This is a genomic window from Pedobacter frigiditerrae, from assembly GCF_004331645.1.
GTDB classification, from domain to species: domain Bacteria; phylum Bacteroidota; class Bacteroidia; order Sphingobacteriales; family Sphingobacteriaceae; genus Pedobacter; species Pedobacter frigiditerrae.
The window spans coordinates 922,606-1,037,948 of the sequence record NZ_SJSK01000002.1; the positions used below are offsets into that span (position 1 = coordinate 922,606).

Annotated in this window: 96 protein-coding genes, 1 tRNA gene and 1 pseudogene (1 of these 98 running past the window's edge); 47 read left to right on the forward strand and 51 right to left on the reverse strand. The window is 35.9% G+C overall.

The window, feature by feature from the left end:
• Window positions 1-51 precede the first annotated feature (51 nt).
• From EZ428_RS10760 to EZ428_RS10795, 8 genes are all read right to left on the reverse strand, one after another.
• Window positions 52-702, reverse strand: coding sequence for an ATP-binding cassette domain-containing protein (locus EZ428_RS10760; RefSeq protein ID WP_131553144.1), 651 nt, complete (start codon window positions 700-702; stop codon window positions 52-54).
• 324 nt (window positions 703-1,026) lie between these two features.
• The gene (locus EZ428_RS10765; RefSeq protein ID WP_131553145.1) at window positions 1,027-3,498 is read right to left on the reverse strand and encodes a glycoside hydrolase family 31 protein; all 2,472 of its coding nucleotides are present in this window, start codon (window positions 3,496-3,498) and stop codon (window positions 1,027-1,029) included.
• Window positions 3,499-3,525: 27 nt separating this feature from the next.
• Window positions 3,526-4,938, reverse strand: a complete 1,413-nt coding sequence (locus tag EZ428_RS10770) for an MFS transporter (protein WP_131553146.1) — start codon at window positions 4,936-4,938, stop codon at window positions 3,526-3,528.
• Window positions 4,939-5,080: 142 nt separating this feature from the next.
• Window positions 5,081-6,826 carry an alpha-amylase family glycosyl hydrolase gene (locus EZ428_RS10775; protein ID WP_131553147.1) on the reverse strand — a complete coding sequence of 582 codons (1,746 nt, stop codon included), beginning with the start codon at window positions 6,824-6,826 and terminating at the stop codon, window positions 5,081-5,083.
• A 77-nt stretch (window positions 6,827-6,903) separates the two neighbouring features.
• Window positions 6,904-9,222: a glycoside hydrolase family 65 protein gene (locus EZ428_RS10780; RefSeq protein ID WP_131553148.1), complete on the reverse strand. Its 2,319-nt coding sequence runs from the start codon at window positions 9,220-9,222 to the stop codon at window positions 6,904-6,906.
• A gap of 6 nt (window positions 9,223-9,228) precedes the next feature.
• Complete coding sequence (gene pgmB / locus EZ428_RS10785) at window positions 9,229-9,879, reverse strand: beta-phosphoglucomutase (protein ID WP_131553149.1); 651 nt, start codon at window positions 9,877-9,879, stop codon at window positions 9,229-9,231.
• Between the two features lies 1 nt (window position 9,880).
• Entirely contained in the window at window positions 9,881-11,722 is a 1,842-nt protein-coding gene (locus EZ428_RS10790) for a glycoside hydrolase family 13 protein (protein ID WP_131553150.1), read from the reverse strand.
• A gap of 132 nt (window positions 11,723-11,854) precedes the next feature.
• On the reverse strand, window positions 11,855-14,773 hold the full coding sequence (locus EZ428_RS10795; RefSeq protein WP_131553151.1) for a TonB-dependent receptor: 2,919 nt from the start codon (window positions 14,771-14,773) through the stop codon (window positions 11,855-11,857).
• 205 nt (window positions 14,774-14,978) lie between these two features.
• On the opposite strand from EZ428_RS10795, the gene EZ428_RS10800 reads away from it, so the two are divergent.
• The 3 genes from EZ428_RS10800 to EZ428_RS10810 are packed head-to-tail and all read left to right on the forward strand — an operon-like array spanning window position 14,979 to window position 18,774.
• Complete coding sequence (locus EZ428_RS10800) at window positions 14,979-17,411, forward strand: penicillin acylase family protein (RefSeq protein ID WP_131553152.1); 2,433 nt, start codon at window positions 14,979-14,981, stop codon at window positions 17,409-17,411.
• Window positions 17,412-17,413: 2 nt separating this feature from the next.
• Window positions 17,414-17,764 carry a hypothetical protein gene (locus EZ428_RS10805; RefSeq protein WP_131553153.1) on the forward strand — a complete coding sequence of 117 codons (351 nt, stop codon included), beginning with the start codon at window positions 17,414-17,416 and terminating at the stop codon, window positions 17,762-17,764.
• An 11-nt stretch (window positions 17,765-17,775) separates the two neighbouring features.
• On the forward strand, window positions 17,776-18,774 hold the full coding sequence (locus EZ428_RS10810) for a LuxE/PaaK family acyltransferase (protein ID WP_225871037.1): 999 nt from the start codon (window positions 17,776-17,778) through the stop codon (window positions 18,772-18,774).
• Between the two features lie 51 nt (window positions 18,775-18,825).
• On the opposite strand, the gene tyrS is transcribed toward EZ428_RS10810, so the two are convergent.
• Window positions 18,826-20,112, reverse strand: a complete 1,287-nt coding sequence (gene tyrS / locus EZ428_RS10815; RefSeq protein ID WP_131553154.1) for a tyrosine--tRNA ligase — start codon at window positions 20,110-20,112, stop codon at window positions 18,826-18,828.
• A gap of 94 nt (window positions 20,113-20,206) precedes the next feature.
• Here tyrS and EZ428_RS10820 point away from each other — a divergent pair, with 94 nt between their 5' ends.
• The 3 genes from EZ428_RS10820 to dapA all read left to right on the forward strand — a co-directional run bounded on the left by EZ428_RS10820 (window position 20,207) and on the right by dapA (window position 24,130).
• A complete protein-coding gene (locus EZ428_RS10820) occupies window positions 20,207-20,878 on the forward strand; it encodes an ACP phosphodiesterase (RefSeq protein ID WP_131553155.1) in 672 nt (223 codons plus the stop codon).
• A 298-nt stretch (window positions 20,879-21,176) separates the two neighbouring features.
• Window positions 21,177-23,192 (forward strand): NAD-dependent DNA ligase LigA, encoded by a 2,016-nt coding sequence (gene ligA, locus EZ428_RS10825; protein WP_131553156.1) that lies wholly within the window; start codon window positions 21,177-21,179, stop codon window positions 23,190-23,192.
• Window positions 23,193-23,242: 50 nt separating this feature from the next.
• Window positions 23,243-24,130, forward strand: a complete 888-nt coding sequence (gene dapA, locus EZ428_RS10830) for a 4-hydroxy-tetrahydrodipicolinate synthase (protein ID WP_131553157.1) — start codon at window positions 23,243-23,245, stop codon at window positions 24,128-24,130.
• Window positions 24,131-24,236: 106 nt separating this feature from the next.
• Here the strand turns inward: dapA and EZ428_RS10835 are convergent, their stop codons facing one another.
• The 16 genes from EZ428_RS10835 to mraZ all read right to left on the reverse strand — a co-directional run bounded on the left by EZ428_RS10835 (window position 24,237) and on the right by mraZ (window position 42,805).
• Window positions 24,237-24,413: a histone H1 gene (locus tag EZ428_RS10835; protein ID WP_131553158.1), complete on the reverse strand. Its 177-nt coding sequence runs from the start codon at window positions 24,411-24,413 to the stop codon at window positions 24,237-24,239.
• A gap of 244 nt (window positions 24,414-24,657) precedes the next feature.
• Window positions 24,658-25,899 (reverse strand): aminotransferase class I/II-fold pyridoxal phosphate-dependent enzyme, encoded by a 1,242-nt coding sequence (locus EZ428_RS10840; RefSeq protein ID WP_131553159.1) that lies wholly within the window; start codon window positions 25,897-25,899, stop codon window positions 24,658-24,660.
• Window positions 25,900-26,188: 289 nt separating this feature from the next.
• Window positions 26,189-27,838: a cell division protein FtsZ gene (gene ftsZ / locus EZ428_RS10845; protein WP_131553160.1), complete on the reverse strand. Its 1,650-nt coding sequence runs from the start codon at window positions 27,836-27,838 to the stop codon at window positions 26,189-26,191.
• Between the two features lie 128 nt (window positions 27,839-27,966).
• Entirely contained in the window at window positions 27,967-29,322 is a 1,356-nt protein-coding gene (gene ftsA / locus EZ428_RS10850; protein ID WP_131553161.1) for a cell division protein FtsA, read from the reverse strand.
• A 23-nt stretch (window positions 29,323-29,345) separates the two neighbouring features.
• Complete coding sequence (locus tag EZ428_RS10855) at window positions 29,346-30,443, reverse strand: cell division protein FtsQ/DivIB (RefSeq protein WP_205945663.1); 1,098 nt, start codon at window positions 30,441-30,443, stop codon at window positions 29,346-29,348.
• Window positions 30,436-31,788, reverse strand: coding sequence for a UDP-N-acetylmuramate--L-alanine ligase (murC, locus tag EZ428_RS10860; RefSeq protein ID WP_131553162.1), 1,353 nt, complete (start codon window positions 31,786-31,788; stop codon window positions 30,436-30,438). The genes EZ428_RS10855 and murC overlap by 8 nt, the downstream gene beginning before the upstream one ends.
• A gap of 132 nt (window positions 31,789-31,920) precedes the next feature.
• The gene (murG, locus tag EZ428_RS10865) at window positions 31,921-33,021 is read right to left on the reverse strand and encodes an undecaprenyldiphospho-muramoylpentapeptide beta-N-acetylglucosaminyltransferase (protein ID WP_131553163.1); all 1,101 of its coding nucleotides are present in this window, start codon (window positions 33,019-33,021) and stop codon (window positions 31,921-31,923) included.
• Window positions 33,022-33,231: 210 nt separating this feature from the next.
• The gene (locus EZ428_RS10870) at window positions 33,232-33,645 is read right to left on the reverse strand and encodes a GxxExxY protein (protein WP_131553164.1); all 414 of its coding nucleotides are present in this window, start codon (window positions 33,643-33,645) and stop codon (window positions 33,232-33,234) included.
• Window positions 33,646-33,690: 45 nt separating this feature from the next.
• Window positions 33,691-34,863: an FtsW/RodA/SpoVE family cell cycle protein gene (locus EZ428_RS10875; protein WP_131553165.1), complete on the reverse strand. Its 1,173-nt coding sequence runs from the start codon at window positions 34,861-34,863 to the stop codon at window positions 33,691-33,693.
• 1 nt (window position 34,864) lies between these two features.
• Window positions 34,865-36,208, reverse strand: a complete 1,344-nt coding sequence (gene murD, locus EZ428_RS10880) for a UDP-N-acetylmuramoyl-L-alanine--D-glutamate ligase (protein ID WP_131553166.1) — start codon at window positions 36,206-36,208, stop codon at window positions 34,865-34,867.
• A complete protein-coding gene (mraY, locus tag EZ428_RS10885; protein WP_131553167.1) occupies window positions 36,209-37,462 on the reverse strand; it encodes a phospho-N-acetylmuramoyl-pentapeptide-transferase in 1,254 nt (417 codons plus the stop codon). It abuts the gene before it with no gap.
• Window positions 37,462-38,919: a UDP-N-acetylmuramoyl-L-alanyl-D-glutamate--2,6-diaminopimelate ligase gene (locus tag EZ428_RS10890; RefSeq protein WP_131553168.1), complete on the reverse strand. Its 1,458-nt coding sequence runs from the start codon at window positions 38,917-38,919 to the stop codon at window positions 37,462-37,464. The genes mraY and EZ428_RS10890 overlap by 1 nt, the downstream gene beginning before the upstream one ends.
• The gene (locus tag EZ428_RS10895; RefSeq protein ID WP_131553169.1) at window positions 38,920-41,025 is read right to left on the reverse strand and encodes a penicillin-binding protein; all 2,106 of its coding nucleotides are present in this window, start codon (window positions 41,023-41,025) and stop codon (window positions 38,920-38,922) included.
• A complete protein-coding gene (locus EZ428_RS10900) occupies window positions 41,015-41,443 on the reverse strand; it encodes an FtsL-like putative cell division protein (RefSeq protein ID WP_131553170.1) in 429 nt (142 codons plus the stop codon). The genes EZ428_RS10895 and EZ428_RS10900 overlap by 11 nt, the downstream gene beginning before the upstream one ends.
• Entirely contained in the window at window positions 41,440-42,345 is a 906-nt protein-coding gene (rsmH, locus tag EZ428_RS10905) for a 16S rRNA (cytosine(1402)-N(4))-methyltransferase RsmH (protein WP_131553171.1), read from the reverse strand. Before rsmH ends, EZ428_RS10900 begins: the two co-directional genes overlap by 4 nt.
• A complete protein-coding gene (mraZ, locus tag EZ428_RS10910; protein WP_131553172.1) occupies window positions 42,335-42,805 on the reverse strand; it encodes a division/cell wall cluster transcriptional repressor MraZ in 471 nt (156 codons plus the stop codon). Before mraZ ends, rsmH begins: the two co-directional genes overlap by 11 nt.
• Before the next feature lie 725 nt (window positions 42,806-43,530).
• Between mraZ and EZ428_RS10915 the strand changes: the two genes are divergently transcribed.
• Window positions 43,531-44,106, forward strand: a complete 576-nt coding sequence (locus EZ428_RS10915; protein ID WP_131553173.1) for a transposase — start codon at window positions 43,531-43,533, stop codon at window positions 44,104-44,106.
• 265 nt (window positions 44,107-44,371) lie between these two features.
• On the opposite strand, the gene EZ428_RS10920 is transcribed toward EZ428_RS10915, so the two are convergent.
• The 12 genes and pseudogenes from EZ428_RS10920 to EZ428_RS10975 all read right to left on the reverse strand — a co-directional run bounded on the left by EZ428_RS10920 (window position 44,372) and on the right by EZ428_RS10975 (window position 55,993).
• A complete protein-coding gene (locus tag EZ428_RS10920; RefSeq protein WP_131553174.1) occupies window positions 44,372-45,562 on the reverse strand; it encodes a phosphoglycerate kinase in 1,191 nt (396 codons plus the stop codon).
• Between the two features lie 3 nt (window positions 45,563-45,565).
• A complete protein-coding gene (locus EZ428_RS10925; RefSeq protein ID WP_131553175.1) occupies window positions 45,566-45,997 on the reverse strand; it encodes a GNAT family N-acetyltransferase in 432 nt (143 codons plus the stop codon).
• A 47-nt stretch (window positions 45,998-46,044) separates the two neighbouring features.
• Window positions 46,045-47,046: a type I glyceraldehyde-3-phosphate dehydrogenase gene (gene gap / locus EZ428_RS10930; protein ID WP_131553176.1), complete on the reverse strand. Its 1,002-nt coding sequence runs from the start codon at window positions 47,044-47,046 to the stop codon at window positions 46,045-46,047.
• Between the two features lie 226 nt (window positions 47,047-47,272).
• Window positions 47,273-47,617: pseudogene (locus EZ428_RS10935) on the reverse strand (four helix bundle protein).
• A gap of 203 nt (window positions 47,618-47,820) precedes the next feature.
• Window positions 47,821-48,942, reverse strand: coding sequence for an MraY family glycosyltransferase (locus EZ428_RS10940; RefSeq protein ID WP_225871038.1), 1,122 nt, complete (start codon window positions 48,940-48,942; stop codon window positions 47,821-47,823).
• Window positions 48,943-49,386: 444 nt separating this feature from the next.
• Window positions 49,387-50,136 (reverse strand): glycosyltransferase family 2 protein, encoded by a 750-nt coding sequence (locus EZ428_RS10945; protein ID WP_131553177.1) that lies wholly within the window; start codon window positions 50,134-50,136, stop codon window positions 49,387-49,389.
• Window positions 50,105-50,569, reverse strand: a complete 465-nt coding sequence (locus EZ428_RS10950; RefSeq protein WP_131553178.1) for a hypothetical protein — start codon at window positions 50,567-50,569, stop codon at window positions 50,105-50,107. The genes EZ428_RS10945 and EZ428_RS10950 overlap by 32 nt, the downstream gene beginning before the upstream one ends.
• 534 nt (window positions 50,570-51,103) lie before the next feature.
• On the reverse strand, window positions 51,104-51,739 hold the full coding sequence (locus tag EZ428_RS10955) for a DUF6266 family protein (RefSeq protein ID WP_131553179.1): 636 nt from the start codon (window positions 51,737-51,739) through the stop codon (window positions 51,104-51,106).
• A gap of 591 nt (window positions 51,740-52,330) precedes the next feature.
• Window positions 52,331-52,690, reverse strand: coding sequence for a hypothetical protein (locus tag EZ428_RS10960; RefSeq protein WP_131553180.1), 360 nt, complete (start codon window positions 52,688-52,690; stop codon window positions 52,331-52,333).
• 676 nt (window positions 52,691-53,366) lie between these two features.
• A complete protein-coding gene (locus EZ428_RS10965) occupies window positions 53,367-53,897 on the reverse strand; it encodes a hypothetical protein (RefSeq protein WP_131553181.1) in 531 nt (176 codons plus the stop codon).
• Between the two features lie 492 nt (window positions 53,898-54,389).
• Window positions 54,390-54,794, reverse strand: a complete 405-nt coding sequence (locus EZ428_RS10970; RefSeq protein WP_131553182.1) for a hypothetical protein — start codon at window positions 54,792-54,794, stop codon at window positions 54,390-54,392.
• A gap of 758 nt (window positions 54,795-55,552) precedes the next feature.
• Window positions 55,553-55,993 carry a hypothetical protein gene (locus EZ428_RS10975; RefSeq protein WP_131553183.1) on the reverse strand — a complete coding sequence of 147 codons (441 nt, stop codon included), beginning with the start codon at window positions 55,991-55,993 and terminating at the stop codon, window positions 55,553-55,555.
• 235 nt (window positions 55,994-56,228) lie between these two features.
• Between EZ428_RS10975 and EZ428_RS10980 the strand changes: the two genes are divergently transcribed.
• From EZ428_RS10980 to EZ428_RS11090, 23 genes are all read left to right on the forward strand, one after another.
• A complete protein-coding gene (locus tag EZ428_RS10980) occupies window positions 56,229-57,029 on the forward strand; it encodes a polysaccharide biosynthesis/export family protein (RefSeq protein WP_131553184.1) in 801 nt (266 codons plus the stop codon).
• On the forward strand, window positions 57,029-59,422 hold the full coding sequence (locus EZ428_RS10985) for a GumC family protein (RefSeq protein ID WP_131553185.1): 2,394 nt from the start codon (window positions 57,029-57,031) through the stop codon (window positions 59,420-59,422). The genes EZ428_RS10980 and EZ428_RS10985 overlap by 1 nt, the downstream gene beginning before the upstream one ends.
• A 155-nt stretch (window positions 59,423-59,577) precedes the next feature.
• Entirely contained in the window at window positions 59,578-59,937 is a 360-nt protein-coding gene (locus EZ428_RS10990) for a four helix bundle protein (protein WP_131553186.1), read from the forward strand.
• Between the two features lie 235 nt (window positions 59,938-60,172).
• Window positions 60,173-60,679, forward strand: a complete 507-nt coding sequence (locus EZ428_RS10995; protein ID WP_131553187.1) for a UpxY family transcription antiterminator — start codon at window positions 60,173-60,175, stop codon at window positions 60,677-60,679.
• Between the two features lie 704 nt (window positions 60,680-61,383).
• Window positions 61,384-63,183, forward strand: coding sequence for an asparagine synthase (glutamine-hydrolyzing) (asnB, locus tag EZ428_RS11000; protein WP_131553188.1), 1,800 nt, complete (start codon window positions 61,384-61,386; stop codon window positions 63,181-63,183).
• Window positions 63,176-64,306 carry a glycosyltransferase family 4 protein gene (locus tag EZ428_RS11005; RefSeq protein WP_131553189.1) on the forward strand — a complete coding sequence of 377 codons (1,131 nt, stop codon included), beginning with the start codon at window positions 63,176-63,178 and terminating at the stop codon, window positions 64,304-64,306. The genes asnB and EZ428_RS11005 overlap by 8 nt, the downstream gene beginning before the upstream one ends.
• Before the next feature lie 218 nt (window positions 64,307-64,524).
• Window positions 64,525-65,382: an ABC transporter permease gene (locus tag EZ428_RS11010; RefSeq protein WP_131553190.1), complete on the forward strand. Its 858-nt coding sequence runs from the start codon at window positions 64,525-64,527 to the stop codon at window positions 65,380-65,382.
• A 49-nt stretch (window positions 65,383-65,431) separates the two neighbouring features.
• Complete coding sequence (locus EZ428_RS11015) at window positions 65,432-66,685, forward strand: ABC transporter ATP-binding protein (protein WP_131553191.1); 1,254 nt, start codon at window positions 65,432-65,434, stop codon at window positions 66,683-66,685.
• A gap of 24 nt (window positions 66,686-66,709) precedes the next feature.
• Window positions 66,710-68,044 carry a glycosyltransferase family 4 protein gene (locus EZ428_RS11020; RefSeq protein WP_131553192.1) on the forward strand — a complete coding sequence of 445 codons (1,335 nt, stop codon included), beginning with the start codon at window positions 66,710-66,712 and terminating at the stop codon, window positions 68,042-68,044.
• Window positions 68,041-68,967, forward strand: coding sequence for a glycosyltransferase family 2 protein (locus EZ428_RS11025; protein ID WP_165501752.1), 927 nt, complete (start codon window positions 68,041-68,043; stop codon window positions 68,965-68,967). Before EZ428_RS11020 ends, EZ428_RS11025 begins: the two co-directional genes overlap by 4 nt.
• Complete coding sequence (locus tag EZ428_RS11030) at window positions 68,964-69,722, forward strand: FkbM family methyltransferase (RefSeq protein WP_131553194.1); 759 nt, start codon at window positions 68,964-68,966, stop codon at window positions 69,720-69,722. Before EZ428_RS11025 ends, EZ428_RS11030 begins: the two co-directional genes overlap by 4 nt.
• Window positions 69,715-70,671 (forward strand): glycosyltransferase family 2 protein, encoded by a 957-nt coding sequence (locus tag EZ428_RS11035; protein WP_131553195.1) that lies wholly within the window; start codon window positions 69,715-69,717, stop codon window positions 70,669-70,671. The genes EZ428_RS11030 and EZ428_RS11035 overlap by 8 nt, the downstream gene beginning before the upstream one ends.
• Before the next feature lies 1 nt (window position 70,672).
• The gene (locus EZ428_RS11040; protein ID WP_131553196.1) at window positions 70,673-71,398 is read left to right on the forward strand and encodes an FkbM family methyltransferase; all 726 of its coding nucleotides are present in this window, start codon (window positions 70,673-70,675) and stop codon (window positions 71,396-71,398) included.
• Window positions 71,395-72,417, forward strand: a complete 1,023-nt coding sequence (locus EZ428_RS11045; protein ID WP_225871039.1) for a glycosyltransferase family 4 protein — start codon at window positions 71,395-71,397, stop codon at window positions 72,415-72,417. The genes EZ428_RS11040 and EZ428_RS11045 overlap by 4 nt, the downstream gene beginning before the upstream one ends.
• A 2-nt stretch (window positions 72,418-72,419) precedes the next feature.
• The gene (locus EZ428_RS11050; protein WP_165501753.1) at window positions 72,420-73,535 is read left to right on the forward strand and encodes a glycosyltransferase family protein; all 1,116 of its coding nucleotides are present in this window, start codon (window positions 72,420-72,422) and stop codon (window positions 73,533-73,535) included.
• A 1-nt stretch (window position 73,536) separates the two neighbouring features.
• Window positions 73,537-74,826, forward strand: a complete 1,290-nt coding sequence (locus EZ428_RS11055) for a glycosyltransferase (RefSeq protein WP_131553199.1) — start codon at window positions 73,537-73,539, stop codon at window positions 74,824-74,826.
• On the forward strand, window positions 74,823-75,713 hold the full coding sequence (locus EZ428_RS11060) for an FkbM family methyltransferase (protein WP_131553200.1): 891 nt from the start codon (window positions 74,823-74,825) through the stop codon (window positions 75,711-75,713). The genes EZ428_RS11055 and EZ428_RS11060 overlap by 4 nt, the downstream gene beginning before the upstream one ends.
• Window positions 75,714-77,159, forward strand: a complete 1,446-nt coding sequence (locus tag EZ428_RS11065; protein WP_131553201.1) for a glycosyltransferase family 4 protein — start codon at window positions 75,714-75,716, stop codon at window positions 77,157-77,159.
• On the forward strand, window positions 77,152-78,612 hold the full coding sequence (locus tag EZ428_RS11070; RefSeq protein ID WP_131553202.1) for an exosortase Y-associated Wzy-like protein: 1,461 nt from the start codon (window positions 77,152-77,154) through the stop codon (window positions 78,610-78,612). The genes EZ428_RS11065 and EZ428_RS11070 overlap by 8 nt, the downstream gene beginning before the upstream one ends.
• A gap of 294 nt (window positions 78,613-78,906) precedes the next feature.
• Window positions 78,907-80,352: an XrtY-associated glycosyltransferase XYAG1 gene (locus EZ428_RS11075; RefSeq protein ID WP_131553203.1), complete on the forward strand. Its 1,446-nt coding sequence runs from the start codon at window positions 78,907-78,909 to the stop codon at window positions 80,350-80,352.
• Between the two features lie 24 nt (window positions 80,353-80,376).
• Window positions 80,377-81,225 carry a glycosyltransferase family 2 protein gene (locus EZ428_RS11080; RefSeq protein ID WP_131553204.1) on the forward strand — a complete coding sequence of 283 codons (849 nt, stop codon included), beginning with the start codon at window positions 80,377-80,379 and terminating at the stop codon, window positions 81,223-81,225.
• A gap of 40 nt (window positions 81,226-81,265) precedes the next feature.
• Window positions 81,266-81,850 carry an exosortase Y gene (gene xrtY / locus EZ428_RS11085; protein ID WP_131553205.1) on the forward strand — a complete coding sequence of 195 codons (585 nt, stop codon included), beginning with the start codon at window positions 81,266-81,268 and terminating at the stop codon, window positions 81,848-81,850.
• Between the two features lie 63 nt (window positions 81,851-81,913).
• Window positions 81,914-82,468, forward strand: coding sequence for a WcaF family extracellular polysaccharide biosynthesis acetyltransferase (locus tag EZ428_RS11090; RefSeq protein WP_131553206.1), 555 nt, complete (start codon window positions 81,914-81,916; stop codon window positions 82,466-82,468).
• Between the two features lie 474 nt (window positions 82,469-82,942).
• Here EZ428_RS11090 and obgE read toward each other — a convergent pair whose 3' ends face one another.
• The 5 genes from obgE to EZ428_RS11115 form a co-directional block, all read right to left on the reverse strand.
• Window positions 82,943-83,944 carry a GTPase ObgE gene (gene obgE / locus EZ428_RS11095; protein ID WP_131553207.1) on the reverse strand — a complete coding sequence of 334 codons (1,002 nt, stop codon included), beginning with the start codon at window positions 83,942-83,944 and terminating at the stop codon, window positions 82,943-82,945.
• Window positions 83,945-84,060: 116 nt separating this feature from the next.
• Complete coding sequence (locus EZ428_RS11100; RefSeq protein WP_131553208.1) at window positions 84,061-84,630, reverse strand: adenylate kinase; 570 nt, start codon at window positions 84,628-84,630, stop codon at window positions 84,061-84,063.
• Window positions 84,631-84,993: 363 nt separating this feature from the next.
• Window positions 84,994-85,067 (reverse strand) — tRNA-Arg (locus EZ428_RS11105).
• 512 nt (window positions 85,068-85,579) lie between these two features.
• The gene (locus tag EZ428_RS11110) at window positions 85,580-86,044 is read right to left on the reverse strand and encodes a redoxin domain-containing protein (protein ID WP_131553209.1); all 465 of its coding nucleotides are present in this window, start codon (window positions 86,042-86,044) and stop codon (window positions 85,580-85,582) included.
• 97 nt (window positions 86,045-86,141) lie between these two features.
• Window positions 86,142-87,059: an SDR family oxidoreductase gene (locus tag EZ428_RS11115; RefSeq protein WP_131553210.1), complete on the reverse strand. Its 918-nt coding sequence runs from the start codon at window positions 87,057-87,059 to the stop codon at window positions 86,142-86,144.
• Between the two features lie 151 nt (window positions 87,060-87,210).
• Between EZ428_RS11115 and atpD the strand changes: the two genes are divergently transcribed.
• The 17 genes from atpD (at window position 87,211) to EZ428_RS11200 (ending at window position 107,717) form a co-directional block, all read left to right on the forward strand.
• Window positions 87,211-88,713, forward strand: a complete 1,503-nt coding sequence (gene atpD / locus EZ428_RS11120) for a F0F1 ATP synthase subunit beta (protein ID WP_131553211.1) — start codon at window positions 87,211-87,213, stop codon at window positions 88,711-88,713.
• Window positions 88,714-88,827: 114 nt separating this feature from the next.
• On the forward strand, window positions 88,828-89,073 hold the full coding sequence (gene atpC, locus EZ428_RS11125; protein ID WP_131553212.1) for an ATP synthase F1 subunit epsilon: 246 nt from the start codon (window positions 88,828-88,830) through the stop codon (window positions 89,071-89,073).
• A 956-nt stretch (window positions 89,074-90,029) separates the two neighbouring features.
• Complete coding sequence (locus EZ428_RS11130) at window positions 90,030-90,920, forward strand: branched-chain amino acid transaminase (protein ID WP_131553213.1); 891 nt, start codon at window positions 90,030-90,032, stop codon at window positions 90,918-90,920.
• Between the two features lie 83 nt (window positions 90,921-91,003).
• On the forward strand, window positions 91,004-92,686 hold the full coding sequence (gene ilvD / locus EZ428_RS11135; protein WP_131553214.1) for a dihydroxy-acid dehydratase: 1,683 nt from the start codon (window positions 91,004-91,006) through the stop codon (window positions 92,684-92,686).
• Window positions 92,687-92,732: 46 nt separating this feature from the next.
• Window positions 92,733-93,302, forward strand: coding sequence for an ORF6N domain-containing protein (locus EZ428_RS11140; RefSeq protein ID WP_131553215.1), 570 nt, complete (start codon window positions 92,733-92,735; stop codon window positions 93,300-93,302).
• A gap of 22 nt (window positions 93,303-93,324) precedes the next feature.
• Window positions 93,325-95,073, forward strand: coding sequence for a biosynthetic-type acetolactate synthase large subunit (gene ilvB / locus EZ428_RS11145; RefSeq protein ID WP_131553216.1), 1,749 nt, complete (start codon window positions 93,325-93,327; stop codon window positions 95,071-95,073).
• Window positions 95,074-95,120: 47 nt separating this feature from the next.
• The gene (ilvN, locus tag EZ428_RS11150) at window positions 95,121-95,723 is read left to right on the forward strand and encodes an acetolactate synthase small subunit (RefSeq protein ID WP_131553217.1); all 603 of its coding nucleotides are present in this window, start codon (window positions 95,121-95,123) and stop codon (window positions 95,721-95,723) included.
• 315 nt (window positions 95,724-96,038) lie between these two features.
• Window positions 96,039-97,520 (forward strand): ketol-acid reductoisomerase, encoded by a 1,482-nt coding sequence (gene ilvC, locus EZ428_RS11155; RefSeq protein ID WP_131553218.1) that lies wholly within the window; start codon window positions 96,039-96,041, stop codon window positions 97,518-97,520.
• Between the two features lie 54 nt (window positions 97,521-97,574).
• On the forward strand, window positions 97,575-98,339 hold the full coding sequence (locus EZ428_RS11160; RefSeq protein WP_131553219.1) for a methyltransferase domain-containing protein: 765 nt from the start codon (window positions 97,575-97,577) through the stop codon (window positions 98,337-98,339).
• Window positions 98,340-98,347: 8 nt separating this feature from the next.
• Window positions 98,348-99,823, forward strand: a complete 1,476-nt coding sequence (locus EZ428_RS11165) for an ATP-binding cassette domain-containing protein (RefSeq protein WP_205945665.1) — start codon at window positions 98,348-98,350, stop codon at window positions 99,821-99,823.
• A 30-nt stretch (window positions 99,824-99,853) separates the two neighbouring features.
• Window positions 99,854-101,023 (forward strand): 2-isopropylmalate synthase, encoded by a 1,170-nt coding sequence (locus tag EZ428_RS11170; RefSeq protein WP_131553221.1) that lies wholly within the window; start codon window positions 99,854-99,856, stop codon window positions 101,021-101,023.
• A gap of 26 nt (window positions 101,024-101,049) precedes the next feature.
• Window positions 101,050-102,456 (forward strand): 3-isopropylmalate dehydratase large subunit, encoded by a 1,407-nt coding sequence (gene leuC, locus EZ428_RS11175; protein WP_131553222.1) that lies wholly within the window; start codon window positions 101,050-101,052, stop codon window positions 102,454-102,456.
• A gap of 17 nt (window positions 102,457-102,473) precedes the next feature.
• Window positions 102,474-103,070, forward strand: coding sequence for a 3-isopropylmalate dehydratase small subunit (leuD, locus tag EZ428_RS11180; RefSeq protein WP_131553223.1), 597 nt, complete (start codon window positions 102,474-102,476; stop codon window positions 103,068-103,070).
• Between the two features lie 60 nt (window positions 103,071-103,130).
• Entirely contained in the window at window positions 103,131-104,648 is a 1,518-nt protein-coding gene (locus tag EZ428_RS11185; RefSeq protein ID WP_131553224.1) for an alpha-isopropylmalate synthase regulatory domain-containing protein, read from the forward strand.
• Between the two features lie 18 nt (window positions 104,649-104,666).
• Window positions 104,667-105,725, forward strand: coding sequence for a 3-isopropylmalate dehydrogenase (gene leuB, locus EZ428_RS11190; protein WP_131553225.1), 1,059 nt, complete (start codon window positions 104,667-104,669; stop codon window positions 105,723-105,725).
• 101 nt (window positions 105,726-105,826) lie between these two features.
• A complete protein-coding gene (gene ilvA, locus EZ428_RS11195) occupies window positions 105,827-107,071 on the forward strand; it encodes a threonine ammonia-lyase IlvA (protein WP_131553226.1) in 1,245 nt (414 codons plus the stop codon).
• Window positions 107,072-107,300: 229 nt separating this feature from the next.
• The gene (locus tag EZ428_RS11200; protein WP_131553227.1) at window positions 107,301-107,717 is read left to right on the forward strand and encodes a hypothetical protein; all 417 of its coding nucleotides are present in this window, start codon (window positions 107,301-107,303) and stop codon (window positions 107,715-107,717) included.
• A gap of 13 nt (window positions 107,718-107,730) precedes the next feature.
• On the opposite strand, the gene EZ428_RS11205 is transcribed toward EZ428_RS11200, so the two are convergent.
• From EZ428_RS11205 to EZ428_RS11245, 9 genes are all read right to left on the reverse strand, one after another.
• Entirely contained in the window at window positions 107,731-108,723 is a 993-nt protein-coding gene (locus EZ428_RS11205; RefSeq protein WP_131553228.1) for an ABC transporter ATP-binding protein, read from the reverse strand.
• Window positions 108,724-108,974: 251 nt separating this feature from the next.
• On the reverse strand, window positions 108,975-109,793 hold the full coding sequence (locus EZ428_RS11210; RefSeq protein ID WP_131553229.1) for an outer membrane beta-barrel protein: 819 nt from the start codon (window positions 109,791-109,793) through the stop codon (window positions 108,975-108,977).
• A 90-nt stretch (window positions 109,794-109,883) separates the two neighbouring features.
• On the reverse strand, window positions 109,884-110,639 hold the full coding sequence (locus EZ428_RS11215; RefSeq protein WP_131553230.1) for a hypothetical protein: 756 nt from the start codon (window positions 110,637-110,639) through the stop codon (window positions 109,884-109,886).
• Complete coding sequence (locus tag EZ428_RS11220; protein ID WP_131553231.1) at window positions 110,629-111,198, reverse strand: RNA polymerase sigma factor; 570 nt, start codon at window positions 111,196-111,198, stop codon at window positions 110,629-110,631. The genes EZ428_RS11215 and EZ428_RS11220 overlap by 11 nt, the downstream gene beginning before the upstream one ends.
• 531 nt (window positions 111,199-111,729) lie before the next feature.
• A complete protein-coding gene (locus EZ428_RS11225; protein WP_131553232.1) occupies window positions 111,730-112,857 on the reverse strand; it encodes a hypothetical protein in 1,128 nt (375 codons plus the stop codon).
• A gap of 90 nt (window positions 112,858-112,947) precedes the next feature.
• The gene (locus EZ428_RS11230; protein ID WP_131553233.1) at window positions 112,948-113,499 is read right to left on the reverse strand and encodes a CopD family protein; all 552 of its coding nucleotides are present in this window, start codon (window positions 113,497-113,499) and stop codon (window positions 112,948-112,950) included.
• A gap of 25 nt (window positions 113,500-113,524) precedes the next feature.
• Window positions 113,525-114,550 (reverse strand): uroporphyrinogen decarboxylase, encoded by a 1,026-nt coding sequence (gene hemE / locus EZ428_RS11235; RefSeq protein ID WP_131553234.1) that lies wholly within the window; start codon window positions 114,548-114,550, stop codon window positions 113,525-113,527.
• A 7-nt stretch (window positions 114,551-114,557) separates the two neighbouring features.
• Window positions 114,558-115,076, reverse strand: a complete 519-nt coding sequence (locus EZ428_RS11240; RefSeq protein ID WP_131553235.1) for a hypothetical protein — start codon at window positions 115,074-115,076, stop codon at window positions 114,558-114,560.
• On the reverse strand, window positions 115,076-115,343 hold the end of the coding sequence (locus EZ428_RS11245; RefSeq protein WP_131553236.1) for a response regulator transcription factor. It continues 440 nt past the right edge of the window; 268 of the gene's 708 nt are visible here — the last part of the coding sequence; its start codon lies beyond the right edge, outside the window; its stop codon occupies window positions 115,076-115,078. Before EZ428_RS11245 ends, EZ428_RS11240 begins: the two co-directional genes overlap by 1 nt.

Consider the following 115,343-nt stretch of genomic DNA (forward strand, 5'->3'; position numbering starts at 1 on the left):
GCTGTAATTTACTTTTTTTAACCTTAGTTTATAAGATTTATTTAAAAAAAATTAACTAGGCAAATATCCATTCAATATCAAATCATCTTCAGTATTTATGGCATAGTTACAGCCATTATGAATCAAGACAATACGTGTTGACACATCCAAAATCTGTTGATAATAATGATCAGTAACAACGAAACCTTTATGAGCTTTAAATGCTAAGATATGTTGTTTTAATTCCTCAGCAACTAGCGGAGCCAATTGAGAGAATGGCTCATCTAATAACACATATTTAGCATCGCTATAAATGACAAACAATGCTTCTATTAATCTCCTGCTGCCTCCGGATAAATTGCCAACTTTTTCGTTTAAGTTCAACTTAACAACATTTACCTCAAGCAATTGTTCTCTATAAATATTGGCGTATAATTGGACCAAATCTTTTACTTTAAGATAATGAGGAATGAAATATCCTTGAGGGAGATAAGCAATATGTTTAGATAAATATCCTTTTAATGTAAATTGCCCATCAATTTTAAGATGTATGAATCGAGGTTTTATATCACCAAAAATAATCTTCAACAGGGTTGATTTCCCAGAACCATTTCTGCCTAACAATCCCACTACTTCGCCAATCTTACAGTTTAAAAAAATACTGCTGAGTACCTCTCTTTCACCATAGCGATGGTTTACGCTATCAATATATAGCTCTTGCATACAAAGGAAATTAATAAAAGCGAAAGGAAAACAATAAAGTCGACACTAAAGAGTAAAGAAAATATCTTTCTATAACCAAGGCCTAAATTGCGATAGTAGAAACTTCTTTGTGTGAAAAACAACTTCTCTATCCCAAATGTAATGGCATAAGCCATTGCTTTAAAAGCTAAGGCTAAATTATACAAAGCAACTTTATCAAATCCTTTTAAAAGAAAGAGATAGGCAAAAAATAGGCTGAGGGATAAATTAAGAAATAGAACTAGTTTGAAATGATGAGTGTAGATGAATATCAATCTCTTAAACATAGTTCTATTTCCTTAAACTTTAAGCGCCTATAATTTTAATATGGATAAAGTTTTTATTCGATTTAAATCTTAAACGTTGGCGTTCATCAATACTGAAATCTGTTTCCTTATCATCAACAAAAACCTTGCTGATTTTAAAAGGTATTCCAATTACATTATAATCGTACAATTCATAATTTGGTGTATAAAGACCTTCAGTAGCTTGCTGGATAAATAAGTTTTTGCCATCTCCTCTTACGCTAAATTTCTTCTCTAGGTAAATATCTTGCTCATAAGCAAAAGTATCACCGTGGTCTTCAAACAAGAAAGAGTTTACTTCGTAATCTGCATAATAAACATTTAACCAAACTTCATCAATTGGTTTTTCGCCAACATATTGCATTACCGGGTATTCTGGAATAACAGAACCTGCCCTTACAAATAATGGCATATCTTCTAATGGTGCATCGATATTGTATTCTTTTCCTCCATCTAATAACTGATGTGTCCAGAAGTTATACCATTGACCTTTTGGTAAATAAACAATTCTAGAAACTGCACCTTGCTCTAAAACAGGGCAAACTAGAATTTTATCGCCAAAAGTAAATTCATCCTGACGGTAGTGATTACCAATATTTTCTTGTTCTAACATAGTTAACGGTCTCAAAATTGGAAAACCATAACGATGATGTTCCCAGAAAACCGAATATATATATGGCATTAAGCGATAACGCAATTCTATAAACTTGCGGTTAATGGATGTAAAAGGTTCACCAAAACTCCAAGGTTCACGTTCTGAGGTATCTCCGGCAGAGTGCGCCCTCATGAACGGAGAAAACGTTCCTAACTGAATCCACCTGGTAAATAATTCACCATCTGGTTCTCCACTAAATCCACCTATATCTGTTCCACAAAAAGGAACGCCTGAGATTGACATGCGCTGGCATTGGATATTACCCAATTTTAAATGCTCCCATGTTGCCACATTATCGCCAGTCCAAACACTTGCGTAACGTTGCATACCTGAATAACCTGCTCTGGTAATGGTAAACGGACGTTTATTACGCATTAACTTCTTTAAGCCATCATACGTAGAACGCACCATTTGCATGCCGTAAACATTATGGGCTTTACGATGAGAGCCTCTGTAGCCATCATAGTTATGTCTTACGTCATTTGGAAAAGTACCTGCGCCAAAAACTGCGGGTTCATTCATGTCATTCCAAACTCCAGCCACTTCTAAATCAACTAATTCCTTATACAATCCGCCCCACCATTCTCTTACTGCCGGATTGGTAAAATCTGGAAATTGGCATCTCCCTGGCCAAACATGACCCTCCATGAAATAATCATCGCTACGGCGACAGAAGAAATTATTCTCTTTTCCTTCCTTAAACACCCAATAATTATCGTCCACTTTAATTCCTGGATCTATCATCACAACGGTTTTCATACCAATGTTCAATAGATCCTTGATCATCTTTTTAGGATCTGGAAAGTATTTTTTATTCCAAGTAAAGCATCGATAGCCATCCATGTAATCGATATCTAGATATATCGCATCACAAGGAATTTGGCGTGACCTAAAACCTTCTGCCACTTCTCTTACCTTACTTTCTGGATAATAGCTCCATCTACACTGATGATAACCTAAAGCCCATTTTGGCGGCAGTTGATGCGTTCCTGTTAAAGTCTGGTAACGTTTAACCACATCCATCATGTGTGGCCCATGGATGTAATAATATTGCAGTTCGCCACCATCAGCCCAAAAACTTGTTTTTTCATTGTTTTCTCTACCGAAATCAAAATAAGAACGGAAAGTATTATCAAAGAAAATTCCATATCCAGCACCTTGATGAATGCCGATGTAAAAAGGAATGGTACGATATAAGGGATCCTGATCCCAACCAAAAGAATAAGCATCAGTATTCCAGTTTTGGAATTTTCTACCACGCAAATTCATATTTCCAGACTTATCACCTAAACCGAAGAAGTTTTCTTCTTGCAAGCATTCCTTGGTAGCATAAACATAATAACCACCAAACTCAACGTTTTCTTCCCAATGCATAGGAGAAGCGTCCTGGCTCATAACCATTGAGGTTGCATTGTCTACAAAGGAAACTAGAAAATCTTCTTTTCTAACTTTACAGGTAACTGTATTGGTTGAAATAGAATAATATTCATCACTTTCCTCTAGCCTGAAGGTGGTTACTTTTTGGTCTACAACAGGAACCGCGTAAGAAAAATCATCTAAAAAAACACCGTGTGGTGCTAATCTAACCCTAATAATTTCATCGCTAACAATCCTAACTTCTACCTTTGCATTACCATCAGAAAAATAGAATTTATTTCCTTCTTTTTTAACTTTTGTAACTGTAGTTAGGTATTGTTTAACAATAGGTTTTAAGTCGGTAACAGGATTATTAAGGTGTTGAATAATTTCTTCTGTATTTTCTCCTCCAATTGTTTCTGCTAAAATTTGTTTTTCGTCGCTATTTGTTTCTTCTGCCATAAATAATATATCAAAGCTATCACTGCATTACTCTAAAACTTCCGTATCCTCTGCTTGATGAGTAATTACTTTTTTATCTGTAATCAAAAAATTTGCCAGTCCGCCAATAATTAAAGCTGAACCAGCTAAAAGCATCGAATTAATTACTTCCTCGCCAAAAATAACATGATATAAATAATTTAAACCACCTGTTGCGGCAATAATTTGCGGAATTACAATAAACATATTAAAAATCCCCATATAAATCCCCATTTTTTTTGGATTTATAGCACTAGACAACATGGCGTAAGGCATTGAGAGTATGCTTCCCCATGATATCCCTATCAAAATGAACGAATAAATAAGCTGTTGTGGGTCTTGAATATAATACATCGATATAAATCCAAATCCGCCAGCTATTAAACTAAACATGTGGATATATTTCCTGTTTATGCTTCTTTTTGCCGCATAAAAAGTTAATAACAAAGCAAAAGCCATTGATGACAAACCATACATCCCCATATAAGAACCAACTAAATCGGCAGCATCATTATAAGCCTTACTGGCTGTCATAAACAGTGCTTTTGAGCTTTCATCTGCCATGTTAAAAGCCGATTCTATAGGTGCAGGCGCATGGAAAACGTGTGTAGTTAAAGCAGGTGTAGCTAAACTCCACATGGCAAAAAAAGCAAACCAGCTAAAAAACTGAATAACTCCCAATAATTTCATTGTTTTTGGCATCTTGCCGATGCTTGAAAAAATTTCGTTGAAGCCATTCAAAAAACCTTTACTTTGCTCGTTTTCCTTTTTAAACTCTTCTAAATCATCTGGCGGATATTCTGATGTAGTAAAAATTGTATACAAAACAGAGATTAAAAATACTGCCCCGCCTATGGCAAAAGCAATTTTAACAGAAAGTGGAACTAAACCGGGCAACGCTTCATTAGAAACACCCATTTTATTTACTAACCAAGGTAAATTACTTGCAATCCATGTACCTACACCAATAATTAAAGTTTGCATTACAAAACCATAAGAACGTTGAGAATCCGGCAATTTATCGGCCACTAAAGCCCTAAAAGGTTCCATTGTGATATTAATAGACGCATCTAAAACCCATAAACAGCCTGCCGCAACCCATAATACTGGAGAATTTGGCAAGAAAAATAAAACGATTGTGCTTAGCACTGCACCAATTAAGAAAAATGGTTTTCTTCTGCCCCATTTTGGACTCCAAGTTCTATCGCTCAGATAACCAATTACAGGTTGTACCAGCAAGCCTGTTAAAGGTGCTGCAACCCATAAAGCTGGGATACTATCTTGACTTGCACCCAAGGTTTGAAAGATACGAGACATGAAACCGCCCTGTAAGGCAAAGCCGAATTGAATGCCTAGAAAGCCAAAGCTCATGTTAAAAATGCTCCAAAAAGAAAGTTTTGGTTTGCGTGAAAAATTGGTCATAGTATATTTGGTTAGGTTAGTTATTATACTTCATACTTGTCATGCAGTGCGGAGCGTCGCATATCTAAAAACAGACTCGTTAACGAAACCCTTGCCTGTCCGGCAGGCAGGTTTCGTTGCACTCTGGATGTAAAAATACCCTCTAAAATTCTAGTATTACAGCACTCGTTGCAGGTATATTTAAGTTTAGCCCATTATTTATATTATCTGTTTTAATCTGAGTTTCAGTTAATAAATCAGTAAATGTAATAGCCTTGCTCTTTAAATTGAATGCCGATAAAACATCTTCTGGTAAGTTTATAGTAAGGTCAGTTGCTTTTCTATTAAAATTAGCTAAAACTAAAACCCGCTTATTTTCGGTATATCTTAGGTAGGCATAAACTTTATCATTAAAACCCTTAGACGATTTGTTGGCTTGTAAAAGCTCATAGAAATTCCCACTAGAAATAGCTTCGTTAGTGTTTACAAGATTTAACAGTTTACTATAAAATTGGCGAAGGCTTTTCTCATCATCACTTAATTTACCGCCATCAAAAGCACCATTATTCATCCATTTCTGATGATTTGGAATTCCCCAATAATCAAATATCGTCGATCGACCATCATGTCCACCAAATCCCTCTGTGCCATTTGCTGACTCGCCAACCTCTTGTCCGTTATAAATCATAACCGGGCCAGATGATAAAGTAGCAGTCACCACCATACCTGGAATGCCATACCAGGCATTACCTGCAAAATCTCTTGAAGCAATTCTTGTTTCATCATGGTTCTCTAGGAAACGTAACATGTGTTGCGAAAAACCATTGCTTTCTTTTTGCCACACAAAGCTGATGTCTTTAACTGTCGCCTTACTATCGTTCATCATTAAACGTTTCAAACCATCGTATAAACCAACTTTATCGTACAAATAATCGAATTTTCCATTTACTAAAAAGTTCTTGTATTCATTCCTATCGTAAGCTTCTCCAATAAATACCAAATTGGGATATTTCTTTTTTAAATCTGTAATTACCCAATTCCAAAACTCAACTGGAACCATTTCGGCAACATCACATCTAAAACCATCTACGCCTTTCGAAGCCCAATAAGCCAGAATATCTCTCATTTTTCTCCAAACTGGGGGTTGTGGCATAAAATTTTTGGCATGGTTATGCTGCACGTCTAATCCATAATTTAGCTTAATGGTTTCAAACCAATCATCCAATTTTGGAGCGTGGTTAAAAACATTATTACCGGTTGCCTTTGCAGGATTTTCGTCAAATTTACCATCTTTTAAAGGACTTTGATATTCATTACCCCCAGGATTGTAACCAGTTGGAACAATAAATTTCTGATCAGGAATATAATAGAAATCATTTTTAGGATCAAAGCTTTTTGTGGTATCATCTTGAGCACCCAAATCTATAACATGGCTCGGTTTTGCATCAGAATGATAAGTTCTAGCCACATGGTTAGGAATAAAATCCATCAGCACTTTTAAACCATTATCATGCGTACGTTTAATTAAGGCTTCATATTCTGCCATTCTATTTTTAACATCAACTGCTAAATCCGGGTCAACATCATAATAATCTTTAATGGCATATGGTGAACCTGCCCTTCCTTTTACAATATCAGGATCATCAGATTTAATTCCATCTTTTGTATATTCAGTCATTGTGGCGTGCTCAATTACACCAGTGAACCAAATGTAATTAGCCCCTAACTTTTTTATTTCTTGAAGCGCTTTTTCATCAATATCATTAAACTTTCCGCTCCCATTTTCTTCAATGGAGCCGTAATTTTTATTGGTTGTATTTTTATTTCCAAAATAACGAACCAGAGTTTGATAAATAACTAATTTCCTATTTTCAATTTTCTCTGTGGTTGTTTGATTTTGATCTAACATTTGTAAATTATTTTTTTGCACGCACCCAGATAAGCCGCAAACTACGGCGATCAACAATGCTATTTTTATGATGCTTTTCAATTGCTATGAGCGTTTAATTCTAAAGTTCCATTAGCTATTAAATGCTCTTCCTTACCGAAAATATGCAAGCTTAAAGCCTTTTCATTTTCATTTTTCAAAGTCACTTTCTGTTTATCCACTTTAACAGTAACTATAGCCTGTCTAAATCCGATTTTAAAAGCATAAGACTCCCATTTTTCTGGTAATACAGGATGCAAGTGTAGGTGGTTATTTTTAATACGCATACCTCCAAAGCCTTCAACAACGCTTAACCATGTACCCGCCATTGAAGTAATGTGTAAACCATCTTCTGTATCATTATTGTAATCATCTAAGTCTAAACGAGAAGTACGCAAATAAAATTCGTAAGCTCTATCTAAATCGCCCAATTTTGCAGCAATAATTGCATGTACGCAGGGCGATAAAGAACTCTCATGTACTGTGCGTTGCTCGTAGAAATTATAATTACGCTGGATGGTATCTAAATCATAATCCTCTTCGAAGAAGTAAATTCCTTGCAATACATCTGCCTGTTTAATAAAACACGACCTTAGAATTCTATCCCAACTCCATTTTTGATTTAATGGTCTATCAACTGCTGGTAAATCTTTAACTAAAACCTGTTCCTTATCTAAATATCCATCCTGTTGTAAGAAAATACCTAAGTTTTTATCTTCAGGATAGAACATTTTATTGATGATGTCTTGCCAATGATTAATCTCTTTCTCAACATTAAAATTGGTCTTGCTAAGTATTTCATTTAGTCTACTTGTGTTATCAATTCTAACCAAGTCAATAGCTTCAATGGTATATTTTAAACACCAAGTTGCAATAGTACTAGTGTACCAGTTATTGTTTACGTTATTTTCGTATTCGTTAGGACCTGTTACACCCAACATTACATACTTTTCCTTCTCTATACTCCAATTAACACGCTGAGACCAAAAACGAGCAATACCGATTAAAACCTCTAACCCATATTCGGCTAAATATTTTTGCTCTCCTGTATAACGGATGTAATTAAAAATTGCAAATGCTATAGCCCCATTTCTATGGATTTCTTCGAAAGTGATTTCCCATTCATTGTGGCACTCTTCTCCATTAATGGTCACCATCGGATAAAGAGCCGCTCCATGCCTGAAACCTAGTTTTTCAGCATTTTCAATTGCCTTTTCTAAATGTTTGTAACGATAGATCAATAAATTTTCTGCTACTTGTTGTGGTGCAGTTGCCAAATAAAAAGGCAAACAGTAAGCTTCTGTGTCCCAATAAGTAGAACCTCCGTATTTTTCACCTGTAAATCCTTTAGGGCCGATATTTAAACGGGCATCTTCTCCTGTATAGGTTTGATGCAATTGAAATATGTTAAACCGAATTGCCTGCTGGGCTGCCACATCTCCTTCAATTACTACATCTCCATTTTGCCATTTTACTGCCCAAGCATTAGCTTGCTCAGTAAGCATTTGATCAAATCCTTTGGCAACAACTTTTTTTAATCTTTCAATGGTAGCTTTTTCTAAATCTTCCTTTTTATAATTTTCTGAAGATAGATTTACAGCATATTTATAGATGGTGATAGCCTGATCTCTTTTTACAGCAACCTCAAACTGTTGTGCCACATACTTTTCTTTCTTATTGAAAACTGGTTTTAGGCCTAAGTCTTTTCCTTCTTGCTTTATTAAAGTTTGAATTGCAGAACTTACCCAAAACGCTGTTTTTTTGGTCTCCAAATTAAGTAAAGCATAATCTCCATCTTCTCTTGCATTTATTTCATTCCAAAACTTCTCATCATAATTTGAATCTTGATTTTTCACATCACCGTCTAAACTAGATTCGATCGTTATTTTCCCGTCAAAATTGTGAGGTGTGATGGTATATTTAATCACGCCAGCTTCATCATCAACAATACTACAAAAACGGATGGCTTCAACTTCGAGAACGTTCCCGTTAACTTGTTTAACAACAAATTTTCTAGTAAGTGTTCCCTGTTGCATATCAAGTACACGACTAAACTCTAGTACCTCAGAAGTGTTTAAATCAAGAACTTCATCATTAACGGTAATATTTAAACCAATCCAGTTAGTAGCATTTAAAACTTTAGCAAAATATTCCGGATAACCATTTTTCCACCAGCCTACTCGTGTTTTATCTGGATAATATACCCCAGCAACATAATTACCTTGCAGGGTTTCGCCAGTATAAACTTCCTCAAAATTGGCACGCTGCCCCATTCTGCCATTACCAATGCTAAAAATACTTTCAGATATTTTATTTAAATGTGGATCAAATCCCTCTTCAATAATCTGCCACTCGTTATGTTTGATATAATTCTTCATTCTTCTTTATAAATTCTCCAATTTTTCTATGGTCATTTCAAATAACCCTTTCACCACTAAATCTGCTTCATTTAAAATAGCTGCTTCACCAATGCCCACAGCTTTCATATTGCCAGCCTTTGCAGCCTGTACACCAGCAATTGCATCCTCAAACACAACACATTCTCCTGGGTTTACGTTTAGTTCTTTTGCCCCAACCAAAAACACCTCTGGATTTGGTTTAGATTTGGTGACTTTATTTCCATCAACTAATGCGTCAAATAAATGCATTAAGCCAATCTGCTTTAATATCATTTCTGAATTTTTGCTTGCAGAGCCTAAAGCTGTTAAATACTTATTAGCTCTAACTGCTTCTAAAAATTCTTTTGCGCCCGGCAATATATCGCTCGGTGTCATTTTTTTAATCATCTCTACATACCACGTATTTTTCAAGGTGGCCAGTTCTTGCATTTCCTCATCTGTCTTAGCTACAGTACCCCAATTTAATATAATTTTCAGAGACTCTATTCTACTGATTCCTTTTAATTGCTCGTTTTGTTCTTCGGTAAAATCAAATCCCAATTGATTTGCTAACCTACGCCAAGCTTCATAATGATATACTGCTGTATCAACGATAACGCCATCAAGATCAAAGATGCATGCTTTTATTTTAGACATATTATTGTAATTCAAATATATAAGTTGTTTTTGCTGGTAACGTTAATTTATTGATAACAAATTTTTGGTCTGTTATTATGTTTATCAAAGTTTGATGTTTGCCTATCCGTTCTGCAAAACGTTGTGTTTCTAATTCTACGGCTTCTTCATTTGTATTCATCACTACCATTATGGTTTTCTTAGCATCATACCTAAAATAAACATATATACCTTTTTCTGGAACAAATTGCATCATTTTACCTGTTTGTAAAACGGTATTGTTTTTACGGTAGTTGGCTAATTTTTTAACAAAGTTGAAAGCTTCATTTTCTTTTTCATTTCTACCTATAGATGTGAATTTATCAGCTTTATCAGTCGCCCATCCACCTGGAAAATCATCTCTCACCTTTCCGTCTGGGTTTGCAAAGTTTTTCATTAGAATTTCAGTACCATAATACATTTGAGGTATCCCACGAAGTGAAAACAATAAGATGATGCCCGATTTGTATTTATTAAAATCTTCCCCAACCTTTGACAAGAATCTATCTGTATCATGGTTATCTAAAAACAATACATTCCTTGTAGGATCTTTATATTGATAATCGCTTGCCAAAACAGTATATAATCTATTTACGCCATCTGTCCACCCAAATTTCCCATTTAAGGTTTCATTGATGGCAAAGTAAGTTTGAAAATCTGTTACCCCTTGTAATTTCGTATCAAAATGCTGATTAACAGTATTTCCTTCAGTAAAGAAAACCTGATTAGCTGTTCCATTTACCCAAGTTTCGCCGAAAAAAGTAAATTTTGGGAACTCCTTGGTAACTGACTTTGCCCATTCTGCCATAAATTCTCTGTCGTTATAAGCATAGGTATCTAGCCTAAATCCATCCAAACCAGCGTACTCAATCCACCAGATATGACTTTGGGTAATGTATTTTTTAACTAACGGATTTTGTTGGTTAACATCTGGCATGTGATGATCAAACCAACCATCTGTCATTAGTTTTTTATCTACAGCGGCTGCATACGGATCAAATAAAGTTTGGTCTTTATAAGTTGTGCCTGTATATTTTGCCCATTGATGGAACCAATCTTTTGCAGGTGGATCTAAAAACAAAAAATGCTGATCTCCGATATGATTATGTACTAGGTCTTTAATCATCTTCATCCCACGTTTGTGGCATTCCTGTACTAATTTTTTATAAATCGAATTGCTACCAAAACGACGATCTATTTGATAATTTTCTGTATTGGCATAACCATGATACGAGGTAACAAATTCATCATTTTCTAATACAGGATTTAACCAGAGGGTTGTAATACCTAAATCCTGTAAGTAAGGCAATTTATTAATAATCCCTTGTAGGTCTCCACCATGCCTGTAATACATCGAATCACGGCTGAAGTGTTTATCCTTCATCCCTGCAATTTTGTCATTATCTAAATCGCCATTGGAAAAGCGATCAGGCATAATTAAATAAATAAAATCTTTATTGGTTACACCTTCGGTATGATTTGTTCTAGATTTCAATTCATAATTATAACTAACTGCCTTCTCTCCTTTTTTAGAAAAGGTAATCGGGAACGTTCCCGATTTTGCAGTTAAAGAAATTTGTAGATTTACAAATAGATAATTTGGGTTTTCTACTTTTTGTACACTTACTAGCTTTACGCCAGGATAATTAAGGGTAACTGTTTTATCTGCAATTCGATTTCCTCTTATTAATAATTGTAGAGATTGATCCTTAAAACCAATCCACCAATTTGCTGGCTCCACTCTTTCGATGGCAGGTAATTGAGCAAAAATAAATTGAACTTGAGCTGATAGCAATAAAGTCAACAAGACTAATTTCTTTATCATTTTATATTTGGTTGATATTAAACGAAAGTGATAATTTTTATGTTAATAGCCAAAGATTAAAAAAATTAATTCTCAATCATAAAAAAAATCCTCTCCACTTCCGCAGAGAGGACGTTTTTTACTTATTGAGAACTATGGATTAAATGTGTATGACAAATAATATAATGCTCCAACAGATGGATTACCAAATGATGTTTGATAGTATTTATTTAAAACATTAGAACCGCCTAATTTAATAACCGATTTAACTGAGGGTACTTTTAAGTTAACTTGCGCATCAAATGTAGAATAAGATGGAACTTGACCTGTTGCGAAAGTTGAACTCCACATAAAAGTATCTTGCCATCTGTATTGTACGTTAAAGCCAAAGTTTTTAACGATTTCTCTACTTCCAACACCAGCATTAAATCTCCATTCTGGAGTATTAAAGTTATTATCAAACGTTGGCGATACATCACTTAACTTATTGTATGAAGTATTTCCATTAAAGTTGAATTTACCAATTTGGTAATCTAAACCAAATGCAGCGCCATAAGATTTAACTTCTTCGCTAATATTAACTGGAACATTAAATTTTACAGCTGTTGTTGTTGGGTTCTGATATAGTTCTACACCACCAATGAAATCTTTATAGATGTTATAATAAACATAACCATCTATTAACAATTTACTGTTTGCTAATCCTTTATAACCTAATTCGAAAGATTTAACACTTTCAGGGCGTAAGCCTTCTGCATCAAAGGTATAAGCCTGTAATAAAGCAGGATTTGGAGCTCCTGCAGCCGCAGACGCTACAAATGCTCTATAACTTGCTGATGTTACACCTTTATTTGTATTTAAAGCATATTTATTAATAGACTCTGGCAAACCACCAATTAAACGAGTTGAACCTCCACCTACTGCTAAATCAATATACTGATCTTGAGTTGTTGGATTACGATAACCAGTTTGGAATGATGCTCTAATGTTGTTGTTAGGTGCTACTGTCCATACACCTGTTACACGAGGGGTAACTCTACCTTCAAAGTTTTTGCTTTTATCGTAACGGCCAGCAACTGTAAGTTTAAATTTCTCTCCAAACTTTTTACCCATTTGAACAAATGCGCCATATTCACTAATAGTGATATCACGCGTTGCATCATCAAATATAGTTCCGTCAGAATGCAAGAAGTAATCACGATAAGAAGCACCAACTTGTAACTCTACTACATTATTTAATACATTTGAGAAGTTGTACATACCTTCATAATGGAACAAATTTGTTTTATCATTAAACTTAGCACCATTTGCTGGGCCAATCGTTTTTTTGGTTATTGCATCTTTTGCAGTTTCATACCCAGCAGTACCAGGAATTAAGCGACCCATATCCGCTTGAGACCTTGCAAAAGCTTGAGCAGCAGCATCAGTTTGACCAGCTTGTTTAGCAGCTGAATAATTTCCTATGTATTGTGCATACCAACCCGTTAAACCTCCAGATGGCTTCCAAGCTTCATTAATAAATGTTCCTAAAATAGTTGCATTATACGCCTCACCAGAACGTTCTTGGGTAGTATAACCTCTTAAAAAGAAATCTTGTCCTTTTAATTCCAATTTATACTGTCCTATACTAAAGTTTCTCAAGGAATAACGATCAGTACCTGTATAAACAGATGTTCCTGTTCCCCAATTAGCTTGTGCAATTGCCTCAATAGTATTACTAAATTTATAATGCAATGAAGTTGATGTTTTTAAAGATTTTGTATCATAATCTACCAAATCACTTTCAGCATAGCCTGTTCTAGAAACAAATTGATTAGGAAGTAATCCTGGAACTCTTAAGCCTACATAAAAAGGCAAGTAACTTTGGATAGTTGGTCTTAAAGCTGCTGGAAAAAAACCAAGTGCCGCAGCCTGTTGCGCTGCAGTTGGAGCTACTCCTGCTGCTACGCCTAGTGCCGTAAACGCTCCATTTAATGAAGTCTGAATGTTTGGAATTGCGCCCCCACTAGCTGCATTAACACCAGCAATAATTCCAGAATTTAGTGATTGAGTTACATTCAGCATATTTTGGCTGATTTCATCACCATATACATTTATACCATCATAATTTGGATCGCTACTTCTATCCCCGCCTTTTAATTGACGAGCGGTTCTATCAAAATTTCGAGTATCAGTAGCAGCCCAATCTTTTGCTTGTAAAAAACCAAATGATGTTTTGAAACCAAATTTGTTATTCCATGATTTAGCCAAACGAACATCTAGCTGTTTAAACTCTTGAACACCTTGATTGGTATTATTATCATCTACGTGGTTAATACCAGCTTTATACATAAAGCTTGCACCTTGATATTGATAAGGATTTTTTGAGGTCATTAATAAAGTACCATTAATACCACCAGCACCGTATAACGCTGAAGCAGCACCAGGTAATAACTCAACATTATCTACATCAAGTTCTGATAAACCAACAATATTACCAACTGAAAAATTCAATCCAGGAGCTTGGTTATCCATTCCATCAATGTATTGATTGAAACGAACGTTACCGTTAGCATTGAAACCACGAGTATTTACCGATTTGAAAGTTAAACTTTGGGTACTCATTTCAACTCCTTTTAAATTGTTCAATGCATCATAAAATGATGGCGCTGGCAATTCTTTTAACTGAGAAGAACTGATACGTTCTACAGAAACAGGAGACTCTAGAATACGCTCTGGAGTTCTAGATGCAGAAACAACTACTTCTTGACCCAAAATCGCTCCACTTTCTAACTCAAAAGTTAAGTTTGCAGTGTTACTTGATACCTCTCTTTCAACAGTAGTGAAACCTATATAAGAAACTAATAAGGTAAATGGTGGTTTTTCTGTTGTGCTAAATGAAAATTGTCCTTTTGTATCAGTAGATGACCCAATTGTCTTTCCTTTAACGGTTACACTTACACCTGGTATCGGCTCTTTAGTTAGTTTATCTGTAACAGTACCACTAACTACTATGCTTTGTGCATGTACCGCAAGCCCAGTTGCTAGTAACATAAAAAGCATAAAAATGACTTTTGTAAAGATTTTGTTCATACTCAAAGTAGTTTATATTTGTTTATATAGTATAAACTTAGTACAAATTTCGAAACTAACAAATACAATGCCGTATAATTTCTTTATAATTTTTTATGCAAAATCTAATTTCATTGCATTTAAAATCAATTTTATAGTAAATTGCAGTTTAAGTTCCTTTTATCAAGAACAAAATTGAACAACCAAATAAACTCATATATAACTAATGAATAGAGTAAAAGCCCTAATCTGCATCATTATACCTATTTTATTGGCCTACGCATTAAATACTAAATTTGGCGATTTACCGCCCATCTTAAAGTTCTTAAACCCATTTACTGGCTTTTGGCAAAATGCCGAAAGTGATATGGTAAATGCAAGCAAAAAGATGAAGCTCAAAGGAGCTCATGACAAAATTGACATCCTTTTTGATGATAAAATGATACCACATGTATTTGCTCAAAATGACCATGATGTTTATTATGCACAAGGCTATGTAACCGCAATGCATCGCCTATGGCAAATGGATTTTCAAACTAGATTTGCGGCTGGAAGAATTTCTGAAGTTGTAGGAAAAAAAGCAATTGAGGTTGATCGTTACCAACGTAGAATGGGAATGGTTTATGGCGCAGAAAACTCTCTAAAAGGAATGATGGAGGATCCAAAAGCTAAGGAGATGATTTTAGCTTATACCGAGGGAATAAATGCTTATATCCATTCCTTATCAAGAGCAAGTTTACCAGTTGAATATAAACTGTTAGATTTTAAACCAGAAGATTGGACACCGATTAAATGTGCTTTATTGCTTAAACAAATGTCGGCTGTTTTGGCAATGGGTTCCGATGAATTTTATATGACCAATATCTTAAAGAAATTTGGCCCAGAAATAACTAAAGACCTTTTTCCAGATTACCCTTTTAAAGAAAGTCCAATTATCCCGGTAGGTACAAAATGGGATTTTAAGCCTTTACCAATCCCGCAAACTCCATCAGGATACACAGAAATGATGACTGGCAACATTAAAACCAAACAGAAAGTTGAAGGCATCGGTAGTAATAACTGGGCTGTTTCTGGTGCTAAAACAAAGTCAGGTTATCCAATTTTAGCAAACGATCCCCATTTAGATCTAACACTACCTTCCATTTGGTATCAAATTCAATTAAATGCGCCTGGCTTAAATTCTTATGGGGTATCTCTTCCAGGTGCTCCAGGTATTATTATCGGTTTTAATAAAGACATTGCTTGGGGTGTAACCAATGTCGCAGCTGATGTACTGGATTTTTATCAAATTAAATTTAAAGACAATTCGCATAAAAGTTATTGGTACAACAACAGTTGGAAAAACACTGTTCAACGTTTAGAAACTATAAAAATTAAAGGAGGCCCCGATGAAATTGATACAGTTTACTATACGCATCAAGGCCCTGTGGTTTATTTTCAAAAACCTAATTATAGTAAGGCAAATAATGTGCCTGTTGGTAATGCTTTAAGGTGGATTGCCCATGATAAATCAAACGAGTTAATGACTTTCTACTATCTTAACAGAGGAAAAAATTACGCTGACTATAGGAAGGCATTAACCTATTATACTGCACCTGCACAGAACTTTATATTTGCCAGCGCAGAAAATGATATTGCCATTACACCCAATGGTAAATTTCCTTTAAAGTGGAAAGATCAGGGTAAGTTCATTTTAGATGGATCAGACCCTGCTAACGATTGGCAAGGTTGGATTCCAGCTAGTCAAAACCCAACGGTTAAAAATCCGCCTAGAAATTTTGTGAGCTCTGCTAATCAATCATCAACCGACCCAACATATCCATATTATATTAATTGGGAATTCTCTCCTTATGAACGCGGGCAAAGGATTAATGACAGATTAACAGTAATGAAAGATGCTACAGCCGATAGCATGAGGGTTTTGCAAAGCGATTCTTACAGTATTATAGCACAAGATTTGTTACCTCATATCTTGCCACTTATAGATGCAAGTAAATTAAATGCCACGCAAAAAGAGGCTTTAAATATGACCACAAAGTGGAATAAATTTTTCGAACCAAAAGAAGTTGCAGCTAGTATTTTCGATTTGTGGACTAAAAGATTAAGTTATGATATTTGGGATGATGAATTTACCATTGCAGATATCCCCATGCGTTATCCTTCTAGAGACAGAACGATTGAACTAATTCGTAGCGACCTTAATTCAAAATGGTTTGATAATATTAAAACATCTAAAAAGGAAACTTTAACTGATTTGGTAAACGAGTCATTTAAATTCACTTGTGATAGTTTAGAAAAGAAATACGGTCCTATTGGCAAAAATTGGAATTGGGGAAAAGTTAAAGGCACTAATGTTCCGCATTTAGCCAAAATACCTGGCTTTGGGTCTAAAAAATTACTAATAGGCGGAGCAAAAAGCACTGTTAATGCAGTAAGTGAAGCTAATGGGCCATCATGGAGAATGGTAATTGAACTTGGCAAAAAAGTAAAAGGACATGGCGTTTATCCTGGTGGACAATCGGGTAATCCAGGCAGCCCGTTTTACGACAACATGGTTGATACTTGGGCACAAGGAAAATTATACGACTTATTCTTTATGCAATCTCCAGATGATAATACTGGTAAAATAATTTCTCGTTATAAAATCTCAAAAAAATAAAAATGGTTTTCATAGTTATCATTATAGCATCTTTATTATTGCAAATATTTTTACCATGGTGGGTTGTAATTGTTATTGCTTTTGCAGCTTGTGGCATAATTGGCAAGACAGGTAAAATATCCTTTTGGCAGCCTTTTTTGGCAATTTTTGTGCTGTGGATTGCAATGGCTTTATTTAAAAGTTTGCCAAATCATAACGTTCTAGCTACTCGGGTTGCAGAAATGTTGAGCGTAAAACTGTGGCCAATAGTTTTAGTAGTTACTGGTTTATTAGGAGGTTTAACTGCTGGCATAAGTGGCTATTGTGGTTATCATTTCAGAAAAGCAATGATTAGCATGAAAACACCTGCCTAAATCATAATTCTTTGTATTTTTGTACAGTGAATTTAAGTCCTGAACAAATTTTTTCTATTGATAACGAAGCAACTTTTAACGAGGTTGCTTTAACTATTTTTAAACATCAGGCAAGAAACTGCCAAGTTTATCACGACTATATTTCTAACCTAAAGGTTAATCCTTCAGCGATAGAGACCTATAAGGAAATTCCATTTTTACCCATTAGCTTTTTTAAAAGTCATCAAGTTTTAAGTACAAACGAAGAACCTCAAATTGTTTTTAGCAGCTCTGGCACAACTGGCCAAATAACTAGCAAACATTTGGTTAGTGATGTTACAACTTACGTTCAGAGTTTCAATAAAGCATTCGAACAATTTTACGGAAACCCAAAAGATATTTGCATTTTAGCTTTGCTTCCATCTTATTTAGAAAGAGAAGGCTCATCGTTAATCTATATGGTTGATGATTTACTAAAGCAAAGTCAGCACCAACAAAGTGGATATTTTTTAAATGACTTAGAAAAACTCTTTAACATCTTAGAAGATTTAAAAAAAGCTAAACAAAAAACCATTTTAATCGGAGTTACTTATGCCCTATTAGATCTTGTTGAGCAATTTCAAATCGATTTTCCAGAATTAATTGTAATGGAAACCGGTGGGATGAAAGGTAAAAGAAAAGAAATGGTTCGAGAAGAATTACATGATATTTTAACCTCAGGTTTTGGGGTTAAACACATTCACAGCGAATACGGAATGACCGAATTACTTTCTCAGGGTTATTCTTATGGAGAAGGTATTTTCAATTGTCCACCCTGGATGAAAATCTTGTTAAGAGACACTTCAGACCCTTTAAGTTTATTGCAAAACAAACAAAGTGGAGGAATTAACGTAATTGACTTGGCCAACATCAACTCTTGCTCTTTTATCGCCACCCAAGATTTAGGAAAAGTTTATGCAGATGGAAGTTTTGAGGTCCTAGGCCGATTTGACAACGCAGATATTAGAGGTTGTAATTTATTGGTGCAATAAAAAATCCCAAACTTTTCAGAATGGGATTTGATTTATATTATTTAAAGGCGATTATTCTGCTATCAACAAGAAATAGTTTTTCTTTCCTTTTTGCACAACAATGAACTGCTCATTAATCAAATCACCAATATTATAAGTTGATGTAATTTCCGGAACCTTAACTTTATTCACACTTAATCCACCACCTTGGATAGTTTTTTTAACTTCTCCTTTAGATGGGAACACGGTCGTTTTTTCTGCTAAAAGTGTAGCCACATCAATTCCATCCGCTAGTTCTGCTTTTGATATTGTAAACTGAGGAACACCTTCAAATATCTCTAAAACACTTTTAGAATCTAATGTCTGCAAAAATTCAACGGCACCATTCCCGAATAAAAACTCTGATGTTTTTATTGCAGTTTCTAGCGCTTCCTGTGAGTGAGTTCTGATGGTGATATCTTCAGCCAAGGCTTTCTGCAAAATACGCAAATGCGGAGCAGCATCATGCTCTTGCTCTAATCTCTCTATTTCTTCTTGCGTTTTTAATGTGAAAATTCTAATCCATTTTTTCACATCATCATCAGAAGAATTTAACCAGAATTGATAGTATTTATAAGGAGATGTTTTTTCCGCATTTAACCAAACAGCACCACTTTCCGTTTTTCCAAACTTAGTACCATCGGCTTTTTTAATTAATTGGGTAGTAATGGCATAAGCCGTTCCCTGATCTTTTCTTCTAATTAATTCAGTTCCGGTAACAATATTACCCCACTGATCAGAACCACCCATTTGAATGATGCAATTATGATGTTTCCATAAGTAGTAAAAATCATATCCTTGTACCAATTGATAAGTAAATTCTGTAAAAGACATTCCCGTTTCACCTTCCAAACGCTTTTTAACGCTGTCTTTGGCCATCATGTAGTTTACCGTAATGTGTTTACCAACATCACGAATAAAATCTAAGAAGTTCATATTTTTGAACCAATCAGCATTGTTAACCATAATAGCACCATTACCAGCATCTTCAAACTTCAGAAACTTAGCAAGTTGGGTTTTCATTCCTGCCAAGTTGTGAGCTACCATTTCTTCAGTTTGTAAATTTCTCTCATCCGACTTTCCAGATGGGTCACCAACCATTCCTGTCGCACCACCTACTAAAGCAATTGGTTTATGACCTGCATTTTGAAAATGAATCAAGGTCATAATTTGGGTTAAGTGACCAATATGCAATGAATCAGCAGTTGGATCAAACCCGATATAACCAGCACACATGGCCTCTTTCAGTTTATCCTCTGTATGAGGCATAATGTCATGCAACATCCCTCTCCAACGCAATTCATCAACAAAATTTTTCATCACTTCTTATTTTAGGTCGCAAAGATAATAATTAGCCCATTAACTAATTAGCTAATTAGCTAATGATTTCAGACTTTTCAATTATCTTTAAGCAATGAATTTCCTTTCACATTTTTACTTTGAAAGACAAAACCACGATGAAAATATGGTTATTGGAACTGTATTGCCAGATTTGGTTAAAAATGCACACAAGGACTGGAATCTTTACCCACAAAAAAAAGAAGAAGTTTTTATTGGTGACAAACAACTAAACGCTCTCTTAACAGGGTGGAAAAGACACCTGCAAGTTGATTTGCTATTTCACTCTTCAGACTTCTTTAACACAGAAACTGCAAAGCTAAAACAGCTCCTTTTACCTATTTTAAATGATAGCCCCGTTAGGCCATCATTTTTAGCACATATAGGTGTAGAATTAGTTTTAGACCATCTATTGGTAACCAATAGGAAGATAGATATAGCATCATTTTACGACCATTTAAATAAAGTTGACGATGTTCTATTAAATGATTTCCTTAAAAAAAGTGGTAGTGATGATACAGATACGTTCTTTAAATTTTTAAACAGTTTCAGGTCGAGCAGGTATTTATTGAGCTACCAGAAGCTAGAAAACATCAGCTATGCTTTACAAAGAATTTGCATGCGTTTATGGACACACCCCTTTGATGAAATAACTGTTAGTTTATTAACTGAACAGATTGCTCTTTACAAAACCCTACTAGAGAAAAACTACTTGGATATTTTTGAAGAGATAGAAAGTAAGTTATAGTTCATTTTGAAAAGCAATTTTGGTGTCTAAATTAAAGGAATTCTCGCCATCCATTACAATCTTTTACCCATACTGGTAAAAGTATTTCCATTGCCATCGGGTTTATTTTACTTAGGCTAGTGTAAGGAAAACCCCTCATAGCAGCAAAAACCTGCGTAACCTAAACCTGATAATAGCGAGCACAGAATGAAATGGAGTAAAGCGGTTAGCAGGATCAAACGCTAATAGCTACATCATCTTTGCTTTTCTAAAAACAATTCTCACTTCTAACTTCTCAATACTAATATTATATTTGTCTATGTCTATTTTTGCGGTGAAAGAACAAATGGATGCCTTGGTTGCAGAGTTAAACCAGCATACTTATAATTATTATGTTTTGGCAATGCCTACCATTGCCGATTATGAGTTTGATAAAAAACTAGAAGAGCTTGCTAAGCTAGAAAAAGAACATCCAGAATTTGCCGACCCAAATTCTCCTACCCAAAAAGTTGGTGGTGATATTACCAAAAACTTTATTACGGTAAAACACAAGTGGCCTATGTTATCACTTGGTAATACTTACAACGAGCAAGATTTAAGAGATTTTGATGAACGTGTAAGAAAAGCCATTGGCGATGATTTTGAATATGTTTGCGAACTTAAATTTGATGGCTTATCAATAAGTTTAACCTATGAAAATGTAGTTTTAGTTAGGGCTGTAACTCGTGGAGATGGTACACAAGGTGATGATGTAACCAGTAATATCAAAACTATCCATACCATTCCTCATCATTTAAAAGGAGATGAAATTCCTGATATTTTTGAAATTAGAGGCGAGGTATTTATGCATCGTGCTGCTTTTGAAAAACTAAACAAGGAAAGAGAAGAGTTGGGCGAAGTTGCTTATGCAAATCCAAGGAATTTTGCAGCTGGAACTGTAAAAATGCAAGACTCTAAGGAAGTGAGTAAACGACCATTAGATTGTTTTTTATATGCTTTAAATAGTGAGAAACAATTATTTAAAACACATTGGGAAAGCCTACAAACTGTAAAGAAATGGGGTTTCAATGTTTCTGATCATAGTAAATTAGTTAACAATATTGATGATGTTTTAGAGTTCATCTCTGAATGGGAAAACCAACGATTTAAATTGAGTTATGACATTGATGGAATTGTAATTAAGGTTAATAGTTATGCGCAACAACAAGAGTTGGGCTTTACTGCTAAATCTCCCCGTTGGGCAATTTCTTATAAATACAAAGCTGCCGAAGTTCAAACTGTTTTAGAAAAAGTAACTTACCAAGTTGGAAGAACTGGTGCTGTTACGCCTGTTGCAAATCTGAAACCAGTTTTATTAGCCGGAACGACCGTAAAACGAGCTACACTACACAATGCAGATGAAATTATACGTTTAGGTTTACACGAAAACGATACTGTTTTTGTAGAAAAAGGTGGAGAAATTATTCCCAAAATAATCAAAGTAAATTTAGAACAGAGAAAATCGACTGCATTACCTATTGTTTATACTAATCATTGTCCGGAATGTGAAACAACACTCATTAGAAAAGAAGGTGAAGTAGCTTTTTATTGTCCGAATGACGAAGGTTGTCCGCCACAAATAGTTGGAAAAATTCAACATTTCATTGGTCGCAAGGCGATGAATATAGATGGCTTGGGAGATGAAACTATAGAGGCTTTTTACCAAAGAGGATTGGTTTCCCACATCAGCGATTTATATTTCTTGAAGGAAAAAGCCGACAAACTTAAAACAATTGAACGTTTTGGGGAAAAGTCTATAGAAAATATGTTAAAAGGCATTGAAGATTCTAAACAAATGACGTTTGAAAAGTTGCTGTTCGGACTGGGAATTAGGTATGTGGGCGAAACTGTGGCTAAAAAATTGGCAAGAGGTTTAAAAAACATAGATAACTTAGCTAAAGCGTCAATTGAAGAGTTAACAGCCGTTGATGAGATAGGTGGTAGAATAGCCGAAAGTATCCAAGATTACTTTAGCAAACCAGAGCATTTACAACAAATAGTGCTTTTAAAAGCTGCAGGATTACAATTTGAAGTGGCAGAAAATGAAGTATTATTGCAAAGCGACAAACTTATTGGAAAAACATTCGTAATTTCGGGAGTTTTCGAAAAGCATAGTAGAGAAGAACTTAAGGCGATAATTGAAGAAAACGGTGGAAAGATTTTAAGTGGGATTTCTGCTAAACTGGATTTCTTAGTAGCTGGAGATAATATGGGTCCATCCAAATTAGAAAAAGCAACAAAGCTAAATGTGCCTTTAATAAGTGAAGAGCAACTTATCGAAATGATTGAATTATAACAGTAAACTGTCTTTATACTTTTTACTAAATACTATATACTTTAAATTAAATGAACAAATTTCACGGAACTGGTGTAGCCCTAGTTACACCTTTTAACACAGACGGATCGGTAGATTATCAGGGATTAAAAAAACTGATTAATCACTTGGTTGATGGAGGTATAGATTACCTTGTATCATTAGGTACAACAGGCGAAACAGCCACATTAAGCAAGGACGAGAAGAAGAAGGTGTGGGACTTTACTGCTGAAATTAATAATGGTCGCTTACCTTTAGTAGCTGGTATTGGAGGTAATGACACACTACTCATTGGCGATGCCATTAAATCATTCGAAAACAATAATTATAGCGCAGTACTTTCTGTAAGTCCGTATTATAGCAAACCTACGCAAGAGGGAATTTATCAGCATTACCAATACTTAAGTGAATTAAGTGAGTTGCCAATTATCTTGTACAATGTTCCTGGCAGAACTGGGAGTAACATGAGTGCAGAAACAACTTGTCGCTTAGCTCATGACTTTAAAAATATAATTGCAACTAAAGAGGCTTCTGGAAGCTTTGATCAATTTAATCAGATCATGAGAGATAAACCAGAGGATTTTCTATTAATCTCTGGCGACGACCCAATTGCATTACCAATGATTTCTATTGGCGCTGTTGGTGTAATTTCTGTAATTGGGAATGCTTTACCTCAGCAATTATCAGATATGATTAGGTTATGCTTAAAAGGAGATTTCGCAAAAGCAGTACCTGCACATTTAAGTTTATTAGAAATAACAAGGTTAATGTTTGCAGAAGGAAATCCTGCGGGCGTTAAAGCCACTTTAAAGCAACTAAACATTTGCGATGACGTAGTTAGATTGCCATTGGTAAAAGCTTCTTCAGCATTAAATAAAAGCCTAGCTGAGCAATTAGAAAGCTTATCGTCTTTAGTTTAAAATCTTATCATCCTCAAATCTTAAATATCCTAACTAAGATTTGAGTAAGCATAAAAAAAGCGCCTCGGTTAAGGGCGCTTTTCTTTTTTCAAACAAAAAATGCTAATTAAGCTTTGTTTTTAGTCTCTTGAACTTCTAAGCGAATTGCTTGAGCTAAGTTTTTTAAGTCTTGCATACCTTTACGTACACGAGTTCCAGCTGCGCTGTTAGCTTTGTTGTAGAATTTGTCTGCATCAGCTTCTAAAGCTGCAACAAGTGCTTTAACTTCTTCAAATTTTTTCATTTTTTAATTACTCCTTTTAGTTTTTTTTTAAGGTTTTGATTAATACTCTAATACTAAAGTAAGATGTTTATTTTAATAAAAAAATTTTTGTGAAAATAAAAAAAGCCTCAAATAGCTGTTTTTTTCCACATTTAAGTGGGTTATAAACAAGTACATACCAAAAAAACCAGCTTTACAAGCTGGTTTTCAATGTTTTAAAATAAAAACACCTTCTAATGTATACTGAGGGCATCTTTTATATTTTTTAAGTTACTGGTATTTTAGCGCTTGCATAATGACCATTTTTCAACTTCTCAGACACTTCACTAAACGCATCTAGCGTTCTTTGTACATCTTCCATGCTATGTACTGCAGTTGGAATAAGTCTTAACTCAATCATTCCCTTTGGTATAACCGGATAAACCACAATAGAACAGAAAATACCATAGTTTTCACGTAAATCCATTGTTAAGGCAGTTGCCTCTAATAATTCTCCTTTTAAGAAAACTGGAGTAACTACTGTATCAGTAACACCAATGTCAAAACCTCTTTCTTTTAAGCCATTTTGTAAAGTTGTAGCAACCTTCCAAAGCTTCTCTCTTAATTCTGGATTATTTTTTAATAGCTCTAAACGTTTCAATAAACCAATTACCATAGGCATTGGCAATGCTTTAGCATAAGTTTGAGAACGTAGGTTATATCTAAAATAGTTAGTCAAATCTTTTGTTGAAGCTACGAAACCTCCAATGCCAGCCATAGATTTAGCAAACGTTCCAAAATAAACATCTACCCCATCTATACAGTTTTGTGCTTCGTGTGTTCCAGCACCAGTTGGCCCCATTGTACCAAAACCATGTGCATCATCAATTAACAAACGGAAATTAAAGTCTTTTTTAAGGTCTATGATTTCTTTTAACTTACCTTGAGCGCCTGACATTCCGAAAACACCTTCAGTAATTACTAAGATACCACCACCAGTAGCTGCTGCTAATTTGGTTGCTCTTTCTAATTGTTTACGGCAATCCTCAATATCATTGTGTTTGTAAACAAAACGTTTACCCATGTGTAGGCGTAGTCCATCTATAATACAAGCGTGAGATTCTCCATCATAAACAACAACATCTTTCCTATCAACCAAGGCATCAATTATCGACACCATACCTTGATAACCATAGTTAAGCACAAAAGCATCTTCCTTACCAACAAAATCAGCTAATTCTTGCTCTAATTGTTCGTGATATTTAGAGTTTCCAGACATCATACGTGCACCCATCGGGTAAGCCATACCAAAATCCTCTGCTCCTTGCGCATCAGCTTTTCTAACTTCAGGGTGATTAGCTAAGCCTAAATAATTATTTAAACTCCAAACCAAATGCTCCTTGCCTCTAAAGTTCATGTGTGGTGCAATCTCTCCCTCTAATTTCGGAAAAGAAAAATATCCATGAGACCATTCAAAATGTTCCCCAATTGGTCCCATGCGCTTCGTTAGTTTTTCGAAAATATCCAATGTAATTATATTTAGTGTTATCTATTCTATTAGTTCGGCAAATTTAAGGTTAAAATCCCTATTTAACAAGGCGTAAAACACTCCCTGAACCGAGAATTGGAAACTGTTAATTGAATTTGGCGGGTCCCTCGCTATGCAAGGGGCGGGCTATCCGTTAGAAGTCCTCGCTCGTTCCTCGCTGTGGGCTTTTAACTTCTATACATCAAGCAAACCAACAACCTTATTAGGCTATATGAAAAAGCCCTAACAATTCTCATAGTTAAGGCTTTTAAATTATTTGTTTGATTTGTTAGTCAACATTATCATGCAAGAATGAATTGTTTGGTCTAATCTCAGTAGAACCATCTTCATCATTACTTAACGTAAATCTAGATACTTGAGACTCAGAAGAATGTTGAACTTGTTGCAATTGCATTTGTTTGCGTTTGTAAGCTGGTTCATTTTCTAATTCTTGTAAGCCATTTGTAGTACGTAATTTTAAGCTTAAATCCTTTAATCTTAAAATACGCTCTCTAGATTTTTTCAACTGGTCTTCAACTGAATCATCGTTTTTATCATCATCCAAGCCAATTTCTTCTATTTCTGCAACTGGCTCTGGAACGGTTTCAATTTCTTCTTCTAAATCAAATTGAGCAATTGGCGTTTCAAAAACAAAATCAGTTTCTGATACTTTAACCTCAAATTCAAATCCAGATTCTTGCGGTTCTGCAGCAGGAGTTTCTTCTATTAATTGATGTACAATTGTAGCATTTTCTGCTTCTTTCTCTTCAACTTTTGGAGCTCTATTTAAATTAAATAAATCGCCAAATAAGTCAGATTGCTTTTGGTCTTCTTGTACTTTTAAAACCGGCTCAGTACTTACTGGCGCTGGTTTAGCTTCAATAAAAGAGTTAACTGGTTCAACTGGCCTTACTAGAGGAGCTTCTTCAGGAGTTAATAAAGAGATTTTCTTTACGTTCTGTCTGTCTTTAGCTCTTTGTTCGGTGGTTTGGAAACCAGTAGCGATAATAGTAACTGATAATCTGTCTTCTAAAGCTTCGTCAATACAGTTACCCCAAATTAAATCAGCAGAAAGACCTGCTTTATCTTGAATATAATCTGTAATGATAGTTACCTCATCCATGGTTACTTCACGTACACCAGAACTAATATTTAATAAGATGTATCTAGCACCTTCAATTTCGTTATCTTTTAATAGTGGAGATGCCAATGCACCTTCTACAGCAGCCAAAGCACGGTTTTCGCCTTCTGCAGAAAAACTTCCCATGATAGAAACACCACTGTCTTTCATTACAGTGCTCACATCTTTAAAATCAACGTTGATGTAACCAGGAACTGTGATGATTTCTGCAATGCCTTTAGCGGCTGTTGTTAAAATATCATCCGCCTGTGCGAAAGCTGAACCCAAGGTTAAGTTGCCAAAAATCTCACGCAACCTATCATTTGAAATAACCAGATAAGAATCTACGTATTTTTTCAACTCCTCCATTCCATCATCAGCTTGCATTTTACGTCTTTTACCTTCAAAGGCAAATGGCGTTGTGATAATTGCCACGGTTAAAATACCAAGCTCTTTTGCTGCTTTTGCAATAATTGGACTAGCACCTGTACCAGTACCACCACCCATACCAGCTGTAATGAAAAGCATTTTTGTAGTGCTACCTAACATCGCTTTGATGTCGTCGATATTTTCAATTGCAGAGTTTTTACCAACCTCTGGTTGAGCACCTGCACCCATACCTTCAGTTAAGCTAGCGCCTAATTGTACCTTGTTAGGAATTGGGCTAAACTCCAATGCTTGCGCATCAGTATTACAAATAATAAAGTCTACACCAGTAATTCCTTGACGGTACATATGGTTTACCGCATTACCTCCACCGCCACCAACACCAATTACTTTGATGATTGATGACTTATCTTTTAACATTTCGAACTTCATATCGTTATGAATCAGTTGTTTAAAAATTGAAATTTTCTGTTCATCTCTTTTGTAATATTAACACTTTTTTAACAGGCGTTTTCCACAAGTGTTAATAATGTGGAAAAATCCCAAATTGTGGAAAAATATTACGGTTTGATGTAATCCTCATCACTCACATTCATATCATCCTTGATGAAATCTGTGGTTTTTTTAAGTAGCTTATCAAACAAACCTGCACGTTTTACTTTTTCTTTAGCCACTGTTGGCTGCTCAACAAACACCCCTGGTTGTTTCATCTCTTCCAACAACTCTTCAGCTTTTTGAATTCCCTTAATTAACAATCCAACAGATGTTGCATACATTGGACTTTTTAGGTCATCATAAACATTTTTGGCCATGTCTTCGTACTTAGACAAATGTTCGTTTGGATAACCAACGCGGCAATCCAATCCGGTTACGTACTCTACCAATTGGTTTAGATGTTTTAATAACGCTCCACCACCAGTAATTACTACACCGCCAATCAATTTTTTCTCATAGCCCGAAGATTTAATTTCATAGTAAACATGCTCAACTATCTCTTCCATACGGGCTTGGATTACATAAGCTAAGTTTTTTACAGAAATTTCTTTTGGCTCTCTACCACGTAAACCTGGTACGCAAATGATTTCGTTCTCTTTATTTTCTTCAGCCAATGCCGAACCGAAACGAGTTTTTAACAACTCTGCTTGATTACGCATTACCGAACAACCTTCTCTAATATCTTCAGTTACGCTGTTACCACCAAATGGGATAACTGCTGTATGGCGAATAATACCTTCGTGGAAAATAGCGATATCTGTTGTACCACCACCTATATCAACTAAACAAACACCTGCTTCTTTTTCTTCGTCGCTCAACACCGATTCTGAAGATGCAAGTGGTTCTAAAATTAACTCTTGAGTTTGTAAACCTGCGTTGGTTACACAACGCATGATATTTTTAACAGCCGTAACTTGACCAGAGATAATATGGAAGTTCGCTTCTAAACGAACGCCTGCCATACCAATTGGGTCTTTGATACCTGGCTCATTATCAATTGTAAATTCTTGAGGTAATACATGGATAATCTCTTCGCCTGGAGGCATCACCAATTTAAACATATCATCCACCAATTTATCGATGTCTTTCTTGCTAATTTCGTTCTGCAACTCTCTACGAGTTAAAATTCCACGATGCTGTAAACTCTTGATATGCTGACCAGCAATACCAACGTTTACTACACGAATTTCTACATTAGATTGGCTACTTGCCAATTCTACTGCAGCGGCAATTCCTTGAACTGTTTTTTGGATATTTGAAACCACACCACGAGTTACCCCAGCGGATTCAGCTTTACCTATTCCTAAAACTTCAATTTTGTCGTGTTGTGTTCTGCGCCCCACAATAACACAAATCTTTGTTGTACCAATATCTAATCCTACTACGATTGGAGATTGAATGGTAGATTTTTCTTTGCCCATAACTTTAAATTTTGTTGAGTCTATTATTTGTTCTTCTTGGTATCTGTTTTATCTTTTGTTGCAACAACAGGTTTTATCTTTTCCTTGGTTGTTGTATTTGTTTTTGTTGGCGTTGTTACTGTTAACTTAGCAGGTGTCTTTTCAGCAGGTTTTTCTTTTGCAACCACAGGCTTGCTAACAGCAGGTGATGTAGTTGGTTTAACTACAGTTTTTTTAACCGTTGGAGCTTCTGCCGTTGCCTTCTTAATTTCTTCATCTATTACGGAGTGAACAACCGAATCAACTGAACTCTTCACTACAGCATTGGTGTCGATTGGAACTACTGCTGTCTTTTTAACCAGTAACGAATCATACTTTTCACAAACAATTTGATTTATGTATTTTAGGTTAATTGTTTTATAGGCACCCCAACCTACAAGCGGCATTGCTTGTTTGTAAAAGGCCAATAGATTTCTCATTTTGGTTGCTATCGAATCTGCATTACCCAAAACTATTCTTTGGTTACCAACCCTAGGTATTAATTCTATGTCACTTTTGTCGTTCACAAAAATTTGCTCAATTTGAGCATTCCATAAGGTATCCTTTTTAATAAACAAGGCTGTCTTATACAAATCTCCAGCCATTGGTGTCATTAAGGTATCAACCTTGCCACCAAAACCTTCCAAGATATGTCCCGTTGCCACCAAAACATCAGCCGTAAAATTTGGAGACATTGGCATTTTTAAACCATCGCTATCTATATAATAATCTTGTCCACCAGCATTCAAAATTCTTAGCACTGGTTCACGTTGCTTAACCTCAATTTTAATCAGTCCATCCATATCTATATACACTTTTGCAAAAGCGATATATGGATTTGCTTTTAATGATTTTTCAATCTGATGAATATTTATCTCTTCTAAACTGCGACCAACTAATTCACCTTGACTTTGCTTTAAAATGACATCTATTTCTTCTCTTTCTATAAAGTTATCTGCCCCCGGAATTAGTATTTCTACTTTAGTACATTTAACAGTTTGCTTTTTAATTTCAATAAAACTCATCAATACCACCATTCCTGCCAAGCAAGTAAGCCAGGCAAAACCTTTAAAAATCGCTTTCCAATTAATTCTCTTAAGCATGATTTAAGGCATTTTTTAATGGTTCAATCAAAGTATCTATATCTCCTGCACCAACTGTTAAAAGCAGTTCAGGGTTTTTGCGCTTTATGAGTTCTACGGCTAAATCTTTTCCACATAACTCTTTATTAACAGCAGTAATTTTCCCTAACAACATTTGTGAATTCACGCCTTCAATAGGTAATTCTCTAGCTGGATAAATCTCTAACAAAACAATGTCATCAGCAGTGCTTAAAACCTTGGCAAAATCATCTGCAAAATCACGGGTTCTTGTAAATAAATGCGGCTGGAAAATCACTGTTAATTTCTTATCAGGATGTAATTGTCTAACCGCGTCAAAACAAGCTCTTAATTCTTCTGGATGATGCGCATAATCATCAATATAGATATGCGCTGGTGTATTAACCAATGTTTCAAACCTACGTTTTACACCTTTAAAAGATGCTACCGCTTTTTTTATACTTTTAGGATGAATACCTAAACTTAGTGCCACACCAACGGCAGCAACGGCATTCTCTACATTGTGTTTACCTGGCATTGCCAAGTTTAAATCTTTGATGGAGGTATACCCATCACTAAAATCGAAAACAAAATTTCCATTTTCTACATGGATATTGCTAGCAACTAAAGCAGAATTTGAGTTGGCACTATAGGTTATTCCATTTAAAGGCAAACCATCTTTTACAAATAACTTCCCATCGGCTTTTAACTGATTGGCAAACAGATGAAATGATTCATGCAAATGACTTTCATCCCCATAAATATCCAAATGGTCTGCATCCATAGAAGTTACTACGGCAACATCGGGATGAAGGGTTAAAAATGAACGGTCATATTCATCAGCCTCTACAACTACAACATTGTTCTTTCCGAACAAAACATTGCTGTTGTAATTACTGGTTATTCCCCCTAAAAATGCAGTACAACCAAAGCCAGTATCAGTTAAGATATGGGCTATCATAGATGATGTAGTTGTTTTGCCATGGGTTCCTGCCACAGCGATACAAAACATACCTTCACTTATAATTCCTAAAACTTCTGAACGTTTTTTTAGGCTAAAACCATTAGCTATAAAATGATTTAAAATCTTAGAATTTTTAGGGATAGCCGGTGTATAAACAACTAATGTATCATCATGATTTTTTTGAAAACAAATAGACACGGCAGACTCTTCATCTAAATAGGTAACTAGAATTCCTTCATGTTCTAACTCGATAGTTAAATTGGTTCTGGTTTTATCATACCCACAAACCACTACTCCACGTTTCGCAAAATAACGAGCAAGCGCACTCATACCGATGCCACCGATACCTACGAAATAAACTCTATTTATTTTACTTAACTCCATATTAGTATTGTGTATTGAGACGTGCGAATTGCGACTAGATACCTAAGCCAAAATCCAAAAACGTCTCTTATTTATATCTTTTTAATATTGCGATGAGGAGCTTTCTCACTACTCAATACGCTATTCTCAATTCTATTTTACCAACTTCAACACTTCCTTTGCAATAACTATATCCGCATCTTGCAATGCCATTTTACCTATATTTTCACTTAATGTTTTACAACGTTCCTTGTCCTGTAATAACTTTAAAGCTTCAAAAACCAAAGTATCTTCTGCCGAACGGTCGTTAATTAAAATAGCTGCATCATTTTTAACCAAAGCCACTGCATTTTTAGTTTGGTGGTCTTCTGCTACATTTGGCGAAGGCACCAAAATCACAGGTTTTCTAATTAAACAAAGTTCTGCAATAGTTCCTGCACCTGCTCTTGAAATGATTATATCAGCAGCTGCATAAGCCAAATCCATTTTATTCAAAAATTCTAAAATCACCACATTAGGATGATAAGTACCTAACCTTTCTATGATTTCATTATAATAAAATTTTCCAGTTTGCCATACCACTTGCACATCTTGTGCGATGATTTCTGCCAAATGTTTCTCTATGCTTTTATTTAAAGTTCTTGCACCTAAGCTACCACCCGTAACTAATATGATTTTCTTTAAAGGGTCTAGTTTTAATAACTCCGCACCTGCAAAATGTTTATCTTTAATATCAACTATGTTTGTTCTAACTGGGTTTCCTGTTTTTAATATTTTATCTGCTGGGAAAAATTGTTCCATCCCATCAAAAGCCACACAAACTCTAGCTGCTCCCCTACCCAATAACTTGTTAGTTATGCCAGCGTAAGAATTTTGTTCTTGTATCAAATAAGGTATCTTTTTTAAGGATGCTGCATATAATAATGGTCCAGAAGCAAACCCACCAACACCAACCACTGCATCAGGTTTAAAATCTGAAATCAATTTCATTGCCTTGTGCACACTAGATATTACCTTAAAGGGTAATCCTAAATTCTTTAAAATAGAGCCTCTTTGAATTCCACTGATATTTAAACCCACAATCTTATATCCAGCGGCAGGAACTTTTTCCATTTCCATTCTTCCCACTGCACCAACAAAAAGAATCTCGCAATTAGGCGAAATGCTTTTTAAGGCATTGGCTATGGCAACGGCGGGAAATATATGCCCGCCTGTGCCACCTCCAGATATGATAATTTTTGGGAAATTATTCATTGTTAATTTTGCTTAGCCTTTTCAAAGCCTCTCTAAATAGAGAAGCTCTTGAAGACTGGGTGTTTATTTGTTTGTTTCTTTATTCTATTTTTTAATCTCTTTTAACCACAAAAGACACAATAGTGAACAAAAGTCTTTTATACTTTTTAATTGTCAATTCTTTACCCATAAATATTGCTTATGAATTATTTTGTTCCTTTGCGGTTAATATTATTCTGGTATGTTTCTATAAAAATCGTTTACATAAGTTTTTTGTCCTTCGGCATATAAATTCACTGTATTAAAATTGTAAATAATCCCTTTTGGCGAGCTTAATAATTTCATATAAGTAATGATTTGTACTTCATGAATAGGCATAACCTTTTCTACTGCCTTTAATTCAATAACCAAAATATTTTCAATAAATAAATCACATCGAAGGTTTGTATCAATATCCATTCCTTTGTAATGAACAGGAACTATCATTTCTGTTTGAAAAGAAATTCCCCTAAGCGCAAGTTCAAAACTCATACATTTATGATACGTACTCTCTAACAAACCCACACCTAAAGCCTTATGCACTTCAATGGCTGCTCCATTAACTTGATAAGTAAGGTCTTTAAGATATGTCTTGCTAATTATCATTTATATTAATGCTTCTGTGTTCTTTTGTTCCTTTTGTGGTGAAAATTATGCCATTGCAGGAATCTCTCCTACAATAACCTTATCTTTTTTTGTACTATATTCTTCAACGTCTCGGCTTACACTTAATATAATGCCAAAAGCTATACTTGTAAATATCATTGATGTACCTCCCATGCTAACCAATGGCAAGGGAACACCTGTTACCGGACCCAAACCAACTGCAACAGCCATGTTAGCAAAGGCCTGTATGGTTAGGCTAAAACTCAAACCAGCTGCGAGCAGCGCGCCAAATGCCTTCGGACTTCGAGTTACAATTCGCACACATCGGTAAAGTAAAACCAGGTATAACATCACAATCGCTAATCCGCCTACCGTACCATATTCTTCAATAATAATGGCAAAAATAAAATCAGAATAAGGGTGTGGTAAGAAGTTACGCTCGGTGCTATTCCCTGGACCTTTACCAAATAATCCGCCAGTTGCCAAAGCTATCTTAGAATGGTCAGACTGGTATGTTTTATCAGAATGTTGTAATTCTGGATGCATAAATGCATTGACACGAGATATGTAGGTTTCTTTTCTTGGACCAAAAAATACAACAAGCATTAACAATACAATTCCACCTGCACAAACCATTGCAATTTGTTTAATGCTAATACGACCAATAATTAACAACAAGATACTTACACCAAATAACATCAACGCTGTTGATAAATTAGCTAATGCAATTAATACGAATACCACACACACAGAGCCCATGATAGGAATGAATGAGTTTTTTACATCCTTAATGTTTTCTTGTTTTTTGGTTAACATTCTAGCCAAGAACGTAATCAAGGCCAATTTTGCCAAATCGGAAGTCTGGAAAGTTAAGCCGATAACTGGAATCTTAACCCACCTAGATGCTTCATTAATACTACTACCAAATATTAAAGTATAAAACAATAAAGGAATGGTTATAATCATTAATATTTTAGAGATACCCGAATAATATTTATAATCTAGCAAGTGTGCTATATAAATCATCCCAATACCTAAAAGCACAAAAATAATGTGTTTATAAAGCAAGTATTTTTCTACGGTAATTCCTTTTTTATAGGCAATTGCACCTGTTGCGCTATAAACCGCCATGATAGAAACTAGAGATAGCATGATAATGATCAGCCAAATCCATCTGTCTCCCTTGGTTCTTTCTAGAAGTGCATTGATATTAAACATTTTATAATTCTTTTACTGCTGCTTTAAATTGATTGCCTCTATCCTCGTAGTTTTTAAATAAATCGAAACTTGCACAAGCCGGAGATAACAATACTGTATTGCCCTTTTTAGCTAAATGATATGCAACTTGCACTGCTTCATTTGCAGAAAATGTATTTACAATAATTTCTACATCATCCTCAAAAGCTTCATGGATACGTTTGTTGTCTTTGCCCATACACACAATGGCTTTAACTTTACTGCGCACCAAATCCTTAAGCATATCATAATCATTCCCTTTGTCTACACCACCCATGATTAAAACCACATCTGGCGCCACACTTTCTAATGCGTACCAAGTAGAATTAACATTCGTTGCCTTAGAATCATTAATATATGTCACATCAGAAATTTTGGCTACAAATTCTAACCTATGCTCAATATTCTTAAAGTTACCCATGCTTTCGCGGATGGTTTCATTACGTAACTCTAATACTTTAGCTACTATGCCCGAAGCCATAGAGTTGTAAATGTTGTGCTTGCCTTGCAAGGCTAACTCTGAAATTGACATGGTTAATTGTTCTTTAGGGTGTGTGTTGATGTGTATGGTAGTATCTTCTAAATAAGCACCTTCCTCTATTTTCTTACGGATAGAAAAAGGATATTGCTTAGCTGCAATTTTCGTTTTGCCTAATGATTTGGTTGTTTCTTCATCATCTGCACAATAGATGAAGAAATCATTAGCGGTTTGGTTCTGAACAATGCGCATTTTTGATGCAGCATAGTTTTCTAATTTATAATCATAACGATCTAAATGATCGGGTGTAATATTTAACAGTACGGCTATATCTGCCTTAAAATCAAACATATCATCTAGCATAAAGCTTGATATCTCTAAAACATACCAATCAAATTCAGTTGTAGCTACTTGAGCCGCAAAACTCTGACCTATATTTCCGCCTAAACCAACATTAATACCTGCATTTTTTAAGATGTGATAAGTTAACATGGTGGTAGTGGATTTACCATTTGAACCTGTAATACAAATGGTTTTAGCTTTAGTATATCTTTTAGCAAACTCAATTTCTGAGATTACTGGAATGTTCTTTTTTACCAATGCCTTAACTATTGGAGCAATAGTTGGTATTCCTGGGCTTTTAATTACTTCGTTAGCATTTAATATCAATTCACTAGTGTGCTGTTTTTCTTCAAAAGAGATATTCAACTCCTGCAAAGCAGCTTTATAACGGTCTGCAATGCCACCAAAATCTGATACAAAAACATCAAAACCTTGTTTTTGCGCCAACATTGCTGCGCCTACTCCGCTTTCGCCTGCTCCAAGAATTACTACTCTCTGTGTTTCCATTTAGCGTAGTTTTAAAGTAACGAATGTGATGATTGCCAGCATGATGCCTATAATCCAGAAACGAGTTACAATTTTTGCTTCGTGGTAACCCTTTTTCTGATAATGATGATGTAATGGAGACATTAAGAAAATTCTTCTGCCTTCACCAAATCGTTTTTTAGTGTATTTAAAATAACTTACCTGAAGTGTTACTGATAAAACTTCGACTAAGAAAACACCACATAAAACTGGAATTAATAATTCTTTACGAATCATAATTGCAAATACAGCGATGATACCTCCAATTGTTAAACTTCCTGTATCACCCATAAAAATTTGGGCTGGATAAGAATTATACCATAAGAAACCAACGCAAGCTCCTACAAATGCACCAGCAAAAATGATGAGCTCACCAGAATTAGGGATATACATGATATTCAGGTAATCTGCAATTACCGTGTTACCAGAAACGTAAGCCAGAATTCCGAGTGTAACACCTATGATGGCGGATGTTCCCGTAGCCAAACCGTCTATTCCATCGGTTAAATTGGCACCGTTAGAAACCGCAGTTACTATAATGATAACAAAGGCAAGAAATACAATAAATGCATATTTTTCATATCCAGGGCCTAAAAATTTAAGCACCTTAGCGTAATCAAATTCATTCTTCTTGTAAAAAGGGAAATTACTTTTGGTAGATTTTACATCTTGAGTATAGTAATAACTTTTATCTTCTGCTTTTTGCCTCAATACCATTGGCACCTTGTTTGAGGCAACAGTAGTATCATCAACTGTTTGTCTCACTACAATACTAGGGTGAAAATACATGGTTAAGCCTACAATAATGGCTAAACCAACTTGACCAACTACTTTAAAACGACCAGCTAAACCTTCCTTGTTTTTTTTAAAAACTTTGATATAATCATCTAAAAAACCCACTGCACCCATCCACAACGTGGTAATAATCATGAGAATTACATAAACATTTGTAATGTTTGCAAATAATAAAGTTGGAATTAGAATACCTAACAAGATGATGATACCACCCATTGTAGGTGTACCCTGTTTTTGCATTTGTCCTTCCAATCCTAGATTTCTTACTGGCTCTCCAACTTGTTTGCTATGTAAATAATCAATTAACCTGCGGCCATAAACCGTTGTGATTATTAAAGAAAGTACAATAGAGAGCGATGACCTAAAAGTTAAGTATTGGAACAACCTTAATCCCGGAAAATCATAGTGCTTATGCAGATATTCGAATAATAAATATAACATTAGTTGATTAAGTTTAGTTGTTCGGTTAACACTTCTTTATCGTCAAAATGATGTCTAACGCCATTAATTTCTTGGTATTTTTCATGTCCCTTTCCAGCAACCAGGATAATATCTCCAGGTTTGGCGATGTGACAAGCAGTTTTAATTGCTTCTTTTCTATCTAAAATGCTCAAGGTTTTCCTTTGGTTAGTTGGAGAAACTCCTTTTTCCATTTCAGCAATAATTTGTTGCGGATTTTCAGTTCTAGGATTATCAGAGGTAAGGATTACTTTGTCACTCCAATCACTAGCTACTTGTGCCATGATTGGGCGTTTAGTTTTATCCCTGTCACCACCACAACCTAAAACCGTAATTACCTGTTCAGTTCCTTTTCTAATGTTAGCTATAGTGCTTAAAACATTTTGAACCGCATCTGGTGTATGCGCATAATCAACTATTCCGATAATGCCTTGTTTAGAAACGGTATAATCAAATCTTCCTTCAGCCCCTGCTAATGTGCTTAAGATGGTTAACACATTTAATTTATCTTCGCCCAACAAAATGGCAGTACCATACGCGGCTAATAAGTTATAAGCATTAAATGAACCAACCATTTTAAAGAAAACATCAATGTCATCAACGTTTAAGTTTAAGCCGCTGAATTTATTCTCAATGATTTTTGCTTTAAAATCTGCCATCTGTTTTAAGGCATAAGTCTTTTTACTTGCCTTTGTATTTTGCAGCATTACCATACCGTTTTTATCATCAGCATTCGTTAAGGCAAATGATGATTTAGGCAGGTTATCAAAAAACTCTTTTTTAGCTTTTAAGTAGCTATCAAATGTTTTATGAAAATCTAAATGGTCATGTGTAATATTAGAAAACACACCTCCAGCAAAAGTTAATCCCGCAATGCGATGTTGAACTACCGCATGAGAACTTACTTCCATAAAACCATACTCACATTTCGCTTGCACCATGTCTTGCAATAAAGAATTTAAGGCAATTGGATTTGGTGTGGTATGGGTTGCCGGAATAATATCATCGTTAATGTGATTTTGTACTGTTGATATTAACCCAACATTGTAGCCCAACTCCCGAAACAATTGGAATAAAAGCGTAGCAATAGTCGTTTTCCCATTGGTACCAGTAATACCAATTATCTTCAATTTTGAAGAAGGATTTCCGTAAAAATTACTAGCTACAATTCCTAAGGCGACTGACGAATTTTGAACTTCTACATAAGTAACACCTTCAGTTAAATCAGTTGGTAAAGTTTCACAAACAACTACAGTTGCACCTGCAGTAATAGTTTGTTCAATGTATTGATGACCATCTACTGCTGTTCCTTTTATGGCAAAAAATAAGGTATCTGGTTTTACCTGACGAGAGTCAAAAGCCAAACTAGCAACCTCTTGATTAGGTTTGTCTGTTAAGCTTTTAATTGATACACCGTAAAGTAAATCTTGTAACTGCATTTAATTTAATTCTATTTCTACCATTAATCCTTTACCAATTCTACTTCCTGGCAAAATAGATTGGTTGATTACTTTTCCACTTCCTTTAACTCTGGCCTTTAAGCCAGCATTGCCTACTAAATACATGGCATCTTTTAAACCCATTCCTTTAATATTTGGCATCACCCCTTTTGTAGGTGTATTTTCTTCGTATGCTATTCCATTACTGGTATCAGCAGAGTTAAAATATGCTGATTTTGCAGCGTAAAGTGCTTTAATTCCAAAAGCATTATAAACTTGTTTGGTAGCTTTGCTTTGCCCAGCTTTAGCTTCTGGTGCAGTTGTATTACCCACCATGTTTTGTTTCACACTGTTATACATGGTCACATCGCCAGCATAAATGCGGTCTGCAATTTTTCTAAACACAGGACCAGAAACCAATGCACCATAATACTCGCCTATAGGGTCGTTAATTACTACAATCATAGAATATTTAGGTTTTTCTGCCGGAAAATAACCAACAAAAGAGGCTTGATATTGCTTTTTAGCTTTATAACCTAAATTATCATCAGCAACCTGAGCAGTACCCGTTTTACCTGCAATTTGGTACAATGGATTATATACAATCTGTTTCCCACTACCATTTAAAACTACTCCCTCTAACATGCTCTTAATCTTACTTAAAGTTTCATCAGAACAAATTTTTTCATTTATCACACGTGCTTTAAATTGCTCAATAGGATTGCCCAATCTTCTAATTTCCTTTACAAAAATTGGCGCTAAATATTTTCCATTGTTAGCTACTGCATTATAAAATGAAAGTAATTTTAATGGGGTTAATTGCATTTCATAACCATAAGCCATTTGCGGCAAGGTCATGTTCTTATTCCAGCTTTTATTGGTTTTAGGGTTTTTAACAACTGGCTGTGCCTCTCCACTAATCTGCAATTTCATTTTTTCATTGAGGTGCCAATCATATAAGTGATTCGTGAATTTTATAGGGTTGTTACCATAATGCTTATTGATCAGCTGAGCTACAGCAGAGTTTGAAGATTGCTCAAAAGCTCTTTTCACCGTTACCGTACCAATACTTCCGTGAGAGTCTTTTATCGTATGTCCACCTGGCAGTCTATAATTTTCTGTTCCAATTAATGTATTGGTGTCAACCATTTTATCTTCCAACAAAGCCATATAAGAAGCTAATTTGAAAGTAGATCCAGGGTCTTGATTACCCGCAATTGCATAATTAAAGTTCTCTTTATAAACACCCTCTTCAACCCTAGTATAATTGGCAACAGCTCTAACTTCGCCAGTGGCAACTTCCATTACAATTACTGCCCCATGATGCGCCTTACTTCTTATCAATCCTTCTTTTAATGCATTTTGGGCTAAGTCTTGCATATTGATATCAATTGTTGAAATGATATCAGCTCCATCCTTAGGCGCAACCTCTGCTTCGTTGTTAACGGGAATCCACACACCACCACTAATCCGCTGCATGATTTGTTTACCACTCTCCCCGTTAATGTAATTTCCGTAAGCACCTTCTAATCCAACTGGATTTTTTACATTCTCGTTTAAATAGCCAATTGTTCTTTGAGCTAGGTCTTTAAATGGCAAAATGCGTTTATTCTGCTGAATAGCCATTAAACCCCCAGTATATTTCCCGATATTGAACAGTGGGAATTTTCTAATGATTTTTAGATCCTGGTAAGTAACTTTACGCTTAATTAGCACGTAACGAGAACTGTCTTGTCTAGCTTTACGTAAAAACCTTGAGTAATCCTTCGCACTTTTATCTCCAAAAAATTGAGACAATTTCATTGCCAAAGAATCTACCTTGCCATTAAAAACTTCATCCTTCTGAATTCCTCCAGCCAACATATCCATCCTTAATTCATATTCAGGAACAGAAGTAGCTAATAAACTGCCATCAACAGAATAAATATTCCCTCTGGCTGCTTCAATATCAAATTCTTTGGTAGAAAGACTATCAGCCATTGCTTTCCATTTATGGCCTTGGATAAACTGAACATCGCCTAAGCGTAACAATACAGCAAAGGCGAACAGTACAATTAACCCGAAAGCTAAGTACACACGCAGTAATATATTTGCTCTAATGTTCATTCGTTGATACAACTATTTTTTTTGGTGGTTCTATTAATGCTTTTAAACCTAAAGTGTCAACCTTTGCTTCTACTTCAGTTTGTTTGCTTTTGAACATCAAATCAGCTTTTAACGATTTGTATTCCCAGCTTAATTCTTTTACTTCTTTATTTAACCTATCTATATCACGTATATTTCTAACTGCCATATGGCTATTAGCGATGTAAACCATCCCCAACACACATAAGAAGATTAAATATGGCAACACTCCTGTTGCCGATTCCTTACTCACCACGCCTTCCGTAAACAACTTTCTAAAAAAAGCAGTTGCCGCCCCATCTTCTTTAGGTACTTTCGGTTCTTCAGGAGTTTCTAATTCCCTTTGGGCACGCAATTCTTCCTCTTGCTCTTCTATCCTTTTTCTGAATTGGTTATTCATATTCTTTCTCCAACTCTTAATTTTGCACTTCTAGCACGGCTATTTCTAGCCAACTCCTCATCATTAGCAATAACCGCTTTTCTTGTTATAGATTTAAAGGGCTTTTGCTCATTTCCAAAAAAATCCTTCTCTACTTCACCCCTAAATTTTCCTTTGGCAATAAAATTCTTAACCGGCCTATCTTCCAATGAATGATAAGACATGACCACCAAACGGCCTCCCGGCTTTAAAACAGCAGCTGTTTGCTCCAAAAAACTCTCTAAAACCTCTATTTCTGCATTTACCTCTATGCGCAATGCCTGAAACACCTGCGCCATGTATTTATTCTCTTTTCCTTTCGGGATGTGAGCCGCAATCATAGCTTTGAAATCCGCCAATGTTGCTATCGGCTTGTTCATGCGAGAAGCCACAATAGTTGCGGCTAATGATTTAGCATTTTTTACCTCACCATAAATACCGAAGATTTTATGCAATTTATCTTCAGCATAAGTATTTAAAACGATAGCCGCAGTCAACGGACGATGTTTGTCCATCCTCATGTCTAAATCAGCATCAAACCGAATAGAAAATCCACGACTAGGTTCATTAAATTGATGAGAAGAAACACCCAAATCAGCTAAAATGCCATCAACAGCTCTGTAACCCAGCAAACGCAGGTTGTTTTTTAGAAAGCCAAAATTTTGATCGATAAATACGAAACGAGGATCATCAATTTTATTTCTTTGCGCATCCGGATCCTGATCAAAAGCAATCAGCACACCATCCTTGCCCAGTTTTTTTAATATTTCTTTTGAGTGACCACCGCCACCAAAAGTAACATCAACATATACGCCAGAAGGATTAATATTCAATCCATCAATACATTCTTGCAACAGGACAGGAACATGATAACTATCTTCCATCTTCTTCCCTCCTATTTTTATTTCCCATCACTTCTTCCGCAAGATTGGCGAAGTTATCTGGCTCATTGTCCAACAAATCATCATAAGCAGCCTTATCCCAAACTTCAATTTTATCAAACTGGCAAGCTAAAACCACATCTGCATTAATACCAGCAAACTCTAATAAAGATTTCGGCAAAAGCACCCTGCCAGAAGCATCTAAACTTAATTCTGTTGCACCGCGAGTAAAAAAACGGATAAAGTCTCTTGTTTTTTTCTCGTATTGATTAAGCTTACTTAGCTCAGCAACAATATCTTGGTAAACTTTTTTAGGATAAATAACCAAGTGTTTTTCGAAACCACGATTCACGACCAAGCCGTCTTGCTCTACACTAGGCAATTGCTTTTTTAGATTCGAAGGCACCATCAAGCGTCCCTTCGCATCTAACTTACAATCAAATTCTCCTATTAGCTGAATCATTTTACCACCAACACTTTTTATGTAGTGTAAAAATAAATACTTCTACCACAAATCCCCACATTCTACCACAAAAAGTTTTCAACATATTACTTTTCTCCATTTTGTCCCACTTTTAGTGATTTCTCGATGAAAATCTGGTGGGAGAGAAAAAAGAAGTCTTGCCATCCGATGAATATAACAGACCATGAACGGTTCATCGGATGACTAATGGGTAATCACCAGAATGGCATTTAGTAGTCGTCCGATGAGATTGGCAGGTAGCTTTATACTTATTGGATGACCGAGTGAACTATTGTCATCCGATGAATATAACAGACCATAAAAGGTTCATCGGATGACTAATGGGTAATCTCTAGAATGGCATTTAGTAGTCGTCCGATGAGATTGGCAGGTAGCTTTATACTTATTGGATGACCGAGTGAACTATTGTCATCCGATGAATATAACAGACCATGAAAGGTTCATCGGATGACTAACTAGATAATCTTCATAAACCTTTGTAGTCGTCCGATGAGATTGGCAGGACGACTTATAATCATCGGATGACGGAGCAGTCTATTGTCATCCGATGAATATAGCAAACCATGAACGGTTCATCGGATGACTAACTAGATAATCTTCATAAACCTTTGTAGTCATCCGATGAGATTTGCAGGGCGCATATACTCATCGGATGACGGAGTTTATTTTGATATAGAGAGAATTATTCTTATCATTATTTACCTATGGAATTTATTGAAGACAGCATCTATCATATTTATAATAGAGGCAATAACAGGCAGCAAATATTTTTCACTGACGAAAATTACCTATTCTTTTTAGAAAAGATAAGAAGTGGATTTAGTTTACATTGTGAAATTTTATCTTATTGTTTAATGCCGAATCATTTCCATTTTATTGTTTTGATTAAGAGCAAGGAGGATGGAAGAATAAGGGATTTAAATAGTGCAATTGCTATTATTCTTCGCTCCTACACAAGGGCAGTACAAAAACAAGAGAATTTTACTGGCTCACTTTTCCAACAAAAAACAAAAGCTAAAAAATTAGTTGGCAATGTAAATGAAACAGTAAGCTATTTATCAATCTGCGCTCATTATATACATCAAAACCCATTAAAGGCTGGACTTGTTAAAATACTAAAGGATTGGAAATATTCTTCTTATCCAGATTATGTTGGATTAAGAAATGGATCTTTGTGTAACAGGGAATTATTTTATGCATTTGCAGGAATAAGCAAAGAGCAGTTTTTAATTGAGAGTGAAACTTTAGTGTCTGAAAAACTTCAAAAGGATTTATTTTAGTAGTCATCCGATGAATATAGCAAACCATGAAAGGTTCATCGGATGACTAACTAGATAATCTTCATAAACCTTTGTAGTCGTCCGATGAGATTGGCAGGACGACTTATAATCATCGGATGACGGAGCAGTCTATTGTCATCCGATGAATATAGCAAACCATGAACGGTTCATCGGATGACTAACCTTGAAACCACCTTGAGTTGTCTCATTAGTCGTCCGATGAGATTGGCAGGGAGCAGATACTCATCGGATGACAGATTTTTTTCTAACTCATGATCGCCTTAACACCTGGCAATTCTTTACCTTCCATGTATTCTAATAAAGCGCCACCACCGGTAGAAACATAACTTACTTCATCTTCTAAGCCAAATTTTGCGATGGCCGCAGCAGAATCACCACCACCTATTAAAGAGAAAGCACCATTTTTTGTTGCGTCAACTACCGCATCGGCAACAGCTCTTGTACCTTGCTCAAAGTTTGCCATTTCAAAAACACCCATTGGGCCATTCCATAAAAGGGTTTTAGAGTTTTTAATAGTTTCGGCAAATAATTCGGCTGTTTTTGAACCGATATCTAAGCCCATCCAATCAGCAGGAATTTTACCAGTATCTACTTGGTCTTTAGAAGCCTCATTATCAAATTTATCAGCTATTATCGTATCTAACGGAAGGATTAAATTAACGCCTTTTGCTTTTGCCTTATCTAACAACTCTAGGCAAAGCGCCATTCTATCTTCTTCTAAAAGTGAAGTTCCTATTTCTCCACCTTGTGCCTTAGCAAAAGTGTAAGCCATTCCGCCGCCAATAATTAAATTATCAACCTTATCTAATAGACTTTCGATCAATAAAATTTTATCTGAAACCTTTGCTCCCCCCATGATTGCGGTAAATGGTTTTGCCGCACCGTGATTTACCTTTTCAGCATTTTTCAACTCCTCAGCCATTAAGTAACCGAAATATTTAGCATCTGGAAAAAATTGCGCCACAATAGTTGTAGAAGCGTGCGCACGATGAGCCGTTCCGAATGCATCATTCACAAAAACATTTCCCAATTTAGATAAAGCTTCAGCAAATTTCACATCTCCCTTTTCTTCCTCAGGATGGAAACGAAGATTTTCTAACAAAAGCACTTCTCCTGCTAAAAGGTTTTTTGCTTTACTCTCTGCATCTTCGCCAATACAATCTTCAGCAAACTTCACGGTTAAATCTAATATCTTAGATAAATCACCTAAAATGTGCTTTAAAGAATATTTATCTTCTGGACCACCTTTTGGCCTACCTAAATGCGACATTAACACTACCGAGCCACCATCATTTAATATTTTATTAATAGTTGGCAATGCAGCACGCATTCTTTTATCATCGGTAATATTAAAATCTTTATCTAAAGGCACGTTAAAATCTACCCTTATTAATGCTTTTTTATCCTTAAAATTTAATTGGTCTATTGTGTTCATATTTTAGTATAAGTTTAAAATCATTTCGTAATGTGGTCCCACGCCTGCTATTTCAAATTCTTCACCAACTAAATCAAATCCAAGTTTTTGATAAAATTTAATGGCCGAAGTTCTGGCGTTACACCATATATATTGTGCTTTTGTTTTTTTAATATATTCAATGGCAAATTCAACTAATTGTTTGCCATAACCTTTTCCTAAAAATGGAGTATCTGTTGCCATTCCACGTAATTGATAACCCAATTCTACCTTGTCTTTATAATTTTTAGGGAAAAAAGAGGCTATTGTGGCAATCTCATCACCCACATAAAAAGCCAAATGAAATGCGCCTTCAACCTTATCTGTAGGAAAAACGCAATCCTCCAATGGCATTCCATTTCTTAAAACCTTACTTCTAAGGCCTAATGTAAGTTCTGTAGGTATAAATTTAACCATTTCTTAAGTATATAGTACCTAGTAGTTAGTATAAATTAGCTAGACACTCAATTAATGGATTTAGCTTTTTCAATTTTTTCTACTAAATCAACTAATCTATTTGAGTAGCCCGATTCATTATCATACCAACCCACTACTTTTACCAAATCACCTACAATAGAGGTAAGTTGTGCATCAAATATACAAGAATGTGTGTTATTGATGATATCAACTGATACGATTGGGTCTTCTGTATATTCAATTATTGAGCTATATGCTCCATCAGCAGCTTTTTTAAATGCTCTATTTATTTCTTCGATGGTAGTTTTGCGCTTAAGTAAGCAAGTAAAATCTGTTAACGAACCATTTAAAACAGGAACACGAATTCCTGCACCCCCAAGTCGCCCTTCTAGATGAGGAAAAATATTGGTAATCGCTTTAGCAGCACCTGTTGTGGTGGGAATAATTGAAGATGATGCTGCTCTGGCCCTACGTAAATCGTTGTGTGGCGAATCATGAAGGTTTTGATCGCCTGTCATAGAGTGGATTGTGGTGATATAACCTTCTTCTACACCCCAATTATCATCTAAAATTTTAACCATTGGCGCTACATTATTTGTAGTACATGAAGCATTTGATAAAATTGGTGCCGACAGGTCAATTTGATCATCGTTTACCCCAATTACAATCATTGGAATATCCTTATCGCTTGCAGGCGCAGAAATCAGTACCTGCTTGGCTCCTGCTGCTAAATGTAAGGTAGCACCTGCCTTGTTAGCAAACTTACCAGTAGCCTCTATCACCAAATCTATTTCTAATGCTTTCCACGGCAGTTGACCAGGATTAGCATTTGATAAGATCTTTATCTTTTTGCCATCAACAATCAAAAAATCGTCCTCATGAGAAACAATTCCTTTGTAAACACCATGAACCGAATCATATTTAAAAAGATGAGCAAGTGTTGCTGGTGCAGTCAAATCATTTATAGCAACCACATTTAATTGGCGTTCTATTGCTGTGCGTAAGAAAGTACGACCAATTCTGCCAAAACCATTTATAGCGATGTTCATTTGGCAAAACTACCTATATTCTTTTAAAGGAGTGAAAAATAGTTGTTCGTTGGACGTTGTTCGTTGTTCTTTGACCGTTATTCGTTGTTTGTTGTTTGTTGGACGACAAACGGTAAACGACAGACGATGGACGACAAACGAGGGACGTTGTTCGTTGAGCGTTGTTCGTTGTTTGCGGGACGAAAAACGACAGACGAAAAACGATGGGCGACAGACGACAAACGATCTAACCCAAAGACTTAATCAATTTAGCTAACATCATTTTTATACTTATTATTTGAGAGTCCATAACTAAATAAGTTTCTTCAGATAAATAAGATAAACTCCTCGCTAAAAACAAATGGTGATGTGTTTCGGCTAAAGAGCCTTTAGCAATATATAAAAACTGCTTAAACTCTTTTACATATTGCCTAGCCTGACCTTCAACAATGTTAGTTGGTACACTTGATACACTTCTTTTAATTTAAGCAGTTAAGCTAAACAACTCCTCTTTTGGAAATTGCTTGGTCAATAAATAAATGACCAAAGTTAATTCGTGAGATTTCCTCCAAACTTCTAATTTGTTTTCCATGATTTAATTATTAAAAATTTATAATCAAGGATGATTACTGTAAATATAATACTTTTTTCGTTGTTCGTTGAACGTTGACCGTTGGGCAAAAGACGACAAACGAAAAACGATGGACGACAAACGACAGACGACAAACGTTGTTCGTTGACCGTTATTCGTTGCTCGTTGGACGAAAAACGATGGACGATGGACGACAAACGAAATCAATTACCCGATCTAAAGGTATCCTTAAATACCACATCAATTAACCTGTAACTTGAGTTGTCTTTTTTACCAATTAAATAGGTGATCACCATATTAAACAAAACACAGATGGTTATTAACAAGGAAATCAATGAGAAATTACCAATATCCTGCAATGCAACTGCGAGAAAAATCATGCAGATACCAAACAATGTTAAAGTAAGAACAATTTTGTTTGCGCTAAAACCTAATCGCTGTAACCGGTGATGGACATGATTGCGATCTCCTTTAAAGGGTGGTTTCCGGTGAAGTATTCTAATAAAAAATATTCTCAAAGAATCAAAAATAGGCACCATTAAAACGGCAACAGCTATAGAAGGTGCAGAATTAAAATACGGATTGGGTTTTGACCCTATTTTATTGAGCTCAATAAATTTGATGGCTAAAACCCCTGCAACCAAGCCGATAATCAGGGCACCCGTATCGCCCATAAAAATTTTAGCTGGCGAGTAATTAAACATTAAAAAGCCCAATACCGAGCCAAACATTGCAAAAGCGATGAATGCATAAGAATAAGCTCCTGCAATAGCGAAAAACACACCAAAACTTAAGGTAGCCAATACACCAAGTGTACCAGCAAGCCCATCAACCCCATCAATTAAATTAAATGCGTTGTTTACGAAGATAATTACAGCTATAGAAAACAGGCTCGCTCCTATTATATTAACATCCCACAAGAAAAAAACGCCGTAAAAGCTAGTTAACCTAAAATCTCCAGCCACTACCAAAATGATAGATACAACGATCTGCAACAAAAATTTAGTGCTGGGACGTACGCCATATAAATCGTCTTTTAACCCGAGGGCAAACAGAATAATGCAAGAGGTAAGCAAAAAATTAGCCTGTTTATAATTTACCATTGCGGCAAATAATAATGTGGTTATGGTAAAACTACAAAAGATAGCAACACCACCTAATCGCGAAATATGAAGTCTATGAGATTTTCGATAACCATCTGCCTGATCAAACAGGCGATACTTAATTGCAGTAAATATTATCGATGGGATGCCAGCTATGGACAATAGGAAGGATAATCCTACAATTGCGATATAATAAATTAAATTTCCTTCTAATAAATTCACGTAAAGTAATAGCTAAACCAAATATAACATAATATTTATAGAAAGTTAAATTAATTAACCTGTAATGCAATGTTAAGGGTGAAGAGGATCTGCAGTAAAAAAGAGTTTACCATATAAGGCATTTAAGAGAATATAAGAAATGTTACAAAAATTCCTATCGGCTGGTGTCTCACCTGCCGAAACTGAGTTAGCTTTTCATTGGATTACCAAAAGAGATATCTCTTTCTTAAGTACCACTTACCTGGGCTGAGTTATTGAAGATGGTTAGAGATTAGAGTTGAGGAGTTAGGATCGATGGATTAGGTGGCTTTAGTGCTCAAGAGGGTTAGGGAATCTCAATCGCTCCCGAAGAATCGGGACAGGCGTTGGGCATTCCTCCACAGGAGCCCCTTTGGGACAAAGCACAACAAAACCCTAATCTCTAACCACCTTAACCCTACCCCTTCAACTACGTAAATACTGAGGGATCTTACTTAGTTTCTTAAACAACAAGGTGATTAATGGAAGTGAGATTTTATTCTCCTTAATTGCCTTGTAATCATTCTTTAAAGCCAAATACCTTTGTTTAAAGGAGTTGTTGCTTACCCCACCAACCCGCATGTTAACGATAAGTTGATCGAGGAATTTTGCATTGATTTGATAACGATAAAGAAACCTGATCATCAACTCGTAATCCGCAGCGGTACCAAAATCAAGAGAGTAACCCCCATATTTTTCGAATAGCTCCCTTTTAGCATAAAATGTTGGGTGAGCAGGCATCCAGCCCATTTCTATATCTTTTTTCTCAAACTGCTTTGACAGCCACTTCCTACTTATTTTGCCCGTGTTTTCAGCATCTACATAATTGAGATTGCCATATACCGCATCGGGTCGTAGAGATTCAAAACATTTGACGATCTTGGCTATTACTTCTGCCGAGGTCAGCATGTCATCAGCATTAAGCACACCAATGATCTCGCCAGTTGAAATGCTTATGCCCTTGTTAATGGCATCATAAATACCTTTGTCTTTTTCTGATACGAAATGTGTAATTCTGTTACGATAACTATCAATTATAGGTAAAGTACCATCCGTAGAAGCGCCGTCGATAACAATATACTCTATGTTTGGATAAGTTTGGCTGATTATAGATTCTACACAGTCTTTGATATATTTTTCTGCATTATAAACTACGGTGATCAGGCTTACTTTCATTACGGAGATGCATGTTTTTATTCCCGTACAGGAATATTGCTATCGTAAAGATAAATAATGCAGGGATATAATCATCAATAGGACAGTTATTATACAAATGACCATAAACACCATTTTTATAAACTGTTGTAGTGGTACCTCCTGCACCATCTCCATAATAAACAGTACAAGGCGGACCCAGGTCATCTAAACATTCAGCCCCACTTTGGTCGGTATAACCACCCAAACCAGCAAGGGTTCCCGTAAACTTAGTGTGATCAAAAGGCGCTATTTCATTTAAATAAACTCTTTGTGTACTCCCCGCCAACACGTGGCAACCAAAAAAGTCGACTGCATGAACCGCAGCACAATTTAATACTGCAAAAAACAGTAGAACGGAACAAATTATGCGTAAAAAACTTTCAATAGGAATGATAAATAGAAACTTTTTCATGAGCTTAGATTTATCAGGATTACTGAACTTATGAAAAAAGATTTGAAGAATAAAAGAATAATTTCATTTAGAAATCAGGAGTTAACTTATTGTTTTTGAAGGAAATAATTTGTTTGGAAAGTTAAGAGTGTGGAGTTGGTGAGAATTTGGTTAGAGGTTAGGGGTTAGATGTTGAGGCGTGGATTCGTTAAGCTGTCGAAGACTATTCAACAAACGAAAAACGAGAAACGATGGGCGGTAGACGTTGAGTTGATGAGGTGTTGAGGTGTTAAGCTGTATTAGAAAGACTTCGACCGTTGTTCGTTTGGAGTTGGATGAAAGATAAAAAAACGACAGACGGTAGACGTTGAGCTGATGAGTTGTGAAGGCGATGAGAAAATTGGTTAGAGGTTAGGGTTGAGAGTTAGGGAAAAGACGTTGACCGTTGTTTTCTCAAAAAACGACAAACGACAAACAATGGACGTGGAGATGTTGAGTTGTGGAGATGTTAAGTTGTATTCACAAACGAGACGATCGACGGCAAACAACTGACGCCTAAATAACCACTACACTTCCCAGATACGTACTGTTACTCTTACTCGAGCGATCATCAGCTATAAATGCTAGATATAAATGAAAAGTTCTACCAGCATGGCGTTTTTCTAGTTTGAGTTTGGCAGTTCCACTATTTCTTGTCGCCGCTCCAGCATCGTAGAAAACTCTTCCATTTTCAATATCATAGGCCACTAGCATCGCTTGGTCGTTGTACTCTCCCTTATATTCGGTACTCCATTCATAAATAAGCTCCTGGTTTTCAGCACAACTTATATTCGTTGTAAGAGGCAATGGCTGCGTACCACAACTTACCAATGCCAATTCGGGGTTTATCAAAAAACCGCCATTCCCATCACTCTCCAAAGCATTTTTTTGGTTGTAAGATTTAGCTGCAACAAACCCTTGATAAGTTGGCTGATAGCCCTTAAAACCAATGCGAAGAAAATCTGTGAGCGGCTCAAGCCATCTTTGGGAAACCGCAAACTTTAGTCGATTCAATAATTCCTTTTCGGTAGGCGGGCTTGTTCTTTTCCTTGGAAGACCACGTAATACCTGTTGTCCATTTAATTCAACACCAACCACACTTCCTACCTTGCCTCTAAAATTGCCATTTATTCCATTCCTGCCAACTGCCATAACCTCTAATTTTCAAAAAGTTATAAATAATTTTATCTACCTCCAAGTTTAATTAAGTTTTTATTAGTATTTAACAGGTATTTAACTCGGATATTACAGGGAATCATCCCTGTCTTATACCTGTTTTATCCCTGTTATCTCCCTGTTATCTCTTTGTTAATTATATAGAGGTAAGCCGATGACCATAGGCGTTAACGGGGAGAGAGTTGAGTTGTGAAGGCGTTGAGTTGTAGAGACTACCTCGACAAACGAAAGACGACAAACGATGGACGGTAGACGTTGAGTTGGTGAGTTGTTAAGCTGTTTATACAACGACAAACGGTGGACGTTTAGAATTGTTGAGGCGTGGAGTTGGTGGTGAGAAGAGTTTAGAGGTTAGGCAGCCGATAGTTGTTCGTTGGGCGTTGGCACTGGGCGATATACAAAAACGACAGACGATGGACGACAAACGATGGACGACAGACGACAGAAGTTTAGAGGGTTAGGGTTGAGAGCTTAGACGAGAACGATGGCGTTGTTCGTTGAGCGTTGTTCTTTGGGTTGCAATATATACAACAAACGACAGACGAAAAACGACAGACGATAAGCCATTTACGCCATAACGTACATCTTCTTTCTATAAAGATAACAAGCTCCGGTACCAGCTGCTATTAGAGCAAATACGCCAGCGTAATCGTCTAATGGACAAGCTACCATTGTAAACGTGCCTTCAACTCCTGAAGTAGTTCCAGATAAACATACACCGAAGACATTAAGCCCACCATTACATACAAGACAGGTAGGTCCGGTTACGGGAGTCCAGCTACAATAATTGGTAGAAAGACCTGTGAAGACATTATTATAATATGTCCCTAGAATTCCTTTACTTGTATAAACAATATTGTTCGGAAGTAAACAACCTGTTGCAGATCCTTGAGAAAATGCTGTTAAGGAAATTAAGGAAAAACACACTATTAAACATTCCCTTTTCGATACTGTAAATCGGTTTCCAAAGACAAACTTCTTTCCTTTCAAGGAAAAAGCTAAATAAAGTAATTGATAAAAGTTAGATATGACCTTTGAGAGCTCCATACAATAGGGGATTTGTATGAATTTACCATCAATTTGAACAAGAATGGTCGTTCTTTTTGTTCAAGTATGCCATAGAATTTATTAGAATGGGCTTTTTTCATTAAAAGCATGAGCTTGCCTGGGAAAACCTGATGAAGATGTGGCTGATTATATGTGTTGAGTTGACCCAAAGGGATGCCTTTGGCATTGAGGTGGTTAGGGGTGAGAGGTTAATTTGTGGAGTTGTTGAGGTGGTTAATGGGTTTATGCACTTACACCTTCTAGCATCGAATGAGCTTTTCAAGGGAATATCTCTTACAAGCAGCCGAAACCAGTAATTGTACAAGTGAGGGATTTTATATACATCTGATGAAAATACCATATGTACTATATTCATCGGATGATAATTGAGCGCTGTCATCCGATGAGTACTCCCCAGAAGTCCCTTTGGGATAACCCCCCCTGCATTCTCATCGGACGACTAGATCGAGGAATTTGCTTAGTACCCATTCGATTGATAAGCTAAGTTTCGACAGATGGACGCCAACCGATAGGGAAATTTTAAGCAGATTAGGTATTAATTGACAGGGGAAATATTAGGTTTTCTTTTATTGATATGATAGAAGCCAAGACCTGTCATAAAAAGAATAAGAAATGGGATATAATCATCTAAAGATACATTGCAATATGTTGGATTATTATAGGTAAAGGTTGCGTATTTGCCATTGTTGTTGACATTACCATTGCCAGCTGCGGCTAAGGATGGTGATGTAACACAGCTATTATCCGCTCCTTGGGATATAATTTCGTTTTGGGCGGGTATAGTTACATTGGCTCCATAAGGAGGGATGCTGTTATCATAATAAGAACCTTGTGGATAAACATTGATCTTACCACATTGGTATCGATTAGAGCTGTTAGAATTAATATCAATAGAATTACCACTGTTTTTATATACTCTAACCATATTATTTACATTTCCATAGTAAGGAGCCATACCTAAATATTCAGTATAAATTGAACTGCCAATATTACAACCAGTACCTGATGTCTGGGCGAAAAGAGAATTACAGATTAATACTAAAAAAAATAAGATTTTAAACTTCATAGGGATTCAATATCTCCATCTAATCAATTTCAACACCATTCCACAATAAAATATGTCATTGAAATATCATTAGCAGTTTAAACATCTTTAATCCTTACAAAACAATTGAAAAGCAAACAAAATAAGTGAACAAAATGAACAGGCCTTAGAATAAGGCAGTAGATAGTGAGGAATATTGAGGAACAAAATTCACAATCAAAAACCTCATAACTCCCCAATATTACCCAATTACCAATTGGTATAATTATTGATAATAAGCCTTCTTTTAAACATTTACTTTGGGTTGAGTTGTTGAAGAGGCTTAGGGTTGAGAGGGTTAGATTGGCTTACGCATTGACCCTCCCCTCCCCGTCTTATCCAACAAACTTTTCGCAAAGGCCTGCCCGATTCTTCGGGGATATCTCTAAGTTAATTGAACAGAACGAGGCACCTATACAGAGTGATTAGGTTTAGTTGTGGAGTTTTTTAGAGGTAACCACCTACAAATCTTGACTAGATAGGCATTAGATTAATTCTTTTGCGTAGATGGATTAAACCTAAGACAGAGCTTGCAAGAATTAAAAAAGGGATATAATCATCTAATGGGCAAAGTACCATTGTAAAAGTATTATATACCCCGGTTTGTACGTTGCCTGAACCACCACTACAGTTTCCACCATTGTTGTATTGCCCATTTTGATCAAAACAAACAGTACAAGTAATACCACCAGTAGGTGTCCAATCACAATAACCTGAAGAAAGTGCAACGACACCTGCATTACTATTGAACTTGTAAAGACCAGCAGTTGTAGTTGTATAAACTTTATTATCTGGCAATAAGCAACCAGTTCTAGACCCTTGTGCTAAAAGACAAGCATACATAAACAAACTGCATAAAAGCAGTATTCCTTTTTTCATATTGGGGATAAATACGAGCGATCTTGGCAAGATTAATGCCATTATTCTAAAAAGCTCTAATTGGGTTAGGCGTGGAGTTGTTGAGATGGGGTTTAGATGGCTAGGTGTTGAGGTGTTCAGAGGTAAAGAGCGCCCTATATGCTCATCGGCTGACTAGATGAAGGCTTACGTTCCGGCAGGTGGGACACCAGCCGATAGGCAAAGGGGACTCCTTCGGAGCAGCAGTCAGCCTGTCCCGATTTTGATTCGGGAAGCTGAGCATGACGGCTTGCCCTCCGTCATCCGATGAGTATAAGGCACCCCGCAAATCTCATCGAACGACTAGACGAGTAAGGATATGTGTTGAGTTGGTGAGGCGGTTAGTTGTGGGGGCGTTGAAGGTGGTTAATGTTGCAAACTGTTTACAGGCCGTTCTAGCGCATTACGATGCCCTCCCGATAGCTATCGGGACAAGCTGAGCATTGTGTCTTGTCCTAAAATAGGTTTACCCAAGACGACTGAGCACTGTCATCTGATGAGTATAAGCAGTATGCAAACCTCATAGGATGACTAGAGGACGGGTAATAGTGTGAATTTGTTGAGTCGGTTAGGGTTTAGGGAGTTAAGTGACTTTTGTGCTCAGGAGGGCTAGAGAATCTCAATCGCTCCCGAAGAATCGGGACAAGACACTCATTTCGAAGTGAAGACAAGGCAGGGACGTGCTCAAGAGGGTTAGGGAATCTTCCCAATGAAGGATTGGGGAGAAGTGACGGGAATATTCATCGGATGACGGGAAATAACTTATTCGTTCTACGTAAATAGAAAAAGCCTAGGCCACCTACAGAAAGAATTAAAAAAGGGATGTAATCATCGATAGGACACTTAATCTCTGTATAATTATATAATACTCCAATATTATTACTATTATAACTTGTGGTCAATCCGCAATTAGTTATCGCAAAGGGATAACCGATATGATATTGTTCACGCAAAGCATACCTATTCTGATCCAATGCGGGGCAAGCGCCGTATAAGGCTGGCAAAACTGGAGAGGCATATTGCGGCCTATTTCCAAAAAAGCCTCCATATACATTTTGAACAAATGTTGTATATATGGTACTACCAATTAAACATCCTTGCGCTGCAAATACCTTAGTTACTGAAATTGTTAAAAACAAAACTAAAATAACTGATATGGAACATACTCTCCTGTTGTTCATACACCTCATTTTTCTTTTAATCAAAAGAAAAAGAGATAAAATTGAATTAATTTGTAACATACCTTCTCCATTTAAAGAGAGCGGTTGTTTATATTTTAATTCTTTGGTAGAACGTTAATGAAGATGATTGTTATGATAACGACAAATAAATGATTAGAATGTTTAACTTTTTTTAAGCATTTTTAAAATGTATTTTTGATACACGATTAGTACAGCTATAGCGCTACAATAAATTATGAACAAAAACTCTACGTTAAATTATTTTTTAGCAGCTCTATTTATACTTCTATTTTCTGCTTGTGGTGCCCGTAAAGAGCGTACGCTCTTTAATGCAGCCACTGATGTGGTAACAGACTCCATTAAACAGGTTTATGTGGTAAATGACCAAGGTGCGGGAGAAATTTATTATAAGATAAAGGTAAATGACCAGTTAGCGGTTCGTAACTTACAAGACCGAGAGTTTGGCGTAAAAAATTCGACCGCAAGTGCAGCAACGGCGACAGTTGGTACAAACGTCACTTCTTATCAGGTAGATGCAGATGGGAACGTTAATTTACCAGCTATAGGCAAAGTGGCCGTATTAGGTTTAACCAGAAAAGAAATTGCAAACAAGTTGCAAACTCTATATGGAGACAAATTGTTGGTAGACCCCATTATTGAAGTAACGGTGGTTAATGTTAAAGTTACCCTATTAGGGGAATTTAACAAACAAGGCAATTTTCTTTTAGAAAGAGATAACACTACCTTAATAGATATTTTAGGAGAAGCTGGGGGCATCAATACTAAAACCGCTGATCCCAAAACGCTAAAAATCATTAGGGGCGACCGTAGTAATCCAGAAATTATTTATGTAAATTTAAACGACATCAATAGTTTATCGAGTAAAAAACTGATTTTGCAAAACAACGACCTTATTTTATTACAACCAACAAAAAGCAGTGCTTTAAGTGAAAAACTACAAGGCATTAACAACATGATTCAGCCAGTGCTTGTTTTGCTAAACGTAGCTTTGCTTATCTTTACCATCTCGAGATAATGAATGCCCCAGAAAATATGCCGAATCCAAAATCTATTAGACAGGATATAGATTTTTATAAAATATTTAAGGTTTTTTTTAGTCGTTGGTATTGGATAGCCGGCTGTGTAATTATTGCATTGATCATTGCTAAAATTAATTTGGCTTATACCGTTCCTACCTACCAGAGTTATGGGCAATTAAAATTGCAGGAAAGCAACCCAACTGTTAATACAGTGGCCGCTGCCCCTTCACAAGTATATAACTATACGGATAAAATACAGGCAGAGGGTTTTGTGATCAGGAGTAATAGCGTGATCTTAAAAGCGATAGAGAGTCTTGATTATAAGGTTTCTTACTATTTGCAGGGAACACTCAGAAAAAGTGAGTTATACCCTAACAAACCTTTCGCAATTGAAATCGTTAAACAGGATTCTATTAATTTTGGCAGAAATGAGTATTTCGTTGAACCCATCAATGCCGCAAAATTCTACTTAGCAACAAGTGAGAAAGGAACCAAAACCCAATATAATTACGGTGACAACATTAATCTCGGGGAGATGATCTTTAAGATCAACACTCGAATCCCAGACAAAGGCAACTATAGCTTTAAATTTAACAGTAAGGAAGATTTTTTAGGCAGGGCCAATGTAAACACCAACGAAGCGGCAAAGTACACCAATGTGATGTCCTTAACTTTTACCGATAATAATGCCGTATTTGCCACGGATATGTTAAACGCGGTCATGAAATCATACATTGCCCATGACATTACAGAAAAAAGACGTTCTGCCAGGCAAACTGTTGCCTTTATTGATCAGCAATTAGGTTTTTCTAATAAAAAAGCCGATACAGCGGGCTCAAATTTCGCTGATTACAAGGTTAAGAATAAAATTATTGATTTAGGTTCTAGCAGTCAGACAAATGCCGGAAAGCTAAGTGCATTTGAAACTCAAAAGACCGAACTGAACCTAGCCATGATTGGCATTAAACAATTAGAAGAACAGCTCAATACCAATCGTGATAAAATAAGCATCAATTTAAATCTAGAGGGAGACATGAGCGGCTCTCTAAATGCCCTCATTACCCAGTTGAACAGCTTAATTGCAGAACGCCAAAAAAAACTGCTTGATTTAAAACCTAACTCGCAACCCATACAAGATATAGACCAACAAATCTCGGCATTAAAAGGCTCCATTAGAACCAATATCAACTCCTTAAAAGAGAGAAACCAAAAAAACATCAGGTTTATTGATAGCCAGATTGCACTAACTAATCAAAACCAAAGTACCCTACCAGGCAAGGAAAAGGATTTTGTGCGTTACCAGAGTAATTTTGAGGTTAGCAATAAGGTACTCACCTTTTTGTCTGAAAGGAAATTAGAATCTGAATTAAATGAAGCAGCCATTGTACCAGGTGCTGCCATTGTTAATTTGGCCTCTTATGCCAGTCCTATTACTTCAAACCCCAATAGCGTGTATTCATTTGCGGCCATGATGGGCCTTTCTGTTGGCATAGGTTTAATTCTTTTGGTACGTTTCCTTAACCCATACATTTACGATAAAGAAACGGTAGAATCGCTAACATCCACTCCTATTATTGGGGTAATTAGGAAATTCCCAGATTTTATAGATAACGACAGCAGACAAGCACTTTCATTAACTAAACCAAAATCTGTATTTGCAGAATCGGTTAGGTCTGTACGTACCAACTTAAGCTTTTTAGCTGCAAATAAAAAGAGTAAAACAATTTGTATTACCTCTGAGGTTTCTGGCGAAGGAAAATCCTTTGTAACCGTAAATTTAGCGAGCACTTTAGCCTTAATTGATAAAAAAATCATTTTAATTGCGGCCGATTTACGTAAATCTAAATTACACAGAGCCTTTGGCAACGACAACAAGAAAGGGTTGAGCAGCTACCTGTCAGGACAATGCACTTTAGAAGAAATCATTACTCATGATGAAATGCATGGTTTGGATTTTATTCCATCTGGACCTGTTCCACCAAATCCTTCAGAATTATTGCACACTGAGTCGATGAAAAAATTATTGGAGATTTTGGCACCACAATATGACTATGTATTGGTAGATACAGCTCCTGTAGGTTTGGTATCTGATGCGATTCCATTAATCCGTCAGTCTGATGTTAACTTATTCGTCATCAGATCTGGTAAATCTCAATTTAGGGCGGCAGCAATCCCAGAAAGGCTATCAAGAGAATATGGATTGAGTAACCTAGCCATTGTATTAAATGCATTTGGTGATGATGCCCTTCACTCTAATTATTATACCACAGATTACTCTCGTGGTGGAGGTAATAGCACTTATTATTATTCTGATTATTCTGGTTATTCTGGCGCAGGTTATTATGACAATGACCCTAAGAAGTGGTGGGAGGTGTGGAAGAAGAAGTAAGGGGTGTTGGTTAATTGTTTGAATTGGTTAACTGGTTAATTGGTTAACTAGTTAATTGTTTGAATTGGTTAATTGTGGAAGTGTTGATTTAATTTGTACATTAGGTAATCCCTATTTGGTTAGTTTAAATATTATACATTTTAAATTTTACCATTATGCATACCTATTCTTTTGAAAAATTAGAGACATGGCAAAAAGCTAGAATATTCCGAAAAGAAATTTATTTGTTAGTTAAAAAATTTCCTAAAGAAGAGATCTTTGGGTTAACTAGCCAAATAAAACGATCATCAAGTAGTATCGGAGATTGCTTGGCTGAAGGCTCAGCTAGAATCACCTCAAAGGACAAAGCTCATTTTATTACAATGTCTTATTCAAGTACAATTGAAACTATCAATCATATTATTGGTGCTTATGATTTAGAATATATAGATGAAAATGAATACATTTCGTTTCGCTTAAAGCTTGATGAAATAACAAACAAATTAAATGCGTTGAAGAAATCGATATTGAAGTAGATTAATTGGCCGGGGAGGTTAATTGGTTGAATTGGTTAATTGGTTGACGGGCTAAGTGATTAATTGTTTTGAATAAAAATCTTTACTATTATATTTGGAAGCAGTATCTAAATTGTCTGCAATACAGTTAACCTTAATACTTATAGCGCAATTAACAATTTCAACAGTTAACCCCAATATGCACAATGCAGTTAACCGCTTTATACAATTAAACAGTTAACCCAATCCTTCCCTAATGATCGACAATACATACAAGTGGTACCCTATTTACACCAGATCAAGGGCGGAGAAAAAAACAGCTGAGGCATTAACTAAAAGGAACATTACCTCCTATTTGCCATTAAAGAAGGTACTGAAACAATGGAGTGACCGCAAGAAGGTGATTGAAGAACCATTGTTAAAATCTTATCTATTCATCCATATTTCTTCTAAAGAATATAATGAGGTATTAATGACCTATGGCGTTACTCGTTTCATCTACTTTTCCGGTAAAATTGCTTCAATTCCTGATAAACAATTAGAAGATCTTAGGTTATTACTTGCTAATGGCACTGATCTTGAACTGATTGACTATAATATTTCTCCTGGCGAAAAAGTTTTAATTAAAGCAGGGCCTTTTAAGGGAATTATCGCAGAATTAGTATCTTTAAAGAACAAAAAGAGTATAGTTTTACGATTAGAAAACATCGGATATTCTATTCTTATTAATACTTCCATGGCTTTCATAGAACCCATGGAGTAAACAGCAATTTATTAAGCAGCTACAAAAAATAACCTGTGACTGAGAGGGCGAAGCTGTGGGCGGTCTTAATTTAATTAGTCGTCATTGCCAGCTTGACTGGCAATCTTAATGCCTTAAGCGCTTTGCCTTTCTATCGCTTTAAGATACCCAATCGAGTTGGGTATGACGTTCTCTCCTAATTCGCGTCATACCAATGCAGGTGGAAAATGATTATTTAACGGAAGAGTTGAGACGCGAAGACGAAGCCTAATGAATGATGAGAGACTAAAACGTAATGCCAAAAAACAAATAGAAAGGAATGGTTTAAAATAATGTGGGGTACATATCATCCCCCTCCCTAAACACAGTCCAGCACCCCCCCTTCAAAGGGGGACTTGCAAGATGCCTAAAAACAACAAATAGAAAGGAATGGCTTAAAGTAACGCAGGGTACATATCATCCCCCTCCCTAAACACTAGCCAGCACACACCCCTTCAAAGGGGGACTAGCAAGTTGCAAAAAAAACAACCAGTTAAGCAAAACAGGTAAGGAACCAACAAATCTAAGGAGATTTAAAATTCGTAAATCAAATAACTGTCATCTCCACCTGCATCAAGCAGGCTGAGCTACCCTAAACAATGGGAAGAGCTGTTAAAGGATTCATCAACAGTCTTCGACACTTCGACAAGCTCAGTGCAGGCTGAGCTCAGACTGACAACAAAAAAATGTGTAGAATAGCAGGTATTATAGATAAACATCAAGATTTAACACTAAGCAGTGCTAAAGTAAAAGAGATGTGCGCTATAATGGCTCATGGCGGACCTGATGGAGAAGGGTTTTATGAAAATGCTAACGACAACGTTGTTTTTGGGCATCGTCGACTGGCTTTAATAGACCTCTCTATCACTGGTCATCAGCCCATGATACATGACGATAAATATGTTATTTCTTTTAATGGAGAAATCTATAATTATTTAATCCTTAAAAAGAAATTACAGGATTTAGGTTTCCAGTTTCGCACAAAAAGCGATACGGAAGTTATTTTAATTGGTTTTGCTTATTGGGGAACAGCGGTGTTTGATAAATTATCGGGTATGTTTGCCTTTGCGCTATATGACAAAACCACCAATAGTACCTATCTCGTAAGGGATCAATCGGGTATTAAACCACTTTACTACTCGGCTATTGACCAACGATTGATTTTTGCTTCAGAGGTTAAAGCATTTAAAAAACTGCTGAAAGAAGAAAACCCCAATTGGAAAATTTATTTTTTAGCCTTTGGCCATATTCCAGAACCTTATACCACATTAAAGGATGTGTTGATGTTACCTAAAGCCCAGTATTTAAAATGGGATCATCAAACTGGTACTCATGAACTCCATTGTTTTCATAAAGAAAGCCATGACATTTTAATCCATAAAGTTGAAGCAGCTCAAGAAAAAGTTAAAAATACAATAGAAGATGCTGTGGCTCGTCATTTAATTGCCGATGAACCCATTGGCGTATTTTTAAGTGGTGGAATTGATAGTGGTTTACTGACCTTGTTGGCTGATGAGGTGCAAAATAAAAATGGACAGCAACTACACACCATCTCCATTAACTTTAAAGATGAGCAATTTTCAGAGAAAGCATACCAAGACTGTATTTTAAAAGAGGTGAACAGTAAACATTACGAATATACTTTGGATGAAAGTACTTTTGCTGAACATTTCCCATCAGCACTTGCAGCCATGGATCAACCAACTGCTGATGGGATTAACTCTTGGTTTATCAATTATTACGCGAAGTTAAATGGTTTAAAAGCTTTTTTGTCTGGCATTGGTGCAGACGAGTTGTTTGGTGGTTATCCTTCTTTTGATAGAATGGGTATTGTTTCATTTTTAAGCAGTCTGCCTCATTTTATGCTAAAGATGGCTTTAAAAATTAATTCGGTCACCTTAAAAAGAACCTACTATCTCCATTATAAAAACACCATTGGTAAATACTTATTTTTGAGGGGCTTTTTTACGCCTGATGAAATCAGTAAATTATTAGACATCCCTGTTTCCAAAATCGACGGGGTTTTAAAAAACTTGTCCATTGCAAATATGCCGAACGCTTTAGGGAATGGCGAGCAAGCGAGCTGGTTAGAAACAAATTTATACATGCAAAACCAGCTGCTGAAGGACACTGATTTCATGAGCATGCAACATGGAATTGAAATTAGGGTTCCGTTTTTGGATAAAGAATTATTGGGATTAATCAATTCCATTGCTGAACCAGTCAAATATAAAAATACCAAGAAAAAAGGCTTATTAATAGATAGTTTCATCAACTTATTGCCCAGGAAAATTTGGGACCGACCAAAAATGGGCTTCACCTTCCCTTTTCAGCATTGGTTAAAGGACGATCAATATTTTCAACAGCAGTTGGCAAAATGCAATAACCAAAGGGCAAAAGAGCTCATAGCTAATTTTAAGAAGGGCGATTTACATTGGTCTAAGGCAATGGCCATTTATCAGGTTTTTAATACCATAGATGATTAAACCAAAAATCTTATTCCTCACCCTAAACACCTTTAGCTTAACTGGAGGCATTGAAAAGGTGAGCAGAATATTGACTAAGGTTTTGGATGACGGCATCAAAAGCAAGGAACTGAATGCCGAAAGCATAAAGGCACTTTCGCTATGTGACCTGCACAGAGATGTTGATACAAATTATTGCAGCAAGAAGAATTTCAGGGGTTACGGTTACAATAAGATGCGGTTTGGCTTAATGGCTGTTTTAAATGGCCTAAGGAGTAATACCATTATTTTAAGCCATGTTAATCTATTGCCTATTGCCTATTGCGTAAAATTGCTTTCGAGCAAAACAAAAATCATCATGCTTGCCCACGGCATTGAGGTTTGGCGCAATATTAAACCCTGGAAGAGATATTTTCTTAGAAAACACATTGAAATTTGGGCCGTGAGTGAATTTACTGCCCAAATTTTGCAAGAAAAACACCAGATCAATAAACATCAGATTAAGGTATTGAATAACTGCCTTGACCCCTACTTAGTGTTAGCAAAAGACTTTGAAAAGCCTCCATATTTAATAGATCGATATCATTTAAAGGAAAATCAACCTGTATTAATCACCATTAGCCGTTTATCTTCCTTTGAGTTATATAAGGGTTATGACATGGTTATAGCGACAATGCCTGCCTTATTGAAAAAATTTCCTGACCTGATTTATATTTTGGGAGGTAAGGCCGACTCGAGGGAGAAAAAAAGATTAATGGATTTGATTGACAGCAAAGGCCTTCATCAACATGTTTTATTAGCTGATTATATTCCTGATGAAGAACTAAAAGACCATTTTTTATTGGCAGATCTTTTTGTGATGCCTAGCAAAAAAGAAGGTTTTGGCATTGTTTTCATTGAGGCTGCTTCTTGCGGTTGTCCGGTAATAGCTGGCAATCAGGATGGCAGCGCAGATGCCTTATTGAACGGCGAGCTAGGTTTGTTAATTAATCCAGAATCACCTGAAGAATTGATCAATGCCATTGAACAGACTTTAGCCAAGGGTAAAAGTGAGGAGTTGAGCCTGGCGTTGCAAGAGAAATGCGTTTCGCATTTTAGTTACGAACAATATAAACAAAAAGTAATAGGGCTTCTGGAGCCCTGATGACGACCCCTCCGTAGTTCCGTCATTCCCGTGAAAACGGGAATCTTAAAGCGAAGGGAAGGTGAGAGATGTTAATAACGAACGCATTAAGATGCCCTCCCGATAGCTATCGGGACAAACTGAGCATGACGAATCCAAAAAAATGAGCACTGAAAATCACGAATGGACACCCCACCCCAGCCCTCCCCTGAAAGGGAGGGAGTTAGATATTTCGAAATATGAGTAATCAAGATCAAAGTTGGACAATTGAGTCTAAATCTTCTCTATTTGACCTGAAGTTTAATGAGGTTTGGGCTTATCGCGATTTGCTTTTATTGCTGGTAAGAAGGGACTTTGTTTCCTTTTATAAACAGACCATGTTAGGGCCTTTATGGTTCTTTATCCAGCCTTTATTTACCACCATAATCTTTACCTTCATTTTTGGGAATTTAGCAGGTATATCAACAGACGGCCTACCAAAACCTTTGTTTTATATGGCTGGTATTACGGCTTGGAATTATTTTGCCGACTGTTTAACTAAAACATCAACCGTATTTAAAGACAATGCCAACATTTTTGGTAAGGTCTATTTCCCGAGATTAATTATGCCGCTCAGTATTGTAGTGAGTAATTTGGTTCGCTTTGGTGTACAAATGATACTGTTTCTTTTGATGATGGCTTATTATCATTTTGTAATTGGTGCTTCATTTAACATCACCTGGGCTATCACTTTGTTTCCTGTTATTGTAATTCTAATGGCTTTATTGGGTTTGGGTGCTGGCATGATCATCTCAGCCATGACTACTAAATATAGAGATCTGGCATTTTTAGTAACCTTTGGCGTGCAACTCTTGATGTATGCCACTACTGTAATCTATCCCCTATCAACCGCTATCGAAAAATATCCTGATTATGCGTGGGTAATCGAGTACAATCCCATGACGCCTATCATAGAAACCTTTAGGTATGGTTTTTTGGGCGAAGGAAGTTTTAGTTGGCAGGGTTTAACTTATGTTACTTTAGTAACTTTCGTACTCCTAATATTTGGAATTGTCATATTCAATAAAGTGGAACGAAACTTTGTAGACACAGTTTAACCCCACCCCAACCCTCCCCTGAAAGGGGGGGAGTTAGAAATCTCTAAATATGTCAAACATTGCAATAAAAGTAGAAAATTTAAGTAAAGCTTATCAGTTAGGTCAAATCGGCACAGGAACGATTAGTCGTGACTTAGAGCGCTGGTATGCAAGGATACGAGGCAAAGAAGATCCATTTTTAAGGATTGGAGAAACGAACGACCGCAGCAGCAAAGGCACTAGTAATGTGGTTTGGAGCTTAAAAGATATTAATTTTGAAATAGAACAGGGTGACGCCGTAGGCATAATTGGCAGAAATGGAGCTGGAAAAAGCACTTTATTGAAAATTTTAAGTAAGGTAACCGCTCCTACCACTGGTAAAATTTCTGGCAAAGGAAGAATAGCGAGTTTGTTAGAAGTTGGCACTGGTTTTCATCCGGAATTGAGTGGCCGAGAAAACATCTTTTTAAATGGTGCTATTTTAGGCATGCGCAAAAAAGAAATTGCCCGAAAATTAGAGGAAATTGTAGATTTTGCTGGCATAGAACGTTACTTAGATACTCCTGTTAAGCGTTATAGTTCTGGAATGTATGTACGCCTAGCTTTTGCTGTAGCTGCCCATTTGGAGTCGGAGATTTTAATTGTTGATGAAGTTTTAGCCGTTGGCGATGCTGAGTTTCAAAAGAAATGTTTGGGTAAAATGGGTGAAGTGAGCAAGGGTGAAGGTAGGACGGTACTTTTTGTGAGCCATAATATGGGGAGTATAAAGCAGTTATGTAGTAAGGGTCTTGTTCTAGGAAATGGCGAGTTAGCATTTAATGGTGACATTTTTACTGCAGTTAACCATTATGTTAACAATCAACAACTCAAACGTGCTGAGTTAAAATTTTCAGGTCCATTAAATAAATATATAGATATAATCGGACTTCGTATAAATAGAAAAGAAGAAACCCACTTAGATTTCCCGCCTACTGAAGATATAGTAATTGAAGTTATTTACAAGGTTAAAGAAGACCTTAATGATCTTATTATATTTATTTCATTATTCAATGATGGTTACAGGTTATTTACTAAAAGAGATGAATCTTCGTTAAAACCAGAACTTGATAAAATTTATAGTGCAACTTTTAACATCAACAAGTTTACACTCAGACCAGCTTCCTACACTTTAGCCCTTGGTGCATGGGGCAACAACGAAACGCTGTGGAGTTGGTCTCCAGACACATTATCCTTTAAAATAGAAGAAATGTGGTCTGAAAACTTTAATAAAAGTGATGAAGGAATTTTCAACCTTGATATACGTACCTGCAGATCTTTAATTTAATGCAACCTGATTTACTTGAATAATATGAATAAAAAAGGATTAAAGGTTTTATTTATTTTACCTGAATATTATCCTCATTCAGGTGGGGGAATCTCTACTTATTACATCAATTACATTAACTCACTTTTGCCTTTTTGTGAGAAAATTAAAGTTATTATTGGTAGTGGTTATTTTCAAGGTGATGTTAGCACAACTTATAACGGAATAGAAATAGAGCACCTTAAACCGCAGTTATTTGAAAAGTATTTTCAAAAGTTCAAACATTACGACATATTTCTAGAACATCGAAAAGGTCTTGCAGCATCTTGGGCAATGCAAGAACAATCAGAATATGGCAAAGATTATGATATTATAGAATGTACAGATTTTGGATTAGGGTACATAGCTTGGTTGATTAATCAAAAAAAGCCAGTTATTACAAGGCTTCATGGTAGCGAAGGACAAATTGAAATTAATGAGCCTAGTTTAAATAGAAATTTGATTGGAAATATAAATAAGCTTACTGAATATTCATTATTATTAGTATCAACTAAATTAGTAACCTATAGCACGGCTAATAAACTATTTTGGCAACAGATTTTCCCGAATAAACCCATTGACCTAATACATCCCACTTTTAATGCAGCCATAGGACTTTCACTTAAATACAAGAATAGTTTTGCAACTGTATTAGGTAGGATTCAACAATGGAAAGGGCCAGATATTTTATGCGAAGCATTAACAGGGTTAGACTTTAAAATAGAGCCTATTAATTGGTTTGGTAGAGACACGATGTATTCTTCTACTGTTAGTACAACCCAAAAACTTTCAAATAAATATCCTCTTGTTTGGAATACCTATATTCTTCACAAGCTGCCAGTTAACAATGAACACATTCCATTAATCCAACAGCAAACAAAATTTGGCATTATCCCATCTACCTGGGATATGTTTAATTTTACATGTATAGAGTTCTTAAGCGTTGGAACGCCAGTTATATGTTCAGAAGGTGCTGGTGCAAGTGAATTAGTTATTGATGGAGTTAACGGGTTTAAATATCCAGATAATGACCCTATAAAACTAAGGGAGTGCCTTTATAGAGCGAGTATCCTGACAAATGATCAATATGCTGAAATGTCAAAAAAGGCGATAGAGACAATTCATAATAAACTTGCTCCAAACATTATAATTCCAAAGAATCTTGAAATATACCAAGATTCCATTAGTTCATTCAGTGTACAAAAAACTAATGCTTACCTTGAAAAAATATTTAGTCCAAGTGACCATGGATATTCGTATAATGAAATCCTCGACCAACAACCGTTAAAAACATTGCTAAATTATTTATCGAAAAGAATTATACAGAAATTAAAATCTTGAGTACGATTGCCTTATGTATTCCTGCCTATAATGCTGCGTGGTGCTTGCCTAGGCTTTTGCAATCGGCAAAAGATCAAACTATACCTTTTGACGAAATTTTGATTTATAACGATTGCAGTACAGATGACACCGAGGAAATAGCAAAAAAATACGGGGCTACAGTGTTCAATGGCACCCAAAATATGGGTTGCTCATACGGAAAAAATAAACTAGCGGAAGTAGCTAAATCAGATTGGTTACACTTTCATGATGCTGATGATGAATTGCTGCCAAATTTTTCTACCATTGCTCATAAATGGCTGGAGCAAAAAAATCTTGATATCATCTTACTAAATTACGAATATAGAGAATATGAAACAGGTAATTTTCTCAGCTTTCCATCTTATAACAGATTAAAACTGATTGAAGATCCTTATCTGTTTTTGCTAGAAAATAAGATAGTTAATTTTGCAATATGCAAAAGAGAAAGCTTTTTAAGGATTGGTGGCTTCGACCTAGATCCAAATGTTTTATACAATGAGGATAGGGCATTTTATGCTAGAGCAATAATATCAGGTCTTAAATTTGATTATGAAGACACAGTTACTTGCGTAAATTTTAAATATCCTGAAAGCATGTCTCAGGCTAATGATTTAAAATGTGCCATCGCGTATTTAAATGTTTCGAAAAAAATCATAAAGTCTATCGGTAGCAAATACCCAAAGGAGATAGCAAATGGTTTATGGCAAAATGCAACAATTGCTGCAGTGCATCAAGATTGGGAATTAGTTAAAGAACACATAAAAATAGCTAAAAATTTAAACGTACATCATCCAACCAATCAAAACTTAACAATAAGGTTGCTTTCGATCATAAGCCCCTTTTTTGCATTTTGGTTTAGAGAAAAAATGATTAGAATTTTTAAACATCATTTAAGAAAATGAAAGTATTTATTGATGTTGGAGGACATATGGGGCAGACGCTTGAGGCTGTTATTGACCCTATTTATTCGTTTGATAAAATATATTGTTTTGAGCCGTCAAAGCTTTGTTTCCAAAAAATTCAAGAGATAAAAGATCTTAGAATAGAGGCTTTTAATTGCGGTTTGCTAGACGTAGAAAAAAAAATATTTTTGAATTATCCAGGCTCTGAGGCTGCGAGTATATTTCCTAATCATAGCGCTTACAAGGCAACTTCTTATACTGAAAATTTTGAAAAGCGAGAGTTATGTGACTTTATATCAGTTTCTGATTTTTTTATTAATAATATTACAATGGATGATTATGTTGTAATGAAGCTAAATTGTGAAGGAAGTGAATGTGCAATCATAAGATCATTATTAACGAGTAATCAATATAAAAAAATAAGTAATGTATTGATAGATTTTGACATAGTCAAAATTCCAACATTATCTCATCTCAAAGATGAAATTATAGATCTCATCAATCATGAGAAAAAAGTATATCACTTCCCTGAAGATGTACAATATGGAGCGGGCAGCCATTTTGGAGGCATAAAGCAATGGCTCAATCTTACAAATGAAAGGGACAAAAAACTAAGCTCATATACAAAAAGTTTATGTTGGGACTTTAAAAACATCATAAATAAAAGACATTTAAACTTTTACAAGTTTCAGCTTTTAAAAACCTTACCTAAAGCTATTGTTCAAATGTACTATAACAAAATAAAACGTGCATAAGCAACCATTGGTATCCATCTGTATTCCGGCCTATAATGCTGCTCAATTTATTGATGATTGTATTAATAGTTTAATTAACCAATCTTATCAAAACATAGAGATTATTATTGTTAATGATGGTTCTACTGATAATACTTTAGCAATAATCGAGAGCTATAATGATTATCGAATCAAAATTGTTAGCCAAGAAAATAAAGGCCAATGTAGTGCAGCGAATTTAGCTTTTGAGTTATCCAATGGCGAATACATTAAATTTTTTGATGCAGATGACATTCTTTCACAAGAATTTATTAAAAGCCAAGTAGAACGATTAAATGGCAGATCTGATGCCGTTGCCTCAGCTGCATGGGGTCGATTTTATCAAAATGACATCCATACATTTCGACTTAATCCAGAAATTGTTTGGAAGGATATGGTACCATTGGAATGGTTAATTGGTTCATTAAATGGAGCTAGTATGATGCAATGTGGCCTTTGGCTAATCCCAAGAAGCATTTTAAAGAAATCGGGACTCTGGAATGAGAAATTATCATTAATTAATGACTTTGATTTTTTTATTAGGGTTTTATTAGTCTCTAAGGAAGTTCTGTTTAGTCAAAATGCAATATTATATTATCGTTCGGGTATTCAAAATTCATTATCAGGTTCCAAATCTACAAAAGCTTATCTATCAGCTTATCTATCAACCGAGCTTGGAATTAAAGCGATATTGAAATATGAGAACTCAATTAGAACTAGAAAGGTTTGTGCAAATACATTTAAATTATGGAGTTATGATTTTTATCCATTACATATGGAGTTATATCATAAAAGCAATAATTGGATTAAAAATTTAGGGGGATCGGATTTAAGGTTTCCTGCGGGAGGGAAGACTAGGGTGCTTAATTTCTTGTTAGGTTGGAAGTTGGCAAAAAGATTAAAATTATACTTTTCAAGGAGGGTTTATTAAAATGGAATGGAAATATATTATTGGAAACAACTTCAGTAAAATTGATCAGGCCATTATAAAATCTGGTTTAAATTCAGTTTATAAACATTATCCTTTTGGCCGGCATTGGATATTTGATTTAAAAAGAATTTTAAAATTAGAACCTATTGTAATGGTTGATGCTGGGGCAAATATTGGTTCTGTTTCCAAAGAACTAAACTATTGGTTTCCCTCGGCATATATATATGCTTTTGAACCTGTAAAAAGCACTTTTGATTTATTGGTTAAACAAACAAGTAGCATTAGCAATATTTATCCTGAACAATTAGCACTTGGAGCAAATAGTGAAAAGATAGAACTTGCTCTAAATCCTGAAAACACTATAAATTCATTAAAGGTTAAAAACTTAACTCATATGCTTGGGAAAGAAGTAATCGAGGTAATTAGGTTAGATGAATTTGTTAAAAACAATAGTTTAGACACAATAGATATCTTAAAAATTGATGTAGAAGGCTTTGAATTTGAAGTATTAGAAGGTTGCGGAAATGTCGACATCAACTGTATCCTAATAGAAGTTGGCTATGAACGAGAACTCACCAAGGTTCATTTCTCGGATGTAGAGAACTATATGGAGAAGTTAGGTTTTCAACTAATTGGCATTTATGAAATTATGCGCAATTTAAATGACAGAAGAAAAATAGCTTATTCAAATAACCTATATATCAAAAGAGCACTAATCAATTCTTGAACTCGCCAAAACTTAGAATAGCTGTTATTGCAGATCCTTTTATTCCTGTACCCCCGTTAAACTACGGAGGTATTGAGCGAATCATTGATTTTTTAGTGACTGGACTGACTGAAAAGGGGCACGAGTTAGTATTACTAGCTCATCCAGAATCTAAAGTAATTTGTAAACATCTTTCCTACGGAGACCAAAATTCCATTTTCAAACACCTAAAAAATATAGTCAAGGTAAACCAACTTAAGGCCTATCAACCTGACATCATACACAGTTTTGGAAGATTAGCTTACCTCCTTCCCTTTCTGCAAAGTTCTACACCTAAGATCATGTCTTATCAACGAGAGCCCACTATTAGCCAAATTAAAAAGGCGATGAAACTCGTTAAAAAAAACACCTTGACTTTTACGGGCTGTAGTGCTTATATCAGCAAGCAAATCGGGCCTTATGCTCCATCATTTCCAATTTTTAATGGCGTTGATTTAAAATTATATGATTTTCAAAATGAAGTAGCTCCTGATGCGCCTTTGATTTTTCTAGGAAGAATAGAGCCCATTAAAGGCACACATATCGCCATCGAGGTTGCAAAAAAAACAAATAGAAAATTGATTATTGCGGGCAATATTCCATATGAATATCAATCTTATTTTGACAATATAATTCAACCTTCATTAAATGATCAAATAACTTATGTTGGTGCAGTTAATGATTTGCAGAAAAACGAATTGTTAGGAAAGGCAGCGGCATTTTTAATGCCTATTGAATGGAATGAGCCATTTGGCATTGTAATGGCAGAGGCAATGGCTTGTGGCACTCCCGTTATTGGCTTTAATAGAGGTTCAGTTCCAGAAGTTATTAATGAGAAAATTGGTTTTATTTGCTCAAATCTTAACGATATGATATCTGCTATTAGCCAATTGAAAAATATTAATAGAGCACAAGTACGAGAACATTGCGAATTAAATTTTGGATCGGATGTGATTGTAAATAAATATATTGACTTATATAAAAGTTTAATCTTAAAATAGAGGTGGCTCAGAAAGAAAACGTTTTATTTATTACGGATAAGGGATATGTAGATTATAAACTCCCTGGTGGGGTGCAAATTTGTACAGAAGAATTTATTAGATACCTAAACAATGCAGGATTTAATATTATTATCATAAAGGTTTCTCCAGACATTACTTTATTAAAACGAATAAAACTAAAATTGGGAATAGAAACTTACGAGTTGTATGATTCAAAAATTTATATCTCCGAAATTGTTAATGCCATTGTCAAAAACCAAGTTAAATTTGTTTTATTTAATCAACTTAACATTGCCCATTGGGCCACATTAATTAGAGCAAAAATATCAATACCACTTAAATGCATAGGGCTATCACATGGGAATGAAAGTGGTGACTATTTATATGAAATTACAAAACAGGATAAAGTACCAACTTTAATAGAAACTTGGCGCATTGGAAAGCTCATTGCCAAAGAGAAAATATTATTTTCAACAACATTAGACGCTGTAGTTACAATTAGTGAACATGAAAGTTATATTGATCAATGGTTAGGAGCAGATAAAATATTGTTTCTTCCTAGAATTCTTGAGCCAAAATTTATCAAATGGGAGCCAGAGAAAAATGTAATTGGTTTTGTTGGCACTTTAGATCATTATCCAAATTATCAAGGAATTGAATTACTTGCCAATCAACTTCATGTTAAAGCATTTAATGGGATATTAAAATTAATTGGTGGTCCTAAATCAGTTGGCGAAAAATTAGCCAGGAAATATTCCTTTATATCTTACCTCGGACATTTAAGTAATGAAGAATTATTTCATGAAGTAGCAAAATGGTCAATTTTTGTTAATCCAATATTTTGGTATGCAAGGGGCTCGTCTACAAAAGCATCTCAAATTATCAACTGGGGTATTCCAATCTTGTCTACTAAAGCTGGTATTCGAGGCTATCATTTATCTAACACAAATTTTTTAACTAAACAGAATAAGCCTGAACATCTTGCTGCTCTAGTTATTAAAAAATTAGGATCAACTAGTGAATTAAATACATTGAAAAAAATTTCTGAAGGTAATGCTAGTACTTTTGAAATAACTAAATGGTCAGCGGAACTGAAAGCATTTTTAGAAGAATTATAATTTGAAGCACTTACTCATCATATCTCCCTACTTTCCACCTGTAAATGCCGCAGACATGCATCGTGTGCGAATGAGCTTGCCATACCTTAAAGATTATGGATGGGAAGCCGAAATAATTACTGTTGATGTATCATTTGTAGATTTTGATCAAGACAGCTACTTATTTGACAATTTACCTAAAGAAACAAAAATCCACAAGTTAAGTGCGTTTCCAAAAAGATGGACCAGTAAATTAGGTTTAGGAAGCATTGCCTTAAGATCTTTATGGTTTTATAAAAACTATGTGGATAAACTATTACAGAAACAACATTTCGATTTGATCTATTTTTCTACCACACAGTTCCCCCTTATGATTTTAGGGGCATACTGGAAGAAAAAGTTTCACATTCCTTATGTAATTGACATGCAAGATCCTTGGCACTCTACCTATTATCAGGATAAACCAAAGAAAGACCGTCCGAAAAAATACTGGTTCTCTTACAGACTGAATAAATACTTAGAACCTATAGCTATGAAAAATGTTGATGGTTTAATTAGTGTATCTCAAGCTTATATTGATACTTTAATTGAACGTTATCCTCGTATAAAAAAGGTTCCGAATCAAGTAATTACATTTGGGGCTTTCCATAAAGATTTCGAATTTGTTAAAAAGAATTTTGACAAATTTAAAAGAGCATATGTAAAAGATGATCAGTTTAAACACTTCGTTTATGTAGGTAGAGCTGGAGTCGATATGAAAGAATCGCTAGTGATGTTGTTTACCGCTTTTAAAAAAGGATTGGATTTATACCCCATAGAATTTGGAAAAATTAGGTTTCATTTTATTGGCACAAGCTATGCATCAAGCGGAACTGGAATTGAAACAATTACACCAATTGCAGCGGCTATAGGATTAGATTCGAAATATGTTAATGAACAAACCAATCGAATTTCTTTTTATGATGCTATCTATAACTTGATAACAGCTGATGCATTGGTGATTATAGGATCTGATGACCCACAATATACTGCTTCCAAAATATATCCATATATTTTAGCTGAAAGACCATTAATGGCGTTTTTTAATGCAAAAAGTAGTGCTGGGGAAATTATTCGAGAAACTAACGCCGGAATGGTTATTCATCTTGGATTAGAACAACATGAAGCAAGCTCCTTAATTAATCAATTCTTGTTTAATCTTGTGGCAGAAAAAATAGTACCACCTCATATTAATTGGAATAAATTTGAACCTTATACGGCAAAAAACATGACAAAAAAACAATGTTTTTTATTTAATGAAGTTATTTCATGATTAGTGGTTTAAAGAGAACCCTAGGATTTATACACAAACATCCACTTGCAAAAAGACATCTATTTTTAGCCTATTATCAGTTTTTGTCTTGGCAAATCAAGAGCTTTATAAACGCTAGTTTACAACCAGTAAAGTTTTTAGGCTCAATTCGATTTTTGGCTAAAAAAGGGTTAACTGGAGTTACAGGCAATATATATACAGGTTTACACGAGTTTGAGGATATGTGTTTCTTGTTGCACTTTTTAAAACCAGGAGATGTGTTTTTTGATGTGGGAGCAAATGTAGGCTCTTATACCTTACTTGCATCAGGGTCTTGTGGAGCAAAATCGATATCATTTGAGCCCATTCCTGCAACTTATGCTATCTTAAAACAAAATATTTACTTAAATAATCTAAATGACCTAGTAACATCAGAGAACAAGGGAGTTGGGAGTAAAAATGAAGTTCTTTACTTCACCGCTACAGAAGACACCACAAACCATATCGTTTTGGCTAATCAGGAAATTGAGCATACCATTTCTGTACCTATTGTTACCCTAAATGACTATTATCTTCATCAGAAACCTAATCTAATTAAAATAGATGTTGAAGGTTTTGAAACAGAAGTTTTGAATGGAGCCACAGAAATTTTAAAGGACAATGAATTAAAAGCAATCATAATAGAGTTAAATGGTAGCGGAGGTAGATATGGATATGATGAGATTCAAATTCATCAAAAATTAGTAGATTATGGTTTCAGGCCTTATCAATACTTTCCCTTTGAAAGAAGGCTTAAAAAAATAGCTAGTTTTGGCTCCTATAACACCATTTACATTAGAGATATTGATACAGTTGAAAATAGAATTAAAAGTTCGAAGCCGATTAAAATTTTTAACGAGCAAATTTAATTGAAGTCATTAGCTATCATCGTTACCCACCCTATTCAATACTATGTACCTCTATTTAAACTTTTAAATAAATACTGCGAACTAAAAGTATTTTATACCTGGGGAGTAAAGGGTGCTGCTGCTAAATATGATCCTGGTTTTAACAAAACAGTTGCTTGGGATGTTCCATTATTAGAAGGTTATGCTTATGAGTTTCTGACAAATACCGCTAAAGATCCTGGTTCTCATCATTATAATGGAATAGTGAATCCAGAATTGATTGAGACGGTTCATACATTTAAACCCGATGTCATTTTAGTTTATGGATGGGCCTATAAAAGTCACCTAGCTGCGTTAAGGCATTTTAAAGGAAAAACACCGATTTGGTTTAGGGGCGATTCTACCTTGCTTGATGAACGAAAGGGATTTAAACAAATTTTAAGAGGATTATTCTTAAAATGGGTGTACAGCCATGTTGACCTAGCGTTTTATGTAGGGAGTGCCAATAAAAAATACTTTAAAAAATTCGGCATGCAAGAACGACAACTCATTTTTACTCCTCATGCAATTGATAATGAAAGATTTGCTGAGGATAGAGGTGATGAAGCACATCAGATTAGAGCTTCATTTAATATTAAGAATGATGATGTTTTAATATTATTTGCAGGAAAATTGGAGCGCAAAAAGAATCCAGAGTTGTTGTTGGAAGCTTTTATTGAATTGGATTCGTCTGTCGTTGATCGTCCCTCGTCTTTGGACCAACAAGAAGAGCAGAAAGAGGAAAGCTTAATGACCAAAGAGCAAGGATCAAAGAACAAGGAGCAATTAGATACTTCTCTCGCCCATCGGCTATCAACTTTGGCTGAACAAAAAAAGAAAAGAGAAAAACACCCAGAACTACATTTACTATTTGTGGGGAATGGGGAGTTGGAAGAAGAGCTAAAAGCTAAAAGCAGAAAGCAGAAAGAAAAACTAGAAAAGTCCTTCGACTTCCTGCCTGCCGGACAGATCGGCGCTCAGGATGACAAACTAGAGGTGGATCAAGGTGATAGTGTAAAAACGAAAAACGAAAAATCCCGTCTACCGGACGGGCAGGGAAAAACGAATATACATTTTATGGATTTTCAGAATCAAACGCAGATGCCTGCGGTTTATCAGGCTTGTGATTTATTCTGTTTGCCATCTCATGGTCCGGGAGAGACATGGGGTTTGGCGGTTAATGAAGCCATGGCTTGTAAGAAAGCAGCTTTAGTTGCTGACAAGGTGGGCTGTGCACAAGATTTAGTAGCCCAAGAAACTGGGTTGATATTTAAGAGCAATGACATTGATGATTTGAAACAAAAATTAATAGCTTTAACGAGTGATAAAAACAACTTATCTGAAATAGGTAAGTCTGCTCAGCAACATATTCAAAACTGGAGTTTTAAGGAACAATTAAAGGCCATTTTAAATCAGCTTAATGGATAAACATCAAAATTATTCTAAACAGAAAGTTTTAATCTTAATTTATTTGCCTTGGGTTGTATCCTTAATGGTACAAATTAATCCTATTGTATCTTATTTTGTGGCGTGGCTAGGCTCATTTTTCATTTTTTATTTGACCTTATTTTCTAGCGTAAAGTTTATCCCATTGGATTTACCATTAGTAAAACAAGTAATGAGGCCCATTGTGATCATCCAATTGATTTTTGCAGGTTTTATGTGTTGTACTTCCATCTTTTATTTCATGAACCATTTAGGTTATGAGTATTTTACTAAAATTAGCCCGATTCCTTTTCAGGTAAACGAACAGACTTATGCCATTGCTAAATGCCAACGTTTATCTTTATTAGCTCATGCTGCCTTGGTTACGGGCATTATTGTAAAAATCAAACAATTTCCTATTATTAAACACCGACTGAATCTCAACCTAGATTTTTTCTTGATTTGGCTTTGTGTGATTAGCTATATTATTGGAGGTGCGGCTTCTAAAATTGCGAGTATAGCTCAGTTTTCTTTTGGCTTTATTAATGTTTCTATTACTTGTAGCGCCTTAGTTTTAGTGAGGGGAATGGTGCAAAGAAAAAGAGGTTATATGATTTTTGGGGGTGGATTATTTGCCTTTAACTTCTTGGCTTCTACCCTAACCGGTTATAAGGAAAGTATCATTATCAATGTAATCATCATCAGTTTTTTGATGTACCCTTATTATAAAAAATTGATTTTAACCTTGGCTATACCTACTATTTATGTCCTTATCTATATTTTACCAACATTCGCGACCATAGTTAGGAGTCAATCTTGGTCTGGGGAGAAATCTGCAGTAGAAGCCCGTAGGGAAGCATTTGATGCGGTACTTAACAATGAAGCACCTGTAATTGAAGAAACCAACTGGCTGTTTTTAACCGATCGGATCAGTGAAATTAACATGTTTACCATATTTGTAAAACATATACCTGCAGAAAGAGGTTTTTATGGCTCGGAAATTGTAAAAAATTCCATTTTGGCAATCATACCAAGGACTTTTTGGCCTGGTAAATTTGTAACCGAGACCATTTCCATGGAACGTGTGTACGACGCGGGGGTTGTGAGTGGTGCTTCTACTGTTTCTGCTAAAACAAGACCTGTAGTAGATGGCTATGTGAGTGCTGGTTTTGTGGGGGTGTTTATTTCAATCTTCCTATACGGCTTGGTTACGCAATGGATTTGCAATAAAGCTGAAGAATGGTTTGGAGGTTACGAATTGGGTTGTATAGTCATGTTTAACGCGATCTTCCAGAACCTTTGGCGTGGCAATAATTTTGAATTTTTGCTGAATAATATTGTTTACGGGTATATAGCCATGTATGCGATTTTTTGGATACTGAAAAGGTCTAATACGATTACGGAGCTAGAGGTTTATGAGGCGAGTGGCGAGGGTGTGGAGTTGAAAAGGCGGTGAGAGAGGGGTTAATTGTGAAGATGGTTAATTGTTTAAACTGGTTAATCGGTTAATTGTGGAGAAGAAGGTTAAGGTGTGGAGGCGTTGAGTTGTGGAGAGAGGTTAATTGTTTGAATTGGTTAACTGGTTAATTGTGGAGAGAGGTTAGTTGTGGAGGCGTTGAGTTGTTAAGGATAAACAGCAAAGAACAAAGAGAAAGAAAACAGAAAGATATGTATGGGCCTGCTAACGCATTAAGATGCCCTCCCGATAGCTATCGGGACAAGCTGAGCATGACGCACAATAAAAAATAAATTGAAGATCATACACATTATTGCTGCTTATAAACCTGCCTTTATTTATGGTGGGCCAACGATGTCTGTGGCGAAGTTGTGTGAGGCGCTTGGGGAGTTTAGAGGGTTAGAGGTTAGAGGTTTAGGGGTTAGGGAGGCGGAGGCGTTGAGTTGTGGAGGCGTTGAGGGGAATGAAAATAATGTTGAGTCGAGCAGTCGTTTAGGTGTTGAGATGGCTGAAGTTGAGTTGTTGAGGCGTAAAGGCGTTGAGGGGAATGAAAATAATGTTGAGTCGAGCAGTCGTTTAGGTGTTGAGAATGGGTCGTCGAGTGGTGGAGGTGTTGAGGCATTTAATGATATTGACGTTGAGGTTTTGACGACGACGGCTAATGGGAAAACTGAATTAGCTGTTGTTGCTGGGGAGCGACAGCTGGTGGATGGTGTTGGGGTTACTTATTTTAGAAGATTAACAAAAGATCATACTCATTTTTCGCCAGCATTGTTAAGAGGGTTAAGAAGAGAGATTCTTCGTTACAAGAAAAATCCTCCCCCTACCCCCTCCAAAGGGGGACATACTCTCGCCATACACATCCATGCATGGTGGAATTTAGTCTCGATATTAAGTTGTTGGGTAGCAAAATGGTACCAAGTACCGGTTGTTTTATCGCCAAGAGGTATGCTTACTGATTATACTTTGGGCAATAGAAATGTTGGCTTTAAATCAATTATACATTGGCTGATTGGAAAAAGATTATTAAGGTACTGCCATATCCATGCCACCAGCGAAAAGGAAAAAGAAGATATTTTAAAGTTTATTAAACCTAAAAGCATTACGGTTATTGCTAATTTGGTGGAGGGAGTTGGGAGAAGTGAGTATCAAGAGGCGAAAAAGCAAACAACTCCACAACTATCCAACTCAACAACTCAACCAACTTCTTCATTCAAGCTTATCTTTCTTTCTCGCATTGAAGAAAAAAAAGGTTTAGAATTATTATTTGATGCTTTGGCAAAGTTTGATGCTGATTGGAGCTTGACCATTGCTGGAAGTGGCGAGCAGGGTTATGTAGATGGGTTAGCGGTTAGGGTTGAGGGGTTAGGGATTAGCGATCGAATTAACTGGGTTGGACATGTTAAAAATGAGGATAAGTTTAAGCTTTTGGCTGAACACGATTTAATGGTATTAACTTCATACAATGAGAACTTTGCTAATGTAGTGATAGAGAGCTTAAGTGTGGGTACAGCGGTTTTACTTTCAGATCAGGTTGGTCTTGCAAATTATGTGGAAGTGAATAAATTAGGATGGATTACCACACTTAATACAGCTATAATTGCCAATACCATTAGACAAGCATATGATGATAAAGAAAAGCGATCAGGTATTAGGGCAACCGCCACGGAGATTATTTCGAGGGATTACAACACAAAAAATTTAATCTCTCAATACTGTGATTTATATCATTCCATTTAGAAAATTTATAATTAGTTCGTTGCTATGAAAGTGCCTGTTTCTGTTGTAATTTTAACTTTTAATGAGGAGAAAAATATCCGGGATTGCATAGAAAGCATCCTTGATTTTACGGATGATATTTTCGTGGTTGATTCTGGTTCGACCGATAAAACTTTAGAAATTCTCTCCAATTATCCCGTTCAAATTTTACACAATCCATTCGAAAACTATAGTCAACAGCGAAATTGGTCTTTAAAAAACATTAAATTTAAAACGGAATGGGTTTTAAATTTGGATGCAGACCATAGAGCTACGAAAGAATTTAAGGAGGAGGTAGAAAAACTGTTTCTTAATGGCATACCAAACCATATTAATGGTTTGTTAACCAGTAGAAGAACCATGTTTATGGGTAAATGGATTAAATATGGGGGCCACTACCCTACCTACCACGCTGCCTTGTTTCGTTTAGGTAGAGGGAAATGTGAAAATAAGCTATATGATCAGCATTTCTTAATAGAAGGAGACACCTTAAAGGTTAAGGGTGACATTATAGATCTGATAACTGAATCGTTAAGTACTTTTACCCAAAGACATGATAAATGGTCTAGCCTGGAGGCTATCCAACAATTTGAAAATAACCTTAATAAAAAGGACATCATTAAAGCAAATGTGACTGGTAATCCCATTCAGAAAAGAAGATTTTATAAAAACATCTATGAGCAATTCCCTTTATTTGTAAGGCCTTTTATTTATTTTTTTATTCGATACTTTTTAAAATTTGGGTTTCTAGATGGTAAAAGGGGTCTAATATTTCACTTCTTGCAATGTTTCTGGTTTCGATTTCTTATCGATGCCAAAATTTACGAGCTAAAAAAGAATTCAAATAAATTTTAAAATCAAAGCAGTAGCTTTATCAGCATAATCACTCTCAAAAATGGAACAAACTGTAGAAAATAAAAAAAAGGCAAACAAGACCGCAATTCTTTTTGTAGTTAAACTTTTGTTTTTTTACTTCCTCTTTAGTCAGGGTAATAGATTCATGAACAGTGTAATGAGTGAAGGTGGAAGGTTTTATAACGCGTTTATTGCAAACAACCTAGATTACATTCAAGGTTTAAAAACTACATTGATTGTTCCTGCAGTTTGGATTATTAAATTATTTGGGTTTTATGCCATACACAACGAAATGGATGTAATGGTGGTTGATGGGCCATATTTAAGGGTTAATTACGATTGCCTGGGTATTGGGGTAATGTGTTTTTTAGTGGCCTTTGTAATTGCTTTTCCGGCAAAACTAAGGGCTAAATATAAGTTGTTGCTTACTGGAATAGTCATGATTTACATCCTTAACGTATTGCGCATAGCTGGATTGGGTGTATTATTGGGCTTTTTTAAATCTCAACGTAATAATTTTACTTATCATCATGAGATATTTAACATTATCGTTTACATCTGTATTTTTATTTTGCTTTATGTGTGGATTAAAAAGAATACGGGCGAGAGAGGGTTAGGTGGTTAGTTGTGGAGGTGTGGAGTTGTTGAGGGTTTAGAAAAAATAGTATAGAAATCTGATAAAATAAAATTGAACAAGGAAACTCAGCTTCAAAAAGACTTCGATAAAAAAGGTTTTAAGAGTGGTGCATCTACTTTTAAGATGTTATGCTGGTATTTCACTAGTATAGTCTTTTTTCGCTCTGGTTTAATTCCTTTTAGTTCTATTTTAGTTTTCATCTTAAAACTATTTGGTGCTAAAATTGGGAAGGGCGTTAGGATAAAACCCTTTATCTATATTTATTATCCTTGGAGGTTAACTATTGGTGATAACTCATGGTTAGCGGAGTGCAGGATTGAGAACTTAGATCATGTTGTTATTGGAGAAAATGTGTGTATATCTCAGCAAGCCATGTTGCTTACAGGTAATCATGATTATAAAAAGGTCAGTTTTGATTTGATTACAAAACCTATTACCATAGCCAATGGAGCTTGGATTGGCGCTAAAGCGATGGTTTGTCCTGGAGTAACTGTAGCTTCCCATGTAGTATTAACGGTAGGCTCTGTAGCCACAAAAGATTTGGAAGCTTATGGAGTTTATCAGGGAAATCCGGCAGTGAGGATTAAAGATAGGGTTGTTGGTTAATTGGTGACCTGGCTAATTGTATGTCATCCGATGAGTACAAAGCGCCCTGTAAATCTCATCGGATGAATATCAAGGTCTTTCTCGAGATTATCTAGTAGTCATCCGATGAACCCTGAATAGTTACCGATATTCATCGGATGACAGGAATGCTCGATTGATATGACGGTGAGGGCTAAGAACAGTACTTCTTAGTACGATTGCTTAGCAAAAGCTAAATCTCTAAGCCACTCAAGCTCTGACCAAGGTTTTTGCAAAATTTTAGCAGGCGGTTCTTAGCAAACAGATATCTCAGTCGCTTTGCTCCTTCGGTATGACGGCGAGGGGCTAGTGGGAAACAGATATCGCCTCGCGAAAAGCTCGTTATGACGTAAGTGAGTAATCGTAGTTAGGCAATCTATTTAATCATTCTATCGCATTAAGATACCTCCCATGGGGACTCCTTCGGAGCAGTCAAGTTGGGTATGACGCACAATCCTAAACTTCCTCATTTATAGCCATCCATAACATATCCTTCAGTTCTGTTATCCCTTGTTGGGCAACTGAAGAGATAAATATAAATGGCACTTTAGGCAAGTCTGACTTCATTTCGGCTTTCAATTCTTCATCTAACATATCAGACTTGGTAATTGCAAGCAAATGAGGCTTCTGCATTAATTCTGGATTGAATTCTTGCAATTCATTTTTTAAGATCTCATATTCTTCCTTTATCGATCTACTGGTATCTGCAGGTACCATGAAAAGTAGCACGGAATTACGTTCGATATGACGTAAAAATCTAAAGCCTAATCCTTTCCCTTTTGAAGCACCTTCTATAATCCCTGGAATATCTGCCATTACAAAAGACTTTCCGTTACGGTAAGAAACGATACCTAGGTTTGGAACCAAGGTTGTAAATGGATAATCGGCTATTTCTGGTTTGGCAGCAGATAAAACAGACAACAAAGTTGATTTTCCTGCATTTGGAAAACCTACCAAGCCAACATCTGCCAATACTTTCAGCTCCAAAACCATCCACTCTTCTTTTCCAGCTTCGCCTGGTTGTGCAAAACGAGGAGTTTGTAAAGTTGGTGTTTTAAAATGCCAGTTTCCTAATCCTCCTCTACCACCTGGAGTTAAGATTTTAGTTTCTCCGTCTTCAGTGATCTCAAAAATAATATCTCCAGTTTCTGCATCACGGGCAATAGTTCCCAGTGGAACTTCTAGAATTTCGTCCTTACCTGTTTTCCCAGTTTTCTGACTGCTTCCACCACTTAAGCCGTCTTCAGCAATAATGTGCTTGCGATATTTTAAGTGAAGCAATGTCCAGAATTGAGAATTTCCTTTTAATATGATATGACCACCTCTACCGCCATCGCCACCATCGGGGCCGCCAGTAGAAGTTAGTTTGTCGCGGTGTAAGTGTGCAGAACCTGCGCCACCTTTACCAGAGCGGCAACATATTTTTACGTAATCTACAAAATTTGATCCCTGTGACATTTTAATTTTAGATTTTAGATTTACGATTTTAGATTGTAAAAATCGCCAAAAAAACAAACATCCGCAAAAACAACTAATGCTTTTTGCGGATGTTTGTTTTTAAAAATTGTTATTACTTAGTACTTATCAATAACGGCACATAGGTTATCGAAAATCTCTTCGATATTACCGATGCCGTTTATTTTAGTTAGTTTCTTTTGTTCATCGTAATAAGGCAATACCAAGATGATTTTATTGAAATACTCATCAATTCTTTTTTGAGATTTCTCTGCCTGATCATCTAACCTACCTGTTTCTTTTTGACGTAGTGCCACACGTTTCACTAACTCATCTTTATCAACGTCTAGGGCAATTACACCATCAATCTTACTACCTTTTCCTTCTAAAAACTTATCTAATTCTACTGCTTGAGGTATTGTTCTTGGAAAACCATCAAATACAAATCCTTTTGCATTAGGATTTTTATCAATTTCTTCTTCTAACATGTCAATCGTAATCTTATCAGGAACCAACTCTCCTTCAGCAATAAGTTTGCTTACTTTTTTTCCTAAAGCAGTTTGGTTTTTAATGTGTGCTCTAAAAAGATCTCCTGTAGAAATGTGTACCAACTGATATTTACTAATCAGTTTTTCAGATTGGGTGCCTTTGCCTGCACCTGGAGGGCCAAAGAGAACTAAATTCAGCATTTGTCTTTTTTTATGGTTTAATCGTCTTCAATTTAATTTGAAAACATTTAGTTGATAATAAAAAGCAGCAATTTATGGTATAAAGGCTAGTGCTTTAAAAGTTGCAAATATATAATTATTTTAGCTTATTGGGTTAATTTTTATGAAACTGCTATGGATGGAAGCTTTTTTACGGGTAAAGGTTAATTCTTGACGGGTTTGATCGCAGATGGTGCAGATATGGATCGCAGAAAAGGCGCAGATTTTAACGCTGAATAGATGCTGAGCTAGTTCTTATTGTAGTTTCTAGCATTTCGGTTGGTGAGACCAACCCATAGAAATTGAAGGCATAAAAAAGCCAGGCTTAAATTAAGTCTGGCTTTGTGCACTTGTAGGGATTCGAACCCCAAACCTTCTCATCCGTAGTGAGATGCTCTATCCAATTGAGCTACAAATGCATTTCCGTTTCGTTAACGGACTGCAAAAGTAACGTTTCAAAATTAATTTCGCAATTTTTTATTATAAATATTTAAAAAGGTAAACCAATGCAACTTTTTTAATCGAAAAGCATGGTCAATGCTACTATTAATGTCAGTCCCGCCAATCGCTTTACTTCGCCCAGCAAACGCTTGGGCTTCGTGTTCGCTAATGTCGGGTTTAGAAAGCAAGTTCCTATGCAAAAGCCAATGTTTTTAAACCCGATTGCAGTGGATCCCGATTCTACAGCTGGAATTGCAATGGAAAGCCGCAGAGGGCAATGTTATTAATTTAAGCACATTGGCTGTCAGTCTGAGGGTAGTCGACCTTTTGATGGTCAAAAACAAAAATAATTTGTCCTTCGACTACGCTCAGGATGACAATTATTTTTGTTTTCTCCCTAACTTAACATTGCCCAAAAGAATTCTTTTGGCAAGAGACCGAATGCTAATAATAGCAATGATTCCACTTTCAAACTAGGGCGACAAAACTCTTACCCTGCAACAATGGCTTTAATTTTCTCAAAATCTGGCAAATCTCCTGCAGATTCTAATACTTCTGCATAAGTAATTACACCTTCTTCATTTATAACGAAGGCTGCTCTTTTAGAAACACCTTTTAAATTGAATACAAACTCATCATAAAAAGCACCATAAGCTTTAGAGGCATCTTTATTGAAATCTGATAATAAAGGGAACTGATAAGATTGGTCTTCCTTAAATTTAGCCAATGTAAATGGAGAATCAACTGAAATGCCAACAACTGCAGCATTCATACCTTCGTAATAACCAAAGCTATCTCTCATGGTACAAAGTTGCGTGGTACAGGTACCTGTAAAGGCCATCGGAAAAAAGTGAACCACTAATTTCTGGCCTTTATAATCTGCTAACGAAACTTCTTTTAGTTCTGAACTAAATAATTTAAAATCTGGGGCTTTATCGCCTACTTGTAGTGACATATTTTTTTGGTTAACTGTTGAAATTGGTTAAATGGTTAATTGTTGTTCTTTATAAAAAACGAAAGACGATAAACGAAAAACGACAGACGAAAATAGACTATTGACCCCCGACTAAGGACTTCATCTGTCTATCCATTATTTCTATTCCTTCTTCAAAGCTATGCGGATGATAATTTAATTCAGTCATTGCTTTGTCTAAAATAAAACCAGTTTTTAAAGGTCTCTTGGCGGCTTGATTTAAGGTGGCTGCGCTAACCTCATTAATCAAGCTTTTATCCAATTTATAAAAATCGGCCACTCTGTAAACCAATTCCACCACACTCATCATGTCCTTTCCAGAAATATGGAATATGCCTTGAGCTTCCGTCTCAACCGCTAACAAACAGGCGTCTGCTAAATCTTCTGCAAAGGTTGGCATTCGGTATTGGTTGTTTACTATATTAAGTGGATTTCCCTTTTCTAATGCACTCTTTGCCCAAAGCACAATATTACTTCTACTCATGTCACTTACTATTCCGTACACTAAGATGGTACGTAATATTGCGCATTTAGCATTTGATGTTATTACTAACTCTTCTGCCTGCAGTTTAGTTTCTCCATAATAACTTACCGGATTAGGCTTTGCGGCTTCATCATAAGGCCCGTCTGCACCATCAAACACAAAATCGGTAGATAAATGGATAAAATGGATGTTAAATTCTTCACAAAGTGAAACTAAAGTTTGTGTTGCGATTACATTCAATTGATAGGCTGCTTCTCTTTCTATATGACAGGTATCCACATTGGTCATTGCCGCGGTATGAATAATGCCATCGGGTTTATATTGCTCAATAACGGTTCTTACTTGAATAGGATTTAAGATATCCATCTCCGCATAAACATACCCATCATTAAAAGGAAAACGATCTGCTCCTTTCGAAGTGGCAATCAGATTTACACATTTCTCTATTCTAATTTTCTCTGTTATTTTCTGACCTAAGAGCCCATTTGAGCCTGTAACTAATATGGTTTTCATACTTGCTAAAATATCAATAAATAAACTGTGGAAAAACTTTTAATTTATATATAAAATTTTACCGAAAAACTCTTAGCTTTGCAGACCGAAATACAAGCGTTGAAAAACGCCTTTAACATTTTGATTTTTATAATTTTATCAAAAACAATATATGCCTAACATTGGAAAAATAGCGCAGATTATAGGACCGGTAGTTGACGTAAGTTTTGCTAACGATGCCCATTTACCTAAAATTTTCTCTGCATTAGAGATTACTAAAGAAAACGGACAAAAGATCGTTTTAGAAGTTCAGCAACACCTTGGTGAAGACCGTGTACGTGCCATTTCGATGGATTCTACAGATGGTTTGGTACGTGGTATGGATGCAGTAGATACTGGTGCACCTATCAAAATGCCTGTTGGAGATCAAATTAAAGGTCGTTTATTTAACGTAGTTGGTGATGCTATTGACGGTATTACTGCTGTTGATAAAACTGGCGGTCGTCCAATTCACAATGCTCCTCCTCGTTTCGAAGATCTATCTACTGAAACTGAAGTACTTTTTACAGGCATTAAGGTTATCGATTTATTAGAGCCTTATGCTAAAGGTGGTAAAATTGGCTTGTTCGGTGGTGCTGGTGTTGGTAAAACTGTATTGATCATGGAGTTGGTAAACAACATCGCTAAAGCTTATGCTGGTTTATCAGTATTTGCTGGTGTGGGTGAGCGTACTCGTGAGGGTAACGATTTACTACGTGAGTTTATCGAATCTGGCGTAATTAACTATGGTGATGAATTCTTACACTCAATGGAAAAAGGTGGTTGGGATTTATCAGCTGTTGATACAGAAAAATTAAAAGAATCAAAAGCAACATTGGTATTCGGTCAAATGAACGAGCCTCCTGGTGCACGTGCTCGTGTAGCATTATCAGGGTTAACAGTTGCAGAATATTTCCGTGATGGTGATGGCGAAGGCGCTGGGAAAGATATCCTTTTCTTCGTTGATAACATCTTCCGTTTCACTCAGGCAGGTTCTGAGGTGTCGGCACTATTAGGTCGTATGCCATCTGCGGTAGGTTACCAACCAACATTGGCAACTGAGATGGGTTTAATGCAAGAGCGTATTACTTCAACTAAACGTGGTTCAATTACATCTGTGCAAGCAGTATATGTACCTGCGGATGATTTAACTGACCCTGCACCCGCTACAACTTTTGCCCACTTAGATGCAACTACAGTACTTTCTCGTAAAATTGCTGAGTTAGGTATTTATCCTGCGGTAGATCCATTAGATTCTACTTCACGTATCCTTTCTCCTGCTGTTTTAGGTGATGAGCATTACAACACCGCTCAACGTGTGAAAGAAACTTTACAACGCTATAAAGAATTACAAGATATCATCGCGATTTTAGGTATGGACGAATTATCTGAGGAAGATAAATTGACGGTATCTAGAGCTCGTCGTGTTCAACGTTTCTTATCTCAACCTTTCCACGTAGCTGAGCAATTTACAGGCTTAAAAGGTGTGTTGGTTGACATTAAAGATACCATCAAAGGATTTAACATGATCATGGATGGTGAAGTTGATGAATATCCTGAAGCTGCATTTAACTTAGTTGGTAGCATCGAAGAAGCTATCGAAAAGGGTAAAAAATTATTAGCAGAATCAAACTAGTATATAGTAGTTAGTACTTAGTATAGAGATATTATCTTGCCTAAGTACTAATTTATTAAATTCATTTAGTGGATTAGTCTAACTACTAACTACTAAATACTAACTACTAAAAGTATGACTTTAGAAATATTAACTCCAGATAAAAAAGTTTTCGAAGGCGATGTAACTGCGGTTACCGTTCCAGGAACTTTAGGTTCTTTTCAAATTTTGAAAGACCACGCTCCTATTATCTCTACTTTAGAAGATGGTCCGGTAATTATTAAAGGAAGCACAGGCGAAGAAATCTTTAACATTAAAGGTGGCGTTGTTGAGGTTCTGGATAATAAAATAATCGTATTAGCAGAAGCAGTAGTAGCTTAAGCTTTTACAAAACGTTTCAAAAGCCTTCTCGAATTTCGGGGAGGCTTTTTTGTTATACCTCATTTTTAAAACAATATAAGAAATAACTGCCTGCGGCAGGCAGGTTAGGTTGTTGGTTTAACTGCAAAGAGGCAAAGAGCGCAAAGTTTTTTTTATTTTTGCCATTAACTTTTATACTGTTGATTATAAATTTCTTAAGGTGCTCTAACCTGCCGGCATAAACCTTATCCCTTTGCATTGATCCTAGCGTTTGCAATTATAGCCAAGTAATTAATAAAAAAAGAAGGGGAAATAAGAAGGTATTTCTTTTCATAATTAACTTATCGAATACCCATAATAAGGCAACCCCTGAGAGGAAAGCCCGTATTAATTTATCCTTGACAGACATCATTTTCTTATATACCACAAGATACCCGATATGGTAAAGGTGCTAACCTATAAAGTTGTTATTATGAAGTAGGCTAACTAAAAATCTGTTAGGAAATTAGCGCTTCTAAAAAATGAATTCTTAAGCAGTTTTTTTATTGTTTTTTCAATTTCACGCCGAAAATCGGCAAATTACAATGCAAGCATAATAAACAGACCGAATACCGTTTTCATATTTAGTCTACACCTTGCCACGGTATCAATTGCACAACCTATTAATATCAATATTATATTTTGATATATTTAATAAATCAGAATTAAATTTTTTTTAATTTATTTTGCAATAAGCCTTGCTAGTTTCTGAACTAAAAACTAAATTGGTTTTTATAAAACAATGACAATGTACAACCCAAGAATTTTAACTTTAAGTATTACAAATAGAGCAGACTACACGTCTACTTTATATGTCATTCTTATTATTATTCTGCTACTAAGTAAGCAGCCGGGGACGTTATAGAATGATTATTTAATACTCACAATATACCTAAAGCGTCCCAATCAAAAGGGACGCTTTTTTTAAATAAGAAAAAATGGAATATTATAACTCAAAAACGGTGATTTATTTAGACGGTGAGTTTGTTAAGGCACAAGATGCTAAAACAGATTTATACGGACAATCGCTACATTATGGTTATGCAGCATTTGAAGGCATAAGAGCTTACAAAACACATAATGCAACTAGGGTTTTCAAAATCAAAGAACATTACGATAGACTGCAGCGCTCATGTGAGCTAATGCATATTCCTTTCCCATGGGATAAAAACGAGTTAATTAAACAGACTTACAGATTGTTGGAAATCAATAATTTTAAGGATGCTTATATCCGTCCATTGGTTTATTGCCCACCAAGTATGTCATTGGTTGCACCAACTGAATCATCAATTATGATTTGTGCTTGGGATTGGGCTTCTTATTTTGGAGACAAAAAATTAAAGGTTTGTATTTCTAGCTATCAAAGACCTAATCCCAAATCAACCTATGTTGAAGCAAAGGCTAGTGGGCATTATGTAAATTCTATTTTAGCTACAACCGAAGCTAAAAGTAAAGGATTTGATGAAGCATTGCTTTTAGACATGAACGAAAATGTAGCTGAAGCTCCAGGTGCAAATATTTTCATAGAAAAGGATGGCAAATTATATACACCTGCTTTAGGGCACATTTTAGCAGGAATTACTCGTGCAACGGTAATTGAACTTTGTAAAGTATTAGATATAGAAGTAATTGAAAAAGCAATTAGTGTAGATGAATTGAAAGCTGCAGATAGTGTTTTCTTTTGCGGTACAGCAGCAGAAATTGTAGGCGTACATACCATAGATGATGTGGTTTTTAGACAAAGATGGAATGACAGCATCGGTTGCACTATCCAAAGAGCCTATAAAAATCTAGTGCTCGAAAAAGTAAATTATGAAGTAATAATATAGATGTGAGTATTGAGAAGTGAGATATGAGATAGGTTGCCTAGCAACATTATAACCTTTAAACATTACAACCTTACAACAACCAAATGAACGAAATCAACAAATACAGTAAAACATTTACACAAGACCCAACCCAACCAGCAGCACAAGCCATGCTTTACGGCATTGGATTAACTGACGACGATATGCGCAAAGCCCAAGTTGGTATTGCAAGTATGGGTTATGATGGCAACACTTGTAACATGCACCTTAATGATTTAGCAGCGGATGTTAAAAAAGGTGTTTGGAAAAATGATTTGGTGGGTTTGGTTTTCAATACCATTGGTGTAAGCGATGGAATGAGCAATGGCACCGACGGTATGCGGTATTCATTAGTTAGCCGTGATGTAATTGCAGATAGTATTGAAACCATTTGTGGTGGACAATATTATGATGGTATTATTTCAATTCCTGGTTGCGATAAAAATATGCCCGGTGCTATTATGGCTATGGCTCGTTTAGACCGCCCATCAATTATGGTTTATGGCGGAACAATTGCCCCAGGCCATTATAAAGGTGAAGAATTAAACATCGTTTCTGCTTTTGAAGCATTGGGACAAAAAATATGTGGAAATCTTTCTGAGGAAGATTATCAAGGAATCATTAAACATACTTGTCCGGGTGCTGGTGCTTGTGGTGGTATGTATACTGCAAATACCATGGCATCTGCTATTGAGGCTTTAGGAATGAGCTTACCTTATTCTTCTTCAAATCCAGCTATTAGTGAAGAGAAAAAACAAGAGTGCTTAGATGCAGGAAAGTATATCAAGATCTTATTAGAAAAAGATATCAAACCAAGTGATATTATGACGAGAAAAGCATTTGAGAATGCGATTCGTTCTATTATCATATTGGGTGGAAGTACAAATGCGGTGTTGCACTTTATTGCAATGGGTAAAGCTATCAGTGTGGAAATTACACAAGATGACTTCCAAAAAATGAGTGATGTAACTCCAGTACTTGCCGACTTTAAACCAAGTGGAAAATATTTGATGCAGGATTTGCACCAATATGGAGGTATCCCTGCAGTATTGAAATATTTGTTAGACGAAGGTTTATTACACGGTGATTGCTTAACTGTAACCGGAAAAACTGTAGCTGAAAACTTGGCTGATGTGAAATCGATTATGGATTACGACCAAAAGATTATCCATAAACTAAATGATCCAATAAAGGCAACTGGTCACTTGCAAATTTTATACGGAAACTTAGCTGAAAAAGGTTCAGTGGCCAAAATCTCTGGTAAAGAAGGAGAGAAATTTGAAGGACCGGCACGTGTATTTGATGGGGAGCATGATTTAATTGCAGGTATTTCTAGCGGTCGCGTTCAGCCTGGTGATGTAATCGTTATTAAGAATTCTGGTCCTGTTGGCGCTCCAGGTATGCCAGAAATGTTAAAGCCAACCTCAGCAATTATTGGCGCTGGGTTAGGAAAATCCGTTGCCTTAATTACCGATGGCCGTTTTTCTGGAGGCACACACGGTTTTGTGGTTGGCCACATTACGCCAGAATCTTACAAAGGTGGCTTAATTGGCTTGGTTGAAGATGAAGATAGAATTTTAATCGACGCAGTGAATAACATCATTAGCTTACAAGTTAGCGAGGAAGTTATTGCTGAACGAAGAAAAAAATATGTTCAGCCTGCATTAAAGGTTACAAAAGGAGTTTTATATAAATATGCTAAAACAGTATCAGACGCAGCTAGCGGTTGTGTAACTGATGAATATTAAATTTTAAGTCATCCCGACAATAAATTAATATTTAAACGAGAACTATATGCAAATTATTAAAAGCATTGAAAGTAGAATTTATGTAATTCGGGGTGAAAGAGTAATGTTAGATTTTGATTTAGCATCACTTTATGAAGTTGAAACAAGAGTATTAAATCAAGCAGTAAAGCGTAACATACAGCGTTTTCCAGAAGATTTTATGTTTCAATTAACAAAAGAAGAGTTTGAAAACAATAAACAAAACTTGTCATCACAAATTGTGACGACAAACGAATCAAACTTGATATCACAATTTGTGACATCAAGTTATGGAGGCACTAGAAAATTGCCATATGCTTTTACAGAACAAGGTATAGCTATGTTAAGTGGTGTTTTAAAAAGTGAAAAGGCAATTAATATGAACATTGCTATTATGAGAGCTTTTGTATCCGTTCGGAAGATTTTGCTTAAGCAAAGCAATATTAATGAACAGTTACTAGAAATTAAAGAGCGTCTTGGAGAGCATGATGTTCAATTAAATGAGCTTTATGATGCAATGGACAATATGCTAGATGAAAAAATTGCTCAATTGAAGTGGAAAGACAGAGAGAGAATTGGGTTTAAAATAAAAGAATAGTACAACGAGTAAAGATATAATTATGGATACTGCACAAGAAACAATACAAAAACCCGAGGCAAAAGCAGAAACTAAAACTTTTGTAGAAGTTACAGGCTCTGTAGCCTTATTAGAAGGATTAATTGCTGAAGGAACTGATGTCATTTTTGGATATCCAGGTGGTGCAATTATGCCAATTTACGATGCGCTTTACGATTATAAAGAAAAGCTTAACCATATTTTAGTACGTCATGAGCAAGGTGGTATTCATGCTGGTCAAGGTTATGCTCGTAGCTCGGGCAAAGTTGGTGTGGTTTTCGCTACTAGTGGCCCAGGCGCAACCAATTTAGTAACTGGTTTAGCAGATGCTCAAATAGATAGCACTCCCCTAGTTTGTATTACAGGACAAGTTTTCGCACACCTTTTAGGTACCGATGCTTTTCAAGAAACCGATGTAATTAACATTACTACCCCAGTTACCAAATGGAATTATCAAGTTACTGATGCTAAAGAAATACCTAGTGTTTTAGCTAAAGCATTTTACATTGCTCGTACTGGCAGGCCAGGTCCAGTTTTAATAGACATTACCAAAAATGCTCAGATGCAATTGTTTAATTACGAGGGTTATATTCCTTGTAACCACATTCGCAGTTACAGACCAAAACCAATCATTCGTAATGAATATATTGTAGAAGCTGCCAAATTAATTAACTCAGCTAAAAAACCATTTATCTTGTTTGGCCAAGGTGTTTTATTGGGCAAGGCCGAAGAAGAATTTCAAGCTTTTGTAGAAAAAAGTGGCATTCCGGCAGCTTGGACAATTTTAGGTGCAGGCGCAATTCCAACTGACCATGAATTAAACGTAGGGATGTTAGGTATGCATGGTAACTACGGACCAAACGTTTTAACAAATGAATGTGATGTATTAATTGCAATAGGGATGCGTTTTGACGACCGAGTAACTGGTCGCTTAGATAAATATGCAAAACAAGCCAAGTTGGTTCATTTAGATATTGACCCAGCTGAAATTGATAAAAATGTAAAAGCAACCGTACCAGTTTGGGGAGATTGTAAAGATACTTTACCTCTTTTAACTGAGCTAGTTGATGAGAAAAAACATACTGAATGGTTAGCTAAGTTTAGAGAATATACCAAAGCTGAAGTTGATGCTGTTATTGAAGCAGAGCTAAACCCAACTGGTGATGAATTGACCATGGGTGAAGTAATTAACCAATTAAATATTTTAACTAAAGGTGAAGCGATAATCGTGACTGATGTTGGTCAGCACCAAATGGTTGCTTGTCGTTATGCTAAGTTTAACAATACGCGTAGTAATGTAACTAGTGGTGGATTAGGCACTATGGGTTTTGGTTTGCCAGCTGCAATTGGTGCAAAATATGGTGCTCCAGATAAAACAGTTGTAGCTGTTATTGGCGATGGCGGTTTCCAAATGACTTTACAAGAATTAGGCACTATCATGCAATTTGGTGCTGATGTGAAAATTATGATTTTAAACAATCGTTTCTTAGGAATGGTTCGTCAGTGGCAAGAATTATTTAATGAGAAACGCTATTCTTTTGTAGATATTACTAGTCCTGATTTTGTTAAACTAGCAGATTCTTATTACATCGCTGCCAAGAGAGTTTCAGACCGCGATGATTTAGTAAGCTCGTTAGTAGAAATGCTTAACTATAAAGGCTCGTACTTATTAGAGGTAATGGTAACAAAAGAAAATAATGTTTTTCCGATGGTACCGCAAGGTTGTAGTGTAAGTGAAATTAGATTAAAATAACCCCCCAACCCCCTAAATGGGAGTTTATAAAATAAAAAATTGTTACTATGAGTACAGAAAACAATAAACAAGAATTTACGATAACCGTTTATACCGAAAATCAAATTGGCTTATTAAACAGGATTGCGATTATTTTTTCGCGTAGGAAAATTAATATAGAAAGCTTAAATGTTTCTCCATCTGAAATTGAGCACATCCATCGTTTTAACATTGTTATTCACGAAACAGAAGATGTGGTAAGAAAACTGGGTCGTCAGATTGAAAAGCAAATTGAAGTTTTAAAGGTTTACTACAATACTAACGAAGATATCATTTGGCAAGAGATGGCGCTTTATAAAGTACCTACCGAAGAAATTGCTGAAAAGGTATTGGTAGAGCGCTTGCTGCGTGAACATGGTGCTCGTGTGGTAGTGATTAGAAAAGATTATACTGTTTTTGAAACCACTGGACACAGAGAAGAGACTGATAAATTAATAGAAGTTTTGCAGCCTCATGGCTTAATTGAGTTTGTACGTAGCGCAAGGGTTGCAATTATTAAGGACAGCGAGGGCTTTAATGCTAAACTAAGAGAATTTGAACGTGAAGAACCTGGCCAGGATGTGATTGAAAATGAGTACTTGGATAAGGGACAGAAGGTTTTTACCATGTAGAAAAGTATTTAGTAGTTAGTAATTAGTATCTAGATAGAGAAAGGCTAAAGACTAAAGCGAGATGCAGCATTTGAAACACAGACCGCTGTACAATAAACCCGATAGCAGTGGAAACAAATTTTTCATTTGTTGAAACGAACCTGCCTGCCGGCAGGTAGATAGCGGGACTGCAGCAGATAACAACTAAGACTTTCATTTTCAAAAAGACTAATGACCAAAGTTGAAGGTTTAAAGTTAAAACGAGAGACCAGAAACAAACAACGAAACAAAACGATAAAGAAACTAGAAATCAACCAAAAAAATAGATAAAAAACAATGGCAAATTATTTTAACACACTACCTCTAAGAGAAAAATTAAACCAATTGGGCGTATGCGACTTTATGGACAGTTCTGAATTTTTGGACGGCGTAAATGCATTAAAAGGCAAAAAATTGGTAATTGTAGGTTGTGGCGCACAAGGCCTAAATCAGGGTTTAAACTTAAGAGATAGTGGTTTAGATGTTTCTTACACCTTACGTGCGGCAGCAATTGAAAGCAAAAGAGATTCATGGAAAAATGCAACTGAGAACAACTTTAAAGTTGGTACTTACGAAGAATTAATTCCGACAGCTGATGTGGTGATTAACTTAACTCCTGATAAACAACACACTGCTGTAGTTAGTGCAATTATGCCTTTAATGAAAGAAGGTGCCACTTTGTCTTATTCTCACGGTTTTAACATTGTTGAAGAAGGAACGCAAATACGTAAAGATTTAACTGTTATCATGGTTGCACCAAAGTGCCCAGGTAGTGAAGTTAGAGCTGAATATGTAAGAGGCTTCGGTGTGCCAACGCTAATTGCTGTTCACCCAGAGAATGACCCACAAGGAAAAGGATTGGCACAAGCAAAAGCTTATTGTGTTGGTACTGGTGGCCATAAAGCTGGTGTACTAAAATCTTCTTTTGTTGCCGAAGTAAAATCTGATTTAATGGGTGAGCAAACCATTCTTTGTGGTTTATTGCAAACTGGTTCTATCTTATCTTTTGATAAAATGGTAGAAAAAGGAATTAATGCTGGTTATGCTTCTAAATTGGTTCAATATGGTGTAGAGGTAATTACCGAAGCTTTAAAGCAAGGTGGAATTACTGCCATGATGGACAGATTGAGCAATGTTGCAAAGATCAAAGCTTTCGAAATCTCAGAAGAATTGAAAGATATCATGCGTCCATTGTTCCAAAAACACCAAGATGATATCATGAGTGGCGAATTTAGTCGTATCATGATGGAAGATTGGGCTAATGGTGATAAAAACCTATTGGCTTGGAGAGCTGAAACTGGTGAAACTGCTTTTGAAAAAACACCTGCTGGTGATGTTAAAATTGGCGAACAAGAATATTTCGACAATTACACTTTAATGGTTGCTTTTGTAAGGGCTGGTGTTGAATTAGCTTTTGAAACCATGGTTGATGCGGGTATTAAACCAGAATCTGCTTATTACGAATCATTACACGAAACACCACTAATTGCAAATACCATTGCTCGTAAGAAGTTGTTCGAAATGAACCGTGTAATATCTGATACTGCTGAATATGGTTGTTATTTATTTGACCAAGCTTGTAAACCATTATTAAGCGACTTTATGAAAAAAGTAGATACTGATTTAGTTGGTAAAAACTTTAATGAAGGTAAAGATGGTGCGGTTGATAACAGAACGCTGATTGAAGTTAATGAAGCTATTCGTTCTCATCAAGTAGAACAAATTGGAGCTACTTTGCGTAAAGCGATGACTGCAATGAAAGCAATTAAAACAGCCTAGTAAAACACAAACCTTATAGGTTTTAAAACCTATAAGGTTTACAAAATAGAAAATATGCCAGAAATAGTTTGGGATAGTAATTTATACGAGAAACAGCATCACTTTGTATCTGATTACGGTGCAGATGCCTTACAATGGCTTGCACCTAAACCAGGTGAAGACATTTTGGATTTAGGATGTGGAACTGGACAATTAGCTGCACAAATTGCAGCAAATGGAGCTGAGGTTTTTGGCATTGATGCTTCTCCAGATATGATTGCAGTAGCAAAAGCAAATTATGCTGAAATTGGTTTCGAAGTAATGGATGCTACCAAATTACCCTATCGTGAAATTTTTGACGCCGTTTTTAGCAATGCTACTTTCCATTGGATAGAAGACCAAGATGCATTAACAAGTGGAATTTATAACAGTTTAAGAGCTAAGGGTAGATTAGTTGCTGAATTTGGCGGCAAGGGCAATGTAAAAAGTATTACTGACGCCATTTTAAGCGCTGCAAAAAATTTAGGATTAACTGAAAAATTAAATAACAATTTTTGGTTTTTCCCATCAATTGCTAACTATTCAACTCTTTTAGAAAAGCACGGTTTTGAAGTTGAACAAATTTGGTTATTTGATAGACCGACAAATTTATATGGCGAAAATGGAATGTATGATTGGATTAATCAATTTGCGCCACACGCCTTTAAAAATTTAACCGCTGATGAAGCAGAAGCTATCAAGGACTTAGCGGTACAAATATTAAAACCAACTCATTATAAAAACGGTCAATGGATAGCAGATTATAAACGTTTGAGAGTTAAAGCTTATAAAAATCAGTAATCAATTTGATGAAAAAACCCGTCGTCCATATCACCAATTTTAATTTAAAGTTTCAGGATAAATCTGTCTTAAAAGATTTATGCTGGACAATTAATATTGGTGAAAACTGGTTACTTTCGGGCGAAAGTGGCAACGGAAAAACTTCATTAGTTAAAGCCATTGCTAATTTAATTCCACATTATGGCACTGTAAAAATAAACTTCAACACGCCAAGCCATTTACCTGCAGTGGTTCACTATGTATCCAATTGGTATCAATTTAAAGATTTAGAAGGACAGTCTAATTTCTATTATCAACAGCGTTACAATAAACAAGTTGCTTCTACAACCAACTCGGTTGGTAGTGAATTAAGGCATTTTGGGCAACAAAACCATCTTAATATTGACACATTAAACCCAATATTAGTGGCCTTAGGTTTTGAACATTTGTTGGCAGCTACTTTAATTGAGTTATCAAGCGGAGAGCATAAAAAACTACAATTGATCAAGGCTATTTGGCTAAAACCACAATTGCTAATTTTAGACCTTCCTTATAATGGCCTTGATTCGGCTTCTCGAAGAAATTTAAACTTACTATTAGATGATTTAGTTGAGGATGGAACTCAATTAATTTTGATTTCTAATGAATCGGAAATGCCATCAAGCATTAATCGTTTTGCGAAAATTGAAGGGGGAAAATTAGTAGAAACTGCAGAAATGCAGCATTCAATTAATTTATATACTGAAGCTCTAATACCTTTACCGTCATTTTTTGAGGAAAAACAATGGCCTGCTTCAAAATCACATCTCATTAAAATGATTGATGTAAATGTGAGTTATGGTGATAAAAAAGTATTAAAAAATATCAATTGGGAAGTTAAACCTGGAGAAAAATGGGCTCTTCAGGGACCAAATGGCTCTGGCAAATCTACCCTATTGAGCTTAATCTGTGCGGATCATCCTCAGGCCTTTGCCAATAACTTTTATTTATTTGGCAATTTACGTGGTAGTGGCGAAAGCATTTGGGAAATCAAGGAACGGATTGGATTAATTTCGCCTGAGTTACATTGGTATTTTGACCCCACTGCTACAGTTTGGCAAAGCATTGTTTCAGGCTTTTACGACAGTTCTGGCTTATTCTGCGACCCTGGTTATACCAAAAGATTACAAGCCGATGAACTGATTCATTTTTTCGGGCTAGATGATTATAAAAACACCTTAATGAACCAGCTTCCATTAGGAAAACAAAGACTGGCTTTATTAGGGAGAACAATTATTAAAAATCCTGAATTATTAATTCTGGATGAGCCTTGTCAAGGTTTAGACCAACAACAAACCATTCACTTTAACAAATTGATAGATGAGTTATGTAAAAATGGAACTACTTTAATTTATGTAGGCCATTTCGAATCTCAACTTCCAGATTGTATAGAAAAAAGAATTGTATTGGAAAATGGCGAAGTACAAGTGATAGAAGATATTTTAGAAGCGGTTAGCCATACTTAACTGCTCATATAATTATTAACATTAAAAATTATGTTACACGATCCGAACAAAGTTTACGTATTTGACACCACCTTGCGTGATGGAGAACAAGTACCTGGTTGCCAATTAACAACCCCTGAAAAAATTGAAATTGCCAAGGAGCTTGAAGCACTGGGCGTGGATATTATCGAGGCAGGTTTTCCGATTTCTAGTCCGGGTGATTTTCAAAGCGTAGTGGAATTGTCTAAAGCGGTTTCACAACCTATCATCTGCGCACTAACTCGTGCTAATAAAGGTGATATCGATTCGGCAGTAGCTGCACTACAGTATGCAAAAAGACCAAGAATCCATACTGGAATTGGCTCTTCTGACATGCACATTAAACATAAATTTAACAGCACCCGTGAAGAAATCTTACTGAGAGCGGTTGATGCTGTAAAGTATGCTAAACAATTTGTAGAAGATATTGAGTTCTATGCTGAAGATGCGGGTAGAGCAGATGTTAATTTCTTGGCGCAAATGGTTGAAGCTGTAATTGCTGCAGGTGCTACCGTAGTAAATATACCAGATACCAATGGTTATTGCTTGCCGGATCAATATGGACAAAAGATTAAATTTTTGAAAGACAATGTTCAAAATATTGATCAAGCAATCATATCTGTACATTGCCATAATGATCTTGGATTGGCTACCGCCAATTCAATTGCAGGTCTACAAAATGGCGCTCGCCAAATTGAAGGTACAATTAATGGAATTGGTGAACGTGCTGGTAATACTTCAATTGAAGAGGTAGTAATGATTTTAAAAACGCATCAAAACCTTGGGTTGCATACGAACATCAATACCAAAAACTTTTATGAAATAAGCCGAATGGTAAGTTCGCAAATGCGGATGCCTGTACAGCCAAATAAGGCAATTGTTGGAAGTAATGCTTTTGCGCATAGTTCTGGTATTCACCAAGATGGATTTTTAAAAAATCGTGAAAACTATGAAATTATTCGTCCAGAAGATGTTGGTTTTCCAGATGCAACCATTGTACTAACTGCTAGAAGTGGTAGACATGCATTAAAATTCCATTTGGAACGGTTAGGCCATAATTTGAGCAAAGATGAATTAGCTAGTGCTTATCATCATTTTTTAACCATTGCCGATCGTAAATTAAATATTAATGATGAAGATCTCACCTTAATGATGAGAGAATTGTCGAGTGTAGAACGTTAAGCTAAACAAAAATAAACTATAATAAAATGAGCAAGACATTATTTGATAAAGTGTGGGATGCACATGTGGTGCGTCAAATTGAAGGAGGACCTGATGTACTTTTTATTGATCGTCATCTTATTCACGAGGTAACAAGTCCAGTTGCTTTTTTAGGTTTAAAAAGCAGAGGAATAAAAGTATTATATCCAGAACGTACATTTGCTACAGCTGATCACAATACCCCAACAATTAATCAACATTTACCAGTTGCTGATCCACTTTCTGCAAATCAGTTAGCAGCACTCGAATCAAATTCTAACGAATATGGCATTAGTCACTGGGGATTAGGTCATCAAAAAAATGGTATTGTACACGTTGTAGGTCCAGAATATGGCATTACCCAACCGGGTTCAACCATCGTTTGTGGCGATTCGCATACCTCAACCCATGGTGCTTTTGGAGCCATTGCATTTGGTATTGGAACCTCAGAAGTTGAGATGGTTTTGGCTACCCAGTGTATCATGCAGCAAAAAGCAAAGAAAATGCGCATTAATGTGAATGGAAAATTAGGCCTTGGTGTTACACCTAAGGATGTAGCTTTATTCATTATCTCTAAACTTACTACATCTGGTGCTACCGGATATTTTGTAGAATATGCTGGTGATGTTTTTGAAAATATGACCATGGAAGGAAGAATGACCGTTTGCAACCTAAGTATCGAAATGGGTGCTCGTGGTGGAATGATTGCTCCGGATGAAACAACCATCAACTATGTAAAAGGGCGTGAGTTTAGTCCAAAAGGTGAAGCTTGGGAAAAAGCATTAGCTTACTATAAAACATTAAAAACAGATGAAGGTGCAGTATTCGATAAAGAATTAACCTTTGATGGTGCTTTAATTGAACCAATGATTACTTACGGAACCAATCCAGGTATGGGTATTGGTATTTCACAAGATATTCCTAATGCCGAAAATGTTGAAGGAGGCGTAGCAACTTATGCTAAATCATTGGGATACATGGGTTTTTCTGAAGGAGAATCTATGATTGGCAAAAAGGTTGACTATGTGTTTGTTGGAAGTTGTACCAATGGTCGTATAGAAGATTTCAGGGCATTTGCATCTATTGTAAAAGGGAAGCATAAAGCTGATGATGTAACCGTTTGGTTAGTTCCGGGTTCACATATTGTAGAGAGCCAAATTAAAGAAGAAGGATTATTGGATATTTTTACTGAAGCTGGTTTTACTTTGCGTCAACCAGGTTGTTCTGCATGCTTAGCCATGAACGATGATAAAATCCCAGCAGGAAAATATGCAGTTAGTACTTCAAACCGAAATTTTGAAGGCAGGCAAGGCCCTGGATCCAGAACATTATTGGCGAGCCCACTTGTTGCCGCCGCAGCTGCTGTAACTGGAGTAGTTACCGATCCAAGAACATTAATTGAAGAACTTGTTTAATTAGAAAGAAATTTAAAATGGCTTACGATAAATTTAACGTCTTAAGAAGTACAGCAGTGCCTCTTCCGATAGAAAACATAGATACCGACCAGATAATTCCAGCTCGATTTTTAAAAGCAACAGAAAGAGTTGGCTTTGGCGATAACTTATTTCGTGATTGGAGATATAATCCCGATAATACCCCTAAAAAAGATTTTGTACTTAACAATCCTATTTATAGCGGAAAAATTTTAGTTGGAGGTAAAAACTTTGGTTCTGGTTCATCAAGGGAGCATGCTGCATGGGCAGTATACGATTATGGTTTTAGGTGTGTAGTATCTAGTTTTTTTGCAGACATCTTTAAAAATAATTGTTTAAACATTGGTGTATTGCCCGTACAAGTGAGTGCCGAATTTGCTGACAAAATCTTTACTACAATTTTAGCAGATCCAAATACAGAACTAGAAGTGGATTTAGATGCACAAACCATTTCTATTTTAGGCACTAACGAAAAGGAATCGTTTGATATTAGTCCGTACAAAAAACATAACATGTTAAACGGATTTGATGACATAGATTATCTCCAAAGTATCAAAACAGAAATCGAAGACTTTGCGACTAAACTTCCACTTTAGGAAAGCAGAATTGAAAAGTTAAAAACATTCTAAACAACCTATATCAGGAACCAGCCCTAAATGGAAAAAAGAAAAATAGAAATCATGGATACTACACTTCGAGATGGAGAACAAACATCTGGAGTGTCGTTTTCCATTTCCGAAAAGTTAACGATTAGTCAACTACTCATAGAGGAATTACTTGTAGATCGCGTAGAAGTAGCCTCTGCTCGTGTATCTGATGGGGAGTTTCAAGCGGTTAAGGCAATTACAAATTGGGCAGAAGCAAATGGACATATCAATCGTATTGAGGTTCTTTCTTTTGTTGATAATGGTGTCTCTATCGATTGGATGATCAATGCTGGTGTAAAGGTTCAGAATTTATTAACCAAAGGTTCGTTAAATCACCTCACCTACCAACTTAAAAAAACTCCTGAGCAACACTTTGCCGAAATTAAACATGTAATTAATTTAGCAGCGGCTAATGGTATTGCTACCAATGTTTATTTAGAAGATTGGAGCAATGGAATGCGTAATTCTCCTGAATACGTTATTCAGTTTCTAGATTTTTTAGTTACCCAAAAAATTGAGCGTATTTTATTACCTGATACACTGGGGATTTTAACTCCTGCAGAAACTACTCAATTTATTAGTGGACTGCTAAAGAAATACCCAACCATTCATTTTGATTTTCATGCGCATAATGATTACGATTTAGGCACAGCAAATGTATTAGAAGCAGTAAAAGTTGGCATACATGGTTTACACCTCACTGTAAACGGAATGGGTGAAAGAGCTGGAAATGCAGCTTTAGCAAGTGTAATTGCAGTAATTAAGGACTTTGCACCTGAGGTTGATGTGAGTGTAAATGAATCATCAATTTACAAGGTTAGTAAATTGGTAGAAACATTCTCTGGTGTTAGAATTCCAACCAACAAACCTGTGGTGGGTGATAATGTATTTACACAAACAGCGGGAATTCATGCTGATGGCGATAATAAAAACAACCTTTATTTCAATGATTTGCTTCCAGAGCGATTTGGAAGAAAAAGACAATATGCTTTAGGCAAAACATCAGGAAAAGCAAACATAGAAAAGAATCTTTTAGAGCTGGGCTTAAGACTAAACGATGAAGATCTGAAAAAAGTAACACAGAGAGTTATTGAACTTGGTGATAGAAAAGAAACCGTAACCAAAGAAGATCTCCCTTATATTATTTCGGATGTACTGGATAGCAGTTTATATGAAGAAAAAGTAAAAGTTGATTCTTATGTATTGACAAATTCAATGGGTTTAAGACCTTCTGCAACCATTGCAGTAACAATTGAAGGAGAGCAATTTGAAGAAAATGCACAAGGTGATGGGCAATATGATGCTTTTATGATTGCCTTAACAAAGGTGTATGGCAAAAAACAGCTAAGTTTACCAAAGTTAATTGACTATGCCGTAAGAATTGCACCAGGTAGTAATTCAGATGCTTTATGCGAAACCATTATCACTTGGGAAATACCAACCAAAATATTTATCACAAGAGGACTAGACTCAGATCAAACTGTTTCAGCGATCAAGGCTACCCAAAAAATGCTGAACATCATTTAATAATCAAATAAACTATATATGAAACTTAATATTGCGCTTTTAGCAGGAGATGGAATCGGACCAGAAGTTATAGATCAGGCCGTAAAAGTATCAAATGCAATTGCAAAGAAATTTAATCATGAAATTACGTGGACTCCAGCCATAACAGGAGCTGCTGCAATTGATGAAGTTGGTGAACCTTATCCAGATTCTACCCACGAAATCTGTATGGCAGCTGATGCTGTACTTTTTGGAGCAATTGGTCACCCTCGCTTTGACAATGACCCAAAAGCTACTGTTCGTCCTGAACAAGGATTATTAAAAATGCGCCAAAAATTAGGCTTATATGCGAATGTTCGTCCAACTTTTACTTTTCCATCATTAATTGATAACTCTCCATTAAAGAGAGAGCGTATTGAGGGAACAGATTTAATTATCTTAAGAGAATTAACAGGTGGGATTTACTTTGGTGAAAGAGGAAGAAAAGACAACGGAAACACCGCTTTTGATACCTGTACTTACACACGTGCTGAAATTCAGCGTTTAGCGAAATTAGGCTTTGAAATGGCAATGACCAGAAGCAAAAAACTTTGTTGTGTAGATAAAGCTAATGTGCTAGAATCATCACGTTTGTGGAGAGAAACTGTTCAGGATATGGAAAAAGACTATCCAGAAGTTACGGTAAGTTATGAATTTGTTGATGCCGTGGCGATGCGTTTGGTGCAATGGCCAAGCTCTTATGATGTGTTGATTACTGAAAATCTTTTTGGTGATATTTTAACTGATGAAGCTTCAGTAATTTCGGGTTCCATGGGTTTAATGCCGTCTTCATCTATTGGTGTGCACACGTCACTTTTCGAACCTATTCACGGATCGTACCCACAAGCTGCAGGAAAAGACATTGCTAATCCATTGGCCACTGTTTTATCAGCGGCGATGATGTTTGAGGATGCTTTCGGATTAAAGGAAGAAGCCGAACTGATTAGAGCTGTTGTAAACAAATCGTTAGCAGAAGGTATTGTTACTGAGGATTTATCTGGAACAAATAAAGCTTATAAAACCTCTGAAGTTGGTGATTGGTTAGCTAAAAACATATAAACTTACAAAGTTCAAATTGTAACTTTGTAAATAAGGGCTGTTCGTTAAGGTTAATGCTTTTTAGCAGCAAACTTTTTGAACAGCCTTTTAATTTTAAAACAATGTCTAACAAGTACAACTTTGATTTTTTAGCAGCAGTAGAGCGCATTAAAAATGTTGTTAATCGCACACCGCTACAGTATAATGCAAGACTTTCTGAAAAATACGATTGTCAAGTATATTTGAAACGTGAAGACCTGCAAACTGTAAGGTCTTATAAACTACGTGGCGCATATAACATGATGAGCCAAATCCCTGCTGAACAAATTCAAAATGGAATTGTTTGTGCAAGTGCTGGAAACCACGCTCAAGGTGTAGCTTATTCTTGTAAAAAATTAAAAATTAAGGGCACTATTTTTATGCCTGAGATTACGCCAAAACAAAAGGTTAGTCAGACTACTTTATTCGGCGACGGTTGGATAAACATTGTTTTGGTTGGTGATACTTTTGATGATTGTTTGGCGGAGGCTTTACATTTTACTGAAGAAAACAAAATGACTTTCGTTCCGCCTTTTGACCATTATCACGTAATTGAAGGACAAGGGACAGTTGGTGTAGAAATTTTAGAGGATTTACCAAATACTGAAGTTGTAATTATGCCAATCGGCGGTGGTGGTTTAGCTTCAGGAGCGGGAACTTATTTAAAAGAGACCAATCCGAATATTTTATTAATTGGTGTTGAACCTGAAGGCGCTCCATCTATGGAAGCAGCTTTTAAAGCTGGTAGGCCAATTAAGCTAGACCAAATCAATCGTTTTATTGATGGTGCCGCAGTCAAGTCTGTCGGTTTATTGACCTATCCAATTTGCAAGGAAGTATTGGATGAAATTCTATTAATTCCCGAAGGAAAAGTATGTACCAGCATTTTAAAACTCTACAATGAAGATGCGATTGTTGCAGAACCAGCAGGTGCTTTAGCGGTAGCCTCGTTAGATTTATGCGCTTCACAAATTAAAGGTAAAAAGGTAGTATGCATTGTAAGTGGCGGTAATAACGACATTGAGCGAATGCAAGAAATTAAAGAGAAATCTCTGCTTTTTGAAGGATTAAAACATTATTTCATTGTTCGTTTCCCACAACGACCAGGCGCTTTAAAAGTATTTGTTAACGATGTTTTAGGTCCACATGATGACATTACTCGTTTTGAATTTATTAAAAAAACAGAACGTGAAAGTGGCCCTGCTTTAGTTGGTATAGAGTTAAAAGACCGTGAAGATTATGCTGGCCTAGTAGAAAGAATGAAGGCTTTTAAATTTGAGATTATTGAGTTAAACCAAGACCAAACTTTGTTTGAGTATTTGGTTTAAAAAGCTGAAAGTCTAAAGCGTAAAGACTAAAGCTAGCTCTAGTTATATAACTAGGACAGGTTTATATTATTTAAACCACCCCGTCAGTAAAAAACTGACACCCCTCCAAGGGAGGGGAATTAAAACAAAGCAACATTTTTCATCTGTGTTCATCCTTTTTATCCGTGGTTAAAATCCACAAAAAACTGGCAATAGTTTTGCATTATAAATTGCAAAACACACACACAACATGAAAAAGCTAACAATCCTATTCCTTTGCATCGCCACACTAGGTCTGGCGTCTTGCAAAAAAGACACTATCATTAACCAAACTACACCAAACAGAACAGTAGTTTTAAATGTAGCTTCAAACGCTTGGACGTTGAGCACAAATGGTTTAACTTATTATACCATACTAAATGTCCCAGAAATTGACCAATTTTCTTTAGACAATGAGGCGGTTTTAGTTTACATTTCTTACGACAATGGCGCTAGTTATTTACAAATGCCATTTGTTTATGATGTAGACGCTTACAGTACTGTTATCAGTAAAGGAAAAGTGGAAATTGATATTCAGAGTTCAGATAATCAAGCAACTACACCAATTAAACCATCTGTTAACGTTAGGGTTAAGATTGTATTAATTGCAGCTGATAACGTTACCTAATTGAGAGAAAGAATTAGAACTCTAAAAAACGACCAATGTTTGCCTGAACGTGGTCGTTTTTTTTATGCTCGCCACTATTCAACTGCAGGGCTCTAATTTTTACGCCATTCCTTTCCAATAAAAGTTCGTCGTAAAAGCCTTTGTAATAAACTTCTTTTACTTCAAATCTTCTACTGTTCCAACTGCTTTTTAACTCTACCCATTCTGGATAAAATACCACATTTTGTTTCTCCGTTTTAAGTCCTATTTGTGTGGCTTGTTCAGCATCTAAAATAATGGCATTCCCTAATATTTGGGCAGTATATAAATGAGATGGATTTTGGTAAATGGTCTCTGGTTTATCATTTTGTAAAAGCTGTCCTTGTTTAAGGATTAATAATTGGTCGGCCAAAAACAACCCATCGGTTGGGTCATGAGAAACTAAAACAATGGTTAGTCCAGTTTCTTTTGCCAAACGTTTAATGTCTGCCCGTAGTTGGTTTTTTAATAATGAATCTACCTGACTAAAGGGCTCATCTAACAATAAAACCTTTGTATCGCTTATCAACGCTTTCGCAATGGCAACTCTCTGCTGTTCTCCCCCACTTAGCTCGGTTATCTTTTTATCTTTTAATTTGGTGATGTGCAAACGCTCCATCATCTCTAAAGTTTTAGCTTGCTTGGCCGCAACGTCTGTATTAGATAACATCGAAGCAATGTTATCATAAACTTTAGCGTAAATGTTTAAGGAGAAATCTTGGGTAACCATTTTCATTTCGGCATTGCCGGGAATCAATTGTTCATCTGGCCCCAAAACCCTTTTACCGTTCAATAGAATTTCTCCTTCATCTGTTTTAAGCAAGCCATAAATACATTTCAACAAAGTTGATTTACCACTTCCACTTTCGCCAATAATGGCAACTATATCTCCTCTTTTTATAGAAAAACTGATGTTTGAGATACCAGATACTTGGGGTTCTTGGTATTGTTTTGTTAGGTTATTTACGGTGATTATTTGCTCATTCACATTGTAAAGATAGAGAAAGTCCGGAAGTTATGAAGTCGGAAAGTCCGAAAGTTATATCAAGCCTTTTTCATTTTGAAAATGGAAAGGATGATACATAAAAAATCCTGCAAATTCGCATCTGCAGGATTGGGTTTTATTTGTGTGTGTCTTGTTTATTGGTTTCCCGATAAATCGGGATGTCGCTTCGCTCAACATTGGTTCATTAGATTTTAGAACTAAATCTTCTGACTTTCTGACCTCCGACTTTCCGACTAATTAATTCCAAAAGTCAAACCGAATGCCATATTTCTTAATCCTTTTTGTGGTGCGCTATCAAACATATCGCTTACATAATATTTAGCAAATAAAGCTAATCCGTTTGTACCCACTCTCACTGTACCGCCATAACGGAATGGAGCAAAGTTATAATCATCTTTAACTTTCACTTTTCCATGCTCATCGCTAATTTGTTTTACTTTACCATTTAACAAGAAAGCAATTTCTGGACCTGCAACTAAATACCAACGACCTCCTTTGTGATTCTCTTTTGTCCTCAATTCGAAATTCAAGGGAATATGTAAATAGCTACTAGAGAATCGGTTTTTACTATATAAAATTTCTGGATTTTCTTTAGTATAAGCTAATATAGGGCTGTTTTTAACCATTGTAATGTTGTCTTTTAAGCGAATTAATGTCCAATCGAAACCACCAGCTACATAGATTTTAAAGTTCGAGTTAAATCTGTATCCCATTTGTAAAACATCAAATGAAAAGTGACTAGTTTTTCCAGCTTTGTAGTCTAAGAAATCATTTTGAGGAGATAAAGAAAAACTTCCGTTATCAATTAACTTAGAGAAACCGAAATCTACACGAGTAAAGGTTATGCCCCCAACAAAACGAGCCTTATTTGGATCTTTTCTTTTAGTGCTATCACCATTATGTGTAGTTACTACTATTGGTCCAATGGTAATACTTTTACCATAATTAATTTTTTTACTTTTTGTAGTAGTATCTTGTTGTGCAATTGCACTTAATGCTGTCAGAACGGTAAGTCCGCTTACCAAAACTGCTGTTAATACTGAACGTTTCATTTGTGTGTTTGTTTATGCCTGCAAGCCGCAGGCTTGTTTGTTTGGTTTATGTATGTTAAATTGTAATGCTTAAATCTTTAAATCCTATTCCTACTTGTTATGTTTTTTAGAGTTCAATTTTAAAAAGCCAATGTTTATTCCAATTATCGATGAGTTATCATCATCATCAGTATTAAACCTTACCAACTTTTTATCTCTCTTATCTACTTTTTCTACGACAAAGTTTACCAAGTCGCCAACGTTTCTAATTCCTTTTCTTTCTGTTACAATTTCTTCGTTTGCCGATGTTTCTACTCCTGTTGACTGACCATCTACTTTTGCGGTTACAACTTGGTTATCTCCATAATCAATATCTTTAACTGGCGCAACATCTAATGGTTTAACATCTTGTTGTTTAATAGGTAGACGATTGTTAGCATACATCGGTTGCACGGGCTCTTGAATATTTTTTACATTATTTTCAGGAGTACTATTTTCTTGTGCTTTTACCACTGGAGTTTTAACCGTAGAATTTGCAACGTTGCTTTCTTTACTAGTTTGATTTACAACAGGCAATGTAGAGCTTGCAGTCACAGTTGTAGCAATTGGGTCTTGCTCAACAACAGGTTTTAAAACAACCGCAGTTGCTTCACTACCACGTAATCTAATTTTATCTGTTTTCTGGAAAACCAACATCGCTGTTATTGCCACGGCTACACTTGCAGCAGCTATCCAATAAATTGGAATAGTGCGTTTGCGTTTTGGTTCTAGTTGTTGTTCTATGTTAGCCCATAAATTTACAGATGGTTCAATTTCCGCATCCGCTAATTTGTCTTTAAATAATTTATCGAATTCTTTATCCGGCATGTGTTGCATAACCAAAGCCCTCCATTTTAATAATTTCTTGTTGCAATATTGCTCTCGCCCTACTTAATTGAGATTTACTAGCACCTTCACTGATGCCCAATGTTTCTGCAATTTCCTTGTGCGAGTAACCTTCAATAATGTACATATTAAATACCATGCGATACCCGTCGGCTAGTTTTTGTATCACTTTCATTAAATCCTGCATGCCTAAACTGCTGAAATCAAATCCTTGTGATGGCTGCTCGTAAGCATCTTCAATTGGCACGATACTTAAAGAGCGTAAATTCTTTCTGTAACTTTCAATCGCGGTATTTACCATTATTCTTCTAATCCAACCTTCAAAAGACCCCTCGCCACGGTATTCCTTAACTTTCTGAAAAATTTTAACGTATCCCATTTGTAATACATCTTCAGCTTCCATACGGTCTTTGGCGTAGCGCATACACACGGCCAACATTTTCGATGCAGTTTGCTTGTAAAGCATTTCTTGCATCTTCCTGTCGCCAGCTTTGCAGCCTTCCAATAGGTCATCAATCGTATATGTTTTAGTCACCTTCATTTGTTGTTTGTATAGGGTAGATGAACCCTAGAGGTAAAAGGTTGCACGAGGTCGCAAATAAATTTATTTTTTTTGATTGCATAGATTTAAGATGATTACACAGATTGTAAAAATACAACATTAAGGCATTAAGATAAATTAACGCTTAATGTCTTTACATTTCCTAATGTTTAAAGATGATTTGAAAAGGAGTGTTTGATGCTGCATAGTTGCTGCAGTCCCTCTTTTGTTACAAGTCCCGATGAAGAATCGGGAGCTTTCCCCATTAATCGGGTTTAAAAATTAAAGGTGGTGCTTTTAGAAAGGTCGCAAGGTGCCCAGCATAGCAGCACAAACCTTCCTTAATTAAACGGGATTGGAGCGAAAATCCTTTTTGTTAGGCGAGCTTGTCGAAGTAACAAAAAGATTGCAGCAAAAAGCCCGACTAACATAATTTAGCTTCTGACTTTGCTTTTCTAAACAGAGATTATTATAACAATGGTTCGCTCAACTTTCCGACTTCCGGACTTTTCTGACTTCCCAACTCCCTTTCTATTTCCTCTTAAAAAGCCTAAAATTTTCTTTGTAAGTCAAGAACAAAGAATGATTAAACTGAAAATCGGCATCAGGCGTTCCTAAGTCCCAATGTGGCTCTACACGAACATCTAAATATAAATTAGGAATTAATTGTTTTTGATAAAAGTATCTAACGGCTAAAATACTCCTGCTACTTTGTTTAAAACCTACGTCGTATAAAGTTTCAGAAACCGACTGATACAGTGGCATTCCTTTTATAGTTATAAAATTATTTCCTTTCCAGTAGGAAGCAATTAAACTTCCCCATTTGGTTTCTACACCAGCATTTAACCATAAACCAAAACCAGACTGATAAGCTCTTGATTTTGTTGGCGAAAAATCTTTATAAACTGCTATATAGTTATCTGTAAAAACTTCCTTCACTTTATAGCCAACTGTTTTATGTAATTTAAAACCAGTTGCTCCATTAAACAAGGTGCTAATGGGAATGTTCTTTAATACATCTATTTGTCCACCTTGATGGTAGGCTAAAAATTGAGCGGGTATAGACAATTTCCAGTTATCAGTTTTCAGTAAATAAGTTTCTGTAATTAATCCACCAACAATTTCTTCTTTAGCAGCTTCACCCTTGTAAATCATTTTTTGCCACGAAATCCAGCTGTCTAGCTTGAATTTTTCTCTATCAACCAATAGTTGTGTTCCATATTCAATTGGCGAGGTAATTTTTCGTTCGAAATTATCGATCGGTTCAATGTAATTATGTTGAATATTTCCTTCAAGACTACCAAAAACTAAGGTGAGATTCCTTTTATGATATTTTAAGCTAAATAAAGGTTTTGCATCATAAATACCTTCAGTTCCAAAATCCTTGCGCAAATAAGCACCAGCAACAATAGCCAAATTTGGATTGGCATAATAAACCAATTGTGGTTCTATTTGTGTTCCGTATAAAGTATAACCATCGTGAAATTTATTCGAGTATTCGTAATTTCTAACGTAGTTGAAATTGTAGAAATTGAAGTGTAATTCTTTATCTAGGCTATCTGCCGGACGAATACGATTGAATAAGGATTCGTTGTTGAATTGAGCCTTTGCTGCAAGAGATAATAAAAAGAGGAAAGCTAAAAGCAGATTTTTTTTCATTGTAATATTTTATGAGTTGTCAGTCAGAACGTAGTTGAAGACAATTTATTTAATCCTTCGACTACGCTCAGGATGACAAACATTCTTAATTTACTTTCTTTTCTTCTCTCTATATCTTTTGTAGATCTTTACTGCCATCATGATAATTGCAGAAAAAACAATTAACCCAAGTAGACCATAAATCCAGTTTACGGCACTTTTTAATATCACCGCAAAAACAATGGCAACTAATAAAATCGTGGCAACTTCATTCCACAAACGCAATTGATTAGAAGAATATTTGAATATTCCATTTCTCAATTGTTTCATGATATTTTGGCAAATGAAATGGTAAACCAATAATAAGCCAACAAAGACGAGTTTAACCCACATCCAACTTTGAGTAACTAAGAAGTCGAAGTGCGTATAATACATTAACGCTCCCGCCAAAACCGTTAAACACATCGCAGGAATGGTAATGATATTCCACAAACGACCTTCAATTTTTGTGAATTCCTTTTGTAGAATATTCCTTTCTAGTTCTGGTCTATCGTTAGCTTCTGTATGGTAAATGAATAAACGAACACCATAAAACAATCCAGCCATCCAACTTACAACAAAGATGATGTGAACCGCTAAAAAGTATTGATAGTAATCGTTCATTATTTAAGTTTAGCGCTAAGCGTTTTTAGTATCTAAATTCCTTTACCACCTCAATCGCATATTTCACGTTATCAAAGGGAATATCGGGCATGATACCATGACCTAAGTTAAAGATAAAACCTTCCGTGCCACGCATTCTTTCAAACAATTGATGAATGTGTTTTTTGATAACTGGCTGGTCTGCGTATAAAATATGTGGGTCTAAATTACCTTGCACTGCAATTCCTGCTGGCAAAGCATTTTTAATGTTCAATAAATCTGCATTCCAGTCAACCGAAATTACATCTGGTTTTGCTTCCGCCATAATTGGTGCAAAAACAGAACTTCCTTTGCAGAAAGAAATCACAGGAACATTTGTTCTATTTAATCCAGCAATAATTTGTTGGTTATATTGGTGAGAAAACTCTTGATAATCATTCCATGATAAAGCCAAAGCCCAACTATCAAATAACTGAACAGCATTAACGCCTGCCGCAATTTGTAAGTTCAAATAATCAGTAGTTACCTTTGCAATTTTAGCCAATAAACGATGAGCCAATTCAGGATGATTGTGCATTAACAACTTAGTTAACTTAAAATCTTTCGAAGAACCACCTTCAACCAAATAACTCATTACCGTAAAAGGTGCACCAGCGAAACCAATTAAAGGGATACTGCCATCTAAACGCTGCTGAATAACTTTAATCGCATCTGCAACATATTGTAATCTATCAACAACATCAACTTCTAATTTGTCAATATCAGCAGCTGTGCGAACTGGATTAGCGAATTTTGGCCCAACACCTTGAGTAAAACTTAAATCGCCACCCATTGCTTCGCCCGTTACTAAAATATCACAGAATAAAATAGCTGCATCAATCCCTAATAAATCAACTGGCAACATGGTCACATCAGCAGCAATTTCTGGGTTTTTACACATTTCTAAAAACGAATATTTGTTTTTAATTTCCCAATATTGTGGCATAAAACGACCAGCTTGGCGCATCATCCATACTGGTGGGCGTTCTGTAGCAATTGAATTTGCAGCGTCTAAAAATAAGTTATTCTTCATATTTGTATTAGGCCAAACCGTTGGCTTCTTTCTCTATAATTTTTATAATTTCTTTTGCTCTAGATGTTGTAGCCAACTCTTTTGCTCTTTCGATGTATGCTTTTGCCCTTTCAGCATCTTTTTTTCGAAGGGCGAGATTTGCCAAATGTATCATCACAAAAGCTTTATCATTTTTTCCTCCCAATGGGAAACGACTGGCAATTTGAAAGTGAAACTCTGCAGTTTCAAAATCTTCTCTTTGTAGGGCGATGTTTGCCTTCATGAACTCATAATATCCACGACGATTTTTAGCCAATCTATCTGGATTTGAGACTTCGTTTAATATCTGTTCTGCTTTATCATAGTTTGCATCCTTAAAATGTTTCGATGCCAATAACACCGAACTGTGTTTAAAATGACTCCATAAAATAAAGGCAAAGAGAAAGCCGGCTATTGCAGCCAGCTGGTATTGATTATAATATAAACTTACCAATGCAGAAAGGGCAAAAATTGCCATTAAAGCATATCTACTCCAGGTATTATACATTAATGTGTGCTATCTGTAAATTTATAACCTACACCTCTAATCGAGTGAAAATACACCGGGTTTTTTTGGTCTGGTTCGAAATACTTACGGAACGTTAAAATAAAGTTATCTATGGTTCTTGTTGAAGGATATACGTCATAATTCCAAACTGTTTCTAAGATTTGCTCACGAGAAACGGCTTCGTTTTTACGCTCAATTAACAACTTCAACAACATGGTTTCCTTTTTAGTTAAAGGAACAACAACACCATCATCTTGTTTTAATTCA

Excerpts from the sequence above, each read along its gene's own strand:
- EZ428_RS10895 (WP_131553169.1), bottom strand. The coding sequence starts at position 41,025 with ATGAACATTAGAGCAAATATATTACTGCGTGTGTACTTAGCTTTCGGG.
- EZ428_RS10915 (WP_131553173.1), top strand. The coding sequence starts at position 43,531 with ATGGAATTTATTGAAGACAGCATCTATCATATTTATAATAGAGGCAAT.
- ilvC (WP_131553218.1), top strand. The coding sequence starts at position 96,039 with ATGGCAAATTATTTTAACACACTACCTCTAAGAGAAAAATTAAACCAA.
- EZ428_RS10855 (WP_205945663.1), bottom strand. The coding sequence starts at position 30,443 with ATGCTTAAGAGAATTAATTGGAAAGCGATTTTTAAAGGTTTTGCCTGG.
- EZ428_RS11185 (WP_131553224.1), top strand. The coding sequence starts at position 103,131 with ATGGAAAAAAGAAAAATAGAAATCATGGATACTACACTTCGAGATGGA.
- EZ428_RS10985 (WP_131553185.1), top strand. The coding sequence starts at position 57,029 with ATGAATGCCCCAGAAAATATGCCGAATCCAAAATCTATTAGACAGGAT.
- atpD (WP_131553211.1), top strand. The coding sequence starts at position 87,211 with ATGCCTAACATTGGAAAAATAGCGCAGATTATAGGACCGGTAGTTGAC.
- EZ428_RS10820 (WP_131553155.1), top strand. The coding sequence starts at position 20,207 with ATGAATTTCCTTTCACATTTTTACTTTGAAAGACAAAACCACGATGAA.
- leuB (WP_131553225.1), top strand. The coding sequence starts at position 104,667 with ATGAAACTTAATATTGCGCTTTTAGCAGGAGATGGAATCGGACCAGAA.
- EZ428_RS10780 (WP_131553148.1), bottom strand. The coding sequence starts at position 9,222 with ATGAAGAATTATATCAAACATAACGAGTGGCAGATTATTGAAGAGGGA.
- murC (WP_131553162.1), bottom strand. The coding sequence starts at position 31,788 with ATGGAGTTAAGTAAAATAAATAGAGTTTATTTCGTAGGTATCGGTGGC.
- leuC (WP_131553222.1), top strand. The coding sequence starts at position 101,050 with ATGAGCAAGACATTATTTGATAAAGTGTGGGATGCACATGTGGTGCGT.
- EZ428_RS10950 (WP_131553178.1), bottom strand. The coding sequence starts at position 50,569 with ATGAAAAAGTTTCTATTTATCATTCCTATTGAAAGTTTTTTACGCATA.
- EZ428_RS11210 (WP_131553229.1), bottom strand. The coding sequence starts at position 109,793 with ATGAAACGTTCAGTATTAACAGCAGTTTTGGTAAGCGGACTTACCGTT.
- EZ428_RS10760 (WP_131553144.1), bottom strand. The coding sequence starts at position 702 with ATGCAAGAGCTATATATTGATAGCGTAAACCATCGCTATGGTGAAAGA.
- EZ428_RS11060 (WP_131553200.1), top strand. The coding sequence starts at position 74,823 with ATGATTAGTGGTTTAAAGAGAACCCTAGGATTTATACACAAACATCCA.
- tyrS (WP_131553154.1), bottom strand. The coding sequence starts at position 20,112 with ATGAAAAATTTTGTTGATGAATTGCGTTGGAGAGGGATGTTGCATGAC.
- leuD (WP_131553223.1), top strand. The coding sequence starts at position 102,474 with ATGGCTTACGATAAATTTAACGTCTTAAGAAGTACAGCAGTGCCTCTT.
- EZ428_RS10800 (WP_131553152.1), top strand. The coding sequence starts at position 14,979 with ATGAATAGAGTAAAAGCCCTAATCTGCATCATTATACCTATTTTATTG.
- gap (WP_131553176.1), bottom strand. The coding sequence starts at position 47,046 with ATGAACATCGCTATAAATGGTTTTGGCAGAATTGGTCGTACTTTCTTA.
- pgmB (WP_131553149.1), bottom strand. The coding sequence starts at position 9,879 with ATGTCTAAAATAAAAGCATGCATCTTTGATCTTGATGGCGTTATCGTT.
- ilvB (WP_131553216.1), top strand. The coding sequence starts at position 93,325 with ATGGATACTGCACAAGAAACAATACAAAAACCCGAGGCAAAAGCAGAA.
- EZ428_RS11225 (WP_131553232.1), bottom strand. The coding sequence starts at position 112,857 with ATGAAAAAAAATCTGCTTTTAGCTTTCCTCTTTTTATTATCTCTTGCA.
- EZ428_RS11030 (WP_131553194.1), top strand. The coding sequence starts at position 68,964 with ATGAAAGTATTTATTGATGTTGGAGGACATATGGGGCAGACGCTTGAG.
- ftsZ (WP_131553160.1), bottom strand. The coding sequence starts at position 27,838 with ATGAAGTTCGAAATGTTAAAAGATAAGTCATCAATCATCAAAGTAATT.
- EZ428_RS11240 (WP_131553235.1), bottom strand. The coding sequence starts at position 115,076 with ATGTATAATACCTGGAGTAGATATGCTTTAATGGCAATTTTTGCCCTT.
- EZ428_RS11080 (WP_131553204.1), top strand. The coding sequence starts at position 80,377 with ATGAAAGTGCCTGTTTCTGTTGTAATTTTAACTTTTAATGAGGAGAAA.
- EZ428_RS10795 (WP_131553151.1), bottom strand. The coding sequence starts at position 14,773 with ATGAACAAAATCTTTACAAAAGTCATTTTTATGCTTTTTATGTTACTA.
- asnB (WP_131553188.1), top strand. The coding sequence starts at position 61,384 with ATGTGTAGAATAGCAGGTATTATAGATAAACATCAAGATTTAACACTA.
- EZ428_RS11100 (WP_131553208.1), bottom strand. The coding sequence starts at position 84,630 with ATGCTGAATTTAGTTCTCTTTGGCCCTCCAGGTGCAGGCAAAGGCACC.
- EZ428_RS10945 (WP_131553177.1), bottom strand. The coding sequence starts at position 50,136 with ATGAAAGTAAGCCTGATCACCGTAGTTTATAATGCAGAAAAATATATC.
- ilvN (WP_131553217.1), top strand. The coding sequence starts at position 95,121 with ATGAGTACAGAAAACAATAAACAAGAATTTACGATAACCGTTTATACC.
- ligA (WP_131553156.1), top strand. The coding sequence starts at position 21,177 with ATGTCTATTTTTGCGGTGAAAGAACAAATGGATGCCTTGGTTGCAGAG.
- obgE (WP_131553207.1), bottom strand. The coding sequence starts at position 83,944 with ATGTCACAGGGATCAAATTTTGTAGATTACGTAAAAATATGTTGCCGC.
- murG (WP_131553163.1), bottom strand. The coding sequence starts at position 33,021 with ATGAATAATTTCCCAAAAATTATCATATCTGGAGGTGGCACAGGCGGG.
- EZ428_RS10995 (WP_131553187.1), top strand. The coding sequence starts at position 60,173 with ATGATCGACAATACATACAAGTGGTACCCTATTTACACCAGATCAAGG.
- EZ428_RS10990 (WP_131553186.1), top strand. The coding sequence starts at position 59,578 with ATGCATACCTATTCTTTTGAAAAATTAGAGACATGGCAAAAAGCTAGA.
- EZ428_RS11140 (WP_131553215.1), top strand. The coding sequence starts at position 92,733 with ATGCAAATTATTAAAAGCATTGAAAGTAGAATTTATGTAATTCGGGGT.
- EZ428_RS11215 (WP_131553230.1), bottom strand. The coding sequence starts at position 110,639 with ATGCCGGATAAAGAATTCGATAAATTATTTAAAGACAAATTAGCGGAT.
- EZ428_RS10770 (WP_131553146.1), bottom strand. The coding sequence starts at position 4,938 with ATGACCAATTTTTCACGCAAACCAAAACTTTCTTTTTGGAGCATTTTT.
- atpC (WP_131553212.1), top strand. The coding sequence starts at position 88,828 with ATGACTTTAGAAATATTAACTCCAGATAAAAAAGTTTTCGAAGGCGAT.
- EZ428_RS11040 (WP_131553196.1), top strand. The coding sequence starts at position 70,673 with ATGGAATGGAAATATATTATTGGAAACAACTTCAGTAAAATTGATCAG.
- mraZ (WP_131553172.1), bottom strand. The coding sequence starts at position 42,805 with ATGATTCAGCTAATAGGAGAATTTGATTGTAAGTTAGATGCGAAGGGA.
- EZ428_RS10875 (WP_131553165.1), bottom strand. The coding sequence starts at position 34,863 with ATGTTTAATATCAATGCACTTCTAGAAAGAACCAAGGGAGACAGATGG.
- EZ428_RS10775 (WP_131553147.1), bottom strand. The coding sequence starts at position 6,826 with ATGTTAGATCAAAATCAAACAACCACAGAGAAAATTGAAAATAGGAAA.
- EZ428_RS10920 (WP_131553174.1), bottom strand. The coding sequence starts at position 45,562 with ATGAACACAATAGACCAATTAAATTTTAAGGATAAAAAAGCATTAATA.
- mraY (WP_131553167.1), bottom strand. The coding sequence starts at position 37,462 with ATGTTATATTTATTATTCGAATATCTGCATAAGCACTATGATTTTCCG.
- murD (WP_131553166.1), bottom strand. The coding sequence starts at position 36,208 with ATGGAAACACAGAGAGTAGTAATTCTTGGAGCAGGCGAAAGCGGAGTA.
- EZ428_RS10925 (WP_131553175.1), bottom strand. The coding sequence starts at position 45,997 with ATGGTTAAATTTATACCTACAGAACTTACATTAGGCCTTAGAAGTAAG.
- ftsA (WP_131553161.1), bottom strand. The coding sequence starts at position 29,322 with ATGGGCAAAGAAAAATCTACCATTCAATCTCCAATCGTAGTAGGATTA.
- EZ428_RS10900 (WP_131553170.1), bottom strand. The coding sequence starts at position 41,443 with ATGAATAACCAATTCAGAAAAAGGATAGAAGAGCAAGAGGAAGAATTG.
- dapA (WP_131553157.1), top strand. The coding sequence starts at position 23,243 with ATGAACAAATTTCACGGAACTGGTGTAGCCCTAGTTACACCTTTTAAC.
- EZ428_RS11130 (WP_131553213.1), top strand. The coding sequence starts at position 90,030 with ATGGAATATTATAACTCAAAAACGGTGATTTATTTAGACGGTGAGTTT.
- EZ428_RS11220 (WP_131553231.1), bottom strand. The coding sequence starts at position 111,198 with ATGAAGGTGACTAAAACATATACGATTGATGACCTATTGGAAGGCTGC.
- EZ428_RS10970 (WP_131553182.1), bottom strand. The coding sequence starts at position 54,794 with ATGAAAAAAGGAATACTGCTTTTATGCAGTTTGTTTATGTATGCTTGT.
- EZ428_RS10870 (WP_131553164.1), bottom strand. The coding sequence starts at position 33,645 with ATGATAATTAGCAAGACATATCTTAAAGACCTTACTTATCAAGTTAAT.
- EZ428_RS11165 (WP_205945665.1), top strand. The coding sequence starts at position 98,348 with ATGAAAAAACCCGTCGTCCATATCACCAATTTTAATTTAAAGTTTCAG.
- xrtY (WP_131553205.1), top strand. The coding sequence starts at position 81,266 with ATGGAACAAACTGTAGAAAATAAAAAAAAGGCAAACAAGACCGCAATT.
- EZ428_RS11010 (WP_131553190.1), top strand. The coding sequence starts at position 64,525 with ATGAGTAATCAAGATCAAAGTTGGACAATTGAGTCTAAATCTTCTCTA.
- ilvA (WP_131553226.1), top strand. The coding sequence starts at position 105,827 with ATGTCTAACAAGTACAACTTTGATTTTTTAGCAGCAGTAGAGCGCATT.
- hemE (WP_131553234.1), bottom strand. The coding sequence starts at position 114,550 with ATGAAGAATAACTTATTTTTAGACGCTGCAAATTCAATTGCTACAGAA.
- EZ428_RS11230 (WP_131553233.1), bottom strand. The coding sequence starts at position 113,499 with ATGAACGATTACTATCAATACTTTTTAGCGGTTCACATCATCTTTGTT.
- EZ428_RS10890 (WP_131553168.1), bottom strand. The coding sequence starts at position 38,919 with ATGCAGTTACAAGATTTACTTTACGGTGTATCAATTAAAAGCTTAACA.
- EZ428_RS11110 (WP_131553209.1), bottom strand. The coding sequence starts at position 86,044 with ATGTCACTACAAGTAGGCGATAAAGCCCCAGATTTTAAATTATTTAGT.
- EZ428_RS11015 (WP_131553191.1), top strand. The coding sequence starts at position 65,432 with ATGTCAAACATTGCAATAAAAGTAGAAAATTTAAGTAAAGCTTATCAG.
- EZ428_RS11005 (WP_131553189.1), top strand. The coding sequence starts at position 63,176 with ATGATTAAACCAAAAATCTTATTCCTCACCCTAAACACCTTTAGCTTA.
- EZ428_RS10955 (WP_131553179.1), bottom strand. The coding sequence starts at position 51,739 with ATGGCAGTTGGCAGGAATGGAATAAATGGCAATTTTAGAGGCAAGGTA.
- EZ428_RS10980 (WP_131553184.1), top strand. The coding sequence starts at position 56,229 with ATGAACAAAAACTCTACGTTAAATTATTTTTTAGCAGCTCTATTTATA.
- EZ428_RS10965 (WP_131553181.1), bottom strand. The coding sequence starts at position 53,897 with ATGAAGTTTAAAATCTTATTTTTTTTAGTATTAATCTGTAATTCTCTT.
- EZ428_RS11115 (WP_131553210.1), bottom strand. The coding sequence starts at position 87,059 with ATGAAAACCATATTAGTTACAGGCTCAAATGGGCTCTTAGGTCAGAAA.
- EZ428_RS11070 (WP_131553202.1), top strand. The coding sequence starts at position 77,152 with ATGGATAAACATCAAAATTATTCTAAACAGAAAGTTTTAATCTTAATT.
- rsmH (WP_131553171.1), bottom strand. The coding sequence starts at position 42,345 with ATGGAAGATAGTTATCATGTTCCTGTCCTGTTGCAAGAATGTATTGAT.
- EZ428_RS11160 (WP_131553219.1), top strand. The coding sequence starts at position 97,575 with ATGCCAGAAATAGTTTGGGATAGTAATTTATACGAGAAACAGCATCAC.
- EZ428_RS10835 (WP_131553158.1), bottom strand. The coding sequence starts at position 24,413 with ATGAAAAAATTTGAAGAAGTTAAAGCACTTGTTGCAGCTTTAGAAGCT.
- EZ428_RS10765 (WP_131553145.1), bottom strand. The coding sequence starts at position 3,498 with ATGGCAGAAGAAACAAATAGCGACGAAAAACAAATTTTAGCAGAAACA.
- ilvD (WP_131553214.1), top strand. The coding sequence starts at position 91,004 with ATGAACGAAATCAACAAATACAGTAAAACATTTACACAAGACCCAACC.
- EZ428_RS10975 (WP_131553183.1), bottom strand. The coding sequence starts at position 55,993 with ATGAACAACAGGAGAGTATGTTCCATATCAGTTATTTTAGTTTTGTTT.
- EZ428_RS11020 (WP_131553192.1), top strand. The coding sequence starts at position 66,710 with ATGAATAAAAAAGGATTAAAGGTTTTATTTATTTTACCTGAATATTAT.
- EZ428_RS11200 (WP_131553227.1), top strand. The coding sequence starts at position 107,301 with ATGAAAAAGCTAACAATCCTATTCCTTTGCATCGCCACACTAGGTCTG.
- EZ428_RS10805 (WP_131553153.1), top strand. The coding sequence starts at position 17,414 with ATGGTTTTCATAGTTATCATTATAGCATCTTTATTATTGCAAATATTT.
- EZ428_RS11170 (WP_131553221.1), top strand. The coding sequence starts at position 99,854 with ATGTTACACGATCCGAACAAAGTTTACGTATTTGACACCACCTTGCGT.
- EZ428_RS10790 (WP_131553150.1), bottom strand. The coding sequence starts at position 11,722 with ATGATAAAGAAATTAGTCTTGTTGACTTTATTGCTATCAGCTCAAGTT.